The sequence below is a fragment of the Deinococcus cellulosilyticus NBRC 106333 = KACC 11606 genome, assembly GCF_007990775.1.
GTDB lineage: Bacteria > Deinococcota > Deinococci > Deinococcales > Deinococcaceae > Deinococcus_C > Deinococcus_C cellulosilyticus.
In genome coordinates this window covers 1-83,712 of the sequence record NZ_BJXB01000026.1, presented here as the reverse complement: position 1 = coordinate 83,712, position 83,712 = coordinate 1, and the positions used below count along the sequence as shown (strand labels likewise).

Here is an 83,712-nt window from a genome sequence, read left to right as displayed (position 1 = left end):
CTTGGCCAGCAGGATCAGTTCACGCTCGGGCACCAGACCGTCCAGGACGATCATGGCGTCCACGCGTCTGCCACTGAGCACACGCAGGGCTTCTTTCTCGCGGTCTGCACGCCAGTGTCCACTGGCAAAAATGGGGTGGTAAGGACTGCCGTCCAGACCCTGCTCGATGCCTTTGAGGATTTCTCCATAGAAAGGACTGGAGATTTCCTGGGTCACCACACCAATGCTGAGGGATTTGCCCTGGGCCAGACCTTTGGCCAGCACGTTGGGGCTGTACCCGAGGCGCTGAATGGCTTCCAGAACAGCTTTGTGCTTTTCAGGGGCCACCTGGGCGGTGCCATTGATCACCCGCGAGACGGTGCTGGGGGAAACTCCAGCTTCTCGGGCAACATGGTTTAAGGTCACAGTCTCGCGCACACGGTCCCCCTTTGGAACACGCTTTCAGGTATCTTTCAGTTGGTGTGCATATAGTGAATCATGATTTGAAAGCGTTGTCAAGAGAGCGTTTGCTCAAATTGTTGTTAAAGTTTTCGAGTATTGCAAAATATTCGCCCAGAACAACGAAAAATTATTTTTGATGGCGTTTCACGTTTGACCCTGTTGGTGGAAATTTCCGAAAGAAACCCGGGCATTCAGAAATTCTTTCAAGATTTCAGGGGTTTTTCTGAAATGTGTAAAAGCGAAAAGCTGTCCTGTAGCCCCTGAAGGGCTTTCTGAAAGAATTACGGCGGTTTTCTGCGCCAGATCCGAAAAAGACGGATTTCTCACCTTACTTTCATCAAAAATCTTTGTTTCCAGAAAAAACCAAGCTGGAAAGGGAAAGGGGCAGAGGGCCAGATCTTCATCTGGTCTTAATCTTTGAGGGTTTTCAGATGTTTCTGTTCTTCCCATTCTGCAGGAATTGTCTTACAGAGTTCTTCTCAGGTGCTGCTTTTTGAGAACGAATTCAAAATCCAGTCGTCCAGAAAGCCTTGTACAGGCTGTTTTCTTGCCATGAAGAGTATCGATTCGACAGATGGACAGAGAAATCCAAACATAAATAACTATCACAATACAGACACACTGCCGACATGAGAAAGATGAGGCGTATGGACATTTCTGGAAGCAGTTCCAGAAATGCCTTGACTTCGTTCTGCTGCAGGTATTTAATCAAGCCATACCAAATCACAACCAGCCGTCATCTGAGGATGGGGCAGAACTCCTGCCGCCTGCCCTCACCTGGGCTGAAAGGAAAGCATGATGCACAAACGCATGATGGGAGGGGCTTTCTTGCTCACCCTCGCACTGGTGGTGAGTTCCTGCTCAAGCCAGACCTCCACACTGGAGCAGGTCCAGAGCAACGCCGCAGGAGGGTTGCAGGTCCATTACAAAAAGCCCTCCACCTGGACCGGAGCCAACATCCATTACTGGAATACCGTTGCCTCTCCGGCACTGGCAGGCACCACCTGGCCTGGACTGTCCATGACCAGTGAAGGAAACAGCTGGTACACCTACACCCTGCCCAATGCCACCTCCAGCAGCCTGCTCTTTGTGAACCCTGGCAACACCTCCCAGAAAACCGCTGACCTGTCCCGCAACCGCGATGGCTGGTTCAATGGCACCACCTGGTACGAGACCAACCCCGATGTGGCCGGAGCAGGTTTGACTGTGCACTTCAAGAAACCTGCCAGCTGGGGGAAAGCCAACATCCACTTCTGGAATGTCGCAGCACAACCCACCATTGCCAACAGCACTTTCCCAGGCGTCACCATGATCGACGAAGGGAATGGCTGGTTCAAATACAGTTTCGCAAATGCCTCTTCGGCCAATCTGCTCTTTGTCGATGGAAACAACACAGCCCAGAAAACCGGAGACCTTTATAGGGTGGTCAAGGAAGGCTGGTACGACCCTTCGAGCAGCACCTGGAGTGACACCTCACCTGTGTGCAGCAACACCACCACAGTGGGGAACCCCACAGCCCTCACAGGCACGGCGGGCGACAAACAGGTCAAGCTGACCTGGACGGCCTCTGCAGACTGTCAGGTGACAGGTTATAAGGTGTACCAGAAGACCAGTGCCCAGACCACCTACACTTTGCTGACCACCACTGCTCTGGCCAAAACCACCAACACCTACACCGCAACAGGTCTGACCAATGGCACGACCTACAATTACAAAGTGGTGGCGGTCAACAGCGCAGGCACCGAATCCAGCGGAGCCACTGCAACAGCCACCCCTGTCACACCTCCAGGTGGGATCACCCTGCATTTCAAGAAACCTGCAGGATGGAGCAACGCCAACATTCATTACTGGTCTGTCACAGCAAGCCCGGCCATGGCCAACACCACCTGGCCAGGTGTGGCCACCACACCCGAAGGCTGCGGCTGGTCCAGATACACCTTCAGTGGGGCCACCAACGTGAATGCACTGTTCGTGGACCCTGCGAACACCGCAGCAAAAACGGCTGACCTCACCAACCGAACAGCAGATGGCTGGTACGACGGCAACACCATGTCATGGGTGACAGCACCCACCCTCCCCTCTGGAGCCCTGACCAATCCCACGAATGCTGCAGGAAATGCCACCACCGGACAGGTTCAACTCACCTGGACTGCACCCAGTGATTGCCGGGTCAGTGGCATCCGGGTTTACCGCAAGACCAGTGCCGAAACCAATTACACCCTGCAGGGTACCCTCGGGTCCACGTCCACCTCGTACATCTCCACCGGGCTGACTGGAGGCACCACCTACCACTTCAAAATCACCAGCACCGATGGCAGCACCGAGTCCTCTGGTGTGGTGGTCACAGCCACCCCACCGGCCTGCACCACCGGGCCCGTGGGCAACCCTGGCAGCCTGAATGGCTCTGCTGGCCCCAACAGTTTTACACTCAATTGGACGGCCTCCAGTGACTGTCAGGTGACAGGTTACAAGGTGTACCGCAAACTCAGCAGCGAAAGCAATTATACTCTGGCCACCTCCACACCCCTGGACAAGAATGCCACCAGTTACACTGTGGGTGGTCTGACTGCAGGAAGCACCTACAACTTCAAAGTGGTCGCTGTGAACAGCACAGGCACCGAATCCACGGGCCTGACCACCTCTGGAGTGCCCCTGCAACCTGCAGCCCGCACCGACTTCCGTGAAGAGTCCATCTATTTCGTGATGACCACCCGTTTCTACGATGGGGACACTTCCAACAACACCTACTGCTGGGATGACGGTACGGCAGGCAACACCGGAGACCCCTGCTGGAGGGGAGACTTCAAAGGCCTCATTGAAAAGCTGGATTACATCAAAGCCCTGGGATTCAGTGCCATCTGGGTCACACCTGTGGTCAAGAACATCTCCGGCTACGATTACCACGGCTACCACGCCAGCAACTTCAAAGAAGTGGACCCCAGATACCTCTCGCAGGGCATCAGCTACCAGACCCTGATCGACGAAGTGCACAAGCGCGGCATGAAAATCGTGCAGGACGTGGTTTTTAATCACACGGGCAACTTCGGGGAAGAGAACCTCTACCCCATGTTCAAGAAAGACCCCACCAAACCTGACACCGCTGCGAACCTGCTGAACATTGCCCCTGCTGGACTGCTGCCCTCCAACTACAGCACCCTGACCCCTGCCGCCCAGTATCAGGCCCGCATCACTGCCATGAAAGAGGACAGCAAGGACACCTCTGGCATCTACCACCACGAGAAGTCTCTGTCCTGGGAAAGCTACACCGTGCAGACCGGACAGATTGCCGGAGATGCCGTGGACCTCAACACCGAAAATCCCACCACCTACAACTACATTGTTGACGCCTACAACAAGTACATTGACATGGGTGTGGATGCCTTCCGGGTGGACACGGTCAAGCACATCTCAAGGCTCACTTTCAACAAGGTCTTCAACCCGGCCTTCAAAGCCAGAGGCGGACCGAACTTCTACATGTTCGGAGAGGTCGCAACCCGTTACCGTCAGGTCTGGAACAGCGGCATTCCTGCCGTCTCCACCCCCTTCTACACCTGGGCCGAGAGCAAATCCTATCCCTGGAGCAGCACGGATCGTCTGGTCAATGAAGCTTCCACCCTGCAGCACTGGAACGACAACACCAGCGTCTCCACCCAGCCCACGAGCACCAACCACCTCCTGAACGGCAACAATTACCGTGCAGTCAACAACAGCCTGCGTGGCGGCATGGATGTCATCGACTTCCCCATGCACTGGAATTTTGCCAATGCCAGAGATGCTTTCGGTGTGGCCACTGGAGGAGACCAGTACTATGCAGACGCCACCTGGAACGTGACTTACGTGGACAGCCACGACTATGCTCCAGATGGTGCTCCCGAAAACCAGCGGTTCAGTCTGGGCCAGGACGTGTGGGCCGAGAACCTGAGTTTGATGTTCACCTTCCGTGGCATCCCCACCCTGTACTACGGCTCTGAAGTGGAGTTCAAGAAGGGCATGGTCATCGATGTGGGCCCCAACAAACCCCTCGAACAGACCGGAAGGGCCTATTTTGGCAACAACATCACAGGATCTGTGAGCGTCAGCAACTTCGGCAAATACAGCGGGGCCACGGGCAACCTTGCCACCACGCTGGAGCACCCCCTGGCCCAGCACATCCGACAGCTCAACCTGATCCGCCGTGCTGTCCCGGCCCTCCAGAAAGGCCAGTACAGCCTGGAAGGGGTCTCTGGTGGGGCCATGGCCTTCAAGCGCAGGTTCACCAGCAGCACCACAGACAGCTTTGCACTGGTTGCTGTGTCAGGAGACGCCACCTTCACCGGGATTCCCAATGGCACCTACACCGATGCAGTCACCGGAGATGTGAAAACCGTCAGCAACGGGTCACTTTCCATCAACGCACCAGGGAAGGGCAACCTGAGGGTGTATGTGCTCAGCACTGCAATGACCCCTGCTCCTGGCAAAGTGGTGGACCGCACTGGACTGACCTACCTCAAATGACTGAAGCACCAAATATCTGAAGCCCTTGCCAGCCCTCTGGAAATCCAGAGGGCTTTTTGAGGTCAGTTGCCCTGTGTCACAGAAATCCCGGTGATGGTCTGGATCAACTGGTGGGTTTCTGCTTTCAGATGCTCAATCCACTGCCGGATCTCTTCGGTGATGGGTCCCCTGGCCGAGGGTCGGTCCAGCATCTGCAACCATCTCAGGTGGGCCAGCACATCAAACACTTCAAGGTGATCGCGGGCTTCGGGAACCAGGGCACAGTAACCTTGTGTAAAGTCTTCTGCCAGCTCAGGACGGCTGGCTTTCTGCAGGATGAAGCGGGTCCAGGCCACATCTTCACGCGGGTCTCCCACCGACCAGTCCCAGTCCAGCACCACCAGACCTCCAGCAGGACGCACCAGCACATTCCAGGGATGGTAATCCTGATGGAGCAGCACTGGACCCAGTGCAGCAGCATCTTGTAAGTGCTGTTCCACCCAGGCCAGAACCCCTGCGTACTGGCTCTGAAAACCATTTTCAAAACGAGAGTGCCAGCGTTCAGCATGTTCACTTCTGTTTTGAAGCTGCAGCGTTTCAACTGGCAGGTGAATCTGCACCAGTTGCTCCACAAAACGCTGCATCCAGCCCTCCTGATCCAGCAGATCCATCAACGGACAGCCCTCAATCCATTCCATGACCAGGGCACTGCTGTCTGCAAGTTCTGATGTGCCCAGCAATTCAGGGACAGGCACCTGATGCACAGGCAGGGTTTGTAAGGCCCGGGCTTCTCTTTCAAAAGCGGCCTGAAAACCAGCAGGGTAGAGTTTGACCACCACATCCAGAGGTCCTTCAGGGGTCCTGAGCTTCAGACGATGGATCGGGAAAGCCATGCCGCTGGGAAAAGGGCTGGATTCCAGTACCTTCACCTCACCAAAAACCTGCTGGATGTGGGGAAACACTTCCTTCATGGGGTCAGGTCACTGCACCATCTGGGTGACGTAGACCCTTGCAGCCTCAAAAGCCACCCCCAGACCAAAGAGGGTGATCAGCCACATGAATCGGGTTCCAACCTTCGCTTCGGTGAGTTTGCCTGTGGAAAGCAGGTGGGCAGCCACCACCGTCAGCAACTGGCAGATCACATACCTGAGGTGGGCACCTGTCCGGCCAGAAGGAATCCCATGACCGGAAGCTGTGGTGTAGAAGTGCAGCAGCACTGCCCCACCGGTCAACAGGTACATCAGGTAATTGAGGTAGTGAAATCCTGCGGGCACCCTGGGGGACCGCAGAAAGAAAATGCTCCAGATCAGCTGCAGCAGAAACAGTCCTGCATTGATCAGGGAGAGGTTCACATTCAGAAAATCCAGGCCATCAAGAGCACCATTCATGATCAGTCATTATTGCACTTGAAACCAAAAAACACCCGGACTTCCGGGTGTTCTGTTGTGCAGGAGATCACTTCAGGGCTTTGATGACAGCAGCGGTCAGATCGGTGGACTTTTCGTCTGCATAGACCACCATGCCAGAAGAGGCCGCCACAGCTTTGTTCATCACAATCTTGAACCCCTGGGCCACAGCCACTTTCTTGATTGCAGCATCAATGCTTTTGGCCATGGCATCCAGCTTGGGTTTCAGCTGCTTCTGGTACTTGTCTGCAGTGGTGTTGTACTGCGTCTGCAGGTCCTTGTACTGCTTCTCCTGAGCACTGGTGGGCTTTTTGGTGCCCACGGTGTTCTGCAGACTGACAATCTTCTTGCGGAGCGGATCAAGGGCCTTGGCGGCCTCCTTCTCGAGCTGGCTGATCACCTTGTAGGAAGGATGTTGGGCCTTGACCTTGTCCACATCAATGAAACCAATTTTGGTTGAGGTGTTCTGGGCCAGACCCGGACCTGCCAGCAGCAGCGTCAGAGTGAGAAGGGCACGGCGCATTATTTCAGCGCTTTCATCACATCAGAGGTCAGGTTGGTGGCCTGCTCGTCGGCGTAAATCACCAGCCCAGTTTTGGCTGCAGCATTGCGGCTGAGGATCACGCTGAACCCCTGGGCTTTGGCCACGTTGGCAATTGCGCGGTTGACATCGGTGTCCACCGGGTCCTGAACAGCACTGATCTGTGTCTGCCATTTTTTTGCGGCAGCGTCATAGGCGTCTTTGGCCGTCTTAAAATCCTGCTTTTCTTTGGCAGAAGCATTGGCAGCAGCCGCCTTGGTTTGCAGGTCTGCAAGTTTCAGGGTGGTTCTCAACTGGTCCATTTCGGCGTTGGCTTTGTCACCAAGTTCAGTGAGATCTTTGTATTTGGGATGAGCAGCAAAAACGGCGTCCACATCGACCAGACCAATTTTGGTCGGGGCGTTTTGGGCCTTGAAGGTGGAGCCAAGGAAAGCGGCAGAAGCAATCGCCAGAACAGCGAACAGTTTAGAACCTTTCATGCTTGTGAGGATACTTGAATGCAGTTTGAGGAACATGAAGTGCGAATGTACTTGTTTCCCCCCTCCTTCATCTTTCATGATTGTGTTATACAGGACAAGACAAAGGAGGCTGAGCCTGATGCTCGTACGTGACTGGATGACACCCAACCCGACTGTGGTCTCGCCGGATACCCCGGTGTTGGAAGCCCTGAAACTTCTTGGAGCCCACCACTTCAGACGCCTGCCCATCATGAAAGATGGTGCCCTGATCGGCATGGTGACCGACAAAGACCTCAAAGACGCCATGCCCTCCAAGGCAACCACCCTGTCGGTCTGGGAACTGAACTACCTGCTTTCAAAACTCACGGTGGATGAAGTGATGGCCTCTCCGGTGGTGACAGCCTTCGACCATGAATTCATGGAAGATGCTGCCCTGCGCCTGCAGGAACACAAAATCGGTGGAATGCCCGTTCTGGACAAAGAGGGCAACCTGGTCGGCATGATCACCATCACCGATGTGTTGCGTGCCTTCACCCAGATCATGGGACTGCAGGAAGGGGGAGAACGCATCACGATCGACGTGCCAGACGTGCCTGGTAGCCTCAACCGTGCCATCGAGGCCATCAAACCCTCCAACATCATTTCTGTGGCCACCTCTGGCAGCCAGTACCAGCGTCGCCGTTTTGTGATCCGCGTGGTGGGTGAGGGAAGCGAAAACGTCCGGGATCGCCTGACCGATGCAGGCATCCTGGTTTACGATTGAGCTGAGCAGGTGTCACCGTTCAGCCTCTGTACTTTCTCAATTGGTTCTTCATCTTGAGTGAATTCTTACAGGTGAAATCCCCTACAAGCCGCCCAAAAAGGGCGGTTTTTGCGTCCTCACAAAAGATTCAGCGTTTTATATCGGGACGAAAAGCCCTTGAGTGGTTTACCTCGCGTATAGTACACTGCGTTCACCCAATCAGGAATGCACCGTCAAAGGGGGAAGGTCCTATGCCCGCCACGATTCGCCTATTCGGTCACGAAGCAACTTACCACTCTGGTAAGTGGGAATGCACAGATGTTTCACTGCAGGCCATGCTGCAGAGCCTGGTCGATCCACTCGAAGCCCACTCTCAGGAAGCGGACATCAAAAACGCAAAACATGCCCTGAAGCGCTTCGGGGGGGTGTGGATTTCACCTGAGCTGCCTCCCGAGCCCGAACCTGTGGTGGAACCTGCTCCGGTTCCTGAACTCACCAAACCCAGACCCGGCTTTGGCGCATTTTTCCGCAGGCTGGTGAGCCGCGTCTAACTGACGCTTGCATTTCCTGATCAAGCAGTTCTGAAACTTCTGTCCCTGACCTCAAAAGCAGGGATTTTCCATTCTCTGAAACCACAAAGCCCATTTGCAGGTTTTGCTGGAGTCCTGCTGCACCAGATTCGCTATCATGACCCATATGACCTCTGGAACAGATGTCCTCACCGAAAAAAAGGCCAGGGCAAAAAAGGTGCTCAAGGCCATGAAAACCCTGTACCCTGATGCCAAAACCGAACTGGAATATGGCAGTCCATACCAGCTTCTGGTTGCGGTGGTGATGTCCGCGCAGGCCACCGACAAGAGTGTCAACATTGCCACCGACAAACTCTTCGAAGTTTACCCGGACGCCTTCAGCATGGCAAAAGCCACCCCTGAAGATGTGGAGCAGTACATGATGAATGTGAACCTGCACCACAACAAAGCCCGCAATGTGGTGAGGCTCTCCCAGCTTCTGGTGGAACGCCATGATGGCGAGGTGCCCAACGACTTTGAAGCCATTCTGGCCCTTCCCGGGGCAGGCAGGAAAACTGCCAATGTGGTGCTCTCCAACGTTTACGGCATGCCCGCCATCGCCGTGGACACCCACGTGGGCAGGCTTGCTCGCAGACTTGGCCTTTCAGAGCAAATGGACCCCAACAAAGTTGAAAAAGACCTCATGGAAGTCTTCCCAAAAAAAGAATGGATTTTCCTGCACCACTCCCTGATTCTTCATGGCAGACGTGTCTGTTTTGCTCGAAAACCCAACTGCCCGGGATGCCTGATGAAGGGTTTCTGTCCGAAGATCGGGGTGGAGGCGATGGCAGGGGGAGCAGAAGGCAGAAAGCAGAAAGCAGAAGGCAGAAGGCAAAAAACAAACGGCACAGGGTGAACCAGAAATCTGAGGGCAAGTCAGAGGTTGTGTTGGGTTGACAGGCTTTGTGGGCCTGATGGTTTTCACTGCTCTGCAGAAAATGGGTTTTGCAGGGCCTGCATGGGTTCTGGCCTTCTGCCTTTGGCCTTTAGCCTTCTGCCTCTCTGATACAGAGCCTGCACCCACGGTGTAAAGTAAAAGAGATGAATGCTTCTTCGATGCTAGAAACGCTCTACGTCATTCAACAGATGGACCTGGAGCTGGATCGTTTAAAGAGCGACGAAACGCGCATTCCCGGCGACCTGGCGAGCGCACGCACTGAGCAGGAAGACCTCAACGAGAAAATGGACCAGTGCCGGTCCCGTCAGCAGGAGACCCGCAGGGAAATCCAGCTGAATGAACTGGAGCTGGAAGATTACCGCCAGAAGCTGGGCCGGGCCAGAGAAGAACAGCAGAAAAATGCTTTCGATGCCCGAACCCAGGTGCAGTACGAAAACCAGATTCAGCAACTCTCGGATCGGGTGTCTGAAATTGAGGAGACCCTCACCCCCCTCTATTCCCGAGCAGAATCCCTGAAAGATGAATGGAACGGTCTGGAGGAGCAGGAAGAGAAGCTGGCTCCCAGGCTGGTTGAACTTGAGGCGATGGATGAGAGCCGCATTCAGGCCCTGCGCGACGAGTACAATGAGAAACTCACCAAACGCACCGATCTGATGAAATCCATCGACAGCCGTCAGGTCAAGGAATACGAAATGATCCGCAAAGCCCGCAAGGGGCTTGCGGTGGTCGCCATTCAAAACAGCCGCTGCAGTGGGTGCAATGTGCAATTGCCCGTGACCATCCAGCAGCAGGCCAAGGCCAAAAAGGTTCCTGCTGTCAAGTGCCCTTCCTGTGGTCGCATTCTGGTTCACCTTTAAGGCCTCACCCCATGCAGATCCGACTTGCCAACCGCAAAGACAGCCAGAAACTGACCGAGTTGTGTCTGGAATGGGAGGGTGCGCCTGCCACCCAGAACCCTGAGTTGCTGGAAGAACTGTGGTTCCAGACCCTCACCGATGATGACAGCAGCGTGTACATTGCTCAGAAGGAAAGTCAGCTTCTGGGTTTTGTGCACGTGACCTATCAGGCCAGACCTGCCCGTCTGGGCTGGCGGGCCACCATTGAGGAACTCCACACCACCACGGAAGCACCTGAGCTGTACCATCAGCTTCTGGAAGCGGTGGTTGCCGAATGTCGCCGCAGGGGAGATGTCATCGCCCTGTACCTGATCACCCAGCCAGACCTTGAGCCCAGTCTCAGCACCCACCAGGTGTATGCCGATCTGGGTTTCAAAAAGCGGGGTCGGGAAGTTCTGATCTGGACGGGTGAGCTTTAACCTCCACATTGTTTGAAGGAGCCTTTTAGGCTCCTTCTTTGCTTTCCTCTCTCTCAGGAGAGGACCTGCCTACGACAGCGGAGGGGGAGAACTGAACTCCGGCTGATGGACCACCTGTACAGACCCGAGAAGCTATGTAGAATGGTCGTGGAGGCAAAACATATGAAAAAAACCACTCTCATTCTCGGGGCGGGTCTTCTTCTCAGCATGGCGCACGCCCAGGATTACTCCGCGAATCTGGCCTTCCAGGGCCTTCCTGTGGGAGGAAGTGTGGGCATCACCGCCAAGGGGCTGGTGGCCTTCGATGACCTGAGTCTGGATGCCCGAATCATTGGCGATGTCACCACGGCAGGTTTTGCTGTGCAGGCAGACATTCTGCCCAACCTGTATGTGACCGATGATGTGAACCTGTACTTTGGTCCCTCCATTGGTGCAGGTTTCAGAGGGGGCAGTGCAGGTTTCCTGTTTGGGGCTGTGGGCGGTCTGGCCTATCCTGTGACTGATGCCTTTGATGTGTTTGCTGAAGGCAAGTGGAACAATGTTTTTGGTGTGGGCTTCCGTGTGGGCCTGAGTTACTATTTCTGAACTGAACTCTGGCTGGTGGTTTTTGTTGCCCTCTTCTGGAGAAACAAGCGCCAGAAGAGGGTGGTCCATGAATTCAGGTCACGGGGTGATCTCCTGAGGCCAGAGGGCAAAACCGGGACACATCCGGGGTGTGATCGCCCCTTTAACATTCTTAAATATTGGTGCTATAGTTACAGAAGTTTGAAGGAGGAGACTGACATGAAAAAAGCACTTGCTGTTTTGGCTCTCGGATTGGTTCTTGGTGGTGCCGCCCAGGCACAAACTTTCAGCGCTGGTGGCACATTCTCTGCCCCTGGCCCTTCATTTGGTGCAAACCTGGGTGTGACCTTCAAGGTTGCTGACCTGGGCAGCAATGCACTGAATGCCCGCATCAGTGCAGACGTGACCCGTGTCGCTGGCGTGTTCGGATTTGGTGTCAACGCTGATGTGCTGTACACCATTCCCACCGACATGCTGAACCTGTATGTGGGTCCCAGCGTCGGTTTCATCAGCGCTGGTGGTGCTGGTGCAGCCAAAGTGGGCGCTGTTGCAGGTGTGAACTATGCCGTCAGCAGCCAGATGGGTGTGTTCACCGAAGGTTTCTACAACTACGTCATCAACGGGGGCAGCTACGGCGGCATCCGTGCAGGCGTGACTTTCAGCCTCTGATTGTTCGAATCAGGCGAGACCCCCGAGATTTCTCGGGGGTTTTTGCCTGGACTTTCCCAGTTATTTCTGCATGCTTCTCAACACCTCGAAGGCCCCGATCACCCTTGGAAATCCCAGATAGGGAATGGCAAACAGCAGGGCTTCCTCAATGTCCTGCATGCTCCCACCTGCGTTGATGACCCCCCTGAAGTGGGTTTTGAGCTCCTGGGGATTGCCCAGGGACACCAGCATCACAATGGCAAGCAGTTCTTTCACCTGCAAAGGCAGACCTGGTCGCTCGTACACCTCGCCATAAGCGAAACCATCGATGTACTTTTGCAAGTCTGGATGGAAGGCCTTCAGGCGTTTTTCGATGGTCTCTGTGTGTTCCCCCCAGATGGTTTCTTTTGCACTCACAGGTGCTCCTGGGCGGCCCAGCGTTGCGGAACGGTGGTGTTCAGCCACTCGATGGGCTCCTCCAGGGTGCTTCCAGGGGTGAACACCCGTGAAACCCCGAGTTCCTTCAGGGCAGGCAGGTCCTGATCCGGGATGATGCCCCCACCGAAAAGCAGGATGTCGGTGGCCTCTTTTTCTTCGAGCAGCCTGCGAACTTCCCGGAAGATGTGCATGTGGGCTCCAGAGAGCACCGAGAGCCCGATGGCGTCCACATCTTCCTGGAGTGCAGTTGCCACGATCATCTCTGGGGTCTGTCTGAGCCCGGTGTAAACAACTTCCATGCCTGCATCCCTCAGGGCACGCGCCACAATTTTGGCCCCCCGGTCATGGCCATCCATGCCGGGCTTGGCAATTAACACCCGTATTTTACGGTTCATGTTTCCTCCTTTTTGCGGTATCTTAACTTTTTTGAGGGACCTTTGTCATGGAATGGGACAGGATCACGGATCAGACAGCCGGGCGTGCAGAAAAAGCCTTTCCACGGGTATACTGTTCTGCGTGAAGCGAGTTTTCTCTGGCATTCAACCCACCGGTGAAATCCACATCGGGAATTACTTCGGAGCGATCCTCAACTACGTGAAACTGGGCGAGGAACTCGGCAAGAATTCCATCTACTGCATTGTGGATTACCACGCCATCACCATCCCCCACGAACCCGAGCTGCTCAGAAAACGCACCTTTGACGCTGCCCTCGTCAACATGGCTGCGGGCCTTGATCCCAGCAAGGTCATTCTGTTCGCGCAGAGCGATGTCAGAGAGCACACCGAACTGGGCTGGATCTTTTCCACCCAGACGCCCCTTGGGGACCTGGAGCGCATGACCCAGTTCAAGGACAAGTCCAGCCAGCACAGCGTTCTGGCCGGTCTCTTGATGTACCCCACCCTGATGGCTGCAGACATCCTGCTGTACAAGGCCAACACGGTGCCTGTGGGGGAAGACCAGGTGCAACACATCGAACTGACCCGTGAAATTGCCCGCCGGTTCAACAACCGTTTCGGTGAACTGTTCCCTGAGCCACTGGCCGTGCACAACAAGGATGCACTGCGGGTGCCTGGAGTGGATGGTCAGGGCAAGATGTCCAAATCCAAGGGCAACACCCTTGGTGTGCTCGAGGAGATCGATTCCATCTGGCAGAAACTGCGGGTCGCCCCCACCGACCCTGCCCGGGTGCGCCGCACCGATCCTGGCAATCCCCACATTTGCCTGATTTTTGATTACCACAAGCTCTTCAGCGATCTGGACACCATCCAGATGGTGGAAGTGGGATGTTCCACTGCAGGGATTGGCTGCATTGACTGCAAAAAGACCCTGATGAAGGGTGTGGAGCGCACACTCGTGCCCATCCAGCAGCGTGCACAGGAACTGTACAGCACTCCAGACATTGTGAAAGATGCCCTGCATGAGGGTGCCCGTGAAGCGAGACAGATCGCCCAGCAGACCATGCAGGAAGTCAGAGATGCCCTTGGACTCCTGAACCCTTGATGGAACCCCTCACGCTGTCCTTCACTGGCTTTTCCGGGGGTCTGCTGGAACTTTTGCAGGCCCTCAGACAGGAACGTCTTCAACCCGAAGACGTTCCGCTCTCCCACATCACGGAAGCTGTGCTGGCCCGTTTTTACAGGCTTCGTGAACTGGATGCGGAACTGGCCAGTGAAGCCCTGCCTCAACTGGCTGCAGTGATTGCCCTGAAAACTTCTTTGCTGTTGCCAAAGATCCCCAGAGAGGAGCCAGAAGACGCTCTTGAAGACCTCGAAGATTATTCCCACGATGTCCTGAGCAGTGTGGCTGCACTTCAGGAACTGGACGCTCTGGTGCGCTTCCTGAGTGAGAAACGCCGAGGACGCAACCAGATCATTGCAGCAAAAGGCCTCAACCTGCCTTACGAGCGCAAGAAGCCAAAGGAAAAACTGATCCTGACGCAGCTTCTGGCCGCTGCAAAAAGTGCAGTGCGGGAGGTGCAGGCCGCCCACATCGTCAAAGACCGCCTGACCCTCGAGGATGCCCGCAAGGCCATTCTGGTGTTCGTGAAGAACCTGCGGCGCTTTTTCTTCCATGCCATCACCACCCGCGACTGGGGCGAGAGAACCGTCTACTTCGCAGCCCTTCTGGAGTCGGTGCGTCTGGGAGAGGTTGAGCTTCGCCAGGATGAGGCTTACGGAGAGATTGAAGTGGAAGCCCTGCAGACCGACGAGATGCTGCAGAAAACCATGGATTTCTCCGAAGAAAAAGTGGGTTAGAGCTCTGGAGCGTCTTCCGTGACGATTTTCAGGGTGTTGAACACCTTCAGGGCAGCCTGAACGATCCTGGGATCGAAGTGGGTGCCACTGTGGCGTTCCAGTTCTTCCAGGGCATTCTTCAGACTCCAGGCCTGCTTGTATGGCCTGCGGTGCGTCAGGGCATCGAAGACATCTGCCACAGCCACAATGCGGCCTGAGAGGGGAATGGTCTCACCCAGCAGACCAAAAGGGTAACCCCGCCCATCCCAGCGCTCATGGTGAGAGACAGCAATTTCCTGGGCCAGTTGCAGCAGTCTGGATTTTCCACCTGACAGGATGCGGCCCCCAATGATGGTGTGCGTTTTCATGTGCTCGTACTCTTCAGGGGTCAGGACCCCATGTTTCATCAGGATGCTGTCTGGAATCCCGATCTTGCCCACATCGTGAAGGCGTGCGGCCAGGCGGATGATCTCCACCTCTTCACGGGGCAGACCGATTTCCTGGGCCAGCATGGCAGCATTGCGGCCCACCCGCCAGGTGTGAGCGCCAGTGACATCGTCTCTGGACTCTGCAGCGATGGCCAGTCGGGTGACGATTTCCACCTGGGCCTGCTCAAGTTCCTGCGTGCGCTCATGCACCAGGGCCTCTGCGGCTTTGCGGGCCAGTTCATTGGTCTCGTTCTGCATGCGGTACATTTCGGCACGCTGTTCACTGCGCTCCAGATCAAAGCGCATTTTCAGGTAACGGGAACGCCGTTCGCCTTCTTCACTTTTCAGTTCCTGATCGATCTTGTGGAAGGTCTTGAAGTGCTCAAGGGCTGCCCTGGGATTGCCCAGAATTTCGTAACACTCTGCCAGACAGGAATGGATGGAGGCAATGGATTTCTTGCGTTTGCTGTCTTCTGCGAGTTGCAGGGCCTGATTCAGGTAATCGAGGGCCTCATGGCCTTTTCTGGCGGCTAGAAGTTGCTTGCCCACACCGATCAGGGCATCAATCTCACCTTCCCGGTGATTGGTCTGGCGGGAAAGGGTCAGGGCATCTCTGAAGGTGGTCAGGGCCAGTTTGTGGTTCCCTTGCCAATGATAAACATTTGCCATTGAGATCAATGAGTTGATCACTCCAGGTTGATACCCAAGCTTGCGGCTTAAATCAAGGGATTTCTGAAGCGCGTCTAGCGCTTCACGCGTATGGCCTCGCAGTCGGAGAACTTCCCCCAGGTTTTCTGTGGCAACAGCAGTGATGATCGGTGTTTTTCCACGTTCTCCGACAGAAATTGCTTCTTTGAAAAATTTCAATGATTCGTCATAGTCTCCAAGGTCTTTGTATAGATTCCCAATGGAAACCAGACTGGCTCCTTCAATTCTGGGCTCATGCTGGGTTTGTGATATGATTTGATGGCCTTTTGTTAAATACATTAGAGACTCAAAATACTCACCCAGTTGAGTATAAGATTGGCCAAGGTTGTTCAAAACTGCGGCAGTTTTTGCTGGATTGCCCAGACGTTCTCTGATGGGTAAAGCGATTTCCAGGGCTTCAATGGATTTCTGGTAATCTCCCTGGTAGTGATATATGCCTGCAAGACCATTCAGAGCATCTGCTTCCATCTCTGGGTTTTGGTGTTCTCTGGACAGGTAGAGGGCATGGGTAAACATTCCATGTGCATAGTCATACTTACCCTGATCCCTGTAGATATGGCCGATGGTGATCAGGGCATCAATTTGTTCATCTGATTTGTGTTTGTGTTGAAAATGATTGAGGGCTTGAGTCAGATATTTTTCTGCGGAAAGCAAATCACCCTGATGGAAGGCACTGGTTCCCGCATAAAGCATGGCACTTGCATAATGTTGATTGTTGTGTTCCTGTAATGCCCTTTGAGCTGCAGACAGAGAGATTTTCAAAGCCTGTGAAAAATCGACATGCAATAAACTCTTGGCCTTTGCTAAAAGTTCTTCAATGGGCATGTCTGGAAAAAGGAACTCGGTCATGTCTATAAGTCTTTGCCTACAGCATCTATGAATTTGTTGACATTAAGCAGTCCTGATCCTAGCAGGTTCTTTTGATCGGAATTGATGGCAGCGTAGCTTGTACTGGTATCACTCAGGTGTTTTAGAATTTTATCAGGAGTGAGGTTGACATTGACTGAAAGGGCCAGTGCTATGGCTCCAGAGACTTCCGGGGCTGAGAACGAGGTGCCCGACCATGTGGTCTTTCTGTCTTTGGGAAAAGTGGTGGATATGTTTTCTCCAAGTCCTGTAAGGGTCAGATATGGACTGTAGTTTGAGAAAGTGGACTTTTTCAAAGCAGTGCTGACGCTTCCCACACTGATCACGTTTTTGTAGTCTTTGCTGAAAGCTGCAGGATACAGCAATGTTCCAACTCCATCATTTCCAGCACTGGCTACAATGGTTACATTTTTACCCTGAGCATATTTTATGGCAGTTTCAAGGATGGTTGAACGCTGGTTTGTTCCCAGACTCAAATTGATCACATTGGCACCACCATCGACCGCTGCATAAATGGCAGAAGCCAGATGAATGGTATCTCCCTGGCCATTGGCATCCAGGACACGAAGCGGAAGAATCCTGGCCTGGGGAGCAATTTGTAAGATGACACCAGTGACCCCTGTGCCATGGCCATAACCCACTTGTGTGGGGTCTCCTGTCTCTTTGGGATATTGATCCATGTCAACGTAGTCATGAAACAGCTGTGGGGAAACAAAAGCCATGCTGTTCCATGCCACATGTTCAAAATCAACCCCTGTGTCCAATACCGCTACAACGACACCTTTTCCAAGAGCAGTGGCTTTTTGATGGCCTTCTTTAAGTTGTAAGAGGTTCCAGGCAGAGGAATTTTCAGGCAACAATTGATATGTCAGATCATTCCAGAGCGAGCCAACGGCCCAGATGCTGCCACCGACAGCCCAGATGCTGCCACCAACAGCCCAGATGCTGCCGCCCAGTTGCCCGACCTGATGGTCAGGGTTGGGAAGTTCTATGGTGTCTGGATTTGATTCCAACGTGACACCAGACGCGAGTTTCTGAAAAGAAGAAGTTGAGTGATACCCCACCACCACTGTCCGGCTGGCTTCATGCCAGAACGCCACCTTGCCCCCGAGTCTCTGGGCCACCTGTTCGGGGGTCTGGTCTGCAGGGACAGTCTGCTGGCTGATGTATTCAAACCGCTCTGGCTGAACACCAGAGGCTGGAAGGTGCTGTTGGGTGGAGCAGGCGCTCAGGACGAGGGTCAGCAGGCAGGTTGCAATCGCTGAAGGGGCAGGGAGTCTGGACATGGGGGACCTCGGAGGAACAGCGCGCTTTGCGGAGCACGTCGCATGTAAGAAGTTCTTAATAGAAGTTTAACAGCAATTTATCATTTCCTGATCCACCGTGTAAAAAAAGTGTAACAATATGCCTTTAGTCTTCTTAAATCTTTGGCCCTTTTGGCCTCTGCCACTCCCAGAGCGGCAGCACAATGTTGCCCTGAGGAAGCCATACAATGGTCATCATGCGTATTCTTCACACCGGGGATTTTCATGCGGGACGGCAACTGAGAGGCCTGGACCGCACCCCCGAAATTCAGGCCGCCCTTTCTGAAATCCTCTCCATTGCCAGAGACAGCCGTGTGGACGCTGTGCTGGTGGCAGGAGATGTCTTTGATACAGTGAACCCCAGTGCCCTGGCCGAGGATGTGGTCTATGAATTCTATCTGGGTTTGCGTGAGGCGGGCATTCCCAGTGTGACCATTGCAGGGAACCATGACAGTGCAGAACGCCTGCGCAGCATCCGTGGCCTCCTGAAAAATGTGGGGGCAAACATGGTGACCCACGTGACTCCGAACCTGCAGGATCTGGTGTATCCTGTGCAGGCCAGAGATGGCAGCCTGCTGCAGGTGCTGGCTTTTCCTTTTCTGTCAGAGAGAAAACTCGTCAAGCTGGCAGACATCGCCGAAGGCAATGTGAGTGCCTGGCGGCAGAAGTACCAGGAGGGCATGAACTTCTTCCTGCGCAGGCTCTCGGGATTCCTGAAGCCAGATGCGGTGAACATGCTGATGATGCACCTGACTTTCGATGGCAGTTTGCCTTCTGGAAGTGAACGCAATTTCACCTTCGACATCACCAACAGCTACACCGTCAGCAGCCGCATGCTGCCAGAAGCCCTGCAGTATGTTGCTCTCGGGCACATCCACAAGCCACAACAGGTTTCCGAGCTGCCTCCTGCCCACTATGCTGGAAGCATCATCCAGCTGGATTTTGGAGAGGCCGGAGAATCCAAATTTGTGAACCTCGTTGAGGCCCATCCCGGGCGTCCCATCAAGTTTCAGCAGGTCCCCCTCACCAGTGGGAAACGATTGAAAACCGTGCGGATGAAACTCGACCAGATCGAGCAGATGGACAGCCTGCGCGATTTTGATGGCCTGCTCAGGGTGATTGTGGAACTTCCTGCAGGAACGGGTGCCGCAGGGCTGAAGGAACGGGTGGCAAAGGTGCTGCCCAATGCTCTGGCTGTGGAAATTGAGATCTCACAGCAGGACCTGAAATCAAAAACAGCTGGACGTTCGGGCCTCACCGACATCGAACTGTTCGAGCAATACTATCTGGAGCGCCACGGTGCCCTTCCTGGCGAAGTGCGGGATGCGTTCATTGAGGCCTCCAGAATCATCACCGAAGGAGAGGACACTTGAAGCCCCTGAAACTCACCCTGCAAAACTTCACCTGCTTCAGGGAGGCCACCGAGGTGGATTTCACCGAACTGTCCCTGTATGCCATTCAGGGACCCACTGGCAGTGGAAAGAGCAGCCTGCTGGATGCCATCTGTTTTGCCCTTTATGGAGAGACCCCCAGGCTGGGAGCCAAGGGCCTGGATGCCCTGATCTCCCAGGGCGCACAGAGCATGGCAGTGCGCTTTGAATTTGAAGTGGGAGACGAGCGTTTTGAGGTGGTGCGTTCCAAGGGACGCAAAGCCAGCGAAAGCGAAACCCGTCTGGCGAAATACCAGAATGGCAAACCCATCACGGCGGTGGAAGGCAACAAGAAAAAAGACATCCAGTCCGAAATTGAAAAAGTGGTTGGTCTGTCCTTTGATTCTTTCACCCGTGCGATCCTGCTGCCCCAGGGCCAGTTTGACCGCTTCCTGAAAGGGAACAGCCGTGAAAAGCAGGAACTGCTGGGCCGCCTGATTGGCCTGGACCGCTTCACCCGCATGCAGAAGGTGGCATCTGAAAAAAGCCGCACGGCCAGAACCCAGCATGACCTGATTCAGCACCGTCTGGAGATGGAATTTGCGGAAGTGACTCCTGAGCGCATTCAGGAGCAAGATCAGGTGTTGCAGGACACCCTGCAGCAACTGCAGGAACAGGAACAGCACCTGAGGGTCCTGACTGAAGCCCTTGCCCAGCAAGAGGAACTGGCCAGACTCCATGCCGAGCACAACCGCCACCTGAAAGAACTACAGACTCTGCAAGCCCAGAAAATCCAGATGGAACAACTGGGGCGACGGGTGCAGGCTGCACAGGCGGTTTCTGGCGTTCTTGGCCTGATCCGGCAGTCCAGGACCTTGCAGGAAAAAGCTCAGTTGGCCCGTACGCAGTACGCGAAACTGGAGCAGGACCATGTCAGGGTGCAAGGGACCCTGCAACAGGCAGAGCAGGGATTTGCCCGTGCACAGGAGCAAACGGCCCAGATTCCGGGTTTTGATCAGCAGATCCTGCACCTGCAGGAAGCCCAGACCCAGTTTGCCCGTCTGAAACAGCTGGGTGGGGACCTCAAACTGAAATCCCTCCAGGTGCTCCCCTGGTCTGAAGAGGCTTTCTTTCAGGCCCGCAGCATGGTGGAACTCAAAGCCCAGCTGGAAACCGAGGCCCGCCAGATCCAGCAGGAGAAAACCCGGCTGACGCAGCAAAAGCAGCAGATCCTCAAAGAACAGCAGGACCTTAATAACCGCCGCAAGGATCTGGAATTGCTGGTTCCAAAAGGCAAAGAAGCCCGGGCAGAATATGATCGGCTGCGTGCAGAGCTGGAAACCTCACGGGTGCAGCATCAGGCCATGCACCTCAAGGCCCACCTGAAAGTGGGAGAGCCCTGTCCGGTCTGTGAGCAGAAGGTCAGCAGGCTCCCTGGAACTGCTGTGGGGAATGTGCAGGCCCTTGAACAGCAAGTGAAGGCTGCAGAAAAACACCTCGAGGAAATCAAAGAAGCGTACCAGACCGAGAAGACCAGCCTGCAGACCCTGGCCTCCAGAATCCAGCAGGCCCAGGAGTATTTCACCGAACGTGAGGCGGCACTGCAGGAACTGGAAACCCAACACCAGCAGAAACACCAGGGCCTGACCACCGAGCATCCCCAGGAGCAGCTGCAGGCCCTGCTGGCAGGACTGGTGCAGACCATTCTGGAAAAGAGTGGAGGAGAGGACCCGGAAAGGCGCATTCGCCAGTTGCAACAGGAGAAGCAGCGCATCCAGCAGGAGCTGCAGAGCAGCCAGCGTGCTCTGGGCCAGGCCCAGACCCAGCATGCCACCCTGACGGCACAGCTGAACAGTCAGAAATCGCAACTGGCGGAGCGAGAACAGGAGCATCAGGAAGCCAGCAGCACCCTGAAAGAAGCCCTGTTTGCCCTGTCGATGACAGAACAGGAAGCCCTGCAGCACGCCATGACTGCAGAGGAACTGCAAAAGGCCAGAGAGGCCATGGAGCACTGGCGCACCCAGATGGCCCGTGTGGAGGTGCAGCTTTCAGACCTGCAGGAGCGCATGGCAGGTCGGGAATACCTGCCTGAGCAGCACCAGCAACAGAAAGCCCAGCATGCACAGCTGGAAACATCCATCAAGGCGCTGAGCGTCCGTATGGGACAGCTGCAGACCCAGATCACTCACCTGCAAGAACGCCTGGAACTCAAACGCAACCTGCTCCGTGAAGCTGCTGCCCACCAGAAAACCTTCAACACCTGGGACGCACTGGCCAGAAACCTGCAACTGGACCGTTTTCCGAAATTCCTGCTGGAAGAGGTGGAAGAGCAGTTGCTGCTGGGGGCAGGGACATTGCTGGGCGACATCAGCGATGGACGGTATGCCCTGCATCTGCAGGATGGGGAGTACGTGGTTTCGGACCACTGGAATGCCGGAGAAACCCGCCCGATTCGCACCCTCTCGGGCGGGGAGACCTTCCTGGCAAGCCTCTCACTGGCCATTGCCCTCAGCGATTACCTGGCTGGAAACAAACTGCTTGGTGCCCTTTTCCTGGACGAAGGCTTCGGGACCCTCGATCCCCAGGCCCTGGATGCTGTTGCCCGTGCCCTGGAGAAACTGCAGATCTCGGGCCGCATGGTCGGGGTGATCACCCACGTTTCAGCGCTTGCCGCCAGACTTCCTGCACGGATGCTCGTCGAGAAGCGCATGACCGGCAGCTCGGTACGAATAGACAGTGAAGAGGTGTACTCCTGATGGCAAAATACTGCAAGTATATTTGTCTTGTTGTACAAGTGAAATCTGCGCAAGCACAACAAAAATGACAGGATTGTGTAATAAGGCCATATGTTTGCTGAAGAATAGCTTAAGCCCCAAAAATGAAGATCAAAGTAAGAAATGTGATCACTCACTCATGAGAAAAGCAGAGGCTTTTGCCTCTGCTTTGAAGTGAAACTGAATTTTCTTACATCACACGCTTGGCGAGGGCACGCAGGCTGTCGGTTTCCTGCCACTTCAGGCCCTGCTCAACATAAGCACGTGCCTGAACGCGGTCATTCTGTTGCAGACGCATGTAAGCCAGTTTGGCGGCAGTTTCAGCAGCCCAGACTTTTTCCTCGTCGGTCAGTTCACCCAGGGCCACCCAGATGCGGTAGCCACTGATCCACCACTGGGTGGTGGTGTACAGCTGGGCCAGGTAGGACATGTAATCGCGGTTGCCGGGTTCTGCGGTGGCAGCAGCATCGGCTTCGGTGACAGCGGCTTTCCAGAGATCGCGGTCATAGAAGGGGATGGGGTAGGCCACTTCTGCCTGTGCAGCAAGCTCCTGAGCACGGGCATAGTGGTCTTCTGCGCTGGCAGGCGCCACAGCCACATCAGGAGCAGGAGCCATGGTGGGAGCGACTTCTACAGGAGCAGTCTGGGTGGTTTCCACGGCAGGGTCGGCGGGGGTTTCAGTGGTCTGAGCAAAAGCGCTGCCAAGGAGGATCATTAAACTGATGGTGAGAATCTTTTTCATACACTTGCATTATATATTGGGTATGCTCGTTAGTACTGTGAGAAATATGCTTCCACGTCTCAGCGTAAAGAAACCATTAACCTCTCTGGGAAGCGCTCTACTGCTCTGCACTTCCTTCCTCACAGGAACAACCTTCGCCAAACCAGCAATTTCCTGGAGCAAAAACATTGGAGCCCTCAGCGCCCCAACAGCTCTTCCAGATGGCTCTACTCTTCTTCTCATCAAAGGCAACCTGATCCAGAACCTTGACCCCAGAGGGCAGAAAAACTGGGAGGTGCCCATCACCGACATTGCCAGAGCACCCGGTGTGCGGTCACTTGATGGGATGCTGTACTTCGGAGCTTACAACGACCACATCCAGGCCATTTTACCAGATGGCCGCCTCAAATGGCGTTACAATCTTGACGGCGACCTCTTCGCCACCCCCCTCCTGAGGGCAGATGGTTCCCTGGTGGCCGCCAGTGTCAAAGGCCAGATCGTGGCCATCAAAGACGGCCAGAAACTCTGGGAATACCGGGCGGGTGGAGGGGTTTACTCCAGCCCTGCCCAGGGATTGGACGGGACCATTTACTTCGGAAGTCAGGACGGTAAACTCTATGCCCTGAGCCCGGAAGGTAAACTCAGATGGTCTTTTCAGGCAGGTTCGACCCTGTTTTCCAGTCCTGCCATCGATGAAGACGGCACCATCTACATTGGCAGCAGTGATCGCAGCATCTATGCCATCAACCCTGACGGCAGTCTGAAGTGGAAATACACCACCAAACTCTTTGTGAATGCCTCTCCAATCATCACCAGAAATGGCCTGATTGTGGTGGGTTCTTTTGACAGTGATCTGTACGCCATCAACCGTGATGGAACCCTGGCCTGGCAGACCGACCTGAAGAAAGCCATCGCTGCACCCGCCATTGAAACCTCCAATGGTGAAATCATCGTGGGCAACTACGCCGGAGTGCTCTCGGGCCTCAACGAAAAAGGCGAGATCCTCTGGCAGCTGGAACTCGACAGCAAAATCGACACTCCGCTGTCCATCACTGAAAATGGCTACGGCTATGTGATCACCAGCAAAGGCACCCTTTATCAACTGGTCGGTCTGGGCTCCCAGAGTCTCGGGCACTGGTCCAGTTACCGCGGGGTTTCCGGCGGATGGGGAAGGGCCCTCAAAACAGAGGAATGGGACGTTCTGAAGCGCATTGCCAGCAACACCCCACAGCCGGTGACAAGTACAGTGACCCCCTCCCAGACGGGAAACATGGGTAAGCCCACCCCGACCACCAGCAAGCCGAACACCCCCACAGCCAATAAGCCTTCCACTCCAACCAACAAACCCACCACCGATGTTCCGGTTCTTTCCACCCCTTCCGGGAAAGTGCAGCAGCCCGTCAAGAAACTGGCCCTGCACCTGGTTCTTGCAGCAATGGACACCCATCCGGCCAGCCGACTGGAAGCCCTGCTGCGTTTTGAACAGGCCCTGGTTCCCGGCCTCAAAATCGGATGGGACAGCCAGAACCAGCAGTTCAGGCTGAAGATTCTGGACCGAATTTATCCGCTGATCAAGTGAGCTGAACATTTTAAAAGGGCTTTCTTTATGAAAGCCCTTTTTCTGTTTTATTGCTGGGGTGGATTGACTGCCAGAAAGACGGTCACCCCCAGCACCAGCAGGGTTGGGGCAATCAGGGTCCGGCGGGTTTGTGGGGTGGGCGCACTGAACCACTGCAGGGCAATGCGCAGGCACAACAGGCCAGTGATGACCCAGAAGGGCACGGTGGGGCCTCCCAGAAGGGGAAGCATGAGCAAGATCGCCAGAACAGCCAGGACTCCAAGAGCAGCGTACTTCATCCCCCTTACGTTACCGGAAAAAGATGAGGAGGGGAGCCCATGCCCCCCTCCTGATGCATCTGAATTCAGATTTCTTTCTTGAGGATGATCACGCCCAGCGCGGGAATCAGGACCTCCATGCTGTGCTGGAAGCCGTTGTAAGGCTGTTCCTGGCTGTGGACCAGTCCCAGGTTGCCCCGGTTTCCTCCACCGTACACTTCAGCGTCGGTGTTGAGGAGTTCGCGGTAGGCCCCTGCTTCAGGAACCCCAATGCGGTATGTGGTGCGTTCGACAGGGGTGAAATTCGCAACCACAATCACCTGCTCGTCGGAATCAATGTCTTTGCGGATGTAGCTGAACACGCTGTTTTCAGAGTCCGAAACGTTGATCCACTGGAAGCCTCCAGGGATGCAATCGCTGGTGTGCAGGGCCTTCTGGAAGCGGTAGAGGTGGTTGAGGTCCCGCATCAGGATCTGGGTGCCCCTGTGCTCCGGGTACTGGGTGAGGTGCCAGTCGATGCTTCTTGCCTCGCTCCACTCCTGCCACTGCCCGAACTCCTGGCCCTGGAAGAGCAGTTTCTTGCCGGGCATGGTCCACATGTAGGCCAGGAAGGCACGGTGGTTGGCGTGTTTCTGCCATTTGTCCCCGGGCATCTTGTCGATCAGGCTCTTCTTGCCGTGCACCACTTCATCGTGGGAGATGGGCAGCACGTAGTTCTCGTGGTAGGCGTACACCATGAAGAAGCTGATCTTGTGGTGTTCGAACTTGCGGTAGATGGAGTCTTTCTCGAAGTAGGCCAGAGAATCGTTCATCCAGCCCATGCCCCACTTGTAATCGAAGCCCAGACCTCCTGCGAAGACCGGACGGCTCACCCCAGCAAAAGCGGAGGATTCTTCAGCCATGGTCAGGATGCCAGGGTGGTACTGGTGGGTCAGTTCATTGAGGCGCTTCAGGAAATGGATGGCCTCCAGGTTCTCGTTGCCCCCGTAGATGTTGGGAATCCAGGCGTCGTGGGGACGAGAGAAATCCAGGTACAGGATGCTGGCGACAGCATCCACACGGAGACCGTCCACGTGGTATTCCTCGATCCAGAACAGGGCACTGGACAGCAGGAAGTTGACCACCTCGGTGCGGCCATAGTCAAAGATGTAGGTGCCCCAGTCGAGGTGCTCTCCTTTGCGGGGATCGGCGTATTCGTAGATGGGGGTGCCATCGAAGCGACCCAGTCCGTGGGCATCTTTCGGGAAGTGCCCGGGCACCCAGTCCACAATCACACCAATGCCTCTTTCGTGCATGTGGTTCATGAAGTACTTGAAGTCGTCGGGGGTCCCGAAACGGCTGGTGGGGGCAAAATATCCGGTGACCTGATAACCCCAGGAGCCATCGAAGGGGTGTTCACTGACGGGCAGCAGTTCGATGTGGGTGTAGCCCTGGTCGGTCACGTAATCTGCGAGCTTGTGGGCCAGTTCCCGGTAGTTTAGAAAGCTTCCCCCTTCGCCCACCATCCAGGAGCCCAGGTGGACTTCATAGATGCTGATGGGGTCTTTGCGGGTGTCTTCCTTGCGGCCCTCAATCCATTCTTTGTCCGTCCATTCAAATGGTGTGAAATCATACACAATGGAAGCGGTTCCGGGCCGCATTTCAGAGAACTTGGCGAGCGGATCGCTCTTCAGGAACACGTGGCCTTCACGGGAACGGATCTCAAACTTGTAGTATTCGCCTGAGCCAATGAAGGGCAGGAAAATCTCCCAGATGCCAGAGTCGCCCAGCGTGCGCATGGGGTTCTGCAGACCGTTCCAGCCGTTGAAGTTCCCCACCACACTGACCCGCTCGGCGTTGGGTGCCCACACTGCGAAGGAAACGCCCCTGACCCCCTGGTGCTCGATCACGTTGGCACCCAGTTTCTTGTGAAGCTGGTGCTGCTCTCCGATCTTGATCAGGCTCAGGTCAAAATCACTGAGGGTGGGCCAGAAGGAGTAGGGGTCGCGGGTCTGCTGCACGTTTCCATCGTGGAAAGTGATGCGCAGCAGGTATTCATGGGCATTTTCCTCCTGCTTGATGCCTTCAGCCACAAAGAGGCCACTGGGGTCCTGCTGGGTCAGCAGGGCAGTTCTCCCGCTGGGGAAAAGGGCAGTCACACTGGCGGCTGGAGGAGACCACACGCGCAGCGTGCCGCTTTCTCTTTCAAAATGCAGTCCCAGAAAGCGAAAAGGATCGTAATGTCGTCCCTGTTGGAGCAATTCCAGATCAGTCATGGTTGTGTGTCCTTCATGAGTATGGTACCGAATTGTACGGTTGTTCTGGCAATATCCCATGCCAGTGCGGTGTAAAACTGTATCTTCCCAGACCCTTAGCGGGAGACTGGAGCCTGGGCTTCAACCAGGGCACGGAAATTCTGCAGGATCTGCAGACCCACCGCCTGGGATTTTTCGGGGTGGAACTGGGTGCCATGCAGGTTTCCCTGGGACACCACACTCCAGAAAGGCACCCCATAATCGGTGAGGGCTCCGGACTGCACACCGCTCTCCTCGGGCACGTAATAACTGTGCACGAAGTAGGCCATGGCGTCAGGGGTCAGACCTTCGAGGATGGGACAGTCCCCCACCCTTTGCAGGGTGTTCCACTGCATCTGTGGCACCGCATAGCCTTTCGGGAACTTCTTCAGAAATCCGGGCAGCAATCCCAGACCGGGCATGCTGGACTCCTCTGAACCTTCAAACAGCAGTTGCATGCCCACACAGATGCCCAGAATGGGCAGGCCTTCTTGCAGGGCTTCGCGGATGGGGCCTTCAAAGCCAGACTGCTTGAACTCCGTCATCACCTGTCCGAAGTGGCCCTGACCGGGAATCACAATCGACTGGGCGGTCTCCACATCTTGCGGGGTGGAGGAGACCTTCACCTCGAAACCTGCCCGTTCCAGTGCCTTGGCAGCAGAACGCAGGTTGCCACTTCCATAATCCACCAGCAAGGCAGAGGTCATAGCATTCCTTTCGTGCTGGGCAGGCTCTGGCTGGTGATGCGGGTCGCCAGGTAGAGTGCCCGGGAGAAGGCTTTGGTGATCGCCTCGATCACATGGTGCGATTCACGGCCAGACAGCAGACGCACATGCAGGGTCACCCCTGCATGGTTGCAGAACCCCCGCAGAAACTCCCGCAGGTGGAAGATGTTGTACCCGTTGGAATCCCCGATCACATCCAGACGCTCGGGTTCAAAACCCAGGTATGCACGTCCAGAGAAATCAAGCACCACATGGGCCAGCGTTTCATCCATCGGCACGAAGGCATCGGCGTAGCGCTCAATGCCCTTCATGTCTCCCAGGGCCTGTTTGAAAGCCTGTCCCAGTGCGATGCCCACATCTTCTGCCAGATGGTGCACGTCCACATGCAGGTCTCCGGTGGCTTCAATGACCAGACCGAAACGGCCATGTTTGCGCACCTGATCGAGCATGTGCTCCTGAAAGCCATGTCCGGTTTTCAGGGGGCCTGAGAGGGGCTCATCGAGGTTCAGACGGATCTGAATCTGGGTTTCATTGGTGTTGCGTACAATTTCGCTGCTGCGTGTCACAGAGACACTGTACTCCATTTTGCGAACGGAAACAGCAAACCTGTACAGGGTTGAAAATCGCTGAAAATGTGTCTGGAAGCGGAAGAATGAAATTGCAAACACTTGTGCTGAAATTCACAAATTAGGTTCAGGTTCAAACGCAGAGGCTGAGTTGTGGAGAACAGACTCAATCTGAAACAGACTTTCTGCTTCTGGCCGTCACTCTCATTTTTGAACTGGAAAAGCAGAAGGGTTTCAGAACTGCAGAAAAGCTTACATTTGGTTTTTGGCCTCATCCAACGATGGTGGTGTTCCTGTTTCTTTACCAGTAACACAGGTTGATACTGGAGCCATGTGCTGCTTGTGATTCCGGGTCTGTCCCCTGCAGATCTTCCCAGAGAAAAACCCGGTTGCTTCCAAAGCAACCGGGTTTGCTGTTCACTGAAAACTGTGAACTGTAAACTTCTCATTCAGTGATTCTGGGACAGGGCCTTGTCAAACGCCTTGCCTGTGATCCAGTAGTAAATGCGCTCAGAGATGTTCACCATGTGGTCCCCGAGGCGCTCAAAGCTGCGGGCCAGGCGGGTGAGCTTCAGGGCAGAGGAGGTCATGCGCAGGTCCTCCATGATGCGGGTGAGGGTTGAGCGCTGAAGCTGCTCGTAGAAGGCGTCCACCTCCAGATCCATCTCCTGCAGGTCTTTGACGGACCTCAGGCTTTTTTCTGCAAAGCCGTAAGCCAGGGTTTCCATCATCTCGGTCAGTTTGCTGACCAGAGGCTGAATGTCCGAGTAGAACCCGGAGGTGATGGTACCTGCCACCTGCTCCAGATCAGTTGCCACATGCACTGCATAATCCCCAATGCGCTCAGCGTCCGTAAGGCTTTTCAGGACCAGCACGATGAACCTGAGGTCTCCTGCGACAGGCTGGTGCAGGGCAATGGCCGTCAGGCACATGGTCTCCAGATCGTGCTCCAGCTGGTCCACTTCCATGTCCAGCTTCTTGGCGTGTTCCGAGAGGTGGTGGAAATTCTTGGTGATCAGGCCTTTTTGCACCAGGGTGAGTTGCTCCAGGTTGATCGAGAGCATCCTGAGAAACCCGGCCTTGATGTCCTGAATGCTGTGTTCCAGCTGGTCGCGCATGTGTGCCGTCCTCCTTAACCGAAGCGTCCGGTCACGTAGGCTTCCGTGCGCTCATCTTTCGGGTTGGTGAAAATGTCCGCCGTGACCCCATTTTCCACCAGATCGCCGTTCAGGAAGAAGCTGGTGGTGTCGCTGACCCGGGCAGCCTGCTGCATGTTGTGGGTCACAATCAGGATGGTCACGTCTTTTTTCAGTGTAGCAAGCAGGTCCTCAATGCGAGAGGTGGATGCAGGGTCCAGTGCGCTGGTGGGCTCGTCCATCAAGAGCACTTCGGGCTCAACGGCCAGAGCACGGGCGATGCACAGACGCTGCTGCTGACCACCGGACAGGCCAGTGGCAGGAGACTTCAGGCGGTCTTTGACCTCGTCCCACAGGGCAGCCTGACGGAGGGAACGCTCCACGATCTGGTCAAGGTAGCTCTTGTTGGTCACGCCAGACAGCCTCAGGCCACTTGCAACGTTGTCGTACACGCTCATGGTGGGGAAGGGGTTGGGTTTCTGGAACACCATCCCGATGCGGCGGCGCACAGCCACAGGGTCCATGTCGCTGGCGTAGATGTCCTGACCATCCAGGGTGATCTTCCCGGTGACTTTGGCACCCGGGGTCACATCGTGCATGCGGTTGATGGCCCGCAGGAAGGTGGTTTTCCCGCAACCGGAAGGACCGATGAGTGCATTCACGGTGTTGGGCAGGATGGACAGGGAGACTTCGTTCACGGCGCGTTTGGGACCGTAGTAGATGGAAACAGTTTCAGCATTCAGAATGGGTTGCATGGGCACTCCTTGAGGTTCAGCAGGGCAGGTTACTTCTTGCGGGTGGCGAAGCGGGCGATCAGGGTGGTCAGGAACACCATCACCACCAGAATCAGGGACGCAGCGTAAGCCAGAGGCAGGGAACTCGGGAAGGGACTGTTGGCCCGGTTGTAGATCTCCAGGGGCAGGGCGGCCATGCCCAGGCTGGAGAAGGGATTGAGCTGCCAGAACTGGGAGCCCAGCGCAGTGAAGAGCAGGGGAGCAGCTTCACCGGACACGCGGGAAATCGCCAGCATCACACCGGTGATGATTCCAGAGCGGGCGGCAGGCAGGATGATGCTGTAGATCACCCTCCACTTGGGCAGACCCAGGGCCAGACCGGCTTCACGCACCGTCTGGGGAACGAGCTTCAGCACTTCCTCGGTGGTGCGCACCACAATGGGGATCATGATGAAACCGAGGGCCAGAGCAGCAGCGAATCCACGGAAGGTCTTGAACTCGGCAATGATCAGGGTGTAGGCCACCAGACCCATCACGATGGCCGGAATGCCGGAAAGCACGTCGCTGATCAGGCGCACGGCTGGAACCAGACGGTGTTCGGGGTACTCGGCGATCATCACACCACCGCCAATCCCCACAACCACCCCAAGCAGGGTTGCCATGCCAACGATGATCACAGAACCCGCAATGGCGTTGGCGAAACCGCCACCTTCCTCACCTTCGGGCCGGGGAAGCTGGGTGAAGGTGTCCCAGCTGATGCTCTGAATGCCGTTGACAATCAGGAAGTAGAAGATCAACAGGAGGGGAGTCAGTACGATCAGGGTGGCGAGAACCATCAGGCCAGCCATCAGGCTGTTTTTCATTTTGCGGCCAGAGCTGAGTCCTGTGCCTTTGATCTGGTTGGGGCGAACGCCGGAGGACATCATTTGATTCCTTTCGGGGTGAGGCGGGCAATGATCAGACGGGCCAGGTAGTTGACGATCACGCTGATGATGAAGAGCAAAAGGCCAATCCCGAGCAGGCTGGAGAGCTGCAGGTCGCTGGTGGCTTCCTGGAACTGGGTGGCAATCACAGAGGCCATGGTGTTGGTGGCGTCAAAGATGCCGTGGGGAATGGCATTGTTGTTGCCGATCACCATGGTCACGGCCATGGTTTCACCGAGGGCACGACCCAGGCTGAGGATCACTCCACCAAAGATTCCGGCTCTGGCGTAAGGTAGGATGGCCATGGAGATCACTTCCCACTTGGTGGCTCCCAGCGCGTAGGCGGCTTCACGCTGGTCTGCGGGCACCAGACGGATCACGTCGCGGGCCACAGAGGCGGTGTAGGGAATCACCATGATGGAGAGCACCAGAATGGCAGTAAACAGGCCACGTCCAGTGGGAGCAGACATCAACCAGGGAATTTTTTGCAGGTTCGGGTCCATCACGATGGCCAGCTGGAGTTTCTGCACCAGAGGCACCAGGGTTACGATGGCCCACAGGCCGTAAATCACGCTGGGAATGGCAGCAAGCAGCTCAATCAGGTAACTGACGGGTTCAGAGAGCCATTTGGGGGCGTATTCGGTCACGAAGATGGCAGCAGGAACGGCCAGCAGCACTGAAATCAAGAGGGCAGCGACACTGGTGATCAGGGTGCCCACAATGAAAGTCAGGGCACCAAACTTCTCGTTGGGCACATCCCAGATGGTGTTCGACAGGAAGCCTGCACCGTAGGTCTTCAGTGCGTCCCAGCCTCCAACAAGCAGCTCGTACAGGGACAGGCCAAAAATGGCGATGATGGCCACGCCCAGCAGGAGAATCAGTCCTTTGAAGTACTGGTCGGAGCGTGAAGATAACACTTTGCGGCTGTTTTGCATGGGTCAGGTCACCTCTGCCTCTCGGGCAATGCCCACATTAGACTGTCTTTTTGTCATGGATACGTCATCGCTCTCGCTCTGCAGTGGGGTGTGTTGTGCTGTGCTTTCAGCATGCTGGACGATGTTGGGTGTCATGTCATGGAATTGCCATTGGCTGTGTTTTGTCATGATGTGTGAAATGTCATGAAATTTGGTCTCGGTCCAAAAAGAACAGGTTATGATGAATCACATGCTGATCCCCATCACCGAGACCCTTCACGCCCTCAGGGTTCCGATTCCCTACCCCATGAAATTTGTGACGGTCCTGATCGACACCGCCTCCCCGGTCACCCTCATTGACACGGCCCTGCACACCCCGGAAGCCATGGCTGCCCTCGAAGCGGGACTGGCAGAACTGAACCTGACTTTCAAGGACATTGAGCGCATCATCGTGACGCACCATCACCCAGATCACTACGGCCTTGCAGGGTGGCTGCAACAGCAAAATGGTGCACCCATCCTGATGCTGCAGGAAGAAGTGGACCGGGGCGAAAAATACTGGTCCAGATGGGACTACTGGAAAAACGAGCACGACCAGCACCTGCTCTCCCACGGCCTGCCCCTCGAAAACCAGCCCAGCCTGGACAGTGCCATGCTCAAATCCAGAAACCGCATGATCCTGGGACAGGTCACGCCTGTGCAGGTGGGAGACAGGTTGCCCCTCTCGGGCACGGAATTTGAAGTTTTGTGGCTGCCAGGACATGCCGATGGTCATCTGGGCCTGTGGAACCCAGACCTCTCCCTCCTGATTGCCGGAGATGTCATTCTGGAACGCATCACCCCCAACATTGGCCGTTACGCCTACACCCGTGAAGACCCTCTGGGCGACTACTTCAACACCCTCAAACAGGTGGAAGCCCTGAAACCCACAAGCACTGTGATTGGCCACTACGGCCCAATCATCGAAAATGCAGCAGAACGGGCAAAAGAAATCGCAGACCACCACCACGAACGCCTGCAGGAAATTCTGGAGACACTGGCACAGCCCATGAATGCCTACGACCTCTCCCTGCGACTCTTCCAGAGAGAACTCGACACCTTCGGACGCAGGTTCGCACTGGCAGAAGTCATTGCCCATCTGGAATACCTGCGCTTCCGTGGACAGCTTCAGATGCAACAGGTGGATGGGGTGTGGAGGTATGAGAGGGTTTCATCCCCCCTGCCTTGATGGGTGCTTCGCACCCCAAGGCTGTTCCCCCGTCTTGACCCTGACCACGTGCTTCTTGACTCTGACTGCGTGCTCACGGGGCGGCCCGTTTCGCACTGAGTCGCTTGCGGGGCGGCCTTCTTGACCCCACTACGCGCTCACGGGGCGGCCCGTTTCGCGCTGGGTCGCCGCGTCGCACTGGGTCGCTTAACAAAAGGGGGTTGTTGGACGACTGAGCTGGAAGCCATCCCAGACGCCCATCCATCCCCCAACGCTGACGGGGGAACCTGAGAGCGAAGCGATCAGCAGGGGGATCTGACCCTCAGTGCCCTCAAACAACCCAACAAACCGCAGCAGTAACCTCCCTGAGCTTTAGCAGGGGGATCTGACCCTCAGTGCATTACAACAACGCAAAAACCAAACCCCCCATCTCTGGGGGGCCGTCAAGGTTGGTGCGGAATTTAAATGTTGAGGATCACAGCTTCTTGTTGCCGAACTTGATGCTGCCAATCAGGCCTTCAGCGAGCTTCTGGGCGCGTGCAGGAAGTTCAGCGTACCCGAGGTCCTCGTTGAACTTCTGGCCGTCATTGACGATCCAGTTGAGCAGGTTCTTGACGGCTTTGGCCTTTTCTTCGGTGTTCTTGCCGTAATCCTGGTTCTGGTACACCAGAATCCAGGTGTAGCCGCTGATGGGGTAGGAGTCCGCACCGGAAGCGTCGGTGATGCTCACGCGGGTGTCGGCAGGGAGGGGCTTGGAGGCGGCGGCAGCGGTCACACCTTTGAGGGTGGCTTTGACAAACTTGCCTGACTTGTTCTTCACAGTGCCGTAGTCGATGTTGTTCTGCTTGGCGAAAATCAGCTCAACGTAGCCGATGGAACCGGGGGTCTGCTTGACCACAGAAGCCACACCGTCGTTGCCTTTGCCGCCGATGCTGGCCTGGGGCCAGTTCACGGTGGTGCCTTTGCCCACGCCCGTGGCGAAGGTCTTGCTGACCTTGGCGAGGTAGTCGGTGAAGATGAAGGTGGTTCCGCTGCTGTCCGCACGGCGGGAGATGGTGATGGGCAGAGCGATGTTTTTCAGCTCGGGGTTGTCTTTCACCAGAGCGGCATCGTTCCACTTGGTGATCTTGCCGGAGAAGATGTCGGCGAGCACTTTGCCGTCAAATTTCAGGCTGCTGTCCACACCGGGGATGTTGTAGATGGGCACAACGGCACCAAGGGCGGTGGGGATGTGCAGGATTTTGTTGCCACCGGGCGCTTTGCCCAGGTCGGCATCACTCATGGGGCCGTCGGTTGCACCGAAATCCACGGTCTGCTCCAGGATCTGGCGCTGTCCGCCGCCGGAGCCGATGCTCTGGTAGCTGACTTCGGTGCCGGTGGCTTTTTTGTATTCAGAGAAGTATTTCAGGTACAGGGGGTAGGGGAAAGAAGCGCCTGCGCCTTGCAGGGACACTGCGAAAGCGGGGGTTGCGAGTAAAGCTGCGGTCATGAGCACTTTCTTCATGCCTCCTACCATAAGGAAGGTCTGTCAGGCTTTTTTCAGTGGACCGTCATGGAATTGTCAGCTGTGCTGTTCTGTGGGAGATCGTGCAGACAGCCCTGATGCGGCTGCGTTCACAACTGAACACCATCTGACAGTTCAAAATCCAGTGTGCGGGTTCCAGGACCACCTGACACAACCGCTGAAAAACACCCTTTTTGTGATGGCTGTGTGTTTTCAATGCTGTATTGTCATCCAAATTTCCCTGACATCAAAATCGGTATACTCCCTATATGCAACCCACAGAAATCATCGCCGACTTCCTGAAACGAAAAGGGTGGGACGTGGAGGTGCAGGACGAACTGATCACCATGGATTACCAGACCGAGGCATCCATCGGGACCCTTGCACTGGCCATTGCCCAGCAGACCCCCTACCTGATCACCCGCTTCGACCTGACCCTGGACATTTTTGTGCACGAGGACAGCCTTGCGGAAGTGATGATGGGCCTCAACCTGATCAACCAGCAATTTTCTGTCGGCTGCATGTACCTGGACCTCGTGGAAATGGAAGACGAGGCTGCAGAAGATGACATCAGTGAACCGGACCTGCTCTTCCTCCTCGGTGCCAGAGGAAGCACGGTTCTGGAAGGCATGGAAGACCACCACCTGGAACTCCTGCAACACGCCCTGGAGGTCTTTGTGGAGGAGGTTTCCGAGGCCATCACCAACGACATGGGCAACATGCCCAAAACCATGCAGGCATAAGGAGCCGTCAGCGTTCAGCGATCAGCTTTGACTTGATGCTCTGGCTGAAGCAATTGTGTTCACCACCATCTGCGAAAACCAGAGCCTGCGGCTTTTTGCTGATGGCTGACAGCTGAATGCTGACGGCTGTACAATGTTTTCGCCATGCATTTACCTTTACAGGGCGTCCGTGTTGCCGACTTCACGCGGGTGCTCACCGGACCTTATGCCACCATGCTGCTCGGAGACCTCGGGGCAGATGTCATCAAGATTGAGCCTCCGCAGGGAGACGACACCCGGGCCTGGACCCCTCCTGCTCTGGGCACGGAGGCCACCTATTTCCTGAGTGTGAACCGCAACAAGCGTTCGGTGGTCCTGAACCTGAAAGACCCACAGGATCTGGACACGGCCCGCAAACTGATTGCCAGAAGCGACGTGCTGGTGGAGAATTACCGTCCGGGAACAATGGAAAAACTGGGTCTGGGATATGACGCCCTGAAAGAGCAGAATCCCAGACTGATTTATGCGGCCATCAGCGGGTTCGGACGGACCGGCCCTTATGCCCGTCTGAGTGGCTATGACGTGATCGCGCAGGGCATGAGTGGCCTGATGAGTTACACCGGAAGCCCGGACGGTGAACCCATGAAACTTGGTGTGGCTGTTGCCGATGTTTTTGCTGGATCACTGTTGACCCAGGCCATCTGTGCGGTGCTGTATGAACGGGAAAAAACGGGGCTGGGCCGTCGGATTGATGTGAACCTGCTCGAAGGGATGCTCTCTCTGGGCACCTACCAGATCTCCCGCTACCTGAATGCAGGGGAGGTGGCAGACCGTCTGGGCAATGAACACCGTTCCATCGTGCCTTATGGGATGTTTCCCTGTCAGGATGGTCATTTCAACCTGGCCGTTGGGAATGACGCTTTATGGGTCAAATTCTGTCAGTCTCTGGGCTTTGAGGATCTGCTGACAGAAGCACATGCCACCAATGCAGCCAGGGTCACCCACAGGCACACCCTCATGCCAGAACTCCTCAGGCGTTTTGCGGGCTTCACACGGGCTGAATTGCTTGAAAAACTGCAGGGGGCAGGCGTCCCGTGTGGCCCGGTGTACGATGTGCGTGAAGCCCTTGAAGACCCACACATCAAAGCCCGCAAGGTGGTGCAGGAGGTTCCTCACCCCACCCTGGGCACCATGAAAACCACCACCCCACCCTGGGAACTGGATGGAGCCCACCTGCCCATCCGTCATGCCCCTCCCACGCTGGGAGAGCACACCAGGGACATTCTGGAGGAACTGAATGCTGGATTACCTGAACATCACTGATCTGCTGAACGACGACGAACGCCTGATCCAGTCCACCGTGCGGGACTTTCTGGACCGTGAAATTGCGCCCCACATCGAGCACTGGTGGAACGAGGGCATCTTTCCAGAAGACACCATGCAGAAACTGGGAAGCATGGGCCTGCTGGGGTCCAACCTGCCAGAACAGTACGGAGGTGCAGGGGTCTCCAACGTGGCTTACGGTGTGATGATGTACGAAATCGAGCGCATCGACTCTGGCCTGCGCTCTGCAGCCAGTGTGCAGGGTGCACTGGTGATGTACCCCATTTATGCTTTCGGCAGTGAGGAGCAGAAGCAGAAATATCTGCCAGAACTTGCTTCTGGACGGATGATTGGCTGCTTTGGTCTCACAGAGCCCGATGGAGGCTCTGATCCAGGCGCCATGCGAACCAGAGCCCGTCTGGATGGAGACGAATACGTTCTGAATGGCAACAAAATGTGGATCACCAACAGCCCGGTTGCAGACATCGCAGTGGTGTGGGCCAAAGACGACCAGGAGATCATCCGGGGTTTCATTGTTCCCACCAATGCCAAAGGGTTTTCTGCTCCCAAAATCACCAGCAAGATGAGCCTGCGGGCCAGCACCACCGGAGAAATTGTGCTGGAAGAGGTGCGCGTTCCGAAAGAAAACCTGCTTCCCCTCTCTGGTGGCCTGAAAAGCCCCCTGATGTGCCTCACGCAGGCCCGGTATGGCATTGCCTGGGGTGCGCTGGGTGCCCTGGAAACCGTGTACACCACGGCCCTGGAGTACGCGAAGACCCGCACAACATTTGGCAAACCCATCGGAAGCAGGCAACTCATTCAGGACAAACTGGTCTACATGCTCTCTGAACACCAGAAAGGCCTGCTGCTGGCCCTCAGGCTCGGGCAACTGAAAGACCAGAACCACCTGAAGTTCGGTCAGGTGTCGATGGCCAAGCGCAACAACGTGCGGGTGGCCCTGGAAGGTGCCCGACTGGCCCGTGAGATTCTGGGTGGAAACGGCATCACCACCGAGTATCCGGTGATTCGCCACATGCTGAACCTGGAAACCGTGGACACCTATGAAGGCACCCATGACATTCACACCCTGATCATTGGAAGAGAAATCACCGGGCTCAATGCGCTGGAGTGAATTCATGAAGGTCACCGTCACCAGAGCCGGACAAATTTTCACCTAAAATGTAAAACAGGTTACGGTCAGAAGGGCCGTATAAAGCGCGGACACATCTGGAACTTTTTCCGTTTCAGTCCGTAATGAAAGGCATATGAGTATGAAAAGAAGTGCCCAGATCAGTCTGGTGGTGTTGGCTTCCGTGACCCTGACCGCCTGTTCAAATGATGACGAATCCCGCATGCAGTACAGGTCCATGCAGGACTGCATTGATGACTGGGGAGCCGCAGAACTCTGTGAACGCTCCACAGACAGTGGCATCTCTGCTGCCTACTTTCTTGGCCCGTACTTTATTTACAAGGCAGGGAAATATTATTACAAGCGCACCTCCAGAAGCAGTTACGTTCCTGCTCCGGTCACGGGAGGGCTCAGCAAACCCGGCATCAGCAGCCGTTCCACAGGGACAGTCATTCGTGGTGGTTTCGGTGGCTCCAAGAGCAGCAGCAGTTCGTAACCATGCAGAGACACACCGTCATTCCCCGCAGCAACTGGCAGCAGCGTTGTGAGAACCTGGGGTTCACCTTCCACTCGGTGGGAGGGGTTTACTGGGACGAAAGCGTTTATTACTCCTTTGATTCCAGCCAGATCGAAAACCTCGAAAAAGCCACCAACGACCTTTTTGAAATGTGTCTGGAAGCTGTGCAGCATGTGATTGACCGCAGGCGCTTCCGTGAACTGGACATCGACAGCCGCATGGAAGCCCTGTGCATCGAAAGCTGGGAAAACGACCAGCTGGACATCTATGGACGCTTTGATTTCTCCTATGACGGCATTCACCCACCGAAGATGCTGGAATTCAATGCAGACACCCCAACGGCCCTCTTTGAAGCCAGTGTGATCCAGTGGGACTGGCTGGAAAGCACCTTTCCGGGCAAGGACCAGTTCAACAGCATCCATGAAAAACTGATTGCCGCCTGGAAACGGGAACCGCGGGGCACCACCCATTTTGCCTGCGTGACAGAATCCGAAGAGGACTTCATCACCACCCTTTACATGCAGGATGTGTGCACGCAGGCCGGACACACCACCGATTTTCTGTTCATGAAAGACATTGGCTGGGATGGTGCAGGATTTGTGGACCTGCACAACCGTCCCATCGAGCGCATCTTCAAGCTCTACCCCTGGGAATGGATGGCCGAGGAGGCTTTCGCCCAGCACCTGTTTCATGCAGGAACCCGCTGGATTGAACCGGCCTGGAAACTGATCCTCACCTGCAAAGGCATCCTGCCGATCCTCTGGGAACTCTTCCCAGGACATGAGAACCTGCTTCCTGCAAGTTTTGCCCCAATGGCCAGCAGTGTGCGGAAACCACTCTACTCCAGAGAAGGGGCGAACATCGAACTTCCCACAGGTCTTTCTTCTGCAGGAGATTATGGAATGGGAGCCTGGGTGCACCAGCAGTACCAGCCCTTACCAGACTTTTCTGGAAATTACCCTGTGATCGGAAGCTGGGTGATTGGCGGTGAAAGTGCTGGAATTGGCATCCGGGAAGACAACACCCTGATCACCAAGAACACCTCCCGTTTTGTTCCACACCTTGTTGATGCCGCACCTTCTCTCGATGGTCGGGGCCTGATGCTCCTCAAAGACTGAACAACGGACCCTGATGAATTGCAGCCTGGACTTCTGGTTCAGGCTCTCTGGTTTGTGTTCAGTGGGTGTGCCTGACCGAGTGAACGAAATGCCACCGCAAGGCATCCCTGCCTGTGATACTGAAAAGCATGTTTCCACTTTCTGATCTGGTCACCCACCATGCGAAAGTCAACCGCTGGCTGATCGCAATCAATGTTCTGGTGTTCGTGCTGGTGTTTGTGATTTCCGGTGGGTACCTGGGCCAGAAAAGCCTGAACCTGCTGGAAAACCAGTTGCCCTACCTGATTTTTGTTCCAGCGGTGCTGGTGGCAGAGCCTGTACAGGGCACCATCAGCATCTTTGGATCGATGTTCATGCACGCAGGTCTTCTGCACCTGCTGGGCAACATGTGGTTTCTGTGGGTCTTTGGCGACAACATTGAGGACCATCTGGGGTCTGTTCGCTACCTGCTGTTTTACCTGGCAGGAGGGGTTGCTGCTGCCCTCGCTGAAGGTTTTCTCGGTGGAGATCCCTATGTTTCGATGGTGGGGGCTTCCGGGGCGGTGGCAGCGGTTCTCGGTGCCTATCTGGTGATCCTGCCAAAAGCCTGGATTCGCACCTACGTGCCACCCATTTTCATTTTTCACGTCCCAGCCTACATTTACCTGCCCTACTGGGCCATTTTGCAGTATTATTCCATCCGGGCAGGAGAGACGGGGGTTGCTTTCTGGGCTCACCTGGGAGGCTTTGTTTTTGGCTTCCTGATGATGCTTTTCTTGCGCAAGAATCGCAGGCAGGCCCCACGGGGGGGATGAAGATCAGATTGTTTTCTGGGAATTGCCTCTTTCTGTGACCGGACAGTGTTGTACCCTGAGTCCTATGGTGACATTGAAAGTTCCATTGGGAGATCCGATTGAGTGGAAAGCCGACACCCCCGAGGAATTCCTCAACCTGGTGAAGGCCAACTGTGAAGAGAAAGCCGTGCTGATCAGCTCGAAAGGACAGGTGGAAGGCCGCGCGAGGTTCTTCTTCTACGACTCCAGCCAGTATGAGAAGCTGGAAGAACGGGGTGCTGTTGCAGTGGGGAACGGCGTGTTCTATGCCCTCACCGAAGAAGTCCATCCTGTGTTGCAGGACATCACCCTGGACGACGAGAGCCTGCAACTGGAGTTCTCCTACAAGCGGGAAATCAACAAGATGGAATGCGTGCTGCAGTACGTCGGCACCATTGATGGTTTTAATGTTTACCGGGTGCTGGTGCTGCAGGACCTCGAAGACATCCTGCTCGAACCGTTCTGAGTTTCAGGGCAAACTGCCCACTCCCGTTTTTTCCAGCTGTCTGACCAGCCCTCTGGGTCCCCTGCGGATTCTGGAGGGCGTTTCCTGATCGGCCATCATCACCTCGCCTTTTTCCACCAGTTCGATGAACGCGGGGACCAGAACAGGATCGAAGTGGGTGCCGCTGTGTTCTTTCAGATACAGCATGGCCTCTTCGCGGCTCTGGGGGGTGCGGTAGGTGCGGTGGCTGGTGAGGGCCTCGAATACATCCACCACTGCCAGAATCCGCCCAAACAGAGGAATGTTTTCTCCACTGAGGCCATCGGGGTAGCCTGTGCCATCGTATTTTTCGTGGTGTGCCCTCACCCCGATGGCAATGGTGTTGAAAAAAGGGGAAACGGCGTGCAGGATGTCGTGCCCATAGATGGTGTGCCTGCGCATCAGGGCGTATTCCATGTCATTGAGTTTGCCCGGTTTTTTCAGGATCACTTCTGGAACGCTGATCTTGCCCAGGTCGTGCATCAGGCCCGCCCAGTAGAGTTCATCGAGTGCCTCGCTGCTCAGGCCGATTTTGTGCCCAAGCTGGTAGGCGTTGTAGGCAACCCGTTCACAATGGCCCACCGTTTCGTTGTCTCTGCTTTCCACCAGACCCACAAAGGTTCTGAGGTTCTGCTCGTAGGTTTCGGCCAGTTTGAAGGCCAGACCCTGGGCACTGCGGATGCGCTGTTTGAAGAGGGCTGCAAAAGTGCCCACCACCGAGCCTGTGAGCATGAAAAACAGGGTCCGGAACCCCCATCCACTCACAGACTGCATCTCGCCCGTGAGGGTGTTCAATGGCATGAAAGGACCGATGCACAGGCCTGCCACGAGCCCAAACAGGAGCCCTCCGGGAATCCCGAAAGTGACTGCCCCGAGCACCACGGGCACGTACATCAGGTGCACGTACACAAATCGGGTCCCGGTGGTGTAGAACACCAGTGCGGTGGTGAGCAGCATCAGCAGAAAGATCACCACAATGATGGTCATCCGGGTCCGGGGCTTGCCTGACATCAGCAGGTCGGTGAGGAGGATCATCTGGTGGCTGGTCATCATGCTGTTCCCTCGTTCAGGTGTCCACAGGAGTGGGGAGGAGCGGCGACATCCGTTTTGTGACTGTGTGATCTTCTACTGAATTCAATTTTACTGCCTGAATGTTTCCAGTGTTTAAGTCCAGACACAAAAAACCCGTGCATTTCTGCACGGGTGGGGTGTTGCGCTTTGTTGCGATGTGAATCAGCGCTTTTCGATTTCGACGTAGTGCTGGTCCACAGGACCGGTGTACAGGGCGTTGGGACGCAGCAGGCGGTTGTGCTCGACGTACTCCAGCACACTGGCCACCCAGCCACTGATGCGGGCAAGGGCGAAAATGGGGGTGAAGAACTCCTTCTTGATGCCGAGGTCGGAGTACACCACACCACTGTAGAAGTCCACGTTGGGGTAGAGCTTCTTGGCGCTCAGTTTCTCCAGCACGATGCCTTCGATGCGCTCAAGCATCTGGTAGTAGTTGCTCTTGCCCTGCTTCTCGGCCACCAGAGCAGCGTAATCACGCAGAACGCGGCTGCGGGGATCGAAGTATTTGTAGACGCGGTGACCCACGCCCATGATCTTCTCTTTGCGCTCCAGTTTGCCGCCAATGTAATCGTCCACGTGGCTCAGGCTGCCAATGTCGTCCAGCATGTCCATGACGGCCTCGTTGGCTCCACCGTGCAGGGGGCCTTTGAGGGAGCCCACAGCACTGGTGATGGCACTGTACATGTCAGACAGGGTGGAGATGGTGGCAATGGCCGTGAAGGTGGAGGCGTTCATGCTGTGGTCGGCGTGCAGAATCAGGGCCATGTCGAAGAGACGGGCTTCTTCTTCGGTGGGGACGTGACCTTTGAGCATGTACAGGAAGTTGGCGGCGTGGCCCAGATCTTTTCTGGGGGCCACGGGCTCTTTGCCTTCCTTCACGCGGGCAATGGCAGCAATGATGGTGGCAAATTGCGCGATCAGGTGCACCCCGATGCGGTAACGGCCTTCGTGGGTGTCGTCCTCGCTGTGGGGGTCCAGCATGCCCAGGTGGCTCACTGCGGTGCGCAGGGCCTGCATGGGGTTCATGCGGCGTGGATACAGCTTGATGTTTTCAATGAGTTCCTGGGGAACGTAGCGGTGCTGGCGCAGATCGTGGTCGAAATGGTCCAGCTCTTTGGCATTGGGCAGTCTGCCGTGCAGCAGGGCGTAGGAGAGCTCTTCGAAGCTGGAGCTTTCGGCCCATTCCTGGATCGGAATGCCCAGGTGGGTCAGGATGCCTTTTTCACCATCAATGAAGGTGAGTTTACTCTCGGTGAAGACCACGCCTTCTAGTCCTCGGGCGATGGGAGTGGTAGTCATTGCACAAACTCCTTTGATGAACCTGCATGTGGGTTCGAGAATTAAACCGGACCGTTTGATTTTCCTAGGGTTAAGTTTAACACCCACTACACCACTTGTTTACCGGGAAGTGCGAGCAGACGTAAACCGTTAAATTCATGTGCCAGTCAAGAAAAAAGTCAAATTAAAAGTGGTTTACCAGATTTTGTTTTTTTTCATCCAAAATCGGTACTGCCTCGGTAACGAAGTTTTGACTTCCCCTTTTCGCCCTTGACGTGTGATGCACAAAAGAACAGCCCGGAACTCCGGGCTGTCACAAATTCACTTACGTTGCAAATTTCACAAGATCCATGAGGGTTTTGGGTGGAGTGTTCACCAGCAGGCGGCTTGCCCTGGGATTGCGTCTGGCGGTCACTTCCACCCGGTTCAGCATTTCGTTAAAAAGGTCTTCAGGCATGGTCAGCGCTGGGGTCATGCGCAGGGTACGGGTGCTGTTCAGACTCAAGTTGAGGATCAGGCCATTCTGGTAGAACTGCCTGAGGGCCAGCAGGCCCGATGCTTCTGCCACCAGTTCGGCGAGATCCTTGTTGGCCTGGATCAGACCCAGTTTAGAGATGTCCCGAAAGACCATCGCCATCAGCATTCCCTTGCCACGCACCTCGGTGATGAACTCGGGGTATTTCTGCTGGATGCCCTTCAGTCGGTCCAGTGCAATTTTCCCCATGCGGGCAGAGCGCTCGGGCAGGTTTTCATCCACCAGGATTTCCAGGGATTTCAGGCCCACCGCCATGGCAAGGGAGTTCCCACCAAAGGTGTTGGAGTGGCGCTTGCAGTCCAGCCCTCCCAGCACTTTGTCGAAAATCCATTTGCGGTAAAGGGTCGCCCCCACAGCAGACATTCCCCCACCCAGAGGTTTGGCAAGGGTGATGATGTCGGGGCTCATGCCCCCATCAATGCTGGCAAACCAGCTTCCCACCCGGCCAAGACCGGACTGGATCTCATCCACAATCAAAATGATCCCGGTGGCCTGGCAGATGTCACTGATGCCCTTGAGGAAGCCTTCTGGCGGCAGAATCACCCCTGCTTCACCTTGCAGAGGCTCCAGAATGATGGCGACCACATTGTCTGAGCCCAGCTTTTTGATGGTGGATTTCACAGCATCCAGATCCCCATAAGGGTGGGTGTGGATGTTGGGCTCCAGTGGACCGAAATCCTTCTGAATCGCTGGATTCGGGGTCAGGGACATGGTCATCTGGGTCTTGCCGTGGTAAGCCCTGCGAAAGTTCAGGATGTGTTTGGCCTTTGGACGGGTCGCTTTGGCAAATTTGATGGCGGCCTCGTTGGCCTCTGCCCCGGAATTGGAGAAGAACACTTTGGAATCTGCATGGCTGGCATCCTGAGAAGCCAGCAGTTTCACCAGATTGTGCTCCAGTGCAGCCCTCCAGGTGGAGGCGGATTGCTGTGGAAGGCCGATGGTGTGCAGGTGCTCCAGGTAGTTCTGCATAAATTGCACCAGCGGAGGATAGCCATCCCCGAAAGGCACAGCAGAGTACCCTCCGGTGTTGATCAGGCGTTTTCCGCTGGGGTCCTGGTATTCCCAGGGACTGACGGTTTTGAAAGGCCCCACACAGCCCAGAATGGTAAGGGCACGGATCAGGTCGGTGTTGCCGTGTGCCATTTCGTGTTCGAGCGCCCGTGCGCTGGTGTAACGCTCGGAAAGGACTTCGTCGGTGCGAACAAAACTGGGGACAGACATGGGACCCATCATATCCTGAATTGTCAAAAAGATAAATGACTCTGGGTCGGTTATGGAGAAGCTTTCAGCGGTCAGCTGTCAGCGTTCAGCAACAGAAGGTGAATCATGGACAGCAGAAAAGCGCCATCAGGCCGAGTTGGATTCAAAGCAGTTTGCACTCCTGATAAATCACAACATCCATCTGGCCAGTCCTGGAATTCAGCCTGTGCAGCATGCCCACTTCTTTCCAGCCTGTGCTGGCATTTCCAGCAACCCACCATTCCAGTTTTCCATCTGAGTAACGGCTTCCACTTCCAGAAATGGCAAGAGGCAACTGAACACTTTTGTTTTTCCAGCGAAGGTTCACAAAAGATTCTCTGGACGGTGGATTGTGGTAAGTCGCCTGAACACGTGTACCATCTTCGCAGCGGTACCAGGCAGAGGTTTTCTCTGGGAGGCCTCCACCTGCCAGTGCAGCAGAACCGAGCACGACCATGGAAAGAAAAACTGGAGCAGCTTTCATGCACCCAATATAAAGAGGTCTGGATGAGTTTGTGAGGGGCCTCCAGAAACCCTTCCGCTACCTCTGGACTGCTCTTTCTCCTGAAAGGTTAGAATGGGCGCAAAACCAACTGAAAGAGGCTGAGACATGCGCATTGTTCGATTTGAAAAAGACGGCCACACCTACTGGGGAGAGCTCGACCACCAGCTTGTTCACGTCCTGACCGGATTCATGGGAGAACGGACTGCAGTCAATTTTGACGCCACCCAGGTGAAACTCCTCGCACCAGCAACTCCCAGCAAGATTGTTTGCGTGGGCCGCAATTATGCCGATCACATCAAGGAACTGGGCAACATGCCCGCCACTGGGGACCTGCCCAAAGAGCCCGGACTCTTCCTCAAAGCCCCCAACACCCTGGCAGACCCTGAGCAGGAAGTGGAGTACCCCTCCTGGACCGAGAACCTGCACTTTGAAGGTGAACTTGGCCTGGTCATCTCTCGACGTGCAAAACACATCCGCAAAGAAGACGCGCTGGATTATGTTTATGGTTACACCTGCGCACTGGACATCACCGCCAGAGACAAACAGCGTTCAGACCTGCAGTGGTTCAGAGGCAAGAGCGCCGACCACTTCTGCCCGCTCGGTCCCTGGATCGAAACCGAACTTGACCCCTTTCACCTGCAGGTGATGACCCGCGTGAACGGAGAAACCCGCCAGGACGGTAACACCGAACAGATGATCTTCGACATCCCCACCGTGCTGGAATACGTTTCTGCTTTTATGACCCTGGAACCCGGAGATGTGGTCATCACAGGCACCCCCGATGGCGTTGGACCGCTGAACAGGGGAGACCGCGTGGAGGTCGAAGTTGAGGGCATTGGTGTGCTGGTGACGCACATCAGGTGAAGCAGAAGGCTTTGTACAGCCGAGAGCCGAGGGCCACTGAAAAGACGAAATCTTGTCTTGAGCAGCTGTGTGGGCTCCTCTGTTGCTCAACCCCGACATTAGATTTCCCTGGATCAATGAAGCAAGAATCCAACTTCAGCCTTCAAGCCACGATTGGTGCAGGATGTCTTTAACCCTCTCTTGACTTGAAATGCGCTGTAAAGTGGTCTGCTCTCGGCCCTCGGCCTCTTGCATTCCAAAAAAGAAAGCCAGCCCCATAAAGGCTGGCTGGATTTTTGATTTTGATTCATTCCCAGATTTCTGCGAAGTCCACCTTCAGCTCATTGCCGTTGGATGGGCTGTTGGACAGCGGAACGTCACTGCGCAGGCGTTCCAGAGAGGCCACCAGACATTTTTTGTTCTCGTCGTTGTGCTGCACGGTGACGGGCTTGGAGTAGACCATGCTGTCGTGCAGGATGTTGGTGGTGAGATTGCTTGCCAGGATGACAAATTCCTCGTCGGACAGCTCCTGTTTGACTTCGACACTGTAGTTGTTGATCTTCATGTGACCAGCTCCTATCCCTCAGGTGATGTTGAGGTGCGTTTCAGGCACCCTTGCAGGTGGGTTGAGGTGTGGATGATGCAGCATCCAGAAGAGAATTGTCCGAAGAGCATCTGACTCCTGTGTAACAATTCTGCACTGACAGTGTTCTTACTATGTACTTAGAATGTAACGGTTTTTTCATCTGTCAATGGGGAAAACCCCCATAACAACACTGAAACTTTGATTTTGGGCCGAACGAAGTGTGGTCCTGTCCATTAAGCGTAATGGTCGATGCATCCTGGATACAGAATGTGTCAGGCTGACCCCACGATGTCCTCCCTCCCCACCATGCCCCCAGAAGACCGCAGCCTGTTCAGCCCCAGATACCGCAATGTCACCATTGGGCTGTTGCTGGCCATCCTGACCACCGCTTTTGAAGCCATGGCCGTGGCCACCATTCTTCCTGAGGTGGCGAAGTCTCTGGATGGTCTCAGTTACTATGGCTGGGCGTTCAGTGCTTTTCTGCTCAGCAACATCATTGGCACCATTGTTGGTGGAGAACTCATCGACCGCATGGGGTCAGCAAAACCCTTCGCCATCTTCCTGTTGATTTTCGGTCTGGGACTGGTGGTGGCAGGGTCTGCAGGACACATGGCGGCTTTTGTCCTGGGCCGTTTCCTGCAAGGATTTGGAGCTGGAGGTCTCAATGCTGTGCCCTTCAGCATCATGAGCCAGCTTTATCCCGATCACCTCAGGGCAAAACTGCTGGCCAGCATTTCGAGTGCCTGGGTGCTGCCCTCACTGTTTGGCCCGATTCTGGCAAGCACAATTGCTGCAGCCTCCTCGTGGCACATGGTGTTCTACAGTGTGGTGCCCCTGCTGATTCTGGTGGGTTTCCTGACCATCCCCACCCTGCAGCATTCCACAAAGCCAGTCGGCAACCCGCCTCCTTTCAATGTCCGGCGTTTTGGGTTCAGCATTTTGCTTGCCGTTGGGGCCGCCGTGTTGCTGGCCGGGCTCTCCTGGCAGCAGAGCATCTGGATGTGGCCAGTCACCCTCACAGGGGTGCTGCTCACTGCACTCGCCTCCCGTGAAATTCTGCCCTCAGGCATTTTCCGCTTTGCAAGGGGCATTCCCTCAGGGATCATCGTGAGGGGATGCAGTGCCTTTGCTTTCTTTGGATCGGAAGCCTTCATGCCTCTTGGACTGATCGAGATCCAGAAGTTTACGGTCACCCAGGCGGGTCTGCTGCTCACCGTGGGGGGCGTCTCCTGGTCAGTGGGCTCCATTCTTCAGGCCCGCATGGATTCCAGAGAAGGCCCTGAACGCAGGGTCTTCAGGGTGCGACTGGGCATGGCCCTGCTCACCGTGGGCATTGCCATCTCAGGTCTGAGCATTGTCGGTTTGCTTCCCAGTCTGACTGTGGTGCTGGGGTGGGCCATGGCCGGACTCGGCATGGGTCTGGGCTACGCCACCAACAGCCTGATCATTCTGGGACAGGTGAAAGAAGGCGAATCCGGCAAGGTCTCCTCTCAGCTCAACAGTGCAGAAGTGCTGCTGGCCGCCCTATCTGCAGGCATTGGCGGAGCACTGGTGGCATGGAGCAAAAATGCAGACCTTGCCCTGGACATTCCCCTCAAACTGACCTTCCTGATGCTGGTCGGGGTGTCACTGCTGACCTGGGTGGCGGCGCGGCGGGTGGCGTAATCACCCCGCGCGAATGTCCAGCAGTCCGTGCTGGTTCAGCATCACGTTCAGGTCCCAGATTCTGGGCACATGGCGATAATCCTGCCCGATGGCAACGGTTGGAATGCGCCTTTTCCCTTCATAAAGTTTTTCCAGCAACATGGCTGCTGCTTCATCCTGCTCAATGTCGATGTAGGTGTACCGCACCCCGATGGTCTCCAGATATGCACGGATGCCGCGCACGTCGCTGCACCAGGAGGTGCCGTACACCGTGACCCGGGGTGTGGCACTTTTTTTCATAGGCGGGGAACGTCCAGTTTTTCCTGGGCCTGGGTGACCAGGGCATGGGTGTTGTGGTTGACGCTGCCGTCCGGGGTGAGCTGGTCAATGAACTGGGGCAGGTTCTGGGCGACCAGGGTTAAGAGTTCATTGCGGTCCATTCCGGTTTGACCAGAGACTTTGTCAATGGTTTCAGGGCCGAGGGCACTTTCAAGTTCAGGCACACTGATCTGGGCGTTTGGACCTGTATTGACCCAGCTCCCGACGGCATGTCGGGTGCTTTCATTGCCACGTTGAAGTTTGGAGAGCAGGTTTTCGAGGCCTCCAGATTGCTGCAGCAGCATGAAGAGAATTCTGAGGATGTTGCTGTTGTTTCCGAGAAGCTGTCCAAGTGAGTCTAGGAGTCCCATAGGGTCAGTCTAGGAAGTTGCTGCACTGGACTCTTGGAGCTTTTTTACAGTTGCAGGGCCGAATTCTTGAGGTTCTCCTCATCAATTGAAGTGAGGTTCATGATGTCTGTGGGCACAAATGGGTATGCTGGATGCGCTCCCCTCTTGTCTGATCTGTTCCCTGTCGTGGGAGGCTTTGTCTTTGCCCGGGTGTGCATGTCTCTGGAAATGGAACATGCTGTTCAGGTGGCTGGACCCACTGGACAAAAATCTGGATACGGCCTAAAATTATACTTAGTTCAATTTTCACAAGAGGAGATGACCTCATGAAAGTAAAAACCGCTGCCGTGATTGGAGCAGGGACCATGGGTGCTGCCATTGCGGCCCACCTGGCCAATGCTGGCATTCCCACCCTGCTGCTCGACATCGTGCTCCCTGACCAGAAAGACCGCAACTTCCTTGCCAAACAGGGTCTGGACCGTGCCCTGAAAGCCAGTCCAGCCGCCTTTATGGATAAAGACCGGGCCAAACTGATCAGAATCGGCAACCTCGAAGACAACCTGAAAGACCTCGCAAACGTGGACTGGGTTGTGGAAGCCATCATTGAGAAGCTTGACGCCAAAAAAGCCCTGTGGGAAAAACTGGACGGTCTGGTGAAACCCACCACCATTGTGTCCAGCAACAGTTCGGGCATCCCCATGCACCTGCAGATTGAAGGGCGCAGCGATGCTTTCAAACGCCAGTTTGTGGGCACCCACTTCTTCAACCCTCCCAGATACCTGCACCTTCTGGAAGTGATCCCCACCCCCAGCACCGATCCCGACGTGGTCAAAACCATCTCCGAATTTGGCGACAAGGTGCTCGGAAAAGGCATTGTGAATGCCAATGATGTTCCTGGCTTTGTGGCCAACCGCATCGGGGTCTACGGGATGGTGCGCACCCTCAAGCACATGCAGGACACCGGAATCTCCATCGATGAGGTGGACGCCCTGACCGGACCCATCATGGGACGCCCCAAGAGCGCCACCATGCGCACCGCTGACCTGACCGGTCTGGACGTGCTGTTTCATGTGGCTGGCGACCTGCAAAAAGCCACCCCTGAAGATGAGGACTTCACCCTCACCCCCATGTTCCTGCAGATGATTGAACAGAAGCGCCTCGGAGACAAGACCGGACAGGGCTTCTACAAAAAGGTCAAGGAAAATGGCAAGAGTGTCATCCTCACCCTTGATCCCGAGACCATGGAGTACGTCAACAAGGGCAAAACCCGTCTGGCGGAACTCGAACCCATCAAAGGTCAACCTCTCCCTGAGCGCATCAAAGGCCTGACCCAGCTGCCAGGCAAGTACGGCGAATTCATGCGCAAAGTCATGATGGACACCTTCTGGTACGCCGCGAAAATGGCCGGGAATGTCTCCAACACCATTGTGGACATCGACAACGCCCTCAAATGGGGTTTTGGCTGGGAGATGGGTCCTTTCGAGACCATGGACGCCCTGGGCGTACAGAACGTGATCTCCTATCTGGAAAAAGAGGGTCGCACCCTGCCACCTCTCTTGCAGGCCATGAAAGACAGCGGGCGCACCTCCTTCTACCAGGACGGTGAAGTGGTGGATGTGAAGGGACAGCCTGAGAAGTACGAGGCCCCCTACATGATCCTCAAGGACCTCAAGAAAGACGCCACCAGAGTGGTTAAATCTCGACCTGGTGCCAGTCTGGTGGACATTGGCGATGGTGTGCTCTTGCTGGAATTCCACAGCAAGATGAACAGTCTGGGAGAAGACGCCATCAACATGGTCTTCACCGCGCACAAGATCATCGAAGAACAGGGCTTTGTGGGCCTCGTGATGGGCAACCAGGGAGACAACTTCAGTGCTGGAGCCAACCTCCCTCTGATCCTGATGAATGCCCAGAACGGGGACTGGGACGAAATCGACATGGCAATCCGCCAGTTCCAGCGTGCCACCACCTCCCTGCGCTTCAGCCCACACCCCACCGTTGTGGCCCCCTTCAACCTGACCCTCGGGGGTGGCTGTGAGTTCTCCCTGCATGGCGATCACACCCAGGCCAGTGCAGAAACCTACATGGGCCTGGTGGAGGTCGGTGTGGGTCTCCTTCCCGGTGGTGGTGGAACCAAGGAAATGTACCTGCGTTTCGTGGATGAACTTCCTGCGAATGCACCTCTGCTTCCTGCTCTGCAACGCGCCTTTGAAACCATTGCACTGGCCAAAACCAGCACCAGCGCACTGGAAGCCAAAAAATTGGGCTACCTGCGCGACAGCGACGGCATCAGCATGAACCGGGATCGCCTGATTCAGGATGCCAAGGCCAAAGTTCTCGAACTCGCTCGCAATTACGTGGCTCCCACCCCCAGACAGGACATCCCCGTCATGGGCGAAAACGGCTACGCAGCCATCCGAAGTGCCCTCTACGGCATGGTGGAAGGTGGATTTGCCAGCGAACACGATCAGGAAGTCTCTCTGGCTGTGGCCCGTGTGCTCTGTGGTGGACGCACCAACAACAGAAACGCCCGTGTAAGCGAGCAATTCCTGCTGGATCTGGAACGGGAGAACTTCCTTTATCTGTGCGGCAAGCGCAAGACGCAGGAGAGGATTGCACACATGCTGAAGACGGGGAAACCGCTGAGGAATTGATAGGGGATTTGCAGAAGGCAGGAGAGAAACGCATGCTATTGGTGGTTCAGGTGGTTTCAATCAGCTGGGGAAAGAAACACAGAGGTGCTGAAGGTGGTGCTCTGGTGAATCGTCTTCCTCTGGCCGTAAAACTTCCTGCATTGCTGGACAAGGAAGACAAAACACTGCTCCATACCCATGTTTTGTCTTCCAGTGAAAGATTCAAAGGAAGAGATGTTTTTGAATCCCACGATCGTTTCCTTTCTCCTTTTGCTTATGGAGAAGTCCGTTTCGAGCGAGAAGAGGACAGATACCATGCCACATATTGCAGAGGCTATATCAGGAAAACCTTTGGACTTGAATCCGAAAAGGTTTACTGCTTTGAGTATTCTCGCAAAACCTCAAGTGAGGGTGTCTGGATTTTTCACAAAGTGGCAGTCAATGTGGCAATGGTTGATGTCTACCGACAGGACCTGTTTGTGATCCAGGAACCCGACTTCAAGTTTCGAGATTCAGTTTGACTCAGGCATCAGCCCTGAGAAGGAGAAGCATTATGCGCGAAGCTGTGATCGTGAGTGCCGTCCGGACTCCGGTAGGAAGAGGAATCAAAGGAACCTTGGCCAACACCCGCCCAGATGATCTGGCTGCCCTCGCTCTGGAGGAAGCCGTCAAGCGTGCCGGAATCGACAAAGCCCTGGTGGAAGATGTGTATCTCGGGTGTGCCATTCCCGAAGCCGAGCAGGGCCTGAACATTGCCCGTCTGGCCGCCCTGCGTGCAGGTTTTCCTGACACCACGGGTGGAGTGACCATCAACCGGTTCTGCTCTTCTGGGCTGCAGACCATTGCCATGGCGGGTGCTGCGATCCAGACCGGTCAGGCCGATGTGATGCTGGCCGGAGGCGTGGAATCCATGAGCATGGTGCCCATGAGTGGACACAACCCCAGCCCCAACCCCACCCTGATGGACACCCGTCCTGGTGCATACATCGGCATGGGTCTGACTGCAGAAAACATTGCTGCAAAATACGGCATCAGCCGTGAGGACCAGGACAGGTTTGCTCTGGCCAGCCACCAGAAAGCTGCAAAAGCCCAGGAAGAGGGCAAGTTCAAAGACGAAGTGGTGCCTGTGCCTGTCCGGGTGGACAAATACAAGGGAACCAAAGTGGTCAGTGAAACGGTCCTGTTTGAGAACGACGAACTGATCCGCAAAGATGGAAGCCTGGAAAGCATGGCAGGCCTGAAACCCGCCTTCAAACAGGGTGGAAGTGTCACTGCAGGCAATGCCAGCCCTTTCAGCGATGGTGCTGCTGCGGTCCTGATCATGAGCCGCGAGAAAGCCGATGAACTCGGACTGCAACCCATCGGGCGTTTCCTGGGCTTTGCGGTGGGCGGCGTGGAGCCCGAGTACATGGGCATCGGGCCTGTCAAAGCTGTGCCCAAAGTGCTGCAGCAGGTGGGTCTGACCATGGACGACATTGACCTGTTTGAGCTGAACGAGGCTTTTGCGGCCCAGGCCCTCGCAGTGGTGCGTGAACTGGGCATCCCGGAAGAAAAACTGAACGTGAACGGTGGAGCCATTGCGCTGGGTCACCCCCTGGGTTGCTCTGGTGCAAAACTCACCGCCACCATCCTGCACGAACTGAAGCGCCGTGGAGGCAAGTACGGCGTGGTGACCATGTGCATTGGTGGAGGCATGGGTGCCGCTGGGGTGTTTGAAGCCCTGTAAGCACAGCCCATAAAACACAAAAGAGGATCAGGACAGGGGAGTGTGCGAAAACCTGTCCTGATCCTCTTTTTGATGGTCAAAGCTGGAATTTAGACCTGGGCAGGTTGTTTTTCAAGCAACTTCACCACAGCCTCTGCCACACCCGTTGCAGAGGCTGGATTCTGCCCTGTGACCAGACGTTCTGAAACCTGCACATTGTTGGCCCACAGGGGAGCAGGAATGTGGTTTGCTCCACGCTCAATCAGCGCACTTTCCAGCAGGAAGGGCACCACACCGGTGAGGCCTGGGGCAGCCTCTTCTGCATTGGTGAAGGCAGCAACGTTTTTGCCTGCCACAAGGGATTGACCATCTGAGAGGCGAATGTTCACCAGGCCTGCGGGACCATGGCAGACTGCCGAAACCACGCCACCCTGCTCGTAAATGCTGGCAGCAATCCGGGCCAGTTCGGTGTTGTCCTTGAAGTCCCACATGGTCCCGTGGCCACCCACGTAAAAAATCGCTTCGTAATCTGCAGGATTCACCTGATCGGGCGTCATTGTGTCGTTCAGCTTCTGGGCCACTTCTGGGTCTTCAATGAAGGCTTTCTGCTGGGGGTCTTCAAGGTTCAGGCCATTGATGGGTGCTTTGCCTCCCAGAGGGCTCACAAAGTCGATCTGGTATCCATGCTGCTTGAAGACATGGAAAGGATGGGCGGCTTCGGAAACATAAAACCCTGTTTTGCGAAGGCCTGCAAGGTCGTCATGGCTGGTGAGCACGAACAGAATGCGTTTTGACATCAGAATCTCCTCTGGACAGAACACAACGCCACCAGGGCAGGCCTGATGCGTTTGGCTCTGTTTTTTTGGGATGGGGAAGGGTGCTTTTCTGAAGACCCTTGCTCGCTTGACCTCACTATAGGCCTCTGACCTTCCATCAACAAATGATGGCTTGCTATGATATTCATGACTTTTTTTATGGATCAGCTGAATCAACTGCGCTCTTTTCTGGCCATTTACCGGGCTGGGTCCCTGACCCGTGCAGCAGAATTCCTGCACCTCACCCAGCCTGCCCTGACCCGGCAGATCAAACAGCTTGAAGCCCGCCTGAACCGCCAGCTTTTTGTCCGGGTTGCCAGAGGGGTTCTTCCCACGCCTGCAGCCCATGAACTTGCCAGAAAGATTGCCTCGCATCTGGATGCGCTGGAGACCCTCTCCGACACCCTGAAAGTGGGGCACAGAAGCCTTGCTGGAACGGTCTTCCTGGGAGGTCCGCCTGAATTTCTGGGAGAACGGATTCTTCCTGCACTTGTAGACCTGCATGAAGAAAGCATCCAGATTCGGGTGCAACTGGGCACCCCTGATGTTCTGGTGCAGGAGGTGCAGTCTGGAACGCTGGATCTGCTGGTTTCCACAGCGCGAATCAGCACACCTGACCTGCAGAGCAGCCCCCTTTATCAGGAAGAACTGGTTCTGGTGGGTGCAGCGAAATGGGCTGAACAGATTCCAGATGAAGCTTCTCAGGCCATCGAAATCCTGTCTGGGATGCCTCTGCTTGGGTATGCAGAAGATTTGCCCCTGATCCGCAAATACTGGCGTCAGGTGTTCGGGGTGCTCCCTGTTGCTGCTGCGAGTGTGGTGATCCCTGACCTGCGTGCTCTGGCCCTGAGTGCGGCAAGTGGAGGTGGGGTGACTGTGCTGCCCAGATATCTGGCGCAGGAGCATCTGTCTGCTGGAACCCTTCTTGAACTGTTCACACCGTCAAGATCCCCGGCCAACCAGCTTTATCTGGTCAGCAAAAGGGATGCTCACCTGCATCCAAGGGTGCTCCATGTCCGGCAGAAGCTGGAAGAGAGGTCAATTCACTGGTGAAACTTCGCGGGCACGTTGCAGACAGGCTGCGTAAAGGGTCTGGATTTCCGCATCATCCAGGGGAACACCATAAAAGTCCCGCAGCTTGCTGGCAAATTCCTGTTCATCCAGAAGCCTCTCACTGGACCCCTCCACCCACTTGTGGTCGGTCAGGTAATCCTTGCGGCCCTGCACCTGAAACCCGCAGAACATCTTCTTTCTGAAGCCAGATTCTGCAGAGTTGGAGTAGTAAGTGCACATTTCAAAGAAATCCTCGAGGGGATGTTCCTGCTCTGTGAAGACGTAAAGGTTCTTTTCACGTTCCAGATCGATGTAGGTCCAGACCTCTCCTTCTTTTTGCAGGGTGCATCCGTTTTCAACATGTCCTTCCAGGATCGGGAAAGGATGCACGCTGCCATCATTGAAGCCCACATCCACCAGATAAGCCTGTCCATCCAGCACCACTTTCAGGGCCAGATGGGCGAAAGGAGGGGCCAGGGTGCCATCACCCTTGAAAGGCTGGCTCATGATCAGGCGCACATCGTAACCGAGACTTTTCAGCAGCCATGCAAAGGCACTGTTCAGCTCGTAGCAGAAACCGCCTCTTTTTCGATCAAGGATTTTTTCCAGCAGGGCATCAATGTTCAGTTCAATGGGCTGCCCCAGATGCAGGCTGAGGGTCTCGAAGGGCAGGTGTTGCAGGTGTTTTTGCTGCAGCTCTGAAAGGTGATCCAGTGAGGGTGGACGCACTTGGCATTCGATGCGCTCAAGGTATTTTTGCAGGCTCATGCATGATTTTCTTTCGAAAACCCTGCCTTGTTTGAGACACAGTGCACCATCCAGCCGGGGGAGGGGACCCTGTGCTCACAACAGCTGGTTTGCTGCAAATTCCTCCATCAGAAACTGACGGATGCGGCGCTCAATGATGTCTTTTGCTCCCAGCCTGCGCTTCAGTTCTTTCTCCAGGGCACCTGTGGGGATCAGGTTCTGGGGAGCGCGTCTGTCCTTGAAAGACTCGCTGGCAAGCCTGCACAGCAACTCACCCGAAAAATCTGCAACCAGTTTGATGGCAGGGGGCAGGTCCTCGTGCTCGCTGGGGGCGTAGGCCTCGACCCGCACCAGACCCCCATAAGATTGCATGTAGGGAGGCATGGCGGCCAGACGCACATACCACGAGTAACGGGCGTAGGATTTGCCCTCATACCTGAGGTAGAAGATGGGGGTGCGTTCCTTTGGTTTCAACTGCGAGAGCAGCCTCTGCTCTGTGGGGGGCAGAAAGTGGGTGTACTGGGTTTTCACAATGCCAAACACCAGTTTCTCAGGGTTGTCTCGCCGCAGGCTGCCGTCCTGAAACACCAGGCTTTTCAGTTGAATGGGCTGAACAGACACCTCTTCAATGTCAGAACTCAGGTCGTGGGACAGCTGTTGTTCCATGGTCAACATGAGATGCTGCAGGCCGCTCAGGGGAGTGTGAATTTCATTGGGTTGCTCGGTGTGGGGGGTGAAGATCAATTCAGGGCACTGTCCAGCAAGGGCAGCAAGCCTGAGGGGCTGTGCCTGATACCCTCCGCCCGCCACCAGAATCCGCTGACAATCCAGGTAGTTCAGTTGGGCCGGGCGACGCCCATGGGGATGCAGCTCGACCGCACCTGTGGCAACAGCCCCCAGCCCTCCAAACACCATCCGGTCCCCATCCTCAATGGTGACGTTGGCATAAAGCTGACGGGTGCCGTCCACAATGTAAACGTACTCCAGGCTCTCTGGAATGGGTGTACAGGGAATGGCTTCCCAGTCCGGACCTTCCATGAAGTGAATGAAAGCCTTGGTCTGGGGTTCCAGGGTCTGAATTTGCGGCTGGTCTGCACTCCAGGGGTCAAGTCGTAAACGCATGGGGTCCTCTTCAGAACTGAAGGCTGACTTTCAGTTCGTTTTTCTGTAAGCATCATACTATTGTAGTGGACCCAAAATCTCACCCAGCAGAAAATCGGGCAGTGGTGCACATTGATGGTCCAATTCAACTGACCAGAGACACCTTTTTGGACCTCTGAGGTCTCTGGGCTTCCTGGCTCAATTGCGGATGTTGTGTTCTTCTGGAATGTATATTATGGCCCATCCAGAAAACCCTCCTTTCCCTTAACATGAAAACGTGTTGAGCTTTGCAAGTGGATTGTGGAACCTGAGGCATTCAAGCTGGTTTGGACTGTTTTTTTCACTGGTGCTGATGATGGCGATGGGTGGAACGGCAGGCGTGTACTCTGTGGCCCTTGATGAACAGAGGGAGGCTGCCAGAGATGCCTTTCTCAGCCGTTCCCCCATGTGGGGAAACAAAGAAAGCAACATTGTGATCGTTGAGTTTGGAGACTTCAACTGCAAAGCATGCCAGGCCTTGCACCAGAAAGTGTACAGAGAGGCCATCGAGCAGCATGTGCGTTCCGGGAGGGCTGTTTATTATTACGTGGATGTGGGCATTCTGGGGAAAGACAGCGAGGCAGGGAGCCGTTTTCTGTATTGCCTGCAAAAACACGATTCTGCGCTTGCCAGCACTTTCGTGGACTCCCTCTATGCCCGTCCAGAGCAGCACTGGAATGCCTCAAAATACCGACGACTGTACCAGAACCTGAAGGGAGAACAGCTCTCCACCCTTCAGGGCTGCACCCGTTCTCGTGCCGCGCAGGCTTTTGTCAAAGAAAACCAGTACAGAATGCGCAAAAGCATGGTGCGTGAGCTTCCAGGCCTGGTGGTGGGTGACCGCCAGCCCAACTTCAACCCACAGGATGTGGAGGCCCTGCTGCAGGAAATGAGTGGCTGGACCGTCAGCATCCCCATCGCTGATCCGCTGTACACGGGCCAGACCCACTGAGTCAGAAGTCATCAAGGTGGGCTGCACACCTGACTGAGGATGCAGCCCTGTTGAAATGTTGCCTCTTTTTTGGTGCAAGATCGAAAATGATATCGATGAAACTGTTGCGTTCTGGGAAAACAGTTCTTGCTGGGTGCTGTGAACTGTCAACTGTGAACTTGCATCACTCCACCTGTTCCATCACCTGCAGGTTGCTGTCCAGCATGTTGATGCCCTGTCTGGCATCTGCCAGGAGCAGTTTTCCTCCAGGCATGGTTTCAATGTCCATGGGGGTCCCGAACTGTGCGGTTTTGACCACCTTCCACTGGACCAGATCCACCTTGCTCACCTGTCCTGAACGGTCTGAGAGGTAGGCCTGACCACTGGCAATGGTCATCTTGTCTGGGTGCCCTTCCAGTGCAAGTTCACGGGTGATCTTGTTGCCCGTGAGTTCCAGCAGCCTTCCTGCGTGGTCCAGCACCAGCACACGGTCACCATAAGGGCTGAGGGCCACGGGTTCACCTCCCACATCCAGGGTGTTGTGCACCTGCAGGGTGTCCGGGTTCACCAGAAAGACCTTGCCGCGCATGTGGTGGGTGACCAGCAGCAGGTTGTCTTTTTGCAGCACCGCATCCATGAATTCCTCTCTGGGAATTTCACGGGTGGCAGCCAGTTTGATTTCGGTGACAAATCCGTCTTCCCGGATGGAGGTCAGAAACCCGCTGAGGGCACACTTCACGAAAATCTGCCCATTTCGCACACTGAGGCCACTTGCCCCTGCGTGCACCTTGTGGGTGCGTTCCACCCGACGGGATTCCAGATTCACCACGATCAAATGCTGGTTTGCAGTGTCCAGCAGATAAACGCGAGGCCCCGCTGCCACCCCCTCGGTAAAATAGGGAACCTCATCCATCTGAAGTTTCAGGCCAGTGGCTTTGCCGTCCTGGTTGAGGATCACAATTGGTGCAGCGTCTTTGCTGCTGTTGGCAAACACCACCGTTTCCCCTGCACTGACCACCACACTGGGGTCAGGAGCAAGTCCTGCACTGGCCGAGGGGGAAAGCAGACCTCCGGCCCACAGCACACCTGTGACCGTGGCGGCCAGACCCAGACCCCACCATTGCAACTGCCGTGACGGTTTTCTGGAACTGCCTTCACGGACCTGTTTCAGCACCTGATTTTTCAAGTCTGGAGGAGGCCTCAGGTCAGGGGCACTGTGTGGAAGGGCTGTGACCACCAGATCCATGTCCTGTGCATAATCCTGGCAACCCTGGCATTCATCAAGGTGCTGCTGCAGAGCCGTCTCATCGCTGGTTTCGATGCCCCCCGTGATGCGGTCCACCACCAGGGTCTGGGCCTGTTCACAGCTGAGGCCGCCATGCAACTTCGAGAAAATGCGGTCTTTGAGGCCAGAAGGGGCTTCAACAGGTTCAACGTGAAGCAACCCCATCATCACTTCCGAGAGGTCCTGTGCGTAGATCTGACACTCTGGACAGGATTCAAGGTGAGCAAGCACCTCCGGATCACTGTCTGCAGCACGGCCCTGCGACAGCAAATCGGAGATTCTCAGCTGGGCATCCTCACACTTCATCCGCAATTCCTTTCAGGTGGTCTTTCAGGCGGTCCAGGGCGTATTTCAGGCGGCTTTTCACGGTGCCCACCGGAACCCCCATGGCCAGCGCGATTTCCTCTCTGGACTCTCCTTTGAAGTAGGCTCGCTCGACGGTTTCCCTGTGGGCAGCACTCAACTGGGACAGTGCATGCCTGACCCTGTCTCCGAGGGCACCCAGTTCTGCACGTTCCTGCAGAGACAGGTTCTGGTCCTCAAAAGGCAGGAGTTCGCCTTCCTCGTTGTAGATGTCTCCCTCGTACTTGCGTTTGCGCAGGGTGTCAATGGCCAGATTGCGCACCATGGTCATGAAAAAGGCAGCAAAGCTGGCCCTGGAGGGATCAAAGCTTCTGGGCTGGTTCCAGATTTTCAGAAAAGCATCCTGCACCACTTCCTGGGCAGCGTCCTGGTCCTCAAGGGTCCTGAGGGCCAGACCATATGCGGCATTCACATACCGGTCGTACAATTCTGAAAGCGCACTTTCATCCCGCTTCTCAAACCGTACAATGAGCTCAGCGTCTGAAATGGGTGTAGGCATCTTCATCAGTGTACGGGCAGGGAAGGTGAGCATCCAATCTCCTTATTCAGAAGATACGAAACAGACCCCCGTAAAAGTTCAAAGGAGTGCACCCAATGTCCATTGATTCAGAACACGACCTGCAGGGAATGCAGCACGCAGGCAAGGTGGTTGCAGAGGCCCTCAGGGTCATGAAAGAGGCCATAGAGCCCGGGGTGACCCCCGCCGAACTCAACGAACTGTGCGGGCAGGTCTTCCAGAAGTATGGGGCCATTTCTGCACCCAGGCAGGTGTATGGTGCTCCAGTGCATGCCTTCATCAGCGTGAATGAAGATGTTGTGCATGGCCTCCCCACCACTCGACCTCTGCAGGCTGGAGATGTTGTCAAACTGGATGTCACCCCCATTGTCGATGGCTACATTGCAGATGCCGCCATCACCGTGGCTGTCCCTCCCGCTTCCCCCCAGGCCCTCAAATTGATTGCCTGTGCAGAAGCCGCTTTCCAGGCCGCCATGAAAGTTGCCACGGCTGGAAAACCCATCCATGTGATCGGGCAGGCCATCGAGCGTGAAGTCACGGCCAGAGGATTCACTGTCCTGCGGGAGCTTTCCGGGCACAGTGTGGGCAGAACCATTCACGAGGAACCCTCGGTGCTGAACTACTACCACCCCCGAGACCGTTACCCCCTGCACGAAGGTCTGGTGCTCGCCATTGAGCCCCTGATCAGCGCAGGCAAAAGGGGTCGCGTCAAAACACTCAGGGACGGTTGGACCCTTTCCACCACCGATGGAAGCCTCAGTGCCCACTACGAGCATACGGTGGTGATCACCAGGGGGCAGCCAATGGTGCTGACGGCATAGGATCAGCCCCCTGTTTCTCGTTTCACTCGAAACTGTCCCCCCAACTTTGTCGGGGGGACAGCCTGAAGCGTCAGGCAGGGGGGATCTACCGCAGATTCGCCACCCCGAACGCAGTGGACACCAGATCGCACCACAACACCACACTCTGGAAGTCGTCGGGTTTCACGCTTTTGGGAAGTTTGAAGGAGAAGTTCCCTGAGAAGGTTTTCAGGCCTCCGACCACCACGTATTGTCCGCTGGCCTTCTTGATGTCTGCTGCGTCCTGAACGGCTTTTTTGTAAAGCCACACTTTGAGGTCGGGGGCAGCTTCCGTTTTCAGGCCTTTGATCATCAGGGTGGAGGTGCCATCGGGGTTTTTCTGGAAGGACACCCTTCCCTGGGTGGGGGCATGGAGGCTCTTGAAGGTGAGCTGTTCCTGCATCATGGTGCCCTGTTTCATTTCAGTCTGCTTCATGCCGTTCTGGGCGTAGACCACAGCGGGGAGGGCGAGGGTGGAGAGGCTGAGGGCAAAAAGGATTTTCAGGGTGTTTTTCATGGGGATGCCTTTCTTGACACGTGTTGGCCTGCCCCTTCTGGGGAAGGGGAGAGTCAATCTTTGATTTGTGGGGTGGTTTATCGGGGTTTGAGGTTGAACATGACCATCACATCGGTGGCGTCATCTGCGCCGGGAACCTGGATGCCGTGGTCTTTCAGCACCACATCGAAGTGGGTGCTCACCTGCACGGTCTTGCCGTCAAAACGGATTTTGATGGGGGCCTTCAGGGGACGCAGGATGCCTTTGAGCAGAAAACTGCCTTCTGCAAAGCCCTGCAATTCCTGCCCCGAGATGAGTTTTTTGATGCCAGTGATTCTGGAGATCTTGAATTCCGCTCTGGGGTGACTGGCGACCTCCAGAAAGTTGCGGGCATGGTCATCGCGCAGGGAGATTCCTGTGTCCAGATGGCGCAGGTCCACCCGCACACTTCCAGTGACCTTTTGCAGATCCGTGGGATCAAATTTGAGGTCTGCCTGCACTTTGCTGGTGCTTCCTGGCACGGGGATCAGGGTGACCCGAAAATTGAAGTTTGCAGCAGGCTGGCCGGTGATGGTGTATTGCAACGGTGATGCAAAGCCCATGCCAGACAGCAGAACCATGAGTGGAAGTCTTTTCAAGAGCACTTCCTCCTTTCTGTGGGAGATACGGAAAGGGAAGCCGAAAAGGTTCAGATGAGCCCTTGTACTGGGTTCAAGGAGAGAAGTGCCCCATCGAGCCTCCCTGATCAGGGTGCTGCCTGCAAAAGACCGTGTGTCGGAGACACAATCTGCGGATGCTTGCTTTTGGAATGGATCAGGAAGGACACCCTGACTGAACGCTGGAAAGCTGTCAGATTAAATTGTTTTACATCCACTTTTGTTATTGTAAAGAACTATGTTTTTTGTGTAACCAGACCGTAATTAAAACCTAAGCCCAGTAATAAACACGAAAGAAAGTGACTTCTAAACTGAATGCAAAGCTCCACAGAACAGGAAGGTCAACCATGCACATCTGCAGTTTCTCTGCCAAAACCAGCGCATCCGCCCAGACCATCTGGCAACTCTGGATCAACCCCAAACACTGGCCTCGCTGGGACAGCACCGTCCAGAGTGCCGAACTGTCTGGACCGTTCAGGCAGGGAAACAGCGGGACCATCAACCACAAAGATGGCACAACATCCCGGTTCACCATCCTGTCCTGCGACATGCTGCAAACCATTGTGCTGTCCTTTCCACTGGGCATGGGGGTGGAACTGCTGGTCAAGCGGGAATGGAAACAGGACGGCGATCAGGTGATGTTCCGGCATGAGCTTTCCCTGATGGGACCTGCACTCGCCAAGATGGTGCATGCCTCTCGCAAAGAAGCCCTGAAGAAGGCTACACTGGAATCGATGGAGCAACTGCTGGGCCTGCTGGAACGGGACCCTGGCAGCCAGGACCAGCCCAGCGGTTCCCACCGCACTGCCCTGTAAGGAAGGACGGTCCCATGAAACACGACCACCTGCCCACCCACCACGTTTACCAGGCCACCGATGCGCTGATGTTCCAGATTCGCCAGATTTCAGACCTCACCAGCGAATTTGGCGCTGGAGCTTCTGGATTTCAGGCTGCAGAACTGCTGGTCGCCGGGCGCAGGTTCCTGTGCACCCTGCAGGAAGAAGAATTGAAAACCAGCCTGCGGGAACATCCCCATGTGCTCATTCAGTCCATTCTGGATGAACTGGCCCGCCAGGGAAACCACATGATCCTGGTGCTGCACCACAAAAACGATGACACTTACGGCTGGAAGTGCCTGCTGCCAAGGATCAAAATCTTTGAGGTCACCGACCTCCTGAACACTGCAGGTCTGGAACTCGACACCCCTCCGATTCACCACCGCTCCTGAAGTTTGCACCTCAGAGCACCATTCAGCTCTGAGGTTAAAAAAACCTACACCCTTCTCTGTGCATCCTCACGGACCTCCTTTTTAAGCTGGAAAAGACCTGTATTGAAGGAGGTTTTTATGTGGCCATTTGGAAAAAGCACTGCTGATCGGGTGAAAGATGCCCTGCGTCAGACCCCCCGACTCGAGAACATCAACCTGAATGTGGAAGAACGTGGAGGCAATGTCACCATCTCCGGTGAAGTGCCCAACGAAAATTATCACCGATTGATTGAGGTGGTTGCTGAAGGCATCAAAGGTGTGAAGCAGGTGGATGTTTCCCAGGTGCGGGCCAGACAGACCGTGCATGCCACCGAGCAGCGCGCAAGCCAGACGGTTTCCCGTCCTGCAGCAAACCAGCAGCAGGCCACCCCCCAGACCGCATCCCAGCAGAACATTCCTGACATCGATGACCTGCAGCAGGACATTCAGAACAGCCAGCTTGCCAAAGCTGTATTGCGCAATCTGGAAGCCAATGTGGAACTGAAAGATGATCCCATTGACGTGCTGCAGAGCGGCAGAAGTGTGATTTTGCGTGGTGCTGTGGACAGCCAGCACGAATTCAACCTCGCAGAAAAAATCGCCCGTGGTACTTCAGGGGTGGCCAGTGTGGACACTTCTGACCTGAAGATTGTGGAGCAGGCCAAACAGAAGTACCAGGAAGCCCAGGCCAGCAGCAAGCAGAGCAAACCCCAGCAGGGTTATGTCAACCAGCCTGATGAGTGGTACACCGTCAAAGCTGGAGACACCCTCTCTGAAATTGCTGAGCGTTTCTATGGGGATGCCAGCAAGGAAAGCTACATGAAAATTGCCCGGGCCAACGGCATCTCTGACCCCAACCTGATCCGGGTGGGCCAGAAACTGCAGATTCCCAGGTAAAAGCAGTGTGCAAAAACTTCAGCCTCGGGTGAACTTCACCCGAGGATTTTTTTGATGCGGTCCAGCAGGCCGGAGTAACGGACTTCACGTCTGCGGGTGGAGGCAATGGACCAGGCGTTTTCCGTTCCCACGGCCACAAAAGTGTTTTTTGCACGGGTGACAGCGGTGTAGGCCAGTTCTCTGGAGAGCATGTTGTAGTGGGTGTCGTGCAGCACGCTGACCACCGTGTCCCACTCACTGCCCTGTGAGCGGTGCACCGTAAGCGCATAACCCAGATGCAGGTGGTAGATTTCTGCGCCGGACATCTCCACCACATTGCCTTCAAAATCAATCTGGACCTTGCCGCTTCCCTCGCGGATCACCAGACCGAGCGTGCCGTTGAAAACCTCATTCTGGTAATCGTTTTTGGTCTGCACCACGATGTCCCCGACCCTGAGCAGGTATTCTCCGACCCTTGTCCCTTCAGAGCCAGGATTGAACATGGATTGCAAGGCCTGATTGAGGGCCACCACCCCAAGCGGTCCTTTCTTCATGGGGGTCAGCACCTGCACTTTTCTGGGGCCTCCCAGAGAGTCCACCAGGAGGGCCACACGTCTGGCTCCGGTGTCGCTCTCCACGGGGATGTGCCTGAATTCCCGGTAGGCAAAGTCGGGCACCTGACCGTTCTTGATCTGGTGGGCCGCCCGGATGATCGGACTGTCCTGTGCCTGACGGTAAATCTGTGTGAGCCACACCGTGGGAGCCACCTGCGTGAGGGTGGAGAGGGGCATCCCATAATCCACCGGAGGCAACTGGTCTGCATCCCCGACCAGCAGAATGCGTGCGCCCGGGGCCACTGCGGTGAGCAGGGCCAGCATCAGGCCATCTCCGCACATGGACACCTCGTCCACAATGATCAGGTCGTAAGGAAGAGGCTCCAGTTGCCCGAAACGGAACCCCTCTGGGCCATAACTCAGCAGCCTGTGGATGGTGCTGGCCGGGTGCAGGGTCATCTCCATCAACCTGCGGGCCGCCTTGCCTGTGGGGGCACACAAGCCCACCTCCAGGCCCAGGTTTTCAGCGAGTTCCACCACTTTGCGGGTGGTGTAGCTTTTGCCGGTGCCGGGACCTCCGGAGAGCACCACCAGACGGTGATCCGTCAGCAGGTCCAGCACCCGGGCCTGTTCTTCACTGAGGTCTTTGACGGCCTTGGTGGGGACACGCCAGGGGGCTTCTGGAGGCTCAGACAGCAGTTCAGAAATCACCTCTGCCAGGGCCTTTTCGTTTTTCAGGGCATTGGGAAGGTAAATCCGCTCACCTTCCTGCATGATGCGCCCGGCATCCAGGGCTTCTTGCAGGGAGGTTTCTGCCAGTTTGTCGCTGATTCCGGTGTAATATTTCAGGCCCCGCACGGCCCGTTGTTTTGGCAGATAGGTGTGTCCTGCCTGCTGCATCGCCTGCTGCATGGCGTACACTGCTGCAGCCATCAGGCGTCTGGGATCGGTGGGAACCATGCCTTTTTCCAGCGCAAGACGGTCTGCAGTCTGAAAACCCAGACCCTCCACCTCTGTAAGGGCATAGATGTCATTCTTGAGGACTTCCAGGGCCATGCTGCCAAACTGCTTGATGGCCCTCTGCGCCTGCGAGATGCTCAGGCCCATGGATTGCAGCCCGGTGATCAGTTTGCGCTCCCCGTGCCGCTCGTCCCAGGACGCCTGCACCTTCATGATGGTGGAACGGGTGACCCCAGGAACCTGCAGCAACTTCTCGGGTTCAAGTTCAATGACCTCGAAGGTCTGCTGACCGAAAAAATCCACAATGCGCTTGGAGAGTTTGGGACCCACCCCAGACACCTTGGCCTCCAGATAGGCGGCAATGCCTTCTTCGGTCATGTCTGCAGTGTCGTCCTTCAAAAACAGGTTGACCACCTTGTACTGGTAGCCGTACTCCGGGTGCTCCTGAACAATCAATTCTGCTTCAAAGGGGTCTCCGGCGTCGATGGGCGGCATCATGCCCACCAGGGTGGCATCGACATCGCGGGCCTGCTGGTTCTGAATGTCCGCGCTGAGGATGGTGAAGCCTGTTTCTGCGCGGAAGCGCACTTTCAATGCCTTGCCTGTGACGTGAAGTTGTTCGCCGAGATCCACCATTACGCCCATAGCATATCAGAAGCAGGGTGATGGAGGTAAGCTGTTTCTTGATCCTTGCAAAAAGAGCAACACGTCATTCACCTGTCCTGACCTTCCGATTCGCTTCCCTCAGTCTAAAGGACTGTCCAGTCCTTTAGACAGGAATCAATAGACCGGGTGAGTTTTGAATGTCCGCTGAAAAAAGACCATGTTAAACTGAACATCAACAGCAGCGGAAAACCCCCTGCAACCCACCCCGGCCTTAGTTGTGTCAGGGCTTGCTGCCCTGATGGCTGAAAGGAGCGCCCCCATCGATTCCAACCTGCTTTCAAAAATCGTGTTTGAACTGGAATTCACCGAGGACTGGCTGAACATTGGCCTGATCAGCACCCCGATCCTGGAACAGATCGCCCAGGAGTACCTGGACGAAAAACACATCAACCCCGACCCCAAACACTACCGCTACCGGGTGTTCAGGCGCTTCATGGACCAGAACCGGGACCTGCCTGAGCTGCACTTCGATGGCATTCTGGATTTGACGGAATACGATGCCGACCCCGAACTCCGCGAAACCATCATCTCAGACCTGATTGACCGCGAAGAGTGCCCGATTTACATCCTCAAACGGATCGCCAACACCCGTGCAGGTGTTCTCAGGGAAAAAGCGCTGGCAAAACTTCAGACCCTTCAGCCCTGAACCCGGCGGTGGTTGAGCAGGATGAAAAGCCCTGCAGCAGCAATGATGAACAGTGCGGCCCGCAGGCCCACCTGTCCGGCCACCAGCCCCAGCAGGGGAGGTCCGACCAGAAAACCAAAATAGGCCATGGTTGCCACAGCAGTGATGGCACTCGCGGGCCGCATGTCCGGGTTTCGGCTGGCACTGGACAGGAAGCAGGGGAAAAGAGCAGAACACCCCAGCCCCACACAGGCAAAGCCCACAATCACCGCAGGCAGGGTGTTGACGGTTAATCCCAGCACCAGACCCAGGGTCATGATTGCCCCACCCCAGCCCACAATGGTGCGGGACCCAAAACGGTTGATCAGACCATCCCCCAGAAAGCGCCCCAGCATCATCAGCCCTGAAAATGCCCCATAACCAATGGCACTCTGGGTTTCACTGGCCTGAATGTTTTCCCGCAGATAAACAGTGCTCCAGTCGGCCATGCCCCCCTCACCCAGCATCACACAGAACGCCATGATGCCAATGATCCACAAAGAGGGCGCAGGACGGATGAACACAGGTTCCGTGTGGGCCTCCTCAGGATGGGGGGTGGTCGGGATGAGCCATCGGCTGGACAGCAGCACCAACAACACCAGCACCAATCCTATGCTGGTCAGGTGCAGGCTGACCGGGACATGCAGGCTGGAAAGCCACCCTCCAATCAGCGACCCGATCAGGCCCCCAAGGCTGAACACCCCGTGAAAGGAACTCATGATGCTGCGACCATGCTGTTTTTCATTGATGGACGCCTGATCATTCATGGACACGTCCATGAGCCCATTGAACGCCCCATAAAAGAACAGCGCAGCAAAAAGTGTCCAGGCATTTGTGGCATACCCAGGCAGCATCAGGGACAGAAATGTGAGCACGCCTGCAAGGGTGGTCACCTGTTTGCTGCCAAACCGGGCCATCAGGTACCCCCCGAACACCATGCTGCAAAGGGAGCCAATCGCACCTCCCAGCAGGGAAACCCCCAGAACTTCAGGAGGAAGTTTCAATTCTGCCTTGATGTCTGGAATGCGCACCACCCAGTTGGCAAAGGCAATCCCGTTCAGGGCAAAAAACATGTTGACGGCAAAACGGGCAGCAGAGATCGAGGGAGGAGATGCCGGGGAAGACTTCACACCCTCATCCTAACCCGCACAGGCCATGAAAAAAGCTGCATTTTGTACCCGGTCTGGACAGGAAAGGGCAGAAGGCAGAAGGCAGAAGGCAGAAGGCAGAAGGCAGAAGGGTATGGGACGCTCACTGTAGATGGCAGCCCTGTTGCCAGGAATTCACATCATCTGAAGGCCCGGGAACCATTGCTGTAACGGATGCGTAATCACCACCATGAACATCCTGAGCAGCATCAAGATCCTGATCCAGCCTGCGGTGCTGGCTCTGGCGCTGTTCTGGACCCTTCCTCCGGTTTTCCTGTGGCTCACCAATGTTGTGGAAGGCATCTTTGGGTTGCCTCCCATGGACATTCATTTGATTCAGCAGGACCTTCCCCTCTGGCTGTACCTTCCAAGCACCCTGGTGGTGTGGGCGACGGTCTGCCGGGTGTACAGGGGACAGAGCGAACCTGGAGATTGAGCGTCTGGCACACGGCAGAGCCTGCTCTGTTTGTGGTCGGCAATCAGAAATTTCAGCAGAATGACATGCTTCAGACCTGTGCTGTCTGAAGTCGGTGAACCTGTGTTCTGCCGAAAGCTGAGAACCGACCACAGCAGGCTTCAATCAAAGGCCCATTCGCCCTCCTGCATCACAGGTATCCTCTTGCCATCCTGGGTGATTCCTGTGACCTGCATGTCTTTCGAACCGATCATGAAATCCTCGTGCACCTGACTGACGTTCCCCCCAGCAGCCTTGAACTGCTCGTCGTTCATGTCGCTGCCGCCTTCCACGCAGAAGCGGTATCCGGCCCCCAGCGCAACATGACTGGCGGCATTCTCATCGAACAGACCATGAAAGAGTGGGCGACCAAACTGTGAGATGGGGGAGGAGTGTGGCACCAGGGCCACCTCGCCCAGGGAGAGGGCTCCCTCATCCATGCTGAGCAGGGCCTGCAAAACCTCCTGGTTGTGCTCTGCCTCTGCATGGGTCACCCGGCCATCTTTGAAGGTCAGGGTGAAGGCATCAATCACCGTTCCACGCACACTGAGCGGGAAGGTGCTGCGGACCACCCCATCAATGCGGGTGCGGTCCGGCAGCGTAAAGACCTCCTCGGTGGGGATGTTGGCCACAAATTCGGTGTCAAAGCCATCATCGGCATGGGCAGAGCCTCCGGCCCACAGGTGACCTTCTGCCAGACCGACAGTGAGGTCTGTGTGCTCGTTCTGGAAGTGCAGGGCTGTAAAACGCTGATTGTTCAGCCAGTCTTTGCGGGCATGCAGGGCCTTCACATGCTCACGCCACACCTGCACAGGATCTTCCCGATCTGCACGCACAATCTGCAAGATGGTCTTCCAGAGCTTCTCCAGGGCTTCCTTTTTCGGCAGTTCTGGAAAGACCTTGCTGGCCCACTCCTGATCTGGAACCACACTCAGGGACCATGCCACTGCATCGGACATCATGCGCTGCTGGATGGGCTTGATGAAAGGATAGATCGACTGGGACATGCGGGTCAGTTTCTCCTGATCCTGACCCTTCAGCAGGTCTGGACGGTTCATCGAGAGGTTCAGCAAAGACGCCCCCTTCTCAATGACCTCCAGCCTGGCCTTGTAGTACCACTCCGGCACGGTCTCCAGCGTTTCAGGATCTGCATTCTCCAGACGGATGCGCTGCAACTCGGGGTCGCGGTATTCCACCTCCACCAACTTCGCCCCTGCCTGGTAGGCCTTCCTGACCACCAGCCGGGTGAAATCCTCCAGGCCCACATGGCTGGAAATGGACACCATCTGGCCTTTCTGGAGCCCCAGACCGACCTGCACCAGAATCTCTGCAAAGTTCTCGAATTGCTGTTCAAACATGATGCCTAATCCTAACAGCAGAAGGCAGAAAGCAGAAGGCAGAAGGCACCCAGTTCAATCAAAGCCATTGTTGCTGAAAATCCATGGTTTTTCTAATCGTTTTATTTGCTGGGCCGGTTTCAAGTGTGTCCAGAAATGCCTTCTGCCTTGGCCTTCCGCCTTCTGCCAACAAAAATGCCCCTCCAGTCTCCCAGAGAGGCACATCCAGACCGGAAACCTTACTCGTCGTCTCCGGCTTCTTCGGCGGTGCGTTTGCCTGCGAGCCATTCCAGACCAGCCCACATCAGATCGTCTAAATCACCGTCCAGAACATCGTCTGGGTTGTGTTTCATCAGACCGGTGCGGTGGTCTTTGATGTACTGTTTGTCCATCACGTAGGAGCGGATCTGGCTGCCCCATTCGATCTTGCGTTGTTCGCCACGGGCTTTGGCTTCCTCCTCCTCACGCTTCTTGCGCTCCATGTCATAGAGGCGCTGCTTGAGGATCTGGAAGGCCATCTCGCGGTTCTTGATCTGGGAACGGGTCACCTGAATGGCGACAATGGTTCCGGTGGGCAAATGGGTCACGCGAACGGCGGAGTCGGTGGTGTTCACGCCCTGTCCTCCGGCTCCCTGAGAGCGGTACACGTCCACCCGGACTTCACTGTCGGGAATGACGATGTTGATTTCCTCTTCGGGCACTTCGGGCACCACTTCCACCGAGGCGAAACTGGTGTGGCGGCGGTTGTTGCTGTCGAAAGGGGAGACCCGCACCAGACGGTGCACCCCATTTTCGGGGGCCATCATGCCGTAGGCTTTCTCGCCCCGGATGATGAATTCTGCGCTGGAGATTCCGGCCTGTTCGCCTTCCTGGATGTCCAGGATGTCCACCTTGTAGCCCCGGCGTTCTGCCCAGCGGATGAACATGCGCATCAGCATGCCTGCCCAGTCCATGGACTCGGTGCCACCCGCGCCGGATTTCACCTTCACGATGGCGGGGGTGTCGGCGTGCTTCATGGTGAAGAGGGTCTCTTTGTAGAGGTCATCCACCCGCTGTTCAACGCTCACCACTTCCTCGTTGAGCATTTCGAGCTCTTCAGCAGAGGCAATTTCCAGCATTTCACTGAGGCCTTCAGCGTCACTCTTCAGCGAATTGTAGGTGGAGGTCAGTTTGCGCAGGGCGTTGGATTCCTGCGTGACCTGCCTCGCCTTGTTCTGGTCGTTCCAGAGTTCGGGGTTCGAAAGTTCGTGTTCCAGCTCTCTTAAGCGGCGTTCCTTGGCGGGAATGTCAAAGATACTCCCGGAGGGCCGCTAACTTATCAAGAATCTCTTGCATCGGTGTCCTCCCTGACTTTTGATGCCCTGCTTGTGCAGGTGCATGAAAAACGCACTGACCAGTATAGACCCCACACGTGAGAAGGTAAACTGATGAAGCAGAATGCCGCAGGCAGAAAGCAGAAGGCTTAACAGCAAAGCCTGTGATCAGAGAATCTAAGAGGTGTTGCAGGAACATGAACCAATGGGGTTTCTGGTGGCCTCACTCGTGTTTGACCATGCCCCCGTGGTAATGCAGTTCATAAGCCTTGACCCCCTGCACCTCAATCCATTCGTATCCAGTGAAGCTTTCGTAATTTCCTGCGTTGCTGTCGATGTACAGGCCCCAGATGTGGTGGCATTTGAACCCCCCCAGGAAGCGCCCTTCCTGATAGAGCTCGGTGAGGGCAGTTTTGATGATGGTTCCGGCTTCGGCGGGGGTGATCAGGTCGGGTTTGAGGATGCGTCCGTAATAATTCATGGCCCAGATGGGGCTTCTGCGGTAGTAGACCACTTCCTGTCCGAGGAAGTCGCGGCCACCGAAGTAACTGTCCATGTAGGCGTAATCTCCGTTCTGGTATTGCAGGTCATGGGAGCAGGGACGGTAGGAGAGGCTTTTGATGCCATTCCCTGCGTAGGTGTGGGTTTTGGCCTGCACAATAAACGTTTCCAGATTCATGTAAGTTATCGTAGGTGTTTATGGCACAGGCGTAATAAGCCAGATAGCTTAATGATCGATGGAGCTTGCTTCTGGGAGCATGATAAATGGTTAATAAGTCACAGTACGGAAAAGGAAAGGCACATGATGAACAATGGTCTGGGGGTCTGGCATGGACGGTGTTTATCCCATCATTGGAACCATCATTCTGTTTTTGTTGGCCTGGGATGTATTTGCCACAGTGTTCATCCCCAGGGGCCTTTCTGGACCCTTCACGCAGAACAGTCACCACCTGATCTGGCGCATCTGGTGCCGGATCAACTGCACAGGCACTCCTGCCGCCCGCCGAAGGCTGTCCCGTCTGGGACCGATGCTGGTGATCCTCACCGTGATTGGATGGGCACTTTTGCTCTGGCTGGGATTTGCCCTGATTTTTTACCCGCATGCCTCTGGGTTTCACCACGGAACCCGTTCCCCTTCAGACTGGATTTCTGCCCTGTACGTCAGTGGGTACAGTGTCACCACCCTGGGTGTGGGAGACATTGTGCCAAAAGACGGCAACATGCGGCTCCTGATGATTCTGGCAGCAGGAAGTGGTTTCATCCTGATCAGCATTGCAGTGACCTACCTGCTGTCTTTTTATGCGGCTCTGGGGCGGGTCACTGCACTGGCTTACGAGGTGCACAGGTTCCTGGGCAAATCCGATGGCTACAGTCCAGTGGATGTGGTGATCACCGCGATTACGGCAGATTGCATTGAGGAAATGAAAAACTGGCTGGCAGACATCGGCACCACGCTGGCCCAGGTCCTGATGGCAGAGCAGCAATACACCCTGCTCAATTATTTTCATGAGCCTGACGACATGGCCCTCCCGGTGGCCCTCACCGATGTGCTTGAGTTGACCACCATCTGCAGGTCGGTGCTGTCCCCAACAGCTTATCCCAGCATGGCCAACGGTCTGATCACTGCAGGCACAGAACGCCTGACCAGAGGGTATTTTGAGTCCCTGGCCCGCAAGTTTGGAGGTCGCGTGGAGGTGTCCCGTGAAGCCATTGAAGACCGACACATCCACTTTGATCAGGTCCGGGCAAAGCTGGAGCAGGCAGGCGTCCAGCTCAGGGACCGTGAAGAAGCCTGGGCCATCTACAACACAATGCGGCAGGGATGGGAAATTCCCTGCCACACCATTCGCGTGCTGTTTGGTTACCCGGGGTTTTCAGGACTGGCCCTGAAAAGCGAATGATCAATTCATCTTGGTGAGGTCCACACTGTGGCCCGGGCTGTTGTAAGGGTGGTTCTGGTTGGTGAACACACTGCGGTCATTTTTGATGGCCAGCACCTGGAAGTAAGGGCGAAAAATCTGTTCGCTGACATGGAAACCCGCCAGGATGTAATCGAACATGCGCTGCTCTGCAGGGTGGATTTTGCCGTCTGCCAGCAGGGAATCTGCCAGGTTGGTCAGGATGCAGATCTTCTGGGCTTCGGTCAGGACAGGTGCAGCTTGCTGGATGAAGTCCTGCACACTGTGCTTCTGGGCGTATTTGAAGGCTTTGTCCAGCAGTTGACGGTTGTTGTACCCGACGCTGATCACGCCGTTTTCGGATTCGCCACCCAGCACGGAGAGCAGGTGCCCCACTTCTTCATTCTGGAATTCGCCATCGGCGGCCATCATGTAAATCATGGACACTGCAAAGGCCAGATGGGGGGTCATGGTTTCGCCTTTATCGCCACGGAAGAGATCAAATAAACCCATTTTTCAACCCTTTCTTGAGATCAAACGTGAATTTGTGCTGCTCTGAGAAATCGTGCTGGAGGAAGGGGGCCAGTGATGCTGATTTCACATGCTCCTCCAGTCTGGCCACGTTCACGTCGTCCTCAACCATTGTAAGGTTTGATACCCGATTTGCATGTGATGGTTCGGGTTGACGTTTTGAAGAAAGCGTAACATTCACGCTGTGGTGCAGGTTTTTGGCGATAACAGCCATTGTGAGGTCTAGACGGTATACGATTATACGATTATTTCATGTTAGCATTGAAACATGACGCAGACCACCGTAAGAGACCTGAAGATTTTTGAACTCATCGAGCAGGAACGTCAGAGACAGATCCACGGACTGGAACTCATCGCTTCCGAGAACTTTGTTTCCTCTGATGTCAGAGAAGCTGCCGGAAGCGTCCTGACCAACAAATACGCCGAAGGCTACCCCGGCAAACGCTGGTACGGTGGCTGCGAAGTGGTCGACCAGGTCGAGCAACTCGCCATTGACCGCATCAAAGAACTCTTCGGCGCAGCCTGGGCCAACGTGCAACCCCACTCCGGTTCCAGTGCCAACCTCGCCGTGTACAAGGCCCTGCTGCAAGAAGGGGACACCGTGCTGGGCATGGACCTCTCCCACGGTGGGCACCTCACCCACGGCAACAAGGCCAACTTCTCCGGCATCAGTTACAACATGGTCGCCTACAAGGTGGACCCCAACACCGAACTGATCGACATGGAAGAAGTGCGCCGCCTTGCCCTGGAGCACAAACCCAAGATGATCATCGCCGGGGCCAGTGCCTACTCCCGCATCATCGACTTTGAAGCTTTCGGCAAGATCGCCGAAGAAGTCGGAGCCTACCTGTTCTGCGACATCGCCCACATCGCCGGTCTGGTTGCTGCGGGCCTGCACCCCAACCCCGTCCCCTACGCCCACGTGGTCACCAGCACCACCCACAAAACCCTGCGGGGTCCCCGTGGTGGCGTGATCTTCAGCCGTGACGCCGAACTCGGAGCCAAAATTGACCGTGCTGTGTTCCCTGGTTATCAGGGTGGTCCTCTGGAGCACGTCATTGCTGCCAAAGCTGTGGCCTTCTATGAAGCCCTGCAACCCGAATTCAAAGACTACGCAGCCCAGATCATCAAGAATGCTCAGGCCCTCGCAAATGAATTCGTGAAACTGGGTTACCGTGTGGTCAGTGGTGGCACCGACAACCACCTGTTCGTGCTCGACCTGCGTCCCCAGGGCATCAACGGCACCAAAGCCACCAAACTGCTGGATGCCAACCACATCACCATCTCCAAGTCCACCCTCCCTTATGACACCGAAAAAATCCTGCACGGAGGCGGCATCCGCATCGGGACCCCTGCAGTCACCACCCGTGGCATGAAGGAGTCGGACATGGCCACCATTGCCTCCCTGATTGACCGCACCTTCAAGGGCGAAGACGTTCAGACCGAAGTGCACGCGTTTGCCAGCAAGTTCCCCCTGCCTTAAGGGGCAGAAGGCTGAGCTCAAAAGCACTTTGTTTCCTCAAGTTGAAGATGGACAAATGCCCTCAGGTTTTATCCTGAGGACATTTTTTTCTGGGCTGAGCAAAATCTCGGGTGGTTTATCACTCCATGAAATCACCTGCTTTTTGATTTCTCTGGAATGTGGTTTCAGATCAAAGTTTTGAGCCTTCTGCCTTCTGCCTTTGGCCTTCTGCGCTCTCACTGGTTCTCTGGCACCACCACAGGTTTGAAACTGAAAACAGAAGCATCTTCGGTGTCTACGTTCACCTGAATGCCGTAAACACGGCCATCTCCAGGCACCTCCAGTCGGGTCAGATGGGGCACGCTGTTGTCTGCATCGGTGTTGAAGGGGCGGTCAATGATGAAGATGTGGGAGTCGCCGTGCACGAGCAGCACAGGTTTCTTGAAGGCAGCGGCTTCGCTTTTCAGGGTGGCCAGAGTGTCTGCAAAGCCTGGGCTCACAGTGTTGATCATGTCGGCCTGCATGAACAGGACCACGGCTTTCGCACCTGTGCTGGTGGCCTTCTGGAAGGTGCCTTTCAGCCAGGCGAGGTTGGCTGCATTGCGCTCAAAGTACTCCTGTGCAGCTTCCAGATTGCGTTGCAGGTTGTTGTCGCTGCCAATCACATGAAGGGTGGCATACTGGATGCCGTCTCTGTCCCAGCGGGTGTTCTCCACGAATTTTGCAAAAGCAGTGTTCTCAGACTGGCTTTCCAGTTTGACGGGGGTTTTTCCCAGGCTCATGCCGTTCTGGAAGTAATTCTTGCGCAGGAACTCCAGGCGTTCCAGCGGGTTGTATTTGCCTGCTTTTTCACGGTGGCAGTCGGTCCACTCGTTGTCACCTGGGGTGTAGACCAGGACAGGGGAGATGCTGTTCAGCATGCCTTTCACTTTGAGCAGTTCCTCATCGGTGCAGGGGGTGGAGCCACTCTTGATGTCTCCAATGTGCACGGTGAAGGCAGGCTGGATCTGGTTGATGCGGTCAATCAGACGCTGGAATTTGGCATAATCCTCAGGCTTGCCTCCATAAGGCATGTCCCCAATGGCAATGAAAGAATGCCGGGCTGCAAATGCGCTGCTGAAGGCCAGAATGCTGAGGGTGATCAGGGGTGTCTTCATGTTTGAACCTCAGGGAGGATTTCAGCATGGGATTGTCAGGATTTTCTCTGGTCGGGAAGCAGCAATAAACCCGCTGCTGGAGCGGGTCAATGGAATGCATATGCAGTGTGAAGTTCAGTCATTGTGGCCTGTCTGTGTCATGGAGAAATCATCCTGGGTTGGCGAATGGACAGCAGACCTGTTGCAGCAGTTGACGTGTGGAAATGATTTTCAGCTGAAGGCATGCTGAGAGAAAGGCACCTTCTGGTGTTCTTTTTATATAGTGTTGGGGTGGAGTCGATTCACCTCCCTGACCGCTACCAATTGCAGGCCTGCATCGGAGAGGGTGGCAGTGCCCTGGTGTACCGTGCCCTGGACCACCACCTCGGGCGTGAGGTGGCCGTCAAGGTGTTGCATGATTATGTGATTCCCGCAGACCGTCACCGTTTCGAAAGGGAGATTCGCACCCTGGCCAGACTCACCCATCCGAATGTGGTGTCCATCTATGACCTGGGGCACACCGAGGACAGACGGCTGTTTTTCACCATGCAACTCCTGAATGGAGGGGCTTTTCATGAGGTGGGGCCTCTGGAAGCGACCCCTGAATCCTTCGAGCGGTTTTTCAGGGTGTCACGTGCGGTGCTGTACGGTCTGGAATACATGCACGAGAAGGGCATGATCCACCGGGACCTCACCCCGCACAACATCCTTTTTGGCCCCGATGGTCTGCCGCGCATCATGGACTTCGGACTGGTGTACGCCTCACAGGACGTGACCCGGGACCTGACTCGCACAGGGTACACGCTGGGCACCCCGCACTACATGGCTCCAGAGCAGGCGAGAGGGGGGATGGTCGGGCCCCACAGTGACATCTATGCTTTTGGTGCAGTGATGTACCGTGCCCTCACCGGGCAGGTGCCTTTTGAAGGGGACAACGATCAGGCGGTGCTTTACCAGCATGTGTACGAGCCTCCCAGGCATCCCACAGAGATCAATCCTGCTGTTCCAGAGCCCCTGGCAGAAGCGGTGCTCAAGTTTCTGGAGAAAGATCCCAAAAACCGCCCCATGAGTGGTGCGGGGGCCATTGCTGTGATTGAGGAAGCCAGAGAAAACCTGCTGCGCAACACCATTCCTGGTCAGTACAGAGGAGGTCTGGCCCGTACGGGCTACCACCCTGGAGGCCCCACCTTTACACGCCCCCTCAAATCCATCTGGTCGGTGCGCCTCGGAACCGATGTGTCCTGGCCCTCTGCGGTGATCGGAGACAGGGATTTTGTGGCGGTCGGAACCCGCAAGGGAACAGTGGCGGTCTATGAGCACACAGGCCGCAAACATGCCGAATATGGTGCCAGAGATGAAGTCACTGCTCCTGTGACCCTGGAAGGAGACCGTCTGGTCTACGGTTCGTGGGATGGGGTGGTGCGCTCGGTGGATGTGCGCACCGGAGTGGAACACTGGAGGCACCAGGCCAGAAGTGAGATCACCACAGCCCCCACCCGCTTTGGTGAACTGTACTTTGTGGCGGCCAGAGACGGCCATCTGCACGCCCTGCACGAGAAAACCGGAGTGATGAAATGGGCTTTCAAAACCCAGTCTCCTCTGGCCGGCAGTCCGGTGATCTGGGCAAGCACCATCATGCTGGCAGACGAGGAGGGCTGGGTCTATGGTCTTGATGCTGCAAGTGGAAAATCCCTCTGGAAGCTGCAGCTCAGCAGCGTGCATGCCACACCTGTTGCTGCGCCCATCTCCAGAGAGCAACTGATGCTGCTGATTCCCACCTGGGAAGGGGAACTCCACGCCCTGAAACTCACCCTCAACAACGGACGCTACATGCCTGACCCACAAGACGTGCTGGAATGGACGTACGACCTCGAAGGGGAGGTCTGGTGCAGCCCTGCCGTGCACCAGGGCAGGGTGTACATGGGGTCCTGGGCAGGTCAGTTGTATGCCCTGGATTTGCACACGGGCGATGACTTATGGACCTGTCAGGTGGGTTCCCGAATCACCGCCAGTCCGGTGGTCTCTTCAGGGGTGGTTTACGTCGCGAGTGAAGACGGAGATCTGCTTGCCCTAAACGAAAAAACCGGAGATGTTGTCTGGAAGGTCAAGACGCCAAGTGGCATTCAGGCGACCCCCCTGCTCACCGATTCGACCCTGTACGTGGCTTTCATGGACGGCACGCTCACCGCATTCCGCTGAAAGACGCCCGTACAATGTGGGCATGTTGAGCCAGATTTTGAGTGTATCTCTGATGGGTGTGGACGCTGTTCCCGTGACGGTGGAGGTGGATGTGGCCTCTGGTCTCCCTGCTTTCAACCTGGTGGGTCTGCCCGATCAGGCCGTTTCTGAATCCAGAGAGCGGGTGCGTGCTGCACTGCGCAACAGCGGTCTCCCATTTCCCATTTCACGCATCACCGTCAATCTTGCCCCTGCCGATTTGCGCAAAGAAGGTCCCCTTTTTGACCTCCCAATGGCCCTGGGTCTGCTGGTGGCCCAGGGGATGATCCCACAGCAGGTCCTTTCGGAATATGTGGTGGCCGGAGAACTCGCCCTGGATGGAAGCCTCAGGGCCGTTCCCGGCATGATCAACATGGCCCTGATGGCGAGAACCCTGCAGAAGAAAGTGCTGGTGCCCTTCCTCAACGCAGGTGAGGCTGCTTTGATTGAAGGGGTGGAGGTGTACGGGGCCAACACGCTCCTGGAAGCCTTAAACCACCTGAACGGCACCCGACCCCTGCCCCTCAGCCCCAGACCTGTTCCCGAACAGGATGAACAGACGCTCTTGTGCCTCAGTGACATCAAGGGCCAGACCCAGGCCAAACGCACCCTGGAAATTGCCATTGCCGGGGGGCACAACCTCCTGATGATGGGCAGTCCGGGCAGCGGAAAAACCATGCTTTCCCGAAGGTCTGCAAGCCTGCTTCCAGCGCTGACCGACGAGGAAGCCCTGGAAGTGACCCGCATCCACAGCGCAGCAGGGCAACTCGGGGCCAGAGGCCTCATCACCCGGCCTCCCTTCCGGGCCCCTCACCACACGGTCAGTGATGCAGGACTGATTGGGGGCGGAAGCATCCCCAAACCCGGAGAGGTCAGCCTCGCCCATTACGGCATCCTCTTTCTGGACGAGTTCCCGGAGTTCAACCGCAAAAGCCTGGAAACGCTCAGGCAACCCCTTGAAGATGGCATTGTACAGATTTCCCGTGCCAGGGCCAGCGTCACTTATCCTGCCCGGTTCCAGCTCATTGCTGCCATGAACCCCTGCCCCTGCGGATGGCTGGGGGACACCGAAAAACCCTGCACCTGCACGCCAGCAGAGCGCTCCAGATACGTGTCCCGCATTTCTGGACCCCTGCTGGACCGCATCGATCTGGTGGTGACGGTCCCCAGATTGACGGTGGAAGAGCTCAACCGTGCTCCAGAAGGCGAAAAGAGCAGCGTGGTGCGTGAACGGATTGCAAAGGCCCGAAATTCCATGCAGCAGAGACAGGGCATGAGGAACGCTGTTCTGGTGGGTCAGAAACTCCGTGAAGTCACCCAGCTCAGCAGCGATGCTGCCTCTTTCCTGACTGCAGTCAGCCAGCAGCTTTCCCTCACCGGAAGGGGATATGACAGGCTGCTCAGGGTGGCCCGCACCATCGCAGACCTCGCAGGCAGCGAAGACATCCGGCAGGTGCACGTTGCAGAAGCGGTGGCCTACCGCCCGAAAGGGCTGGAACTGGTGTGAAGCGCCCCCTGTCCACAGCGCAACGCCAGTGGTTGCTGGCTGAACTCAGGGTGTGGCAGGAAAAAGACATCCTGCAGGGAGAACAGGCCAGGGCCATTCTGGACCTTTACCCTCAGGAAGCAGAAATGCAGAGTGCCAGACAGTCCAGGGTGTTTGTGGTCTTGTGGACGTTTGGAATGCTGTTTCTGGGTGCGGCCATTCTTGCAGTGGTGGCCTTCAACTGGGCGGTGGTCCCGGCTGCGGTGCGTGTGCTGCTGGTGCTCTTGGGGCTTGGGGCCAGTCACATCCTTGCTGCCCGTTCCAGTGGGGTCATGTCTGACGTGTGGTCGCTGCTGGCCAACCTGGTGATGGGTGCAGGCATCTGGGTGATCGCCCAGACGTTTCAGATGTCCATGGACACCTCCATCGGGCAGTTGTTGTGGATGCTGGGCATTCTGTTCACGCTGCTCCAGGCCCGGTCCTCCCTCAACCACTTCCTGCTGATCGGAATTTTTGCAGCGATGTTCTATTACGGGGATTCTGGTCAGACTCCAGCTGTCCTGCTGGGTGGCCTGCTGCTGATCCCCAGTGTGGTGTGGGCCCACCGAAAACCCGCCCCAGGTCTTTTCAATGGGCTGATGGTGGCCCTGGTCTACTGGATGTACTGGGGACTGGCCACTCTGGGCCAGTATGCCCTGCTGCTTCCGCTGGGTGCAGGACTCCTGCTCCTGGGTGAGAACCTGCGCCCGAGCATCTTCAGGGTGCTGGGCTGGTCGGTTCTGATCATCATGACCACCCTGATGGGAACCGTGTCTGACATGCGGGGTCAGACTGCAATCGGCTGGACTTTGCATGGGGTGCTGATTTTGCTTCCTCTGGCTTATGTGGTGTGGTCCCGTCCTGCTGCTGTGCCGTGGAGCAGGTACACTCTGCCTGTTCTGCTCCTGCTTTTGACCCCACTCTATGGGTTGCTGGGAAGGGATGGCACCGTGATCCTGAGCCTGGTGTTCACCCTGCTTCTGGGGTACCACCTGACGGTGCGGGGCATTCAGGAGGACCTCGGGTGGATGTTCTCCCTCGGGGCCATCACCCTGGTGCTGACCCTGCTGTACCGATCTTACGGGTACCTTGAACCCTTCGGGGATGGAGGGTGGATTCTGATGATGCTGGTGGTGTCTGCCATTTTCATTGCACTTGCCCTCTACTGGAGAAGGAGAAAAAGTTCATGAAGTGGATTGCACTCGCTGTACAGACCCTGATCCTGCTGATGTTGCTGGGCCTGGCCACCCTTCCTTTCCTGAATGCCCAGAGCATCCTGGTGAAGGTGGTTCCGCTGGACCCATGGGACCCTTACCGGGGAGAGTACGTGCGGCTCAGTTACCCCTTCAGCCGTCTGCCGGACTGGAACCCTCAGAACGGAGAGACGGTGTATGTGAGGCTTCAACCTGACTCAAAGGGAATTTATCAGGCTGCAGAATTCCTGAATCAACCCCCAGAGGGAGGCGTGTACCTCAAAGGCAGGGTCCAGTGGGGTCAGATTCTTTACGGGATCGAGTCGTTTTATGTGCAGAAGGGCATGGCCCGCAGGTATGAGAACGCTGCTGCTCAGGGCAGTCTGTATGCTGTCCTGCAGGTGAATTCCTCAGGGACACCACGCCTGCAGAGACTCAGGGTAGACTGAAACGGATGTATTCCAAGACTGCCGAGTTCTATGACGCCATCCACAGTTTCAAGGACTACCACACCGAGGCCTTCCTGGTCCAGAAGCTCATTCGCCAGCATGGAAATGGCGGGAAACGCCTGCTGGAAGGGGCGTGTGGCACAGGTGGGCACCTGAAGTACTTTACGGACTTCCAGGCGGAAGCTTTCGACCTTGACCCCAGCATGGTGGAGATGGCCCGGAAGAATGCCCCCCAGGCGAAAGTCTTCGTGGGCGATCTGGCCGATTTTGAACTGGACAAACAATTTGATGTGATCCTGTGCCTGTTCAGCAGCATCGGGTATGTGCAGACCCTGGAACGCCTGCAGGCCACCCTGAACAACTTCAAACGCCATCTTGCTCCTGGTGGATTGATTCTGGTTGAACCCTGGCTCACACCTCAGGAGTTTGTCGTGGACCCTCCTGCAGTGCATGTGCGTGAGGTGATGCTCAGAAACATCAAGGTCTGCCGCATGCACATTCCAGAGCGCAGAGGCAACCAGAGCATCATCAAGTTCCATTACATGATTGGAACCCCCCAGGGCATCGATTTCCATCAGGAGGAGCATGTGCTGGGCTTGTTCTCTCCTGCAGAGATGCAGCAGGCTTTCACAAAAGCTGGTCTGAAAGCGAAATTTGAGCCTTACAGTTTCATGGCACGGGGGGTCTGGATCGCGCATCATGGCTGAAGTGCCGTCCAACCGTGAATATGCAGCGGGATGTGTTCGGAGTTTGATGGCCATGTTTTTCTGGATTGTCACAGGGTTGGCCTGTTTCATGGGCATTGGTGTACTCGCGACAGTGCAAGACCATCAATGGAACCAGAGAGAATGGGTCCGGACTGAAGCAAGGCTTCATGCCCTGAGTTGTTCGCTCCCATGGGCATCTGAGAATTCCACAGACTGTTATGTGGATTTTGAAGCCATCAAAGCTCAAAAAGGCAGAGGTCGGGGCAAGCTTCCATACGCCGAGTACACATTGACGTACAGTTATAGCTTTGGACAGCAGACCCACCAGCGAAAGGTGTTCCTTTATTCCCCTTCCTTCTACAGGTGGAACAGCACGGATCTGGTGGGGGCTCTGAAAGCTGTCAAAAATGGTCCCACCCATCCGTTGAATGTTCCTTTTGTCTTGATGGTGGATGCCAGCAACCCTGAAAAAAGCACCATTGAGCTTCGCAGGGACATGTCTCCTTTTCAAACGTATTGGCAACTGTTTTGTGGTTCCCTGCTGGTTTCTGTTGTCCTGTTTGGGCTGTTGCGCCTGATGAAGATCACCGTTTTTGGCATGCCCCTCAGATCTTCCTGAATGCAAAAGACTGAATGGCATGGCTGGGGTTTTCCCTGACCCCTCGCCTCAATCCATTGCGTACCATGAAAAGACGGAGGCAGAAACATGGATGAACACGAAGACACCACCATCTACGTGGTGGTGAACCATGAGGAGCAGTACAGCATCTGGCCAGAAGACCGGGAGATTCCTCTGGGCTGGAGGGATGCTGGCTTTCATGGCCACAAAGAAGACTGCCTGAATCACATCAAAGAGATCTGGACCGACATGCGTCCCCCCAGCCTGCGCAGGAAGATGGAGGAGATGGAACACCAGACGGGTGAACAGCAACCCTGACCGGATGCAAATTCAACAGCCAGAAGATTTCTGGCTGTTTTTTTGTGCTCACAATACCTGAAAACCCC

At 55.7% G+C, this 83,712-nt stretch carries 85 protein-coding genes; 43 read left to right on the top strand and 42 right to left on the bottom strand.

What is annotated here, in order from left to right; translation table 11 throughout:
• The coding region (locus DC3_RS22815; protein WP_146888760.1) for a LacI family DNA-binding transcriptional regulator at positions 1–417 on the bottom strand (417 nt) is incomplete at its 3' end.
• A gap of 168 nt (positions 418–585) precedes the next feature.
• Complete coding sequence (locus DC3_RS22810; protein WP_146888757.1) at positions 586–891, bottom strand: hypothetical protein; 306 nt, start codon at positions 889–891, stop codon at positions 586–588.
• A gap of 345 nt (positions 892–1,236) precedes the next feature.
• On the opposite strand from DC3_RS22810, the gene DC3_RS22805 reads away from it, so the two are divergent.
• Positions 1,237–4,935 carry a starch-binding protein gene (locus DC3_RS22805; protein ID WP_146888754.1) on the top strand — a complete coding sequence of 1,233 codons (3,699 nt, stop codon included), beginning with the start codon at positions 1,237–1,239 and terminating at the stop codon, positions 4,933–4,935.
• Positions 4,936–4,997: 62 nt separating this feature from the next.
• Here DC3_RS22805 and DC3_RS22800 read toward each other — a convergent pair whose 3' ends face one another.
• The 4 genes from DC3_RS22800 to DC3_RS22785 form a co-directional block, all read right to left on the bottom strand.
• Positions 4,998–5,885, bottom strand: a complete 888-nt coding sequence (locus DC3_RS22800; protein ID WP_146888751.1) for a phosphotransferase family protein — start codon at positions 5,883–5,885, stop codon at positions 4,998–5,000.
• Positions 5,886–5,894: 9 nt separating this feature from the next.
• Complete coding sequence (locus tag DC3_RS22795; RefSeq protein ID WP_146888748.1) at positions 5,895–6,302, bottom strand: hypothetical protein; 408 nt, start codon at positions 6,300–6,302, stop codon at positions 5,895–5,897.
• A 67-nt stretch (positions 6,303–6,369) separates the two neighbouring features.
• Positions 6,370–6,843, bottom strand: a complete 474-nt coding sequence (locus tag DC3_RS22790) for an OmpH family outer membrane protein (protein WP_146888745.1) — start codon at positions 6,841–6,843, stop codon at positions 6,370–6,372.
• Positions 6,843–7,340, bottom strand: coding sequence for an OmpH/Skp family outer membrane protein (locus DC3_RS22785; RefSeq protein ID WP_186816199.1), 498 nt, complete (start codon positions 7,338–7,340; stop codon positions 6,843–6,845). Before DC3_RS22785 ends, DC3_RS22790 begins: the two co-directional genes overlap by 1 nt.
• A gap of 118 nt (positions 7,341–7,458) precedes the next feature.
• On the opposite strand from DC3_RS22785, the gene DC3_RS22780 reads away from it, so the two are divergent.
• The 7 genes from DC3_RS22780 to DC3_RS22750 all read left to right on the top strand — a co-directional run bounded on the left by DC3_RS22780 (position 7,459) and on the right by DC3_RS22750 (position 12,076).
• Positions 7,459–8,082 carry a CBS domain-containing protein gene (locus tag DC3_RS22780; RefSeq protein ID WP_146888740.1) on the top strand — a complete coding sequence of 208 codons (624 nt, stop codon included), beginning with the start codon at positions 7,459–7,461 and terminating at the stop codon, positions 8,080–8,082.
• A 230-nt stretch (positions 8,083–8,312) separates the two neighbouring features.
• Positions 8,313–8,612 carry a hypothetical protein gene (locus tag DC3_RS22775; RefSeq protein WP_146888738.1) on the top strand — a complete coding sequence of 100 codons (300 nt, stop codon included), beginning with the start codon at positions 8,313–8,315 and terminating at the stop codon, positions 8,610–8,612.
• Between the two features lie 136 nt (positions 8,613–8,748).
• Positions 8,749–9,486, top strand: a complete 738-nt coding sequence (gene nth / locus DC3_RS22770; RefSeq protein ID WP_371863445.1) for an endonuclease III — start codon at positions 8,749–8,751, stop codon at positions 9,484–9,486.
• 200 nt (positions 9,487–9,686) lie between these two features.
• Positions 9,687–10,385 (top strand): zinc ribbon domain-containing protein, encoded by a 699-nt coding sequence (locus DC3_RS22765; RefSeq protein ID WP_186816198.1) that lies wholly within the window; start codon positions 9,687–9,689, stop codon positions 10,383–10,385.
• Between the two features lie 11 nt (positions 10,386–10,396).
• On the top strand, positions 10,397–10,843 hold the full coding sequence (locus DC3_RS22760; protein ID WP_146888729.1) for a GNAT family N-acetyltransferase: 447 nt from the start codon (positions 10,397–10,399) through the stop codon (positions 10,841–10,843).
• A gap of 162 nt (positions 10,844–11,005) precedes the next feature.
• Positions 11,006–11,428, top strand: a complete 423-nt coding sequence (locus DC3_RS22755; protein WP_146888726.1) for a hypothetical protein — start codon at positions 11,006–11,008, stop codon at positions 11,426–11,428.
• A gap of 198 nt (positions 11,429–11,626) precedes the next feature.
• Entirely contained in the window at positions 11,627–12,076 is a 450-nt protein-coding gene (locus DC3_RS22750; RefSeq protein WP_146888723.1) for a hypothetical protein, read from the top strand.
• Between the two features lie 60 nt (positions 12,077–12,136).
• Here the strand turns inward: DC3_RS22750 and DC3_RS22745 are convergent, their stop codons facing one another.
• Both DC3_RS22745 and DC3_RS22740 read right to left on the bottom strand, forming a co-directional pair.
• Complete coding sequence (locus tag DC3_RS22745; RefSeq protein ID WP_146888720.1) at positions 12,137–12,472, bottom strand: carboxymuconolactone decarboxylase family protein; 336 nt, start codon at positions 12,470–12,472, stop codon at positions 12,137–12,139.
• A complete protein-coding gene (locus tag DC3_RS22740; protein WP_146888717.1) occupies positions 12,469–12,888 on the bottom strand; it encodes a cobalamin B12-binding domain-containing protein in 420 nt (139 codons plus the stop codon). The genes DC3_RS22745 and DC3_RS22740 overlap by 4 nt, the downstream gene beginning before the upstream one ends.
• Positions 12,889–13,009: 121 nt before the next feature.
• Here DC3_RS22740 and trpS point away from each other — a divergent pair, with 121 nt between their 5' ends.
• Positions 13,010–13,993, top strand: a complete 984-nt coding sequence (gene trpS / locus DC3_RS22735) for a tryptophan--tRNA ligase (RefSeq protein ID WP_146888714.1) — start codon at positions 13,010–13,012, stop codon at positions 13,991–13,993.
• The gene (locus DC3_RS22730; protein WP_146888711.1) at positions 13,993–14,748 is read left to right on the top strand and encodes a segregation and condensation protein A; all 756 of its coding nucleotides are present in this window, start codon (positions 13,993–13,995) and stop codon (positions 14,746–14,748) included. Before trpS ends, DC3_RS22730 begins: the two co-directional genes overlap by 1 nt.
• Here DC3_RS22730 and DC3_RS22725 read toward each other — a convergent pair.
• Positions 14,745–16,556, bottom strand: coding sequence for a tetratricopeptide repeat protein (locus DC3_RS22725; protein ID WP_443090024.1), 1,812 nt, complete (start codon positions 16,554–16,556; stop codon positions 14,745–14,747). The genes DC3_RS22730 and DC3_RS22725 overlap by 4 nt on opposite strands.
• Before the next feature lie 158 nt (positions 16,557–16,714).
• Positions 16,715–18,016, bottom strand: a complete 1,302-nt coding sequence (locus DC3_RS22720) for a S8 family serine peptidase (protein ID WP_146888705.1) — start codon at positions 18,014–18,016, stop codon at positions 16,715–16,717.
• A 215-nt stretch (positions 18,017–18,231) separates the two neighbouring features.
• Between DC3_RS22720 and DC3_RS22715 the strand changes: the two genes are divergently transcribed.
• Together DC3_RS22715 and DC3_RS22710 are read left to right on the top strand one after the other, a co-directional pair.
• Positions 18,232–19,407: a metallophosphoesterase family protein gene (locus DC3_RS22715; protein WP_146888702.1), complete on the top strand. Its 1,176-nt coding sequence runs from the start codon at positions 18,232–18,234 to the stop codon at positions 19,405–19,407.
• Positions 19,404–22,160, top strand: a complete 2,757-nt coding sequence (locus tag DC3_RS22710; RefSeq protein ID WP_146888698.1) for an AAA family ATPase — start codon at positions 19,404–19,406, stop codon at positions 22,158–22,160. The genes DC3_RS22715 and DC3_RS22710 overlap by 4 nt, the downstream gene beginning before the upstream one ends.
• Before the next feature lie 208 nt (positions 22,161–22,368).
• Here the strand turns inward: DC3_RS22710 and DC3_RS22705 are convergent, their stop codons facing one another.
• A complete protein-coding gene (locus DC3_RS22705; RefSeq protein ID WP_146888695.1) occupies positions 22,369–22,920 on the bottom strand; it encodes a hypothetical protein in 552 nt (183 codons plus the stop codon).
• A gap of 46 nt (positions 22,921–22,966) precedes the next feature.
• On the opposite strand from DC3_RS22705, the gene DC3_RS22700 reads away from it, so the two are divergent.
• Positions 22,967–24,478 (top strand): outer membrane protein assembly factor BamB family protein, encoded by a 1,512-nt coding sequence (locus DC3_RS22700; RefSeq protein WP_186816196.1) that lies wholly within the window; start codon positions 22,967–22,969, stop codon positions 24,476–24,478.
• A 47-nt stretch (positions 24,479–24,525) separates the two neighbouring features.
• Here DC3_RS22700 and DC3_RS22695 read toward each other — a convergent pair whose 3' ends face one another.
• The 8 genes from DC3_RS22695 to pstC all read right to left on the bottom strand — a co-directional run bounded on the left by DC3_RS22695 (position 24,526) and on the right by pstC (position 32,027).
• Positions 24,526–24,756 carry a hypothetical protein gene (locus DC3_RS22695; protein ID WP_146888689.1) on the bottom strand — a complete coding sequence of 77 codons (231 nt, stop codon included), beginning with the start codon at positions 24,754–24,756 and terminating at the stop codon, positions 24,526–24,528.
• 65 nt (positions 24,757–24,821) lie between these two features.
• Positions 24,822–26,990: a 1,4-alpha-glucan branching protein GlgB gene (glgB, locus tag DC3_RS22690; protein ID WP_146888686.1), complete on the bottom strand. Its 2,169-nt coding sequence runs from the start codon at positions 26,988–26,990 to the stop codon at positions 24,822–24,824.
• 95 nt (positions 26,991–27,085) lie between these two features.
• Positions 27,086–27,715 (bottom strand): imidazole glycerol phosphate synthase subunit HisH, encoded by a 630-nt coding sequence (gene hisH, locus DC3_RS22685; RefSeq protein WP_146888683.1) that lies wholly within the window; start codon positions 27,713–27,715, stop codon positions 27,086–27,088.
• A complete protein-coding gene (hisB, locus tag DC3_RS22680) occupies positions 27,712–28,317 on the bottom strand; it encodes an imidazoleglycerol-phosphate dehydratase HisB (RefSeq protein ID WP_146888680.1) in 606 nt (201 codons plus the stop codon). Before hisB ends, hisH begins: the two co-directional genes overlap by 4 nt.
• A gap of 431 nt (positions 28,318–28,748) precedes the next feature.
• Complete coding sequence (gene phoU, locus DC3_RS22675; protein ID WP_146888677.1) at positions 28,749–29,417, bottom strand: phosphate signaling complex protein PhoU; 669 nt, start codon at positions 29,415–29,417, stop codon at positions 28,749–28,751.
• Positions 29,418–29,431: 14 nt separating this feature from the next.
• On the bottom strand, positions 29,432–30,190 hold the full coding sequence (gene pstB / locus DC3_RS22670) for a phosphate ABC transporter ATP-binding protein PstB (RefSeq protein WP_146888674.1): 759 nt from the start codon (positions 30,188–30,190) through the stop codon (positions 29,432–29,434).
• Positions 30,191–30,219: 29 nt separating this feature from the next.
• On the bottom strand, positions 30,220–31,095 hold the full coding sequence (pstA, locus tag DC3_RS22665; protein WP_307724756.1) for a phosphate ABC transporter permease PstA: 876 nt from the start codon (positions 31,093–31,095) through the stop codon (positions 30,220–30,222).
• Positions 31,092–32,027 carry a phosphate ABC transporter permease subunit PstC gene (pstC, locus tag DC3_RS22660; protein WP_146888671.1) on the bottom strand — a complete coding sequence of 312 codons (936 nt, stop codon included), beginning with the start codon at positions 32,025–32,027 and terminating at the stop codon, positions 31,092–31,094. The genes pstA and pstC overlap by 4 nt, the downstream gene beginning before the upstream one ends.
• A 229-nt stretch (positions 32,028–32,256) precedes the next feature.
• Here pstC and DC3_RS22655 point away from each other — a divergent pair, with 229 nt between their 5' ends.
• The gene (locus tag DC3_RS22655) at positions 32,257–33,234 is read left to right on the top strand and encodes an MBL fold metallo-hydrolase (protein ID WP_146888668.1); all 978 of its coding nucleotides are present in this window, start codon (positions 32,257–32,259) and stop codon (positions 33,232–33,234) included.
• Positions 33,235–33,688: 454 nt separating this feature from the next.
• Here DC3_RS22655 and pstS read toward each other — a convergent pair whose 3' ends face one another.
• Complete coding sequence (gene pstS / locus DC3_RS22650; RefSeq protein ID WP_146888665.1) at positions 33,689–34,717, bottom strand: phosphate ABC transporter substrate-binding protein PstS; 1,029 nt, start codon at positions 34,715–34,717, stop codon at positions 33,689–33,691.
• 269 nt (positions 34,718–34,986) lie between these two features.
• On the opposite strand from pstS, the gene DC3_RS22645 reads away from it, so the two are divergent.
• From DC3_RS22645 to DC3_RS22615, 7 genes are all read left to right on the top strand, one after another.
• A complete protein-coding gene (locus tag DC3_RS22645; protein ID WP_146888662.1) occupies positions 34,987–35,460 on the top strand; it encodes a hypothetical protein in 474 nt (157 codons plus the stop codon).
• Between the two features lie 144 nt (positions 35,461–35,604).
• Positions 35,605–36,762 carry a CaiB/BaiF CoA transferase family protein gene (locus tag DC3_RS22640; protein ID WP_146888659.1) on the top strand — a complete coding sequence of 386 codons (1,158 nt, stop codon included), beginning with the start codon at positions 35,605–35,607 and terminating at the stop codon, positions 36,760–36,762.
• Positions 36,737–37,894 carry an acyl-CoA dehydrogenase family protein gene (locus tag DC3_RS22635; RefSeq protein ID WP_146888656.1) on the top strand — a complete coding sequence of 386 codons (1,158 nt, stop codon included), beginning with the start codon at positions 36,737–36,739 and terminating at the stop codon, positions 37,892–37,894. The genes DC3_RS22640 and DC3_RS22635 overlap by 26 nt, the downstream gene beginning before the upstream one ends.
• A gap of 139 nt (positions 37,895–38,033) precedes the next feature.
• A complete protein-coding gene (locus tag DC3_RS22630; protein ID WP_146888653.1) occupies positions 38,034–38,387 on the top strand; it encodes a hypothetical protein in 354 nt (117 codons plus the stop codon).
• 2 nt (positions 38,388–38,389) lie between these two features.
• Positions 38,390–39,526 carry a glutathionylspermidine synthase family protein gene (locus tag DC3_RS22625; protein WP_146888650.1) on the top strand — a complete coding sequence of 379 codons (1,137 nt, stop codon included), beginning with the start codon at positions 38,390–38,392 and terminating at the stop codon, positions 39,524–39,526.
• Between the two features lie 128 nt (positions 39,527–39,654).
• Positions 39,655–40,320, top strand: coding sequence for a rhomboid family intramembrane serine protease (locus tag DC3_RS22620; protein WP_146888647.1), 666 nt, complete (start codon positions 39,655–39,657; stop codon positions 40,318–40,320).
• A 64-nt stretch (positions 40,321–40,384) separates the two neighbouring features.
• Complete coding sequence (locus tag DC3_RS22615) at positions 40,385–40,804, top strand: hypothetical protein (protein WP_146888644.1); 420 nt, start codon at positions 40,385–40,387, stop codon at positions 40,802–40,804.
• Positions 40,805–40,807: 3 nt separating this feature from the next.
• On the opposite strand, the gene DC3_RS22610 is transcribed toward DC3_RS22615, so the two are convergent.
• From DC3_RS22610 to DC3_RS22595, 4 genes are all read right to left on the bottom strand, one after another.
• Positions 40,808–41,875 carry an HD-GYP domain-containing protein gene (locus DC3_RS22610; RefSeq protein WP_146888641.1) on the bottom strand — a complete coding sequence of 356 codons (1,068 nt, stop codon included), beginning with the start codon at positions 41,873–41,875 and terminating at the stop codon, positions 40,808–40,810.
• Between the two features lie 180 nt (positions 41,876–42,055).
• Entirely contained in the window at positions 42,056–43,192 is a 1,137-nt protein-coding gene (locus DC3_RS22605) for a citrate/2-methylcitrate synthase (protein ID WP_146888638.1), read from the bottom strand.
• 304 nt (positions 43,193–43,496) lie between these two features.
• Positions 43,497–44,927 carry an aspartate aminotransferase family protein gene (locus DC3_RS22600; protein ID WP_146888635.1) on the bottom strand — a complete coding sequence of 477 codons (1,431 nt, stop codon included), beginning with the start codon at positions 44,925–44,927 and terminating at the stop codon, positions 43,497–43,499.
• A gap of 142 nt (positions 44,928–45,069) precedes the next feature.
• A complete protein-coding gene (locus tag DC3_RS22595) occupies positions 45,070–45,429 on the bottom strand; it encodes an MliC family protein (RefSeq protein WP_146888632.1) in 360 nt (119 codons plus the stop codon).
• Between the two features lie 126 nt (positions 45,430–45,555).
• On the opposite strand from DC3_RS22595, the gene DC3_RS22590 reads away from it, so the two are divergent.
• Entirely contained in the window at positions 45,556–46,314 is a 759-nt protein-coding gene (locus DC3_RS22590) for a fumarylacetoacetate hydrolase family protein (RefSeq protein ID WP_146888629.1), read from the top strand.
• Positions 46,315–46,600: 286 nt separating this feature from the next.
• Here the strand turns inward: DC3_RS22590 and DC3_RS22585 are convergent, their stop codons facing one another.
• Complete coding sequence (locus DC3_RS22585) at positions 46,601–46,858, bottom strand: hypothetical protein (RefSeq protein ID WP_146888626.1); 258 nt, start codon at positions 46,856–46,858, stop codon at positions 46,601–46,603.
• Positions 46,859–47,167: 309 nt separating this feature from the next.
• Between DC3_RS22585 and DC3_RS22580 the strand changes: the two genes are divergently transcribed.
• Complete coding sequence (locus DC3_RS22580) at positions 47,168–48,544, top strand: MFS transporter (RefSeq protein WP_186816194.1); 1,377 nt, start codon at positions 47,168–47,170, stop codon at positions 48,542–48,544.
• Here DC3_RS22580 and DC3_RS22575 read toward each other — a convergent pair whose 3' ends face one another.
• On the bottom strand, positions 48,545–48,823 hold the full coding sequence (locus DC3_RS22575; protein ID WP_146888621.1) for a glutaredoxin family protein: 279 nt from the start codon (positions 48,821–48,823) through the stop codon (positions 48,545–48,547). It lies immediately after the preceding gene.
• Positions 48,820–49,212, bottom strand: coding sequence for a YidB family protein (locus DC3_RS22570; RefSeq protein WP_146888618.1), 393 nt, complete (start codon positions 49,210–49,212; stop codon positions 48,820–48,822). Before DC3_RS22570 ends, DC3_RS22575 begins: the two co-directional genes overlap by 4 nt.
• 305 nt (positions 49,213–49,517) lie before the next feature.
• On the opposite strand from DC3_RS22570, the gene DC3_RS22565 reads away from it, so the two are divergent.
• The 3 genes from DC3_RS22565 to DC3_RS22555 are packed head-to-tail and all read left to right on the top strand — an operon-like array spanning position 49,518 to position 53,550.
• Positions 49,518–51,845, top strand: a complete 2,328-nt coding sequence (locus DC3_RS22565; protein ID WP_146888615.1) for a 3-hydroxyacyl-CoA dehydrogenase/enoyl-CoA hydratase family protein — start codon at positions 49,518–49,520, stop codon at positions 51,843–51,845.
• A 32-nt stretch (positions 51,846–51,877) separates the two neighbouring features.
• A complete protein-coding gene (locus DC3_RS22560) occupies positions 51,878–52,345 on the top strand; it encodes a hypothetical protein (protein WP_146888612.1) in 468 nt (155 codons plus the stop codon).
• A 32-nt stretch (positions 52,346–52,377) separates the two neighbouring features.
• The gene (locus tag DC3_RS22555) at positions 52,378–53,550 is read left to right on the top strand and encodes a thiolase family protein (RefSeq protein WP_146888609.1); all 1,173 of its coding nucleotides are present in this window, start codon (positions 52,378–52,380) and stop codon (positions 53,548–53,550) included.
• 89 nt (positions 53,551–53,639) lie between these two features.
• Here DC3_RS22555 and DC3_RS22550 read toward each other — a convergent pair whose 3' ends face one another.
• The gene (locus DC3_RS22550; protein WP_146888606.1) at positions 53,640–54,326 is read right to left on the bottom strand and encodes a type 1 glutamine amidotransferase domain-containing protein; all 687 of its coding nucleotides are present in this window, start codon (positions 54,324–54,326) and stop codon (positions 53,640–53,642) included.
• Between the two features lie 177 nt (positions 54,327–54,503).
• On the opposite strand from DC3_RS22550, the gene DC3_RS22545 reads away from it, so the two are divergent.
• A complete protein-coding gene (locus DC3_RS22545; RefSeq protein WP_146888603.1) occupies positions 54,504–55,397 on the top strand; it encodes a LysR family transcriptional regulator in 894 nt (297 codons plus the stop codon).
• Here DC3_RS22545 and DC3_RS22540 read toward each other — a convergent pair.
• Positions 55,383–56,165, bottom strand: coding sequence for an arylamine N-acetyltransferase family protein (locus DC3_RS22540; protein ID WP_146888600.1), 783 nt, complete (start codon positions 56,163–56,165; stop codon positions 55,383–55,385). The two genes, DC3_RS22545 and DC3_RS22540, sit on opposite strands and share 15 nt — an antisense overlap.
• Positions 56,166–56,240: 75 nt before the next feature.
• Positions 56,241–57,266 (bottom strand): DNA double-strand break repair nuclease NurA, encoded by a 1,026-nt coding sequence (locus DC3_RS22535; RefSeq protein ID WP_146888598.1) that lies wholly within the window; start codon positions 57,264–57,266, stop codon positions 56,241–56,243.
• A 256-nt stretch (positions 57,267–57,522) separates the two neighbouring features.
• On the opposite strand from DC3_RS22535, the gene DC3_RS22530 reads away from it, so the two are divergent.
• Complete coding sequence (locus tag DC3_RS22530; protein WP_146888595.1) at positions 57,523–58,236, top strand: DsbA family protein; 714 nt, start codon at positions 57,523–57,525, stop codon at positions 58,234–58,236.
• Between the two features lie 163 nt (positions 58,237–58,399).
• On the opposite strand, the gene DC3_RS22525 is transcribed toward DC3_RS22530, so the two are convergent.
• The gene (locus tag DC3_RS22525) at positions 58,400–59,806 is read right to left on the bottom strand and encodes a zf-HC2 domain-containing protein (protein WP_146888592.1); all 1,407 of its coding nucleotides are present in this window, start codon (positions 59,804–59,806) and stop codon (positions 58,400–58,402) included.
• Positions 59,796–60,362, bottom strand: coding sequence for an RNA polymerase sigma factor (locus DC3_RS22520; protein WP_186816193.1), 567 nt, complete (start codon positions 60,360–60,362; stop codon positions 59,796–59,798). The genes DC3_RS22525 and DC3_RS22520 overlap by 11 nt, the downstream gene beginning before the upstream one ends.
• 95 nt (positions 60,363–60,457) lie before the next feature.
• On the opposite strand from DC3_RS22520, the gene map reads away from it, so the two are divergent.
• On the top strand, positions 60,458–61,201 hold the full coding sequence (gene map / locus DC3_RS22515; protein WP_146888586.1) for a type I methionyl aminopeptidase: 744 nt from the start codon (positions 60,458–60,460) through the stop codon (positions 61,199–61,201).
• 85 nt (positions 61,202–61,286) lie between these two features.
• On the opposite strand, the gene DC3_RS22510 is transcribed toward map, so the two are convergent.
• Together DC3_RS22510 and DC3_RS22505 are read right to left on the bottom strand one after the other, a co-directional pair.
• Positions 61,287–61,736 carry a DM13 domain-containing protein gene (locus tag DC3_RS22510; RefSeq protein WP_146888583.1) on the bottom strand — a complete coding sequence of 150 codons (450 nt, stop codon included), beginning with the start codon at positions 61,734–61,736 and terminating at the stop codon, positions 61,287–61,289.
• Positions 61,737–61,813: 77 nt separating this feature from the next.
• Positions 61,814–62,353 (bottom strand): YceI family protein, encoded by a 540-nt coding sequence (locus DC3_RS22505; protein ID WP_146888581.1) that lies wholly within the window; start codon positions 62,351–62,353, stop codon positions 61,814–61,816.
• A gap of 365 nt (positions 62,354–62,718) precedes the next feature.
• Here DC3_RS22505 and DC3_RS22500 point away from each other — a divergent pair, with 365 nt between their 5' ends.
• The 3 genes from DC3_RS22500 to DC3_RS30015 all read left to right on the top strand — a co-directional run bounded on the left by DC3_RS22500 (position 62,719) and on the right by DC3_RS30015 (position 64,514).
• Positions 62,719–63,186, top strand: a complete 468-nt coding sequence (locus tag DC3_RS22500) for an SRPBCC family protein (RefSeq protein ID WP_146888579.1) — start codon at positions 62,719–62,721, stop codon at positions 63,184–63,186.
• Between the two features lie 14 nt (positions 63,187–63,200).
• Positions 63,201–63,599 carry a hypothetical protein gene (locus DC3_RS22495; protein ID WP_146888576.1) on the top strand — a complete coding sequence of 133 codons (399 nt, stop codon included), beginning with the start codon at positions 63,201–63,203 and terminating at the stop codon, positions 63,597–63,599.
• Positions 63,600–63,716: 117 nt separating this feature from the next.
• Positions 63,717–64,514, top strand: coding sequence for a BON domain-containing protein (locus DC3_RS30015; protein WP_146888573.1), 798 nt, complete (start codon positions 63,717–63,719; stop codon positions 64,512–64,514).
• Positions 64,515–64,549: 35 nt separating this feature from the next.
• On the opposite strand, the gene recD2 is transcribed toward DC3_RS30015, so the two are convergent.
• Entirely contained in the window at positions 64,550–66,643 is a 2,094-nt protein-coding gene (gene recD2 / locus DC3_RS22485) for an SF1B family DNA helicase RecD2 (protein ID WP_146888570.1), read from the bottom strand.
• A 268-nt stretch (positions 66,644–66,911) separates the two neighbouring features.
• Here recD2 and DC3_RS22480 point away from each other — a divergent pair, with 268 nt between their 5' ends.
• Complete coding sequence (locus DC3_RS22480; RefSeq protein WP_146888567.1) at positions 66,912–67,319, top strand: hypothetical protein; 408 nt, start codon at positions 66,912–66,914, stop codon at positions 67,317–67,319.
• Here DC3_RS22480 and DC3_RS22475 read toward each other — a convergent pair.
• Complete coding sequence (locus DC3_RS22475; protein WP_146888564.1) at positions 67,310–68,467, bottom strand: MFS transporter; 1,158 nt, start codon at positions 68,465–68,467, stop codon at positions 67,310–67,312. The two genes, DC3_RS22480 and DC3_RS22475, sit on opposite strands and share 10 nt — an antisense overlap.
• Positions 68,468–68,675: 208 nt before the next feature.
• On the opposite strand from DC3_RS22475, the gene DC3_RS22470 reads away from it, so the two are divergent.
• Positions 68,676–68,921 carry a hypothetical protein gene (locus DC3_RS22470; RefSeq protein WP_146888561.1) on the top strand — a complete coding sequence of 82 codons (246 nt, stop codon included), beginning with the start codon at positions 68,676–68,678 and terminating at the stop codon, positions 68,919–68,921.
• A gap of 140 nt (positions 68,922–69,061) precedes the next feature.
• Here DC3_RS22470 and DC3_RS22465 read toward each other — a convergent pair whose 3' ends face one another.
• The 3 genes from DC3_RS22465 to DC3_RS22455 form a co-directional block, all read right to left on the bottom strand.
• On the bottom strand, positions 69,062–70,297 hold the full coding sequence (locus tag DC3_RS22465) for an aminopeptidase (RefSeq protein WP_146888558.1): 1,236 nt from the start codon (positions 70,295–70,297) through the stop codon (positions 69,062–69,064).
• Positions 70,298–70,515: 218 nt separating this feature from the next.
• A protein-coding gene (gene prfB, locus DC3_RS22460) for a peptide chain release factor 2 (RefSeq protein ID WP_146888555.1) occupies positions 70,516–71,611 on the bottom strand; the annotation gives its coding sequence in 2 pieces (ribosomal slippage) (positions 70,516–71,565 and positions 71,567–71,611; 1,095 coding nt in all).
• Between the two features lie 201 nt (positions 71,612–71,812).
• On the bottom strand, positions 71,813–72,268 hold the full coding sequence (locus DC3_RS22455) for a DUF5680 domain-containing protein (RefSeq protein ID WP_146888552.1): 456 nt from the start codon (positions 72,266–72,268) through the stop codon (positions 71,813–71,815).
• A 151-nt stretch (positions 72,269–72,419) separates the two neighbouring features.
• Here DC3_RS22455 and DC3_RS22450 point away from each other — a divergent pair, with 151 nt between their 5' ends.
• Positions 72,420–73,490, top strand: a complete 1,071-nt coding sequence (locus DC3_RS22450) for a potassium channel family protein (protein WP_186816192.1) — start codon at positions 72,420–72,422, stop codon at positions 73,488–73,490.
• Here the strand turns inward: DC3_RS22450 and DC3_RS22445 are convergent, their stop codons facing one another.
• The gene (locus DC3_RS22445) at positions 73,491–74,000 is read right to left on the bottom strand and encodes a tellurite resistance TerB family protein (RefSeq protein ID WP_146888546.1); all 510 of its coding nucleotides are present in this window, start codon (positions 73,998–74,000) and stop codon (positions 73,491–73,493) included.
• The gene (locus DC3_RS22440) at positions 73,987–74,232 is read right to left on the bottom strand and encodes a hypothetical protein (protein ID WP_146888543.1); all 246 of its coding nucleotides are present in this window, start codon (positions 74,230–74,232) and stop codon (positions 73,987–73,989) included. The genes DC3_RS22445 and DC3_RS22440 overlap by 14 nt, the downstream gene beginning before the upstream one ends.
• Positions 74,233–74,286: 54 nt before the next feature.
• On the opposite strand from DC3_RS22440, the gene glyA reads away from it, so the two are divergent.
• Positions 74,287–75,501 (top strand): serine hydroxymethyltransferase, encoded by a 1,215-nt coding sequence (gene glyA / locus DC3_RS22435; RefSeq protein ID WP_146888540.1) that lies wholly within the window; start codon positions 74,287–74,289, stop codon positions 75,499–75,501.
• A gap of 215 nt (positions 75,502–75,716) precedes the next feature.
• Here the strand turns inward: glyA and DC3_RS22430 are convergent, their stop codons facing one another.
• Entirely contained in the window at positions 75,717–76,637 is a 921-nt protein-coding gene (locus DC3_RS22430; RefSeq protein ID WP_146888537.1) for a hypothetical protein, read from the bottom strand.
• Between the two features lie 222 nt (positions 76,638–76,859).
• On the opposite strand from DC3_RS22430, the gene DC3_RS22425 reads away from it, so the two are divergent.
• The 7 genes from DC3_RS22425 (at position 76,860) to DC3_RS22395 (ending at position 83,644) form a co-directional block, all read left to right on the top strand.
• Positions 76,860–78,815, top strand: a complete 1,956-nt coding sequence (locus DC3_RS22425) for a serine/threonine-protein kinase (protein WP_146888534.1) — start codon at positions 76,860–76,862, stop codon at positions 78,813–78,815.
• A gap of 22 nt (positions 78,816–78,837) precedes the next feature.
• The gene (locus DC3_RS22420; RefSeq protein ID WP_146888531.1) at positions 78,838–80,340 is read left to right on the top strand and encodes a YifB family Mg chelatase-like AAA ATPase; all 1,503 of its coding nucleotides are present in this window, start codon (positions 78,838–78,840) and stop codon (positions 80,338–80,340) included.
• Positions 80,337–81,548 carry a DUF2157 domain-containing protein gene (locus DC3_RS22415; RefSeq protein ID WP_146888528.1) on the top strand — a complete coding sequence of 404 codons (1,212 nt, stop codon included), beginning with the start codon at positions 80,337–80,339 and terminating at the stop codon, positions 81,546–81,548. The genes DC3_RS22420 and DC3_RS22415 overlap by 4 nt, the downstream gene beginning before the upstream one ends.
• A complete protein-coding gene (locus DC3_RS22410; protein WP_146888525.1) occupies positions 81,545–82,000 on the top strand; it encodes a GDYXXLXY domain-containing protein in 456 nt (151 codons plus the stop codon). Before DC3_RS22415 ends, DC3_RS22410 begins: the two co-directional genes overlap by 4 nt.
• Before the next feature lie 5 nt (positions 82,001–82,005).
• Positions 82,006–82,707 carry a class I SAM-dependent methyltransferase gene (locus tag DC3_RS22405; protein WP_146888522.1) on the top strand — a complete coding sequence of 234 codons (702 nt, stop codon included), beginning with the start codon at positions 82,006–82,008 and terminating at the stop codon, positions 82,705–82,707.
• A gap of 220 nt (positions 82,708–82,927) precedes the next feature.
• Complete coding sequence (locus tag DC3_RS22400; RefSeq protein ID WP_146888519.1) at positions 82,928–83,326, top strand: hypothetical protein; 399 nt, start codon at positions 82,928–82,930, stop codon at positions 83,324–83,326.
• An 87-nt stretch (positions 83,327–83,413) separates the two neighbouring features.
• The gene (locus DC3_RS22395; protein WP_146888516.1) at positions 83,414–83,644 is read left to right on the top strand and encodes an MbtH family protein; all 231 of its coding nucleotides are present in this window, start codon (positions 83,414–83,416) and stop codon (positions 83,642–83,644) included.
• The last annotated feature ends 68 nt before the right edge of the window (positions 83,645–83,712 follow it).

Coding starts and splice junctions, on each gene's coding strand:
- DC3_RS22455 (WP_146888552.1), bottom strand. CDS start 72,268: ATGAATCTGGAAACGTTTATTGTGCAGGCCAAAACCCACACCTACGCA.
- DC3_RS22535 (WP_146888598.1), bottom strand. CDS start 57,266: ATGCGTTTACGACTTGACCCCTGGAGTGCAGACCAGCCGCAAATTCAG.
- DC3_RS22560 (WP_146888612.1), top strand. CDS start 51,878: ATGCTATTGGTGGTTCAGGTGGTTTCAATCAGCTGGGGAAAGAAACAC.
- DC3_RS22590 (WP_146888629.1), top strand. CDS start 45,556: ATGCGCATTGTTCGATTTGAAAAAGACGGCCACACCTACTGGGGAGAG.
- DC3_RS22395 (WP_146888516.1), top strand. CDS start 83,414: ATGGATGAACACGAAGACACCACCATCTACGTGGTGGTGAACCATGAG.
- recD2 (WP_146888570.1), bottom strand. CDS start 66,643: ATGGTGGATCTCGGCGAACAACTTCACGTCACAGGCAAGGCATTGAAA.
- DC3_RS22630 (WP_146888653.1), top strand. CDS start 38,034: ATGAAAAGAAGTGCCCAGATCAGTCTGGTGGTGTTGGCTTCCGTGACC.
- DC3_RS22465 (WP_146888558.1), bottom strand. CDS start 70,297: ATGTTTGAACAGCAATTCGAGAACTTTGCAGAGATTCTGGTGCAGGTC.
- DC3_RS22750 (WP_146888723.1), top strand. CDS start 11,627: ATGAAAAAAGCACTTGCTGTTTTGGCTCTCGGATTGGTTCTTGGTGGT.
- DC3_RS22635 (WP_146888656.1), top strand. CDS start 36,737: ATGCTGGATTACCTGAACATCACTGATCTGCTGAACGACGACGAACGC.
- pstB (WP_146888674.1), bottom strand. CDS start 30,190: ATGCAACCCATTCTGAATGCTGAAACTGTTTCCATCTACTACGGTCCC.
- pstS (WP_146888665.1), bottom strand. CDS start 34,717: ATGAAGAAAGTGCTCATGACCGCAGCTTTACTCGCAACCCCCGCTTTC.
- DC3_RS22550 (WP_146888606.1), bottom strand. CDS start 54,326: ATGTCAAAACGCATTCTGTTCGTGCTCACCAGCCATGACGACCTTGCA.
- DC3_RS22715 (WP_146888702.1), top strand. CDS start 18,232: ATGCGTATTCTTCACACCGGGGATTTTCATGCGGGACGGCAACTGAGA.
- DC3_RS22510 (WP_146888583.1), bottom strand. CDS start 61,736: ATGAAAAACACCCTGAAAATCCTTTTTGCCCTCAGCCTCTCCACCCTC.
- DC3_RS22575 (WP_146888621.1), bottom strand. CDS start 48,823: ATGAAAAAAAGTGCCACACCCCGGGTCACGGTGTACGGCACCTCCTGG.
- glyA (WP_146888540.1), top strand. CDS start 74,287: ATGACGCAGACCACCGTAAGAGACCTGAAGATTTTTGAACTCATCGAG.
- DC3_RS22545 (WP_146888603.1), top strand. CDS start 54,504: ATGGATCAGCTGAATCAACTGCGCTCTTTTCTGGCCATTTACCGGGCT.
- DC3_RS22470 (WP_146888561.1), top strand. CDS start 68,676: ATGAACATCCTGAGCAGCATCAAGATCCTGATCCAGCCTGCGGTGCTG.
- DC3_RS22425 (WP_146888534.1), top strand. CDS start 76,860: ATGCTGAGAGAAAGGCACCTTCTGGTGTTCTTTTTATATAGTGTTGGG.
- DC3_RS22730 (WP_146888711.1), top strand. CDS start 13,993: ATGGAACCCCTCACGCTGTCCTTCACTGGCTTTTCCGGGGGTCTGCTG.
- pstA (WP_307724756.1), bottom strand. CDS start 31,095: ATGATGTCCTCCGGCGTTCGCCCCAACCAGATCAAAGGCACAGGACTC.
- DC3_RS22800 (WP_146888751.1), bottom strand. CDS start 5,885: ATGAAGGAAGTGTTTCCCCACATCCAGCAGGTTTTTGGTGAGGTGAAG.
- DC3_RS22440 (WP_146888543.1), bottom strand. CDS start 74,232: ATGGCTGTTATCGCCAAAAACCTGCACCACAGCGTGAATGTTACGCTT.
- DC3_RS22810 (WP_146888757.1), bottom strand. CDS start 891: ATGGGAAGAACAGAAACATCTGAAAACCCTCAAAGATTAAGACCAGAT.
- DC3_RS22600 (WP_146888635.1), bottom strand. CDS start 44,927: ATGTCTGTCCCCAGTTTTGTTCGCACCGACGAAGTCCTTTCCGAGCGT.
- DC3_RS22610 (WP_146888641.1), bottom strand. CDS start 41,875: ATGATGACCAGCCACCAGATGATCCTCCTCACCGACCTGCTGATGTCA.
- map (WP_146888586.1), top strand. CDS start 60,458: ATGTCCATTGATTCAGAACACGACCTGCAGGGAATGCAGCACGCAGGC.
- DC3_RS22520 (WP_186816193.1), bottom strand. CDS start 60,362: ATGCCTACACCCATTTCAGACGCTGAGCTCATTGTACGGTTTGAGAAG.
- glgB (WP_146888686.1), bottom strand. CDS start 26,990: ATGACTGATCTGGAATTGCTCCAACAGGGACGACATTACGATCCTTTT.
- DC3_RS22740 (WP_146888717.1), bottom strand. CDS start 12,888: ATGAACCGTAAAATACGGGTGTTAATTGCCAAGCCCGGCATGGATGGC.
- DC3_RS22755 (WP_146888726.1), top strand. CDS start 11,006: ATGAAAAAAACCACTCTCATTCTCGGGGCGGGTCTTCTTCTCAGCATG.
- DC3_RS22790 (WP_146888745.1), bottom strand. CDS start 6,843: ATGCGCCGTGCCCTTCTCACTCTGACGCTGCTGCTGGCAGGTCCGGGT.
- DC3_RS22540 (WP_146888600.1), bottom strand. CDS start 56,165: ATGAGCCTGCAAAAATACCTTGAGCGCATCGAATGCCAAGTGCGTCCA.
- DC3_RS22580 (WP_186816194.1), top strand. CDS start 47,168: ATGTCCTCCCTCCCCACCATGCCCCCAGAAGACCGCAGCCTGTTCAGC.
- DC3_RS22725 (WP_443090024.1), bottom strand. CDS start 16,556: ATGCTTTATGCGGGAACCAGTGCCTTCCATCAGGGTGATTTGCTTTCC.
- DC3_RS22500 (WP_146888579.1), top strand. CDS start 62,719: ATGCACATCTGCAGTTTCTCTGCCAAAACCAGCGCATCCGCCCAGACC.
- DC3_RS22615 (WP_146888644.1), top strand. CDS start 40,385: ATGGTGACATTGAAAGTTCCATTGGGAGATCCGATTGAGTGGAAAGCC.
- DC3_RS22795 (WP_146888748.1), bottom strand. CDS start 6,302: ATGAATGGTGCTCTTGATGGCCTGGATTTTCTGAATGTGAACCTCTCC.
- DC3_RS22705 (WP_146888695.1), bottom strand. CDS start 22,920: ATGAAAAAGATTCTCACCATCAGTTTAATGATCCTCCTTGGCAGCGCT.
- DC3_RS22640 (WP_146888659.1), top strand. CDS start 35,605: ATGCATTTACCTTTACAGGGCGTCCGTGTTGCCGACTTCACGCGGGTG.
- DC3_RS22700 (WP_186816196.1), top strand. CDS start 22,967: ATGCTTCCACGTCTCAGCGTAAAGAAACCATTAACCTCTCTGGGAAGC.
- DC3_RS22585 (WP_146888626.1), bottom strand. CDS start 46,858: ATGAAGATCAACAACTACAGTGTCGAAGTCAAACAGGAGCTGTCCGAC.
- nth (WP_371863445.1), top strand. CDS start 8,749: ATGACCCATATGACCTCTGGAACAGATGTCCTCACCGAAAAAAAGGCC.
- DC3_RS22570 (WP_146888618.1), bottom strand. CDS start 49,212: ATGGGACTCCTAGACTCACTTGGACAGCTTCTCGGAAACAACAGCAAC.
- DC3_RS30015 (WP_146888573.1), top strand. CDS start 63,717: ATGTGGCCATTTGGAAAAAGCACTGCTGATCGGGTGAAAGATGCCCTG.
- DC3_RS22450 (WP_186816192.1), top strand. CDS start 72,420: ATGGACGGTGTTTATCCCATCATTGGAACCATCATTCTGTTTTTGTTG.
- DC3_RS22420 (WP_146888531.1), top strand. CDS start 78,838: ATGTTGAGCCAGATTTTGAGTGTATCTCTGATGGGTGTGGACGCTGTT.
- pstC (WP_146888671.1), bottom strand. CDS start 32,027: ATGCAAAACAGCCGCAAAGTGTTATCTTCACGCTCCGACCAGTACTTC.
- phoU (WP_146888677.1), bottom strand. CDS start 29,417: ATGCGCGACCAGCTGGAACACAGCATTCAGGACATCAAGGCCGGGTTT.
- DC3_RS22620 (WP_146888647.1), top strand. CDS start 39,655: ATGTTTCCACTTTCTGATCTGGTCACCCACCATGCGAAAGTCAACCGC.
- DC3_RS22410 (WP_146888525.1), top strand. CDS start 81,545: ATGAAGTGGATTGCACTCGCTGTACAGACCCTGATCCTGCTGATGTTG.
- DC3_RS22430 (WP_146888537.1), bottom strand. CDS start 76,637: ATGAAGACACCCCTGATCACCCTCAGCATTCTGGCCTTCAGCAGCGCA.
- DC3_RS22405 (WP_146888522.1), top strand. CDS start 82,006: ATGTATTCCAAGACTGCCGAGTTCTATGACGCCATCCACAGTTTCAAG.
- hisB (WP_146888680.1), bottom strand. CDS start 28,317: ATGGAGTACAGTGTCTCTGTGACACGCAGCAGCGAAATTGTACGCAAC.
- hisH (WP_146888683.1), bottom strand. CDS start 27,715: ATGACCTCTGCCTTGCTGGTGGATTATGGAAGTGGCAACCTGCGTTCT.
- DC3_RS22445 (WP_146888546.1), bottom strand. CDS start 74,000: ATGGGTTTATTTGATCTCTTCCGTGGCGATAAAGGCGAAACCATGACC.
- DC3_RS22775 (WP_146888738.1), top strand. CDS start 8,313: ATGCCCGCCACGATTCGCCTATTCGGTCACGAAGCAACTTACCACTCT.
- DC3_RS22780 (WP_146888740.1), top strand. CDS start 7,459: ATGCTCGTACGTGACTGGATGACACCCAACCCGACTGTGGTCTCGCCG.
- DC3_RS22805 (WP_146888754.1), top strand. CDS start 1,237: ATGATGCACAAACGCATGATGGGAGGGGCTTTCTTGCTCACCCTCGCA.
- DC3_RS22695 (WP_146888689.1), bottom strand. CDS start 24,756: ATGAAGTACGCTGCTCTTGGAGTCCTGGCTGTTCTGGCGATCTTGCTC.
- DC3_RS22525 (WP_146888592.1), bottom strand. CDS start 59,806: ATGAAGTGTGAGGATGCCCAGCTGAGAATCTCCGATTTGCTGTCGCAG.
- DC3_RS22605 (WP_146888638.1), bottom strand. CDS start 43,192: ATGACTACCACTCCCATCGCCCGAGGACTAGAAGGCGTGGTCTTCACC.
- DC3_RS22495 (WP_146888576.1), top strand. CDS start 63,201: ATGAAACACGACCACCTGCCCACCCACCACGTTTACCAGGCCACCGAT.
- DC3_RS22595 (WP_146888632.1), bottom strand. CDS start 45,429: ATGAAAGCTGCTCCAGTTTTTCTTTCCATGGTCGTGCTCGGTTCTGCT.
- DC3_RS22765 (WP_186816198.1), top strand. CDS start 9,687: ATGCTAGAAACGCTCTACGTCATTCAACAGATGGACCTGGAGCTGGAT.
- DC3_RS22625 (WP_146888650.1), top strand. CDS start 38,390: ATGCAGAGACACACCGTCATTCCCCGCAGCAACTGGCAGCAGCGTTGT.
- DC3_RS22565 (WP_146888615.1), top strand. CDS start 49,518: ATGAAAGTAAAAACCGCTGCCGTGATTGGAGCAGGGACCATGGGTGCT.
- DC3_RS22760 (WP_146888729.1), top strand. CDS start 10,397: ATGCAGATCCGACTTGCCAACCGCAAAGACAGCCAGAAACTGACCGAG.
- DC3_RS22720 (WP_146888705.1), bottom strand. CDS start 18,016: ATGTCCAGACTCCCTGCCCCTTCAGCGATTGCAACCTGCCTGCTGACC.
- DC3_RS22555 (WP_146888609.1), top strand. CDS start 52,378: ATGCGCGAAGCTGTGATCGTGAGTGCCGTCCGGACTCCGGTAGGAAGA.
- DC3_RS22645 (WP_146888662.1), top strand. CDS start 34,987: ATGCAACCCACAGAAATCATCGCCGACTTCCTGAAACGAAAAGGGTGG.
- DC3_RS22655 (WP_146888668.1), top strand. CDS start 32,257: ATGCTGATCCCCATCACCGAGACCCTTCACGCCCTCAGGGTTCCGATT.
- DC3_RS22480 (WP_146888567.1), top strand. CDS start 66,912: ATGGCTGAAAGGAGCGCCCCCATCGATTCCAACCTGCTTTCAAAAATC.
- DC3_RS22785 (WP_186816199.1), bottom strand. CDS start 7,340: ATGAAAGGTTCTAAACTGTTCGCTGTTCTGGCGATTGCTTCTGCCGCT.